104 protein-coding genes and 1 riboswitch (1 of these 105 cut by a window edge) are annotated in these 113,338 nt (G+C 71.8%); of the genes, 26 read left to right on the top strand and 78 right to left on the bottom strand.

Features of this window, described 5'->3' with window-relative positions:
- The 4 genes from ABZ910_RS22270 to ABZ910_RS22255 form a co-directional block, all read right to left on the bottom strand.
- Positions 1 to 2,274: the start of a hypothetical protein gene (locus ABZ910_RS22270; protein ID WP_361367710.1), read on the bottom strand. 2,343 nt of this gene lie to the left of the window's left edge; only the first 2,274 of its 4,617 coding nucleotides appear in the window; its start codon is at positions 2,272 to 2,274; its stop codon lies beyond the left edge, outside the window.
- Between the two features lie 86 nt (positions 2,275 to 2,360).
- Positions 2,361 to 3,239 carry a hypothetical protein gene (locus ABZ910_RS22265; protein ID WP_361367706.1) on the bottom strand — a complete coding sequence of 293 codons (879 nt, stop codon included), beginning with the start codon at positions 3,237 to 3,239 and terminating at the stop codon, positions 2,361 to 2,363.
- A gap of 52 nt (positions 3,240 to 3,291) precedes the next feature.
- Positions 3,292 to 4,818, bottom strand: coding sequence for a hypothetical protein (locus tag ABZ910_RS22260; protein WP_361367703.1), 1,527 nt, complete (start codon positions 4,816 to 4,818; stop codon positions 3,292 to 3,294).
- Positions 4,819 to 4,899: 81 nt separating this feature from the next.
- Positions 4,900 to 5,607, bottom strand: coding sequence for a GntR family transcriptional regulator (locus ABZ910_RS22255; protein ID WP_361367700.1), 708 nt, complete (start codon positions 5,605 to 5,607; stop codon positions 4,900 to 4,902).
- Between the two features lie 143 nt (positions 5,608 to 5,750).
- Between ABZ910_RS22255 and ABZ910_RS22250 the strand changes: the two genes are divergently transcribed.
- The 5 genes from ABZ910_RS22250 (at position 5,751) to ABZ910_RS22230 (ending at position 10,239) form a co-directional block, all read left to right on the top strand.
- Complete coding sequence (locus tag ABZ910_RS22250) at positions 5,751 to 7,070, top strand: MFS transporter (RefSeq protein WP_361367697.1); 1,320 nt, start codon at positions 5,751 to 5,753, stop codon at positions 7,068 to 7,070.
- Positions 7,067 to 7,924 carry a putative hydro-lyase gene (locus ABZ910_RS22245; RefSeq protein WP_361367694.1) on the top strand — a complete coding sequence of 286 codons (858 nt, stop codon included), beginning with the start codon at positions 7,067 to 7,069 and terminating at the stop codon, positions 7,922 to 7,924. The genes ABZ910_RS22250 and ABZ910_RS22245 overlap by 4 nt, the downstream gene beginning before the upstream one ends.
- A 61-nt stretch (positions 7,925 to 7,985) precedes the next feature.
- Positions 7,986 to 8,744, top strand: a complete 759-nt coding sequence (locus ABZ910_RS22240) for a 5-oxoprolinase subunit PxpA (RefSeq protein ID WP_361367692.1) — start codon at positions 7,986 to 7,988, stop codon at positions 8,742 to 8,744.
- Entirely contained in the window at positions 8,741 to 9,358 is a 618-nt protein-coding gene (gene pxpB / locus ABZ910_RS22235) for a 5-oxoprolinase subunit PxpB (RefSeq protein WP_361367689.1), read from the top strand. The genes ABZ910_RS22240 and pxpB overlap by 4 nt, the downstream gene beginning before the upstream one ends.
- A complete protein-coding gene (locus ABZ910_RS22230) occupies positions 9,355 to 10,239 on the top strand; it encodes a biotin-dependent carboxyltransferase family protein (RefSeq protein WP_361367686.1) in 885 nt (294 codons plus the stop codon). The genes pxpB and ABZ910_RS22230 overlap by 4 nt, the downstream gene beginning before the upstream one ends.
- On the opposite strand, the gene ABZ910_RS22225 is transcribed toward ABZ910_RS22230, so the two are convergent.
- The 5 genes from ABZ910_RS22225 to ABZ910_RS22205 form a co-directional block, all read right to left on the bottom strand.
- On the bottom strand, positions 10,217 to 11,110 hold the full coding sequence (locus tag ABZ910_RS22225) for an SGNH/GDSL hydrolase family protein (protein WP_361367683.1): 894 nt from the start codon (positions 11,108 to 11,110) through the stop codon (positions 10,217 to 10,219). The two genes, ABZ910_RS22230 and ABZ910_RS22225, sit on opposite strands and share 23 nt — an antisense overlap.
- Positions 11,107 to 12,306: a glycosyltransferase gene (locus ABZ910_RS22220; protein WP_361367680.1), complete on the bottom strand. Its 1,200-nt coding sequence runs from the start codon at positions 12,304 to 12,306 to the stop codon at positions 11,107 to 11,109. Before ABZ910_RS22220 ends, ABZ910_RS22225 begins: the two co-directional genes overlap by 4 nt.
- Positions 12,303 to 13,487, bottom strand: a complete 1,185-nt coding sequence (locus ABZ910_RS22215) for a glycosyltransferase family 1 protein (protein WP_361367678.1) — start codon at positions 13,485 to 13,487, stop codon at positions 12,303 to 12,305. The genes ABZ910_RS22220 and ABZ910_RS22215 overlap by 4 nt, the downstream gene beginning before the upstream one ends.
- Before the next feature lie 139 nt (positions 13,488 to 13,626).
- A complete protein-coding gene (locus tag ABZ910_RS22210) occupies positions 13,627 to 15,045 on the bottom strand; it encodes a HEAT repeat domain-containing protein (protein WP_361367675.1) in 1,419 nt (472 codons plus the stop codon).
- 300 nt (positions 15,046 to 15,345) lie between these two features.
- Positions 15,346 to 15,738, bottom strand: coding sequence for an ankyrin repeat domain-containing protein (locus tag ABZ910_RS22205; protein ID WP_361367672.1), 393 nt, complete (start codon positions 15,736 to 15,738; stop codon positions 15,346 to 15,348).
- 238 nt (positions 15,739 to 15,976) lie between these two features.
- Between ABZ910_RS22205 and ABZ910_RS22200 the strand changes: the two genes are divergently transcribed.
- Both ABZ910_RS22200 and ABZ910_RS22195 read left to right on the top strand, forming a co-directional pair.
- A complete protein-coding gene (locus ABZ910_RS22200) occupies positions 15,977 to 16,171 on the top strand; it encodes a hypothetical protein (protein ID WP_121888451.1) in 195 nt (64 codons plus the stop codon).
- 37 nt (positions 16,172 to 16,208) lie between these two features.
- Positions 16,209 to 17,837, top strand: a complete 1,629-nt coding sequence (locus tag ABZ910_RS22195; RefSeq protein ID WP_361367669.1) for a hypothetical protein — start codon at positions 16,209 to 16,211, stop codon at positions 17,835 to 17,837.
- Between the two features lie 27 nt (positions 17,838 to 17,864).
- On the opposite strand, the gene ABZ910_RS22190 is transcribed toward ABZ910_RS22195, so the two are convergent.
- On the bottom strand, positions 17,865 to 19,373 hold the full coding sequence (locus ABZ910_RS22190) for a PLP-dependent aminotransferase family protein (protein ID WP_361367667.1): 1,509 nt from the start codon (positions 19,371 to 19,373) through the stop codon (positions 17,865 to 17,867).
- 102 nt (positions 19,374 to 19,475) lie between these two features.
- Here ABZ910_RS22190 and ABZ910_RS22185 point away from each other — a divergent pair, with 102 nt between their 5' ends.
- The 4 genes from ABZ910_RS22185 to ABZ910_RS22170 all read left to right on the top strand — a co-directional run bounded on the left by ABZ910_RS22185 (position 19,476) and on the right by ABZ910_RS22170 (position 22,964).
- Positions 19,476 to 20,153 carry a hypothetical protein gene (locus ABZ910_RS22185; protein ID WP_361367665.1) on the top strand — a complete coding sequence of 226 codons (678 nt, stop codon included), beginning with the start codon at positions 19,476 to 19,478 and terminating at the stop codon, positions 20,151 to 20,153.
- Positions 20,150 to 20,917 carry a glycerophosphodiester phosphodiesterase gene (locus tag ABZ910_RS22180; RefSeq protein ID WP_361367663.1) on the top strand — a complete coding sequence of 256 codons (768 nt, stop codon included), beginning with the start codon at positions 20,150 to 20,152 and terminating at the stop codon, positions 20,915 to 20,917. The genes ABZ910_RS22185 and ABZ910_RS22180 overlap by 4 nt, the downstream gene beginning before the upstream one ends.
- A gap of 74 nt (positions 20,918 to 20,991) precedes the next feature.
- Positions 20,992 to 22,323: an MFS transporter gene (locus ABZ910_RS22175; RefSeq protein WP_361367780.1), complete on the top strand. Its 1,332-nt coding sequence runs from the start codon at positions 20,992 to 20,994 to the stop codon at positions 22,321 to 22,323.
- A 266-nt stretch (positions 22,324 to 22,589) separates the two neighbouring features.
- Entirely contained in the window at positions 22,590 to 22,964 is a 375-nt protein-coding gene (locus ABZ910_RS22170; protein ID WP_030247095.1) for an RNA polymerase-binding protein RbpA, read from the top strand.
- Between the two features lie 135 nt (positions 22,965 to 23,099).
- Here ABZ910_RS22170 and fxsA read toward each other — a convergent pair whose 3' ends face one another.
- From fxsA to ABZ910_RS22150, 4 genes are all read right to left on the bottom strand, one after another.
- Positions 23,100 to 23,654: an FxsA family membrane protein gene (gene fxsA, locus ABZ910_RS22165; RefSeq protein WP_361367660.1), complete on the bottom strand. Its 555-nt coding sequence runs from the start codon at positions 23,652 to 23,654 to the stop codon at positions 23,100 to 23,102.
- A 78-nt stretch (positions 23,655 to 23,732) separates the two neighbouring features.
- Positions 23,733 to 24,545 carry a polyprenol monophosphomannose synthase gene (locus tag ABZ910_RS22160; protein WP_361367657.1) on the bottom strand — a complete coding sequence of 271 codons (813 nt, stop codon included), beginning with the start codon at positions 24,543 to 24,545 and terminating at the stop codon, positions 23,733 to 23,735.
- 525 nt (positions 24,546 to 25,070) lie between these two features.
- Positions 25,071 to 26,675 carry an amidohydrolase gene (locus tag ABZ910_RS22155; RefSeq protein ID WP_361367654.1) on the bottom strand — a complete coding sequence of 535 codons (1,605 nt, stop codon included), beginning with the start codon at positions 26,673 to 26,675 and terminating at the stop codon, positions 25,071 to 25,073.
- A 59-nt stretch (positions 26,676 to 26,734) separates the two neighbouring features.
- The gene (locus ABZ910_RS22150; RefSeq protein ID WP_004002750.1) at positions 26,735 to 27,175 is read right to left on the bottom strand and encodes an Lrp/AsnC family transcriptional regulator; all 441 of its coding nucleotides are present in this window, start codon (positions 27,173 to 27,175) and stop codon (positions 26,735 to 26,737) included.
- A gap of 268 nt (positions 27,176 to 27,443) precedes the next feature.
- Here ABZ910_RS22150 and ABZ910_RS22145 point away from each other — a divergent pair, with 268 nt between their 5' ends.
- Both ABZ910_RS22145 and ABZ910_RS22140 read left to right on the top strand, forming a co-directional pair.
- On the top strand, positions 27,444 to 27,881 hold the full coding sequence (locus ABZ910_RS22145; protein WP_361367651.1) for a hypothetical protein: 438 nt from the start codon (positions 27,444 to 27,446) through the stop codon (positions 27,879 to 27,881).
- 125 nt (positions 27,882 to 28,006) lie between these two features.
- Positions 28,007 to 28,249, top strand: coding sequence for a hypothetical protein (locus ABZ910_RS22140; protein WP_361367648.1), 243 nt, complete (start codon positions 28,007 to 28,009; stop codon positions 28,247 to 28,249).
- Here the strand turns inward: ABZ910_RS22140 and ABZ910_RS22135 are convergent.
- From ABZ910_RS22135 to ABZ910_RS22115, 5 genes are all read right to left on the bottom strand, one after another.
- Positions 28,212 to 29,384 carry an acyl-CoA dehydrogenase family protein gene (locus tag ABZ910_RS22135; RefSeq protein WP_361367645.1) on the bottom strand — a complete coding sequence of 391 codons (1,173 nt, stop codon included), beginning with the start codon at positions 29,382 to 29,384 and terminating at the stop codon, positions 28,212 to 28,214. The genes ABZ910_RS22140 and ABZ910_RS22135 overlap by 38 nt on opposite strands.
- A gap of 286 nt (positions 29,385 to 29,670) precedes the next feature.
- Positions 29,671 to 30,330 carry a TetR/AcrR family transcriptional regulator gene (locus ABZ910_RS22130; protein ID WP_361367642.1) on the bottom strand — a complete coding sequence of 220 codons (660 nt, stop codon included), beginning with the start codon at positions 30,328 to 30,330 and terminating at the stop codon, positions 29,671 to 29,673.
- A gap of 92 nt (positions 30,331 to 30,422) precedes the next feature.
- The gene (locus ABZ910_RS22125; protein ID WP_361367639.1) at positions 30,423 to 31,787 is read right to left on the bottom strand and encodes a peptidase C39 family protein; all 1,365 of its coding nucleotides are present in this window, start codon (positions 31,785 to 31,787) and stop codon (positions 30,423 to 30,425) included.
- 210 nt (positions 31,788 to 31,997) lie between these two features.
- The gene (locus ABZ910_RS22120; protein ID WP_361367636.1) at positions 31,998 to 33,452 is read right to left on the bottom strand and encodes an amino acid permease; all 1,455 of its coding nucleotides are present in this window, start codon (positions 33,450 to 33,452) and stop codon (positions 31,998 to 32,000) included.
- Between the two features lie 124 nt (positions 33,453 to 33,576).
- Positions 33,577 to 34,533 (bottom strand): hypothetical protein, encoded by a 957-nt coding sequence (locus ABZ910_RS22115; RefSeq protein WP_361367634.1) that lies wholly within the window; start codon positions 34,531 to 34,533, stop codon positions 33,577 to 33,579.
- A 250-nt stretch (positions 34,534 to 34,783) separates the two neighbouring features.
- Between ABZ910_RS22115 and ABZ910_RS22110 the strand changes: the two genes are divergently transcribed.
- Together ABZ910_RS22110 and ABZ910_RS22105 are read left to right on the top strand one after the other, a co-directional pair.
- On the top strand, positions 34,784 to 35,404 hold the full coding sequence (locus ABZ910_RS22110; RefSeq protein ID WP_361367631.1) for a hypothetical protein: 621 nt from the start codon (positions 34,784 to 34,786) through the stop codon (positions 35,402 to 35,404).
- Between the two features lie 430 nt (positions 35,405 to 35,834).
- Positions 35,835 to 37,694 carry an AAA family ATPase gene (locus ABZ910_RS22105; RefSeq protein ID WP_361367628.1) on the top strand — a complete coding sequence of 620 codons (1,860 nt, stop codon included), beginning with the start codon at positions 35,835 to 35,837 and terminating at the stop codon, positions 37,692 to 37,694.
- 28 nt (positions 37,695 to 37,722) lie between these two features.
- Here ABZ910_RS22105 and ABZ910_RS22100 read toward each other — a convergent pair whose 3' ends face one another.
- The 9 genes from ABZ910_RS22100 to ABZ910_RS22060 all read right to left on the bottom strand — a co-directional run bounded on the left by ABZ910_RS22100 (position 37,723) and on the right by ABZ910_RS22060 (position 45,194).
- A complete protein-coding gene (locus tag ABZ910_RS22100) occupies positions 37,723 to 38,808 on the bottom strand; it encodes a hemolysin family protein (RefSeq protein WP_361367626.1) in 1,086 nt (361 codons plus the stop codon).
- Positions 38,805 to 40,136 (bottom strand): hemolysin family protein, encoded by a 1,332-nt coding sequence (locus ABZ910_RS22095; RefSeq protein ID WP_361367623.1) that lies wholly within the window; start codon positions 40,134 to 40,136, stop codon positions 38,805 to 38,807. The genes ABZ910_RS22100 and ABZ910_RS22095 overlap by 4 nt, the downstream gene beginning before the upstream one ends.
- Positions 40,137 to 40,361: 225 nt before the next feature.
- A complete protein-coding gene (locus tag ABZ910_RS22090) occupies positions 40,362 to 40,841 on the bottom strand; it encodes a PH domain-containing protein (RefSeq protein WP_361367620.1) in 480 nt (159 codons plus the stop codon).
- A gap of 21 nt (positions 40,842 to 40,862) precedes the next feature.
- Positions 40,863 to 41,711, bottom strand: a complete 849-nt coding sequence (gene hisG / locus ABZ910_RS22085; protein WP_361367616.1) for an ATP phosphoribosyltransferase — start codon at positions 41,709 to 41,711, stop codon at positions 40,863 to 40,865.
- A gap of 79 nt (positions 41,712 to 41,790) precedes the next feature.
- Positions 41,791 to 42,063 (bottom strand): phosphoribosyl-ATP diphosphatase, encoded by a 273-nt coding sequence (locus ABZ910_RS22080; RefSeq protein ID WP_361367613.1) that lies wholly within the window; start codon positions 42,061 to 42,063, stop codon positions 41,791 to 41,793.
- Positions 42,064 to 42,097: 34 nt separating this feature from the next.
- Positions 42,098 to 42,583, bottom strand: a complete 486-nt coding sequence (ribH, locus tag ABZ910_RS22075) for a 6,7-dimethyl-8-ribityllumazine synthase (protein ID WP_361367610.1) — start codon at positions 42,581 to 42,583, stop codon at positions 42,098 to 42,100.
- Positions 42,584 to 42,604: 21 nt separating this feature from the next.
- Positions 42,605 to 43,954: a bifunctional 3,4-dihydroxy-2-butanone-4-phosphate synthase/GTP cyclohydrolase II gene (locus ABZ910_RS22070; protein ID WP_361367607.1), complete on the bottom strand. Its 1,350-nt coding sequence runs from the start codon at positions 43,952 to 43,954 to the stop codon at positions 42,605 to 42,607.
- Positions 43,951 to 44,595 (bottom strand): nicotinamide mononucleotide transporter family protein, encoded by a 645-nt coding sequence (locus ABZ910_RS22065; protein ID WP_361367604.1) that lies wholly within the window; start codon positions 44,593 to 44,595, stop codon positions 43,951 to 43,953. The genes ABZ910_RS22070 and ABZ910_RS22065 overlap by 4 nt, the downstream gene beginning before the upstream one ends.
- Entirely contained in the window at positions 44,592 to 45,194 is a 603-nt protein-coding gene (locus ABZ910_RS22060; protein ID WP_361367602.1) for a riboflavin synthase, read from the bottom strand. The genes ABZ910_RS22065 and ABZ910_RS22060 overlap by 4 nt, the downstream gene beginning before the upstream one ends.
- A gap of 155 nt (positions 45,195 to 45,349) precedes the next feature.
- Positions 45,350 to 45,480: riboswitch (FMN riboswitch) on the bottom strand.
- Positions 45,481 to 45,673: 193 nt separating this feature from the next.
- Here ABZ910_RS22060 and ABZ910_RS22055 point away from each other — a divergent pair.
- From ABZ910_RS22055 to ABZ910_RS22040, 4 genes are all read left to right on the top strand, one after another.
- A complete protein-coding gene (locus ABZ910_RS22055) occupies positions 45,674 to 46,894 on the top strand; it encodes an MFS transporter (RefSeq protein WP_361367777.1) in 1,221 nt (406 codons plus the stop codon).
- 175 nt (positions 46,895 to 47,069) lie between these two features.
- Positions 47,070 to 48,473, top strand: a complete 1,404-nt coding sequence (locus tag ABZ910_RS22050) for a solute carrier family 23 protein (RefSeq protein WP_361367600.1) — start codon at positions 47,070 to 47,072, stop codon at positions 48,471 to 48,473.
- 140 nt (positions 48,474 to 48,613) lie between these two features.
- Complete coding sequence (locus ABZ910_RS22045) at positions 48,614 to 49,309, top strand: DUF5995 family protein (RefSeq protein ID WP_361367597.1); 696 nt, start codon at positions 48,614 to 48,616, stop codon at positions 49,307 to 49,309.
- A gap of 111 nt (positions 49,310 to 49,420) precedes the next feature.
- Complete coding sequence (locus ABZ910_RS22040; protein ID WP_361367594.1) at positions 49,421 to 50,350, top strand: LLM class F420-dependent oxidoreductase; 930 nt, start codon at positions 49,421 to 49,423, stop codon at positions 50,348 to 50,350.
- 15 nt (positions 50,351 to 50,365) lie between these two features.
- Here ABZ910_RS22040 and ABZ910_RS22035 read toward each other — a convergent pair whose 3' ends face one another.
- The 5 genes from ABZ910_RS22035 to ABZ910_RS22015 all read right to left on the bottom strand — a co-directional run bounded on the left by ABZ910_RS22035 (position 50,366) and on the right by ABZ910_RS22015 (position 56,563).
- Positions 50,366 to 52,078: an NAD(P)/FAD-dependent oxidoreductase gene (locus ABZ910_RS22035; RefSeq protein WP_361367592.1), complete on the bottom strand. Its 1,713-nt coding sequence runs from the start codon at positions 52,076 to 52,078 to the stop codon at positions 50,366 to 50,368.
- 50 nt (positions 52,079 to 52,128) lie between these two features.
- Positions 52,129 to 52,917: a carbon-nitrogen hydrolase family protein gene (locus ABZ910_RS22030; RefSeq protein ID WP_361367589.1), complete on the bottom strand. Its 789-nt coding sequence runs from the start codon at positions 52,915 to 52,917 to the stop codon at positions 52,129 to 52,131.
- Between the two features lie 164 nt (positions 52,918 to 53,081).
- Positions 53,082 to 53,477 (bottom strand): DUF742 domain-containing protein, encoded by a 396-nt coding sequence (locus ABZ910_RS22025; protein ID WP_361367586.1) that lies wholly within the window; start codon positions 53,475 to 53,477, stop codon positions 53,082 to 53,084.
- 7 nt (positions 53,478 to 53,484) lie between these two features.
- Positions 53,485 to 53,922 (bottom strand): roadblock/LC7 domain-containing protein, encoded by a 438-nt coding sequence (locus tag ABZ910_RS22020; RefSeq protein WP_361367583.1) that lies wholly within the window; start codon positions 53,920 to 53,922, stop codon positions 53,485 to 53,487.
- Positions 53,912 to 56,563 (bottom strand): sensor histidine kinase, encoded by a 2,652-nt coding sequence (locus ABZ910_RS22015; protein WP_361367580.1) that lies wholly within the window; start codon positions 56,561 to 56,563, stop codon positions 53,912 to 53,914. Before ABZ910_RS22015 ends, ABZ910_RS22020 begins: the two co-directional genes overlap by 11 nt.
- Before the next feature lie 103 nt (positions 56,564 to 56,666).
- Here ABZ910_RS22015 and ABZ910_RS22010 point away from each other — a divergent pair, with 103 nt between their 5' ends.
- Positions 56,667 to 57,125, top strand: coding sequence for a hypothetical protein (locus ABZ910_RS22010; protein WP_361367577.1), 459 nt, complete (start codon positions 56,667 to 56,669; stop codon positions 57,123 to 57,125).
- 52 nt (positions 57,126 to 57,177) lie between these two features.
- Here the strand turns inward: ABZ910_RS22010 and ABZ910_RS22005 are convergent, their stop codons facing one another.
- The 5 genes from ABZ910_RS22005 to ABZ910_RS21985 all read right to left on the bottom strand — a co-directional run bounded on the left by ABZ910_RS22005 (position 57,178) and on the right by ABZ910_RS21985 (position 63,373).
- Positions 57,178 to 57,630, bottom strand: a complete 453-nt coding sequence (locus ABZ910_RS22005; protein ID WP_361367574.1) for an Lrp/AsnC family transcriptional regulator — start codon at positions 57,628 to 57,630, stop codon at positions 57,178 to 57,180.
- 27 nt (positions 57,631 to 57,657) lie between these two features.
- Positions 57,658 to 59,142 (bottom strand): amino acid permease, encoded by a 1,485-nt coding sequence (locus ABZ910_RS22000; RefSeq protein WP_361367571.1) that lies wholly within the window; start codon positions 59,140 to 59,142, stop codon positions 57,658 to 57,660.
- Positions 59,143 to 59,512: 370 nt separating this feature from the next.
- Positions 59,513 to 60,979, bottom strand: coding sequence for a GuaB1 family IMP dehydrogenase-related protein (locus ABZ910_RS21995; protein WP_361367568.1), 1,467 nt, complete (start codon positions 60,977 to 60,979; stop codon positions 59,513 to 59,515).
- 229 nt (positions 60,980 to 61,208) lie between these two features.
- Positions 61,209 to 61,970, bottom strand: coding sequence for a 3-oxoacyl-ACP reductase FabG (gene fabG, locus ABZ910_RS21990; RefSeq protein ID WP_361367565.1), 762 nt, complete (start codon positions 61,968 to 61,970; stop codon positions 61,209 to 61,211).
- Between the two features lie 23 nt (positions 61,971 to 61,993).
- Positions 61,994 to 63,373 carry an MFS transporter gene (locus tag ABZ910_RS21985; RefSeq protein WP_361367562.1) on the bottom strand — a complete coding sequence of 460 codons (1,380 nt, stop codon included), beginning with the start codon at positions 63,371 to 63,373 and terminating at the stop codon, positions 61,994 to 61,996.
- Between the two features lie 223 nt (positions 63,374 to 63,596).
- Here ABZ910_RS21985 and ABZ910_RS21980 point away from each other — a divergent pair, with 223 nt between their 5' ends.
- Positions 63,597 to 64,406: an IclR family transcriptional regulator gene (locus ABZ910_RS21980; protein ID WP_361367559.1), complete on the top strand. Its 810-nt coding sequence runs from the start codon at positions 63,597 to 63,599 to the stop codon at positions 64,404 to 64,406.
- A 71-nt stretch (positions 64,407 to 64,477) separates the two neighbouring features.
- Here the strand turns inward: ABZ910_RS21980 and ABZ910_RS21975 are convergent, their stop codons facing one another.
- A complete protein-coding gene (locus ABZ910_RS21975; protein WP_361367556.1) occupies positions 64,478 to 65,893 on the bottom strand; it encodes an amino acid permease in 1,416 nt (471 codons plus the stop codon).
- A gap of 196 nt (positions 65,894 to 66,089) precedes the next feature.
- On the opposite strand from ABZ910_RS21975, the gene ABZ910_RS21970 reads away from it, so the two are divergent.
- Positions 66,090 to 66,983 (top strand): MurR/RpiR family transcriptional regulator, encoded by an 894-nt coding sequence (locus ABZ910_RS21970; RefSeq protein WP_361367553.1) that lies wholly within the window; start codon positions 66,090 to 66,092, stop codon positions 66,981 to 66,983.
- A gap of 22 nt (positions 66,984 to 67,005) precedes the next feature.
- On the opposite strand, the gene ABZ910_RS21965 is transcribed toward ABZ910_RS21970, so the two are convergent.
- The 7 genes from ABZ910_RS21965 to fmt form a co-directional block, all read right to left on the bottom strand.
- Complete coding sequence (locus tag ABZ910_RS21965) at positions 67,006 to 68,271, bottom strand: aminotransferase class I/II-fold pyridoxal phosphate-dependent enzyme (protein WP_361367550.1); 1,266 nt, start codon at positions 68,269 to 68,271, stop codon at positions 67,006 to 67,008.
- Positions 68,272 to 68,400: 129 nt separating this feature from the next.
- Complete coding sequence (locus ABZ910_RS21960; protein ID WP_361367547.1) at positions 68,401 to 68,745, bottom strand: barstar family protein; 345 nt, start codon at positions 68,743 to 68,745, stop codon at positions 68,401 to 68,403.
- Entirely contained in the window at positions 68,742 to 69,197 is a 456-nt protein-coding gene (locus tag ABZ910_RS21955) for a ribonuclease domain-containing protein (RefSeq protein ID WP_361367544.1), read from the bottom strand. Before ABZ910_RS21955 ends, ABZ910_RS21960 begins: the two co-directional genes overlap by 4 nt.
- A 40-nt stretch (positions 69,198 to 69,237) precedes the next feature.
- Positions 69,238 to 70,281 (bottom strand): sugar-binding domain-containing protein, encoded by a 1,044-nt coding sequence (locus tag ABZ910_RS21950; RefSeq protein WP_361367541.1) that lies wholly within the window; start codon positions 70,279 to 70,281, stop codon positions 69,238 to 69,240.
- Positions 70,282 to 70,359: 78 nt separating this feature from the next.
- Positions 70,360 to 71,046: a ribulose-phosphate 3-epimerase gene (rpe, locus tag ABZ910_RS21945; protein WP_361367538.1), complete on the bottom strand. Its 687-nt coding sequence runs from the start codon at positions 71,044 to 71,046 to the stop codon at positions 70,360 to 70,362.
- Positions 71,047 to 71,191: 145 nt separating this feature from the next.
- Positions 71,192 to 72,610 carry a transcription antitermination factor NusB gene (locus ABZ910_RS21940; protein ID WP_361367535.1) on the bottom strand — a complete coding sequence of 473 codons (1,419 nt, stop codon included), beginning with the start codon at positions 72,608 to 72,610 and terminating at the stop codon, positions 71,192 to 71,194.
- Between the two features lie 276 nt (positions 72,611 to 72,886).
- The gene (gene fmt, locus ABZ910_RS21935) at positions 72,887 to 73,819 is read right to left on the bottom strand and encodes a methionyl-tRNA formyltransferase (RefSeq protein ID WP_361367532.1); all 933 of its coding nucleotides are present in this window, start codon (positions 73,817 to 73,819) and stop codon (positions 72,887 to 72,889) included.
- Between the two features lie 298 nt (positions 73,820 to 74,117).
- On the opposite strand from fmt, the gene ABZ910_RS21930 reads away from it, so the two are divergent.
- A complete protein-coding gene (locus ABZ910_RS21930) occupies positions 74,118 to 74,660 on the top strand; it encodes a hypothetical protein (protein WP_361367529.1) in 543 nt (180 codons plus the stop codon).
- Positions 74,661 to 74,760: 100 nt separating this feature from the next.
- Here ABZ910_RS21930 and ABZ910_RS21925 read toward each other — a convergent pair whose 3' ends face one another.
- The 14 genes from ABZ910_RS21925 to pyrR all read right to left on the bottom strand — a co-directional run bounded on the left by ABZ910_RS21925 (position 74,761) and on the right by pyrR (position 91,339).
- Entirely contained in the window at positions 74,761 to 76,908 is a 2,148-nt protein-coding gene (locus ABZ910_RS21925; protein WP_361367526.1) for a primosomal protein N', read from the bottom strand.
- 129 nt (positions 76,909 to 77,037) lie between these two features.
- Positions 77,038 to 78,246 carry a methionine adenosyltransferase gene (metK, locus tag ABZ910_RS21920; RefSeq protein WP_361367523.1) on the bottom strand — a complete coding sequence of 403 codons (1,209 nt, stop codon included), beginning with the start codon at positions 78,244 to 78,246 and terminating at the stop codon, positions 77,038 to 77,040.
- Between the two features lie 239 nt (positions 78,247 to 78,485).
- A complete protein-coding gene (gene coaBC, locus ABZ910_RS21915; RefSeq protein ID WP_361367521.1) occupies positions 78,486 to 79,688 on the bottom strand; it encodes a bifunctional phosphopantothenoylcysteine decarboxylase/phosphopantothenate--cysteine ligase CoaBC in 1,203 nt (400 codons plus the stop codon).
- A gap of 148 nt (positions 79,689 to 79,836) precedes the next feature.
- The gene (gene rpoZ / locus ABZ910_RS21910; protein WP_030810584.1) at positions 79,837 to 80,109 is read right to left on the bottom strand and encodes a DNA-directed RNA polymerase subunit omega; all 273 of its coding nucleotides are present in this window, start codon (positions 80,107 to 80,109) and stop codon (positions 79,837 to 79,839) included.
- 38 nt (positions 80,110 to 80,147) lie between these two features.
- A complete protein-coding gene (gene gmk, locus ABZ910_RS21905) occupies positions 80,148 to 80,705 on the bottom strand; it encodes a guanylate kinase (protein ID WP_361367518.1) in 558 nt (185 codons plus the stop codon).
- 37 nt (positions 80,706 to 80,742) lie between these two features.
- Positions 80,743 to 81,066: an integration host factor gene (locus ABZ910_RS21900; RefSeq protein WP_003977346.1), complete on the bottom strand. Its 324-nt coding sequence runs from the start codon at positions 81,064 to 81,066 to the stop codon at positions 80,743 to 80,745.
- Positions 81,067 to 81,369: 303 nt separating this feature from the next.
- Positions 81,370 to 82,215 (bottom strand): orotidine-5'-phosphate decarboxylase, encoded by an 846-nt coding sequence (gene pyrF, locus ABZ910_RS21895; RefSeq protein WP_361367515.1) that lies wholly within the window; start codon positions 82,213 to 82,215, stop codon positions 81,370 to 81,372.
- Positions 82,212 to 83,318, bottom strand: a complete 1,107-nt coding sequence (locus tag ABZ910_RS21890; protein ID WP_361367512.1) for a quinone-dependent dihydroorotate dehydrogenase — start codon at positions 83,316 to 83,318, stop codon at positions 82,212 to 82,214. The genes pyrF and ABZ910_RS21890 overlap by 4 nt, the downstream gene beginning before the upstream one ends.
- Positions 83,319 to 83,411: 93 nt before the next feature.
- Positions 83,412 to 86,720 carry a carbamoyl-phosphate synthase large subunit gene (gene carB, locus ABZ910_RS21885; RefSeq protein ID WP_361367509.1) on the bottom strand — a complete coding sequence of 1,103 codons (3,309 nt, stop codon included), beginning with the start codon at positions 86,718 to 86,720 and terminating at the stop codon, positions 83,412 to 83,414.
- Positions 86,713 to 87,855, bottom strand: a complete 1,143-nt coding sequence (gene carA, locus ABZ910_RS21880) for a glutamine-hydrolyzing carbamoyl-phosphate synthase small subunit (RefSeq protein WP_361367506.1) — start codon at positions 87,853 to 87,855, stop codon at positions 86,713 to 86,715. The genes carB and carA overlap by 8 nt, the downstream gene beginning before the upstream one ends.
- Positions 87,852 to 88,421, bottom strand: coding sequence for a hypothetical protein (locus ABZ910_RS21875; RefSeq protein ID WP_361367503.1), 570 nt, complete (start codon positions 88,419 to 88,421; stop codon positions 87,852 to 87,854). Before ABZ910_RS21875 ends, carA begins: the two co-directional genes overlap by 4 nt.
- A complete protein-coding gene (locus tag ABZ910_RS21870) occupies positions 88,418 to 89,704 on the bottom strand; it encodes a dihydroorotase (RefSeq protein ID WP_361367500.1) in 1,287 nt (428 codons plus the stop codon). Before ABZ910_RS21870 ends, ABZ910_RS21875 begins: the two co-directional genes overlap by 4 nt.
- 5 nt (positions 89,705 to 89,709) lie before the next feature.
- Positions 89,710 to 90,687 carry an aspartate carbamoyltransferase catalytic subunit gene (locus ABZ910_RS21865; protein ID WP_361367497.1) on the bottom strand — a complete coding sequence of 326 codons (978 nt, stop codon included), beginning with the start codon at positions 90,685 to 90,687 and terminating at the stop codon, positions 89,710 to 89,712.
- Positions 90,688 to 90,778: 91 nt separating this feature from the next.
- Positions 90,779 to 91,339, bottom strand: a complete 561-nt coding sequence (gene pyrR, locus ABZ910_RS21860; protein ID WP_361367495.1) for a bifunctional pyr operon transcriptional regulator/uracil phosphoribosyltransferase PyrR — start codon at positions 91,337 to 91,339, stop codon at positions 90,779 to 90,781.
- A gap of 253 nt (positions 91,340 to 91,592) precedes the next feature.
- Here pyrR and bldD point away from each other — a divergent pair, with 253 nt between their 5' ends.
- Positions 91,593 to 92,096, top strand: a complete 504-nt coding sequence (gene bldD, locus ABZ910_RS21855; RefSeq protein WP_010046440.1) for a transcriptional regulator BldD — start codon at positions 91,593 to 91,595, stop codon at positions 92,094 to 92,096.
- 177 nt (positions 92,097 to 92,273) lie between these two features.
- Here bldD and nusB read toward each other — a convergent pair whose 3' ends face one another.
- The 18 genes from nusB to ABZ910_RS21765 form a co-directional block, all read right to left on the bottom strand.
- Entirely contained in the window at positions 92,274 to 92,708 is a 435-nt protein-coding gene (gene nusB / locus ABZ910_RS21850) for a transcription antitermination factor NusB (RefSeq protein WP_361367492.1), read from the bottom strand.
- A gap of 2 nt (positions 92,709 to 92,710) precedes the next feature.
- The gene (efp, locus tag ABZ910_RS21845) at positions 92,711 to 93,277 is read right to left on the bottom strand and encodes an elongation factor P (RefSeq protein WP_361367490.1); all 567 of its coding nucleotides are present in this window, start codon (positions 93,275 to 93,277) and stop codon (positions 92,711 to 92,713) included.
- 51 nt (positions 93,278 to 93,328) lie between these two features.
- Complete coding sequence (locus tag ABZ910_RS21840) at positions 93,329 to 94,432, bottom strand: aminopeptidase P family protein (protein ID WP_361367487.1); 1,104 nt, start codon at positions 94,430 to 94,432, stop codon at positions 93,329 to 93,331.
- A gap of 144 nt (positions 94,433 to 94,576) precedes the next feature.
- A complete protein-coding gene (locus tag ABZ910_RS21835) occupies positions 94,577 to 95,491 on the bottom strand; it encodes a Pro-rich N-terminal domain-containing protein (RefSeq protein WP_361367485.1) in 915 nt (304 codons plus the stop codon).
- Between the two features lie 248 nt (positions 95,492 to 95,739).
- Positions 95,740 to 96,831, bottom strand: a complete 1,092-nt coding sequence (aroB, locus tag ABZ910_RS21830) for a 3-dehydroquinate synthase (RefSeq protein WP_361367482.1) — start codon at positions 96,829 to 96,831, stop codon at positions 95,740 to 95,742.
- Positions 96,828 to 97,349 carry a shikimate kinase gene (locus ABZ910_RS21825; protein WP_361367479.1) on the bottom strand — a complete coding sequence of 174 codons (522 nt, stop codon included), beginning with the start codon at positions 97,347 to 97,349 and terminating at the stop codon, positions 96,828 to 96,830. Before ABZ910_RS21825 ends, aroB begins: the two co-directional genes overlap by 4 nt.
- Complete coding sequence (gene aroC, locus ABZ910_RS21820) at positions 97,346 to 98,530, bottom strand: chorismate synthase (protein ID WP_361367476.1); 1,185 nt, start codon at positions 98,528 to 98,530, stop codon at positions 97,346 to 97,348. Before aroC ends, ABZ910_RS21825 begins: the two co-directional genes overlap by 4 nt.
- Positions 98,531 to 98,694: 164 nt before the next feature.
- Positions 98,695 to 99,534 carry a shikimate dehydrogenase gene (locus tag ABZ910_RS21815; RefSeq protein ID WP_361367473.1) on the bottom strand — a complete coding sequence of 280 codons (840 nt, stop codon included), beginning with the start codon at positions 99,532 to 99,534 and terminating at the stop codon, positions 98,695 to 98,697.
- Positions 99,515 to 101,206, bottom strand: coding sequence for an endolytic transglycosylase MltG (gene mltG, locus ABZ910_RS21810; protein ID WP_361367471.1), 1,692 nt, complete (start codon positions 101,204 to 101,206; stop codon positions 99,515 to 99,517). The genes ABZ910_RS21815 and mltG overlap by 20 nt, the downstream gene beginning before the upstream one ends.
- 123 nt (positions 101,207 to 101,329) lie before the next feature.
- Positions 101,330 to 101,794, bottom strand: coding sequence for a Holliday junction resolvase RuvX (ruvX, locus tag ABZ910_RS21805; protein ID WP_361367468.1), 465 nt, complete (start codon positions 101,792 to 101,794; stop codon positions 101,330 to 101,332).
- A 36-nt stretch (positions 101,795 to 101,830) separates the two neighbouring features.
- Positions 101,831 to 104,503 carry an alanine--tRNA ligase gene (gene alaS, locus ABZ910_RS21800; RefSeq protein ID WP_361367465.1) on the bottom strand — a complete coding sequence of 891 codons (2,673 nt, stop codon included), beginning with the start codon at positions 104,501 to 104,503 and terminating at the stop codon, positions 101,831 to 101,833.
- Positions 104,503 to 104,847, bottom strand: a complete 345-nt coding sequence (locus ABZ910_RS21795; protein ID WP_361367463.1) for a hypothetical protein — start codon at positions 104,845 to 104,847, stop codon at positions 104,503 to 104,505. The genes alaS and ABZ910_RS21795 overlap by 1 nt, the downstream gene beginning before the upstream one ends.
- Positions 104,848 to 104,854: 7 nt before the next feature.
- Entirely contained in the window at positions 104,855 to 105,337 is a 483-nt protein-coding gene (locus tag ABZ910_RS21790) for a DUF948 domain-containing protein (protein ID WP_361367460.1), read from the bottom strand.
- Between the two features lie 179 nt (positions 105,338 to 105,516).
- Positions 105,517 to 106,131, bottom strand: coding sequence for a 30S ribosomal protein S4 (gene rpsD, locus ABZ910_RS21785; RefSeq protein ID WP_361367457.1), 615 nt, complete (start codon positions 106,129 to 106,131; stop codon positions 105,517 to 105,519).
- Positions 106,132 to 106,475: 344 nt separating this feature from the next.
- Positions 106,476 to 107,831 carry a replication-associated recombination protein A gene (locus ABZ910_RS21780; RefSeq protein ID WP_361367454.1) on the bottom strand — a complete coding sequence of 452 codons (1,356 nt, stop codon included), beginning with the start codon at positions 107,829 to 107,831 and terminating at the stop codon, positions 106,476 to 106,478.
- A 60-nt stretch (positions 107,832 to 107,891) separates the two neighbouring features.
- A complete protein-coding gene (locus ABZ910_RS21775) occupies positions 107,892 to 108,554 on the bottom strand; it encodes a vitamin K epoxide reductase family protein (RefSeq protein WP_361367451.1) in 663 nt (220 codons plus the stop codon).
- Positions 108,555 to 108,780: 226 nt separating this feature from the next.
- Entirely contained in the window at positions 108,781 to 110,043 is a 1,263-nt protein-coding gene (gene hisS / locus ABZ910_RS21770; RefSeq protein WP_361367449.1) for a histidine--tRNA ligase, read from the bottom strand.
- Between the two features lie 13 nt (positions 110,044 to 110,056).
- On the bottom strand, positions 110,057 to 110,770 hold the full coding sequence (locus ABZ910_RS21765) for an MBL fold metallo-hydrolase (protein ID WP_361367446.1): 714 nt from the start codon (positions 110,768 to 110,770) through the stop codon (positions 110,057 to 110,059).
- Positions 110,771 to 110,938: 168 nt separating this feature from the next.
- On the opposite strand from ABZ910_RS21765, the gene ABZ910_RS21760 reads away from it, so the two are divergent.
- Complete coding sequence (locus ABZ910_RS21760; protein WP_361367444.1) at positions 110,939 to 111,760, top strand: peptidylprolyl isomerase; 822 nt, start codon at positions 110,939 to 110,941, stop codon at positions 111,758 to 111,760.
- 162 nt (positions 111,761 to 111,922) lie between these two features.
- Positions 111,923 to 113,152 (top strand): DUF349 domain-containing protein, encoded by a 1,230-nt coding sequence (locus ABZ910_RS21755; protein ID WP_361367441.1) that lies wholly within the window; start codon positions 111,923 to 111,925, stop codon positions 113,150 to 113,152.
- Positions 113,153 to 113,338 lie beyond the last annotated feature (186 nt).

The following is a 113,338-nucleotide window of genomic DNA, read 5'->3' as shown; positions in this document are numbered from 1 at the left end:
CGCCGCGTCGCCGAGCGCCTCCCGGGCCCTTACGTGCGTGTCCGGGTCGGTGATGATCACGCCGTCGACCAGCTCCGGGCGGGCGGCGAGCACGCGCGCGTGGTCGGCGGGGGCGACGGCCTGTGCGAGATAGCGCCAGCCGGGCAGCGCGGGGATGCCGTGCTCGCCGAGGAACTCGACGGTGGCCAGCACGTCGTGGCTGGGCGGCAGCAGTCCGCCGTCACCGAGCGCCCCGAGGATCCGGGCGTCGTCGGCCGCGGCGGTCCGCAGCTCGAAGAGCTGCCGTTCGGCGGAGGTGACGGAGTCGTCGAGGAGTTCGCGCAGTTCGTCGTTGAAGCGGTCGAGGTCCTCGGGGGTGAGGGGGCCGCCGTCCGACGCGGCGCCCGTCTCGCCGTCCTGCCGGGGCCGGGGGACGAGCACACGGGTGCCGCCGGTCAGGCTCAGCAGCTCCGCCAGCCGCTCCTCCGCCGCGAGGGCCTCGGCGGTGCGGCGCTCGGCGTCGTACGCCCGCTGCGCCGCCGTCGCGGCGTCCGCGGCGCGGGCCGCCGTCAGCTCCGCGCGGGACTCGGCGGAGGCCGCCTCGCGCGCGTGGTCGCTCGCCCTGCGGGCGGCCTCGCGCGTCGCCTCCCAGGCCGCGACCGCCGTCTGCTCGGCGTCGCTGGCCGCGAGGGCGGCACGGGCGGGGTCGGCGTCGGGCGCGCTGTCGTCGAGCCAGCCCTTGCGCACCGCCTCGGCGGTCTCCTGCTCGACCTCGGCCAGGCGCTGGCGCAGATGCCCGACCTCGCTGCGGGCGCGCTGCGCCTCGGTGGCGGCGGCGGTCGATTCCCGGTGCGCGGACTCGCCGGCCTCCTGGAGCGCGGCCGAGCGCTCCTCCTCCACGTTGGCGTGGGTCTCGGCCTTCTCGGCGGCCGCGTGCAGGGCGCGTACGAGATCGACGGCCGCCTTGGCGCGGGCGGCCAGGGCCGGGGCGGCGTCCCGTTCCGCCTCCTGGATCGCGGCGGCCACGCGCGCGACGCGGTCGGCGGCGGCGCGGTGGCGCAGCACGGCCTCGGCGGCCTGCCAGGCGGAGTGCAGGGTGCGCGCGTCGGCGAGCTCGCGCTTCTGCGCGGCGGCGGACTTCTCACCGGCGGCGAGGGCCAGCGAGGCGTGCCGGTAGGCGAGTTCGGCGGCGATCAGCGAGCTGCGCTCCCGCGCGCCCTCGGAGTGTGTGACGGCGTACGCGGCGGCGGTGACCCGCTGCGCGAGGTCGGCGGCCCGCACCCGCTCCCTCACCCCGCGCGCGGTCAGCCGTCGCGCCAGGGTGCGCGTGCGGCGCTCGGCGCCGGCGTGGACGTCCCGCGCGTGTGAGCGCGCCTCGGCGGCCTCGACGATCCGCCCGAGCAGGTCCACTGATCCGGCCGTGAAGTCCCGCTCGGCGATCAGCTCGGCCCGCCGGCCCAGCTTGTTGCCGAAGCCGCTGACCAGGTCGGCGAGACCGTCGGTGTCGCGCGTGTCGGTGACGGCGCGCAGCAGCAGGTCGGTGAAGTCGGAGTCCTTCTTCACCGCGAAGAGGCCGGCCGCCTCGCCCTCGTCGGCGTTCATCTCCCGCTGGTAGCGGAAGAGTTCGGGGTCGAGGCCGAGCTCGCCGAGGTGCTCGGTCCAGCGCTCGTGGGTCTCCTCCCAGTGGACTTCGAGGTGCGGGTAGTTCCTGCCCGCCTCGGTGAGGGCGTCCCGGAAACCCTTCATGGTGCGGCGGCGGCCCTGCGCGCCCGACTGGCCCTCGACGGACGGCCGTACGGCGGTGGCCTCGGCGACGGGGAGGCTGTCGAGGCTCAGTCCGGGGCCGGGCCGGAAGGAGTACCAGGCCTCGGCGAACTTCCGCGGGTCGCTCGAGACCTGGCGCCCGCGCCACTCGCTGACCTTGCCGACCACGACGCACTCACCGGTCAGCGTGTGCTGCCACTCCAGGGCCACGTGGCCGCAGTCGTCGGCGAGCAGGAACTTGCGCAGCACGCCGGAGCTGGCGCCGCCGAGGGTGTTGCGGTGGCCCGGCAGCATCACCGAGAAGATCAGCTTGAGCAGGACGGACTTGCCGCCGCCGTTCTCCAGGAAGAGCACGCCGGCGGGTGCCGGGCGCCGCGGCGGGCCGACCGGCTCGTCCTCGAAGAACTCCGCCTGCCTGGGGGCGGGATCGGGCACCTGCGCGCCCACGCCCCTCAGGTCAAGCACGGTGTCGGCGTAGCGCGCACCGGCGGGCCCGATGGAGTAGAGGCGGACCCGGGACAGCTCGTACATGGCGGACTCTCGTCGTAAGTCTTCGGAAACGTGCGGTGGTTCAGGTACTTCGGGGAGTTACGCGGCCCCGGGGAGCCTGGGGAGCTTCAGGAGTGGAACGGCAGCCCGGCGTCGGCCACCAGGTCCAGGTCGTCGGTGTCCTCGGCGGCGAGCAGGCTGGCCGTGCCGTCGGTGACCGGGACGACGCCCAGGTCGAGCAGTTCGGTCATGGCGGCGGTGCTCGCCAGGTCGCGTACCTGCAGCTGGTAGCGGGCCGTCGTGCGGTAGGTGCCGCCGTGGTCGTCGCCCGTTCTCTGCAGGAACCCGGAGTCGGTGAGGAACGCCATCGCCTTGCCGATGATGCCGGTCGTCGAACCGGCCAGCCGGCGAGCGTCCTTGGTGGCGCCGGTCGCGCTGCGCCGGGCCCAGATCCGCCAGGCGGCCTCCAGGCCGGGCGCGTCGGAGGCCGGGTCGGTGTTCTCGCCCTGTTCCTCGGCGCGCTGCTCGAGGCGGCGGCAGATCTGCCGTACGAAGGCGTCGACCCCGTTGACGGTGACCCGGCCGATGTACCCGTCGTCGGCCAGGTCCTCCGGGCGGGGGAACGCCAGCGCGGCGACGGCGAGATGGGCGAGCCCGTGCAGGAAGCGGTCGCCGGAGTCGGCGGACGTGCGACGCGCGTAGTCGCCCATGCGGACGGCGAACACCGATTCCTCGTCGGCCGTCACGGCCATCCCCGCGCGCGGGGACACCTCCAGGACGACGAGCCCGAGACCGGTGGCCACGGCGTCCGCGAGCCGCGCGAACGCCGGTTCCTCGCGGTAGCGGCGCAGCAGCTCGGTGTACTCCTGGTCACGGGCGGGCTGCAGCTTGGGCTGCAGCCCGAAGGCGACGAGACGCGCCGCGTCGGCGGCGTCGGCGGGCGTGACGGCGGAGCCCGCCGGCGCGGCGGCAGGCTCGGGCTCGCTCCAGTCGACGTGCTCGGTCACGGTTGGTGCTCCTTGTCGCGCTCACACTCGTTCGTACGGGGGACGGCTCCGGTCACGCCGCCTCCGTTCGGTCCGCCGCCATCCCGGCCGCGTCCAACAGGGCCGTACCGACGATGAGATCGGCCCCGCCGAACTCCGGGTCGTCCAGCTCCGTCCCGTCGTCCACGGCGAACAGCAGCTTCTCCTCGCCCTGCCGGTAGGCGGTGCCCACCGCCGGACTGGCCGCGTGCACGGCCAGCAGGGCGACGAGATACGGCAGATCGGGGTCCTGCCGACGCGCCTCGGCGAGCAGCCCGGACAGCCTGCGCGGCGCGTCCGGGGGCAGATCGAGCAACTCGGTGGCGGCGCCCAGCTGTTCCTCGCTGAAGCGGCTGTCGTCCGGTGTGGCGATCAGGTCCGGCTCGGGCATCTCGGCGCCCAGGTGCTCCCGCTCCACGGGCGGGGTCAGCAGCAGGTCGACGAGGTCGGCGACGCGGACCGACACGGGGGTGCGCAGCCCGGTCCCGCGCGCGAAGAAGGCGTCGGTGACCCGGACCGCCTGTTCGAGCGGCAGGGGGAGGCTGGGGGCGAGGAGATGGCCGTACAGGTCGGTCCCCGAGGTCGTCATGGGGGTGGCGAAGGCCTGCCGGTCCTGTTCGGCGCGGAAGAGCGGGCCGGCCTCCAGCAGCCGGGACTGCAACTGCGTGTGCCGGCGGATGCAGTCCTTCACGATGTCGACGAGCTCGGCGGCGCGGCGCTTGTGCTCGGGGTCCTCGGTCTCGTCGCGCGCCTTGCGGATGTTGGTGAGGATGGCGTTCTCGTGGCGGTAGCGGTCGGCGACGTGGTCCAGCGCCTCGGCGATCATGTCGGGTACGGCGCCCAGCCAGTCCACGGCCCGGACGTTGCGCCGGGTCGCCTCCAGGGCCCTGCGGAGGGTCTCCGAGTACTGGACCGTGCGGTACCGGGCCTGCTCGGCCGCGAGCTGGGCGTCGGCGAGACGGCCGCGGTTGATGAGCACCTCGAGCTTGACCTCGGCGGCGATCTGGGCGCTGGTGACGTCGGTGTCCAGGGCGCCGACCAGGACGTTGACCGCCTCGTCGGTGGTGCGGAGGTAGACCGTGCCGCCGGGGCCCGGGACCTCCTCCACCAGCTTGAAGTCGTAGTCACGGCGGACATACGTGCCGTCCGGCTCGAAGGTGCCGTACACCGCGCGGAAGCCGCGGTCGACGCTGCCCACGTTGATCAGGTTCTCGAGCACCCAGCGGGCCACGCGCTCGTGCTCGACGGCAGGGCGCTGCGGGGCCTGGGCGGCGATGCGCGGGACGAGCCGGGTCACTATCTGCTCGTGGTCGGCGCCCGTGTCGAAGTCCATGTTCAGGGTGACGAGGTCGATGGCGGCGAGGGCCACCTCCGCCATGCCGTACACCGAGTACGCGCCCGCCAGGTTCGCCTTGCGCTGGTCCAGGTCGTGCAGCGGGGCGGTGCAGGCGAGCGCGCGCAGCCGCCGCGCCAGCCCCTCGTCGGCGGCCGGGCCCGGAGCGGGGCGCGGCCCCGCGCTGAGCTGGGGCGGAACGCGGTCCGTCGATGCAGGCGAAGTCACGGTGCACAGACTAGGTCCTCGCTCTGACAACTACCCAAACGGCAACAGAAGCGACGGTCGTCACAGTGCCGCGAGACGACCTCAGTCGACGCCCTGGCCGCCCTCACCGACGCGTCGCCGGTAGACCTCCACGACCCGCTCGAGCGAGTCCGCGAGGTAGGTCTCCAGCAGCTTCTCGGCCCCTTCCCGGTCGTCGGCCTGCAGCGCCTGGAGGATCTGCCGGTTGCGGGCGAGATACGGCTCGTGCAGACGGCGCGGGTCGTCGACGACGTGGAAGGCCAGGCGCAGTTCGGCGAAGACGCTGCGCATCAGCTCGTCGGTGCGCTCGCTGCCGGCCAGGGCGACGAGTTCCCGGTGGAAGTGGATGTTGGCCGTGCCCAGTGTTTTCCAGTCATGCTCGACCGTCGCCACCTGTCCCTCCGTGACGGCCGAGGCCAGTCCCTTCAGGGCGTACGGCGGCTCGCCCAGCCCGCGCACCACGGCGCACTCGACGAGGGCGCGGGTGCGGTAGATGTCCTCGACGTCCTCCACGGTCAGGACGCGCACGAAGACGCCCCGGTTGAGTTCGTGGACGAGCAGGCGTTCGTGGGTGAGCAGCCGGAACGCCTCGCGCAGTGTGTTGCGGGACACCCCGAGCGCCCCGCCGATGCTGTCCTCGGACAGCCGTGTGCCCGGCGGGAAGTACCCCTCGGCGATACGGCTTCTGAGGATGTCGGAGACCCGTTCCGCCGTGCTGGTGCGCCCGAGAAGGGCGCGGTCGTCAGCCAATCCCGTCAACTGCTCTGCCATGCCCGGAATTCAACCGCAGATATGAGGACGAAACAACATAGGTATTGAAGGATCGTTGAACGATCCCTTACGGTGCTCGGCACGGCACGGCTCCCCACAGGACTCTGTCCCCCGCACCCTCCGTCCGCATCTGCGAGGTGCCCATGAGCACGACCCCTCCACCGCAGGCCCTCCCCTCCGACGCCTCGCCCGGAACGGGTGAACGCGGCTCCGAAGGCGGCCCGTTGGGCTGGCTGCACGCCCTCGGACCGCAAGGCCGGCGCGCGTTCGCCGGCGCTTTCGGCGGATATGCCCTGGACTCCTACGACTACTTCACGCTGCCGCTGACCATGGTCGCGCTGGCCGCGTACTTCGGCCTGGACAGCGGCCAGACCGGTCTGTTCACGACCGTCACGCTGGTGGTCTCCGCGATCGGCGGCGCGGTGGCGGGCGTGGTCGCCGACCGGGTCGGCCGGGTCAGGGCCCTGATGATCACCGTGATCATGTACGCCGTCTTCACCGTGGCCTGCGGCTTCGCGCCCAACTACGAGACGCTGCTGGTCTTCCGCGCCCTCCAGGGCCTCGGCTTCGGCGGCGAGTGGGCGGTCGGCGCGATCCTGGTCGCCGAGTACGCGAGCGCGAAGCACCGGGGCCGCACGCTCGGCGCGATCCAGAGCTCGTGGGCCGTGGGCTGGGCGCTGGCCGCGATCGTCTACACGCTGGTCTTCTCGTTCGTCGGCGAGGACCTGGCCTGGCGCGTCATGTTCTGGACCGGCGCGCTGCCCGCGCTGCTCGTGGTCTGGATGCGCCGCCGGGTGCAGGACGCCCCGGAGGCGTCGGCGGCCCGCGAGGACAGCGCGCAGCGGGGCTCGTTCGCGGCCATCTTCCGCCCGGGCCGGGACGGCGCGCCGGGTCTGCTGCGGACGACGGTCTTCGCGGGTCTGCTGTCGACCGGTGTGCAGGGCGGCTACTACACGCTGGCGACCTGGGTACCGACGTACCTCAAGACGGAGCGCGGGCTCTCGGTCGTCGGCACGGGCGGCTATCTCACCCTCCTGATCTCCGGCGCCTTCATCGGCTATCTGACCGGCGGTTACCTCACCGACGTGCTGGGCCGGCGCCGCAACATCTGGCTCTTCGCGCTGCTGTCGGCGATCTGCATCCTGGCGTACGCGAACATCCCGAGCGGCGCCAACGGCCTTCTGCTGGTGCTCGGTTTCCCGCTCGGCTTCTGCATGTCGGCGATCTTCAGCGGGTTCGGGTCCTACCTGAGCGAGCTGTACCCGACGGAGGTGCGCGGCACGGGGCAGGGCTTCACGTACAACACGGGGCGCGCGGTGGGCGCCGTCTTCCCGACCCTGGTGGGCTTCCTGGCCGACAGCTGGGGTGTGGGCGGCGCGCTGGTATTCGGCGCGATCGGCTACGGCCTCGCGGCGCTGGCGCTCCTCGGGCTGCCGGAGACGCGCGGCAAGGAACTGGCGTGAGCGGGGCGCACCGTACGCAGGACCCTCCCCCGGCACTCGTCGCGGAGGACCGCCCGGTGACCCTCGTCGACGAGCACGCGCGCGCGTGGCGCCCGGAAACCGCTCGGGCCCGCTTCCGGGAGGGCCTTGCGGGACCGACGGCCGGGGTCGCGGCGGGCCACACGCAGGCCAACCTGATCTCGGTGCCCGCCGACTGGGCGTACGACATGCTGCTGTTCTGCCAGCGCAACCCCAAGCCCTGTCCGGTGCTGGATGTCACGGACGCCGGCTCCTGGACCACCGTCCTCGCGGACGGCGCCGACCTGCGCACCGATCTGCCGCGCTACCGGGTGTGGCGCTACGGCGAGTTGGTGGACGAGCCGACGGACGTACGGGAGCACTGGCGGGACGACCTGGTGTCGTTCCTGATCGGGTGCAGCTTCACGTTCGAGTGGGCGCTGGAGCAGGCGGGCGTCCCGATCCGGCACGTGGAACAGGGCCGCAACGTGCCGATGTACGTGACCGGTCGCCCGTGCCGTCCGGCGGGGCGGCTACGCGGTCCGCTGGTGGTGTCCATGCGCCCGGTGCCCGCGGAGCATCTCGCGGCAGCGATCCGGGAGAGCAGTCTGCTGCCCGCGGTCCACGGTGGCCCCGTGCACTGCGGCGACCCCGCCGCGCTGGGCATAGGCGACCTCGCCCACCCCGACTTCGGCGAACCGGTGGACGCCGGCCCGGACGACATCCCGGTGTTCTGGGCCTGCGGGGTGACCCCGCAGGCCGCGGTGATGGCCTCGCGCCCGCCGTTCGCCCTCACCCACGCACCGGGCCGGATGTTCGTCACGGACGCGCGCGACGAGCAGTACCGCGTGGCCTGACGGGCACCGTCGACGCGGGGCCGGCCTGACGGAAGACACGAACGGGACACGAAGGGACTCCATGACCGCGATCGATCTGAACGCCGACCTCGGCGAGGGCTTCGGCCGCTGGCGGCTGACCGACGACGAACAGTTGCTGTCCGTCGTCACCAGCGCCAACGTGGCCTGCGGCTTCCACGCCGGGGACGCGGCGACCATGCGGCGCGTGTGCGAGCTGGCGGCGGAGCGCGGCGTGACGATCGGAGCCCAGGTCTCCTACCGGGACCTGGCCGGGTTCGGGCGGCGCGCGATGGACGTGCCGCCCGCCGAGCTGGCGGCCGAAGTGGCGTACCAGATCGGCGCCCTGGACGTCTTCGCGCGCGCGGCGGGCGCGCGCGTGGCGTACGTGAAGCCGCACGGCGCGCTCTACAACCGGGTCGTGCACGACGAGGAGCAGGCCGCGGCGGTGCTCGACGGCGTGACCCTCGCGAACGCCTCGCTGCCCGTGCTGTGCCTGCCCGGCTCGCGCCTGCTGGAACTGGCCGGCAAGGCCGGGCTGTCGGCCGTCACGGAGGCGTTCGCGGACCGCGCGTACACCGACGGCGGCACGCTCGTGCCCCGCGGGCAGGACGGCGCGGTGGTCACCGATCCCGAGGAGGTCGTGGCGCGCTCGGTGGACCTGGCGTGCTCCGGCTCGGTCACCGCGCGCTCCGGCGCGCGCATCGCCGTACAGGCCCGCTCGTTGTGCGTGCACGGCGACTCGCCCGGCGCGGTGGAGCTGGCCCGCCTGGTGCGCGAGCGGCTCGTGGAGTCGGGCGTCCGGGTGGAGGCCTTCGCATGAGGGCGCTGCCCGTCGGCGACGGCGCCCTGCTCGTGGAGGTCGGCTCCGGCGAGGAGGCCCAGGCCCTGCACGCGGAGCTGCTGCGCCGCCGCGCGGAGGGCTCTCTCACCGTCCGCGAGATCGTCCCGGCGGCCCGTACGGTCCTCCTCGACGGCCTGGACGACCCGGCCCGTTGGGCCTGCGAGCTGACGTCCGCCGAGGTGCCCCCGACGCCACCACGCGCGCGTGAGATCGTCGAACTCCCCGTCCGCTACGACGGCCCGGACCTGGCCGAGGTCGCCGCCTTCTGGAACATGTCCGAGCGGGAGGTGGCGCGCCTCCACGCGGCCACCGAATTCACCGTCGCCTTCTGCGGGTTCGCGCCCGGCTTCGGTTATCTCACCGGTCTGCCCGCCCGCTACGACGTGCCGCGCAGGTCCTCCCCGCGTACCTCCGTCCCGGCCGGTGCCGTCGCGCTGGCGGGACCGTACACGGGCGTGTACCCGCGTTCATCGCCGGGTGGCTGGCAGTTGATCGGGACGACGGACGCGGTGCTGTGGGACCACGCGCGCGCGGCGGCCGCACTGCTGTCGCCGGGCACGTGCGTCCGTTTCGTACCGGTGGGTGCGCCGTGACCGACCGCGCGCTCGTCGTCGTACGGGCCGGGGCGCTGACCACCGTGCAGGATCGCGGACGTCCCGGCCACGCCCATCTCGGCGTGCCCCGCTCCGGGGCGCTCGACGCGCCCGCGGCGGCGCTCGTCAACCGACTGGTCGGCAATCCGGCCGACGCCGCCGTCCTGGAGACGACGCTCAACGGCTGTGCCGTACGGCCCCGTTCGACGGTGACGGTGGCGGTGGGGGGCGCCCCGTGCCCCGTCACCGTGGCCGGCCGCCCCGTCGCCTGGGGTGCCCCGGTGGTGGTTCCGAGCGGGGCCCTCCTGGAGGTGGGCACGGCCACCTCGGGACTGCGCTCGTACGTGGCCGTCGCCGGCGGCATCGCCGTCGAACCGGTCCTCGGCAGCCGCTCCACGGACCTGTTGTCCGGGCTGGGCCCGCCGCCGCTCACGGACGGCACGGTGCTGCCCCTCGGCGTGCCACCGCTCGGCGGCGCCGGGGGCAGACACGCGCGCGCGGACGTCGCCCCGCAGCCGGGGCCACCGGCCGAACTGGTCCTGCGTGTGACGCTCGGCCCGCGCGACGACTGGTTCACGGCACGGGCCTTGCGCGACCTCACGTCCCGCGTCTACCGCGTGTCCGCCGCCGCCAACCGCATCGGACTGCGCACAGAGGGACCGCCCCTGGAGCGGGCGGTGGCCGGGGAACTCCCCAGCGAAGGCATGGTCTTGGGGGCAGTGCAGGTGCCCCCGGACGGCCTCCCGGTGGTCTTCCTCGCCGACCACCCGACCACCGGGGGCTACCCGGTGATCGCGGTGGTCCGCGCCGCCGACCTCCCGGCGGCGGCGCAGGCGGTGCCCGGCACCCCGGTCCGCTTCACGGCCGTACGCCACCGCTGAGCCGGCACGCGACGTCCACGCCGTCCGCGCCGTCCGGGCGCTCCGCCGCCGCCAGAGCGGCGAGGGCGACGGACACCGCGCGCGCGGCCCGCAGATCGAGGCGCGCGCCGGTACCCCGCGCCCGGTGACGCACCTCGTCGACGGCCAGTCCCAGCAACTGCGGCAGCAGATCGGTGCACCGCCTGACCAGCCATCCGGTGCCGGCCGTGGCCAGCCACCACAGGCTCGCCGTTCTCGCGGGCGCGGGGAACTCCGGCTCGGGCGAGGGCGCGGGCCCCGTCGCGACGCCCGCGTCCGCCAGCAACGCGTGGAAGCGCACGGCGAGTTGCCGGTGGCCGCGTTCGCCGGGGTGCAGCCGGTCCGCGCTCCACAGGGCGCGGTCGGTGAGCCACGCGCCCCGGGCGGCGTGCAGATGAACGGCCCCGTACCGGTCGGAGAGCGCGTGCACCACCGCGTTGACCGCCCGCTGCCGCCGGGCCAACGGGCGGGCCAGGGCACCCGGGAGCCCCAGCATCGCGCCGGGGTCGGGGAGACAGGCCGTGAGCAGCACGGCGCCCTGGGCAGTGAAGGCCGCGTAGACCCGGTCGAGCCGTGCGGCCACCGTGTGGATGTCGAAGGTGCCGCGCAGCGTGTCGTTGACGCCGATGACGACGGAGACGAGGTCCGGGCGCCGCCGGAGTCCCTCCGCGGTCTGGCGCTCCAGGACGTCGCGCGTCCGGGCCCCGCTGACCGCGAGGTTGGTGAACTCCGCGGGCTCTTCGGCGAGTCCATCGGCCAGCAGGGCGGCCCAGCCGCGCCATCCGCCGGGCGTGGGATCGCCGACCCCTTGGGTCAGCGAGTCCCCGAGTGCCACGTACCGGACGGGTCTCATGCCGCGCCCTCCGGCACCGCGCGGCCGCCCGGTGCCGCCGCCTTCCGCAGGGCAGCAGGGGACGACGCGGTCGCGTCGTGTGCCGCGAGAAACGCCTCGACCGCGGCGCCCCACCCGAAACACTCCGCACGCGCGCGTGCCGCCTCCCGCCGCTGCGGCTCGGGACGGCCCAGGAGCATGTCCACGGCCTCCGCGAACGCCTCCCCCCGGTCGGCCGCGGTGGCTCCCGCCGACCCGATCACCTCGGGAAGCGCGGACGACGCGCTCGCCACCACCGGCGTCCCGCACGCCATGGCCTCGAGCGCCGCGAGCCCGAACGTCTCGGCCGGCCCAGGGGCCAGGGCCAGATCGGCGGACGCCTGCAGCGCGCCCACGCGCGCCCGGTCGGTCACGTGCCCGAGGAAGGTCACCGGCAGCCGGTGTTCCCGCACCCGCTGCTCAAGCCGCCCCCGCAACGGACCGTCCCCCGCCACCACGAGCACCGCGCGCCGCCCGCGCCGCAGCAACGCCTCCAGCGCGTCCAGCGCCGTACCGGGCCGCTTCTCCACGGACAGCCGGGAGCACATCACCAGCAAGGCCTCGTCCACGCGCGCGTACCGGGCACGCAGGACGGTGTCCCGCAGCGCGGGGTGCCGTTCCATCAGATCCACGCCCAGCGGAGCCCGTACGACGTTCCGCGCGCCGATCCGGACGAACTCGCGCTCGGCGAACTCGGTGGTGCACACCACGCGCGCGTACGTGTGTGCCGTACGGAGGTTGAGGGCGTCGGCGGCACGGCGGGAGAGATTCTCCGGCATGCCCCAGGTGCGGAGCACTCCGTCGGCGCTCTCGTGGGACACCATCACGGCGGGGACGCGAGCCCGCCGGGCCCACCTGCCGGTCCACCGCAGCGTCGTACGGTCGGACACCTCCAGGCGGTCTGGCGCCAGCCGCTCCAGGAGGGCGGCGACGCGCCGCTTGTCGGTCAGGACGCGGTAGCCGCCGGTGCCCGGCAGCAGCGGCCCGGGCACCGTGATCACGCGCCCCTGCCCGGTGTCCCGGTCGGTGTACCGCTCGCCCGGCACGATCAACACCGGCTCGTGGCCCGCCGCCCGGTACCCGCGGCCCAGTTCGCGCAGCGCGGTCCGCAGCCCGCCCGACGCGGGCGCGACGAAGTTGGCGAGCCGGACGATCCGCAGCGCAGCTCCGTCGGTCATGCAGCCACCGCCGTCCTCCGTGTCGCGAGCACGTCCTCGTAGTGCGCGATCAACTGGTCGCCGACCGCGGCCCAGGTACGCCCCTCGACGGCGGCGCGCCCGGCGGCGCCGTACGCGGCGCGCCGCTCCGGCCCGGCGGCGAGGGCCCGTACCGCGTCCCGCACGGCGTCCGCGTCGCGCGGCGGGACCAGTAGTCCGGTGCGCTCGTGGGCGACCAGGTCCAGCGGACCGCCGACGGCGGGGGCGACGACGGGCAGGCCGCTCGCCATGGCCTCCTGGACGGTCTGACAGAAGGTCTCGAAGGGGCCGGTGTGCACGAAGACGTCCAGCGAGGCGTAGATCCGGGCGAGTTCGGCGCCGGTACGGCGGCCCAGGAAGGCGGCGCCCGGCAGCGCCTCGGTGAGGTGGGCCCGGCTGGGCCCGTCACCGACGACCACGACGCGCACGCCCGGCAGGTCGCAGGCTCCGGCCAGGAGCTCGACGTGCTTCTCGGGGGCGAGCCGTCCGACGTAGCCGACGATCAGCTCACCGTTCGGGGCGAGTTCGCGGCGCAGCGCCTCGTCTCGGTGGCCGGGGCGGAAGCGGACGGTGTCCACACCGCGCGGCCACAGTCTCACCCGGGGCACGCCGTGCTCCTCCAGGTCGCGCCGCGCCGCGCTGGACGGGGCGAGGGTGCGGTCGGCGGCGGCGTGGACGGAGCGTATGCGCCGCCAGGCCGCCGCCTCGCCCGCGCCCATGTAGGTACGGGCGTAACCGGCGAGGTCGGTCTGGTACACGGCGACGGCCGGGATGCCGAGCCGGGCGGCGGCGGCCATGCCGCGGACACCGAGGACGAAGGGGCTGGCCAGGTGCACGATGTCGGCGCGGTGCTCGGTGATGGCCGCGGCGACGCGCCGGCTGGGCAGCGCGACCCGGACCTGGGGATAGCCCGGCAGCGGAAGGGAGGGGACACGGACGACGGGGCACGGCGCCTGGGCGTCCTCCGGTCCGTACGGCACCGCGGAGGCCGGGGACGCCGCGGGCGCCCAGGCCCCGGACGGCGCCGTGGACCTGGGGGCGGTCGGGGCGACGACGAGGGGAGCATGACCGCGGTCGACGAGGTGTCGGGCGGTCTGGAGCGCGCAGTGGGCCACGCCGTTCACATCGGGGGGAAAGGACTCGGTCACGATGACGACACGCATACGGGTGTTGTCGCCGCGCTGGACGTGGCCGCGTCAAAGTGGATCTTTCCGAACAGGGAACGTCCCGTGAGCTTTGCGCTGCGCACCCGCGCAGGTCAGCCCGTGTCCACGCCCTCCTGACCGGCCGGACATCCGGCGTTCACGCGTGGAACCCGTCCGGCCCGATCCGGCTGCGTACGGCCGTCTGGACCTCGGCCTCCTCGGCCGGATCGGCGGCGAGCCGGCGCAGCCGCTCGACCACGCGGGCGTCGCCGGTCTCCGCGTGCCGTGCGGCGATCTCGCGGGTGGTCTCCTCGCAGTCCCACAGGCACTCGACGGCGAAACCGGTGGCGAAGGAGGGGTCGGTGGCGGCCAGGGCGCGGGCGGCGCGGCCGCGGAGATGGGAGGACGCCGTCTCGCGGTACACATGGCGCAGCACGGGGGCCGCGCAGGCGATGCCGAGGCGTCCGGCTCCGTCGACGAGGGTCCACAGGGTCGGCGCGTCGGGTCCCTCACCCCGGACGGCCTCGCGCAGGGCGCCGAGGACGAGGTCGCGATCCTCGGCTCCGCCGCGGCAGGCGAGCATGCGTCCGGCGGCGGCGCCGAGGGCGTCGGGCCGGTGGACCCAGGCCCGGGCCCGGTCGACGGCGGCGACGCCGCACATGCGCTCGAAGGCGTCGACGGCGGCCTCCACGACGACCCCCGAGCCGTCGGACACCGCGGCCTCGATCAGGGTCAGCGCATCGGAGTCGTCGCTGTCGGAGAGGTACCGCAGCGCCGTACACCGGGCTCCGTCCATGCCGTCCTTGGCGGCCTGGACGATCTCCGGCCGGTCCTCGGGGCCCGCGACGGCGACGAGGCAGCGGGCGGCGGGGACATGGAGGGCGGCGCCGCGTTCGAGACCCTGCTGGGCCCACTCGAAGACGGCGCGCACGCTCCAGCCCGGCCGGGGCCCGCTCGGCCGCATCTGCTGCTGCCAGCGGTCGAAGCAGCCGGCTTCCCGCGCGGCACGCACGCGTGCGGCGATCGGTTCGCGGGGATCCTCCGCCCACAGGCGCCACGGCCGGGGCTCGAAGGCGTCGCGGACGGCGGCGGCCAGTTCGGCCTCGCCCTCGGCGTCGGTGGAGAAGCGCGCCAGGACGGGGGCGGCCAGGGCGCGCAGGGCCGCGTCGTCGTCCCGCAGCGCCAGTTCGTCGAGGGCCCAGGCCCAGTTGGCGCCGGTGGCGGCGTACCTGCGCAGCAGGTGGAGCGCGTCCCGCCTGCCGTACGACGCGAGGTGCCCGAGGACGGCCAGGGCGAGGCCGGTGCGGGACTCGTCGGTGTCGAGGATGTCCTCGGAGTCGAAGAGGTGCGCCTCGATGGCGTCCAGCTCGCCGTTCAGGTCGAGGTAGAGGCGGGCGTAGTAGAGAGAGCGGTTCTCGACGTGCCAGTCGTGGCGAGGGTCGTGCAGCACGCACTGGTTCAGTGCCGCGAGCGCTTCCGCGCGCGGGGCGGTGAGCGCGTGCAGCGTGCCGTCGCCGCGGCCCCGCTGGAGCAGGCCGAGCAGCGTACCGCTGGGCGCTATGACCGGATCGAACATGGGAAACAGCCTCACATCAAGCGTCGACGCAACCGGGGAACACGCATTACCTGGCCGCGTGACACAACGTCGGGGCGCCCGCCGTCTCTTGCTTGCTGTAGACCATTTCCTCTGCCTTTCGTCGGTGGCCCATGCGGACCGCATCACGGTCCGCGCGGTGCGGCAACACCTGCCCCGCCATCGCGTCCGTGAATCACGACGTCATGATGACCCGCGGGTTTCTCCTGCCGCGACCGTATTTCCGGCGGCCCGTTACCGCCTCCCCCGTTTTTTGTGTCGTACCTGGTCAGGATGCTCGTATCAATGCGTGCCGAACAATTCCAGGAGTTCCGTCTTACCGAACATCCGGGCGGTGTCGACGGCCGACGGCGTGCCCGCGTGGGGATCGGCGCCGCCTTCCAGTAGTGCCTTGATCACTTCCTGCTCGCCCTTGAAAACGGCACCCGCGAGCGGGGTCTGACCCCGGTCGTTCGCCCGGTCGGCGTCGGCGCCCCGGGCGAGCAGCGCGCGCACCGCCTCGGCATGGCCGTGATAGGCGGCGAGCATCACCAGAGAGTCACCGCGGTCGTTGGTGAGGTCGGCCGGGACGCCGGCGTCGACATACGCCACGAGCGCCTCGGTCCGCCCCTGACGGGCCAGATCGAAGATCTTGGTCGCCAGCTCCACGACCTCGGGGTCGGGGGCTTCGCTCATCGGCCGGACCGCCTCTCCTGCGTACCTGGGGGAACTGACAGAGCGTAATGGCGGCAGGTGCACCGCCGCCCTACGGGCTCATCGCCAGAGTACTGGCTGGTAGGGGTCCGACACGGCTCCGCCGGCCGAGGGAAATCGGCCTAGATTCACCCAGTTGCACCTTTTGTCGTATGGATACATGCTGTGATGCTGGAAGAACTCATGGTGACTGTCCCCCCTCGACACCAGGAGACCTCAAATGATTCTCTCCATGTCAGGCGTTGTCCTGCTCGGCATCATCGTCTTCCTCTTCTTCCGGAAGGACGGCCTCAAGGCATCGCACGCCGTGGTCTCGTCCCTGTTCGGCTTCTATCTCGCGAGTACGGCCATCGCCCCAAGTATCAAAGCGGGCGGCGAAAGCCTGGCGAGCCTGCTCGGCGGCATCAAGTTCTGACGCCCCTCCCGCCCGTACGCACCATCAGGAGACAGCAGTGGCCCGGCGCCCTCTCCCCCGCATTCTGAGCAACGGCAGCGCACAGATCGCCAGGAGCCGGGAGCTGGCCCGGACGGCGGCCGACAGCGCCACCGACGTCCTCCACCCGCTGATCACCGTCTCGCGCGGGCTGCGTCTGCTGGCCTCGGCCGGGCGCCGCAAGTGGGCGGACACACCCAAGGACAAGCGTGGGCCGCTGCTGTTCCTGGTGGCCTCCCTGGTCCTGGTCGTGGCGCTGGTGCCGTACGGACCGCTGCTCGCCGTCATCGCCCTGATGGCGGCGGCAGCCTGGCACGGCCGGGACCGGACGCCGGCGGAGCCCGCCGGCCCCGACGAGTCCCAGGCACAGCGGCTGCGATCGCTGTACGAGGCCCTGGTGCCGTACTTCTCGACCCCCGAGGACCCGGCGCCGCTCTACGCCCACGGCGGGGAGTGGGAGAAGGCCTTCGCCACCCACGACTTCGACGACGCGGGCCGCGTCGGCCACCTCGTGATCCGTTATCCCGCGTACTTCCCGGACGGCGAGGCCGAGGCCCGCGCGCGGATCGAGCACCTGCTCACCGCCAAGTCCGGCCGGGGCCGCGAATACCACTTCGCATGGAACGAGGAGGCCAACCACCTCACGGTGACCGCCCTCGCGCCCCTGCCCACCGACATCGCCGCCCAGCGCTTCGTCACCGCGCCCGGCGAGACGGTGCTCGGCTTCACCGACCCGAGCGAGGTCCAGCGCACGCTCCCCCTCGGATACGGCGAGGAGCAGCGCGACGCCCCGCCGGTCGTCTGGCGCACCGGCATCCGCTCCACCGAACCGCACCTGCTGGTCATGGGCCAGCCCGGCAGCGGCACCTCGACGCTGCTGCGCTCCATCGCCCTGCAGGCCCTGCGGTACGGGGACGTGCTGATCGTGGAGGGCGGCGGCACCGGTGAGTACGCGTGCCTGACCGGCCGGGACGGCGTCCTCGCGGTCGAGTGCGGGCTCACCGGGGCGCTGGCGAGCCTGGAGTGGGCCGCGCACGAGACGGAGCGGCGGCTCATCGCGGCCAACCGGGCCCGGCAGGCGGGACATCCGCCGCCCGACGACACCAGGCGACCGCTGTGGATCCTCCTGGACCGCCCGAGCACCTTCACCCACCTCGCCGCCGCGGACGGCCGCAAGGACCCCCAGTCGCTCCTCCAGATGCCCCTGCGGCACGGGCGGGCGGCCGGCATCACCGTGGCCGTCGCCGAACAGTTCGACTGCGCGGACGCATTGAGCGACCCGGTACGGCAGCACACGCGCGCGCGGGTCGTGCTCGGGCCCGCGACGCCCGAGCAGCTCACGGCGACGCTGGGCGCGCCCGCGCACACGACGCCCCTCTCCGAGGTCCCGCCGGGGCGCGGATACGCGCGACTGGGATCCGGTCCGGTGCACCGGCTCCAGGTCCCGTCCACGCCCGACCCGTACGACGACGCCACGAGCGACGCCGACCGGCAGGCGGTGATGGCGCTGCTCCCGGCACGTACGACACATATGAACTCGGTGCCGCCCGACGCCGCCCCGATGGACGCCGAGCCGGCGGACGTCGAGCCGGTCGAGTCGGACACGAAGCCGTTGCCCACACGGGCCGTCGTGGCCGAGAGCACGTGAGCGCGGCCCCGATCTGACGCCGGGCCCCTACGCCACGAACGTGCGGGGCGCCTCCGTTCCCGCCGTCGCCCCCGTCTCCACCAGCCGGGCCGCGGCGGCCAGTCGTACCGCCGCCTCCTCCGCCACCGCTCCCGTCACGGTGAACGGCAGTCGCACATAGCCCTCGAAGGCGCCGTCGACCCCGAATCGGGGACCGGACGGGACGCGGATCCCGACGCGCTCCCCCGCCTCGGCCAGCCGGGAGCCGGACAGGCCGCCCGTGCGCACCCACAGCGTGAGGCCGCCCCGGGGCACCTCGAACTCCCAGTCGGGCAGTTCGCGCCGTACCGCCGCCACTAGGGCGTCCCGGTTCTCGCGCGCCTGGATGCGCCGCAGGGCCACGGCCTGTTCCCAACCGCCCGTGCTGAAGAGCCAGTTCACGGCCAGCTGCTCCAGGACGGGCGTGCCCAGATCGGCGTACGCGCGCGCGGAGACCAGGCTGCGGATCACATCCGGAGCCGCCCGCACCCAGCCGATGCGCATCCCGGCCCAGAAGGCCTTGCTGGCCGAGCCGACCGTGATGACCGTCGAGCCCGCCGGGTCGAAGCTGCACACCGGACGCGGCATCTCCGCGCTCGTGGCGTCCTCGTCCAGCCACAGCTCGCTCATCGTCTCGTCGACGACGAGCACCGTCCCCGCCGAGCGGGCCGCGTCCACCAGCCGGCGCCGCTGATCCTCGTCGGCGAGCGCGCCGGTGGGGTTGTGGAAGTCGGCCACGACATACGCGAGCCGGGGGGCGGCCTCCCGCAGGACCTGGCGCCAGCGGTCCATGTCCCAGCCGAGGAGCCCCTTGCCCATCGCGACCGGGACCAGCCGGGCGCCCGCCTCCCGCATCAGCTGCAGGATGTTGGCGTACGACGGCGACTCGACGGCGATGCGCTCGCCGCGGCCCGCGAAGAGGTGGCAGATCGCGTCCATGGCGCCCATCGCGCCGGTCGTCACCATGATCTGCTCGGGCATGGTGGGGATCCCGCGCGCGGTGTAGCGCTCGGCGATCATCGCCCGCAGGGCCGGCAGGCCCGCCGGGTAGTCGCCGTGCGTGTGCGCGTACGGCGGCAGCTCCTCCAGGGCGCCCTGGACGGCCTGGGTCAGCCACGGCTCGGGCGCGGGCAGCGCGGCACAGCCGAGGTCGATGACCGAGCCCAGCGCCTCGGGCGGCAGCGGTTCCAGGCCGCGGGCGGGCAGCGGGTTCCCGGCCGGTACGGCGGTCCAGCTGCCCGCGCCGCGCCGGGACTCCAGGAAACCCTCGGTGCGCAGCGCCTCGTAGGCGGCCGCGACCGTGGTGCGGCTGACGGACAGGGCGAGGGCCAACTCCCGCTCGGCGGGCAGCCGGGCGGCCACGGGCACGCGCCCTTCGAGCACCAGCAGCCGGATGCCGTCGGCCAGCGCGCGGTAGGCGGGCGGGCGGCGCGTGCCGGGACCGGCCGGGCGGTCCTGCTGGGAGTTGAGCAGCCGGGCGAGCTGCGCGGCCCCGACTGCAGAGGTCCACTGCGCCATGAAGATCAGTCCACCTTCCCCGAATTGGCCATGGATCGCTTCTCTTTCCAAGCCACAGAGTGACATGCATCAGTCCAGTACCACCACACAGGGGGGCATCCTTTGTCCGCTGAGCCGTCCACCGACCCGTCCAAGGGGAGCCGTCTCGCACGGCGACTGATCCAGCTGTACGCGGGCCTCGCGCTGTACGGCGCGAGTTCCGCCCTCCTCGTGAAGGCGGGCCTCGGACTGGAGCCCTGGAACGTCCTGCACCAGGGGCTCGCCGAGCTCACCGGGCTGAGCATGGGGGTCGTACTCACCATCGTCGGTGCCCTCGTCCTGCTGCTGTGGATCCCGATGCGCCAGCGCCCCGGCCTCGGCACCGTCTCCAACGTCCTCGTGATCGGCTTCGCGATGGACGCGTGCCTGGCGGTGCTCCCCGACGTCCACTCCCTCGCCGTACGGATTCCCCTGCTCTGCTCGGGCGTCGTACTCAACGGCATGGCGACCGGCCTCTACATCGCGGCCTCGTTCGGTCCGGGCCCGCGCGACGGGCTGATGACCGGGCTGCACCGGCTCACGGGCCGCTCGATCCGGCTGATCCGCACCGCCGTGGAGGTGGCCGTGGTCACGACCGGCTTCACCCTCGGCGGCTCCGTAGGCATCGGCACCGTCCTGTACGCGCTGTCCATCGGCCCGCTCGCCCAGTTCTTCCTGCGTCTGTTCGCCGATCCCTCAACACCGGGGCGCAGCAAGGTCGTTGCCGGCCGGAAACCCGAGCGCGCGATACTGACCCGGTGACCTCCCCGATACGCCACCCCTATCTCGACCACCCCGGCCCGATCCCCTTCGCCCACCGGGGCGGCGCGGCGGACGGCCTGGAGAACACGGTGGCCCAGTTCCGGCGCGCGGTGGCCATGGGGTACCGCTACATCGAGACGGATGTGCACGCCACGGCCGACGGACGGCTGGTCGCGTTCCACGACGCGACCCTGGACCGGGTCACCGACGGGGCAGGCCGGATCGCCGACCTCCCCTGGGAGAGCGTCCGGCACGCGCGCGTGGCGGGCCGCGAGCCGGTGCCCCTGTTCGAGGAGCTCCTGGAGACGTTCCCCCGCGTCCGCTGGAACATCGACGTCAAGGCGGAGCCGGCCCTGCGCCCGCTGCTGGACCTGATCGAGCGCACGGACGCCTTCGACCGCGTCTGCGTCGGCTCCTTCTCCGAGGCGCGTGTGCTGCGCGCCCAGCGGCTGGCCGGGCCGCGCCTGGCCACGTCGTTCGGCACCCGCGGCGTGCTCGGCCTGCGGCTGCGCTCGTGGGGACTGCCCGCTGCCGTGCGCCGGTCGGCGGTCGCCGCGCAGGTGCCCGAGGCCCACGCGGGCGTCCCCGTGGTCGACGAGCGCTTCGTGCGCGCCGCCCACGCGCGCGGGCTGCAGGTGCATGTGTGGACCGTCAACGAACCGGAACGCATGCACCGGCTCCTGGATCTGGGGGTCGATGGCATCATGACCGATCACATCGACACGTTGCGCAAGGTCATGGAGGACCGGGGCGTCTGGGCCTGAGCACCCCGAGCGCCGACCCCGCCTTCGCACGGCCATCAGCGGGGGAAGCGGGGCTACGGGTGGAGACCGAGACCATGTGGGCGGGTGTGACCGACACCGCCCAGCGGCGGCGCGAACAGCGCGGCTGGTACTTCTACGACTGGGCGTGCTCCGTCTACTCGACGAGCGTGCTGACCGTGTTCCTCGGGCCCTATCTGACATCCGTCGCCGAGTCGGCGGCGGACGCGGACGGGTTCGTGCACCCGCTCGGCATCCCGGTCCGGGCGGGGTCCTTCTTCGCCTACTCGGTGTCCCTGTCGGTGATCCTGGCGGTCGTGGTGATGCCCCTGGTGGGCAGCGCGGCGGACCGCACCGGCCGTAAGAAGCCGCTGCTCGGGGCGGCCGCCTACACGGGGGCCGCCGCGACGACCGGCATGTTCTTCCTGGACGGCGACCGGTATCTGCTCGGCGGCGTCCTGCTGATCGTCGCGAACGCGGCCCAGTCCGTGGCGACGATGCTCTACAACTCCTATCTGCCGCAGATCGCGCCGCCCGAAGAGCGCGACGCGGTCTCCTCGCGGGGCTGGGCCTTCGGCTACGTCGCGGGCTCCCTGGTCCTGGTCGCCGACCTGGTCCTGTACTCCGGGCACGCCTCCTTCGGCCTCTCCGAGTCGGCGGCGGTCCGCATCTGCCTGGCCTCGGCGGGCCTGTGGTGGGGCGCCTTCACACTCGTGCCGCTGGGGCGCCTGCGCGACCGGCGCGCGACGGGCTCCCGGGCAACCGCCGGCCACGGGCTGCGGCAGCTGGTGGCGACCGTCCGCGACATGCGCCGCCACCCGCTGACGCTCGCCTTCCTGCTGGCCTACCTCGTCTACAACGACGGCATCCAGACGGTGGTCTCCCAGGCGTCGGTCTACGGCTCCGAGGAGCTGGACCTCGGCCAGTCGACGCTCATCGGGGCCGTGCTCCTGGTCCAGGTCCTGGCCGTGGGGGGCGCACTGGCCATGGGGCGGCTGGCCCGGACGTACGGCGCGAAGCGCACGATCCTCGGCTCGCTCGTCGCCTGGACGGTCACGCTGGGCGCCGGGTACTTCCTGCCGGCCAGGGCGCCGGTGATGTTCTTCGTGCTGGCGGGCGGGATCGGGCTGGTGCTCGGCGGGAGTCAGGCGCTGTCCCGGTCGCTGTTCTCGCATCTCGTGCCGCCCGGCAAGGAGGCCGAGTACTTCTCGGCGTACGAGTTGAGCGACCGGGGCATGAGCTGGCTGGGCCCGCTGCTGTTCGGCATGACGTACCAGCTGACCGGAAGTTACCGTTCCGCGATCATTTCGCTGGCCGCGTTCTTCGTCATCGGGTTCGTGCTGCTCGCGCGGGTACCCGTGCGGCGGGCGATCGGCGAGGCGGGCAACCAGGTTCCGGAACGGATGTAGCGCTGATTTAGCGCTCAACACGAAAGGGCGGTAGTGTACGCGTTTGGCCTGCCAGGCGTACCGTTACTGCGCGTCAAAGATGCCGAAACGCCGGGTGATATCTGTTTGCAGATGTGACAAACCGGGCGCCGGTGGGTACAAAAAGGGGCGGCTACGACGGCGACGCATGACCCGGAACGGGAATCTTTACCGCCGACCGGACGTTGACCGGATGACGACGACAGCGACACCTGTCCTGTGGGCGACAAGCCCGGGAGGCACGATTCATGAGTGAGCGAGCTCTTCGCGGTACGCGCCTCGTGGTGACCAGCTACGAGACCGACCGCGGCATCGACCTGGCCCCGCGCCAGGCCGTGGAGTACGCATGCGAGAAGGGGCACCGCTTCGAGATGCCCTTCTCGGTCGAGGCGGAGATCCCGCCGGAGTGGGAGTGCAAGGTCTGCGGTGCCCAAGCACTCCTGGTGGACGGCGACGTCCCTGAGGAGAAGAAGGGCAAGCCGGCGCGCACGCATTGGGACATGCTGATGGAGCGGCGCACCCGCGAGGAGCTCGAAGAGGTCCTCGAGGAGCGTCTCGCCGTTCTGCGTTCCGGCGCGATGAACATCGCGGTCCATCCTCGGGACAGCCGCAAGTCGGCGTAGTCCCTCCGGGGGCTCGGCCGGTTCACAGCGCAACGCAAGCAATCGCGGGCGCCGTACGTGAGTCTCACGTACGGCGCCCGCGGTTCTGTCTACGGCATCGGGCGAGCCGGGATGCCGCGCCTCGGACCGGAATGATCAGCGAGTCAGCGGAGGGCGCTGCTCCCCCGGGGCATCGGTCGGCTCGTCCCTGATGACCTCGCCCTGGACGACCTTGCCGTCGGGGCGGTGCATGCGGGCCTGCTGGAAGGCGTCGCCCAGGGTTCCGGGGGCGGCGCGGCGGAACGTGCGGTCGAAGGTGCGCTCCGCGCGGCGGCTCACGATCTTCTGCACCGGGGGGATCAGGAGCAGCAGGCCCACCACGTCCGAGAGCAGACCGGGGATCATCAGCAGCAGACCGCCCAGCATCGTCAGGCCGTTGCCGCCGCCGCGCTCCGCAGAGCCGCCGCTCTGCAGGGCCTCGCTCAGGCTGCGGAAGGCGCGGCGCCCCGCACGCTTGATGACCACGGATCCGGCCACGACTCCCGCGAGCAGGAGCAGGAACACCGCGAGTCCCCCCGCCGCGTCCGCGACCAGGGTAAGCAGCCAGATCTCCAGCACCGCCCATGCCGCGACACCCAGTGGCAGGTACGTACGCAGCCGGGAGCGCCGGGGCCGGTCGGAGTACGCGGAGGTCTGAGCGCCAGTCGTCATGCTCCCAGTGTGCCTGGGCCCGGCTCAGTGCGGGGTAAGGGGACGATCAACACGACCCGCGAGGTCACACGGCTCGCGCTACGCCCGCTTGCCCTTGCCGTTGCCCTTGCCCGCGCCCGTGATCCTGCCGAGCCGTTCGCCGATGCCCCACGAGGTCACCCGCCACAGCGCCTCGACAAGGATGTCGCGGCTCATCTTGGAGTCGCCGTACTCGCGCTCCACGAAGGTGATGGGCACCTCGACGACGTGGAAGCCGGCCTTGACCGCGCGGCGGGCCAGGTCGACCTGGAAGCAGTACCCCTGGGAGGCGACGTCGGCGAGGCCGAGGCCTTCGAGCGTCTCGCGGCGGAAGGCGCGGTAGCCGCCGGTGATGTCGCGCAGCGGCAGGTCGAGGGCGAGGCGCGAGTAGAGGCTGCCGCCGCGGGAGATGACCTCGCGGCTCCTGGGCCAGTTCACGACCCGGCCGCCGGGCACCCACCGGGAGCCGAGCACGAGGTCGGCGCCCTTGAGCGCGGTGAGCAGACGGGGCAGTTCCTCGGGCTGGTGGGAGCCGTCGGCGTCCATCTCGACCAGCACGCCGTAGCCCTGGTCCAGGCCCCAGCGGAAGCCCGCAAGATAGGCGGCGCCGAGCCCTTCCTTGCCCTTGCGGTGCAGCACCTGGACGTGGTCGTCCTGGGCGGCCAGCTCGTCGGCGAGCTTGCCCGTGCCGTCGGGGCTGTTGTCGTCCGCGACGAGGACATGCGCCTCGGGGACGGCCTTGCGCACCCGGCCGACGATGGCCTTGACGTTCTCCGCCTCGTTGTAGGTCGGGATGATCACCAAGGCCGTGCCGAGCGGGCCGAACTGCCTCCCCTGGGCCTGAGCCACGCGGGCCCCGTCGCCGTCGTTCACTGCTGCCCCTTCGTGTCGTACGCAGGGGACCACCATAGTGGCCGCGGCCTGCGATGACGCGACAGCTCGTTCACACGGTGGTGTCGACTGTGCGAGAGCCGGGTAAGAAGGGGAGATTTCGGGGTCGCCGTCGTACGGCGGATGGGGGCCCGGCGCCCTTCGGGCCGACCTGGGACCCGCTGGCTGCGGGTCGACCTGAAGCCGTTGTCTACTGAGCGTCCGGGCCCCACCCGGGTCGCACCTTCCCGACCGGCCGGAACGTTCCCTCGTCGGCGCGGGCGCTGAGCCTGGCTCCCAGTGACGGTGCCCCGGTGCGGCACACCGTCCCTGACCCAGCGGCGCTGCGACGTGTGCGCGGAAGCTCCCCGGTCGGGCGTCCGGTGGTGGACTCGGCCGAACCTACCGGCCCCCTGCCGCTGGCTGTCAACAGCCACTTGACCTGCGTAAACGCCATCAAGTGCCTGGTCAGCGGGGACGGGACACAGGTCGTACCGCGGATGATCAACGATGCGCCACCCCGGGAGATCACTCGCCCGGCCGTACGAACACCGGCCGCCCGCCGACCACCGTGCGCAGGCAGACCGGGAGGTGGTGTCCCGGGGTCAGATCGGGCAGGCCGGGGGTGCCGGAGCGGGGGTCGGTCGACCAGCGCGCGACCCGGTCGTCGGGGGCCTGGACGACGAGCGCGTCGGTGCGCCACACGGCATAGTCGGCGGGTGCGCCGGGCACCAGGACGCCCGCGTCGTCGCGGCCGATGGCCCGCCAGCCGCCGCGTGTGTGCGCGGTGAAGGCGGCGCGTACGGAGATCCGGTACTCGGGCGTGCGATGGAAGGCGGCGGCGCGGACCGTGCCCCACGGGTCGAGCGGGGTGACCGGGCTGTCGGAGCCGAACGCGAGCGGGACGCCGGCGCGCAGCAGGCCCGCGAGGGGGTTCAGCGTGCGGGCCCGCTCGGCACCGAGACGCTGGGCGTACATGCCGTCCTCGCCGCCCCACAGCGCGTCGAAGGCGGGCTGGACGGAGGCGGTCAGGCCGAGCTCGGCGAAGGCGGCGACGGCCTCGGGGGTGAGCATCTCGGCGTGCTCGACGCGGTGCCGGGCGGCGCGGACGCGGGCGAGGCCCACCTTCTCGGCGGCGGCGCGCACGCCCTCGACGACGGCGGTCACGGCGGCGTCGCCGATCGCGTGGAACCCCGCCTGGAGTCCCGCCTCGGTGCAGGCCGCGACGTGTGCGGCGACGTCGGCCGCGTCGAGGTAGGCGGTGCCGGTGTGGTCGGCGTCGGCGTACGGCCGGTGGAGGCAGGCGGTGTGCGAGCCGAGGGCGCCGTCGACGAACAGGTCGCCCGCGGCGCCCAGCGCGCCCAGCTCACGCGCCTTCTCGACGTCCCGCTCGGCCCAGTAGCCGATCACCCGGGGGCCGGGCACCTCCGCGGCAAGGCCCAGCAGGCCGGTGAAGTCGTCCTCGGAGGAGATCTGGGGGCCGCCGCACTCGTGGACGGACCCGATGCCGAGCGAGGCCGCGTGCGCGAGGGCGGCACGCTGGGCCTCGGCGCGCTGGGCCGGCGTGACGGCGGCGAACGCGGCGGAGCGGACCGCGTGGTGGTCGTCGCGGGTGAGCGGGGCGTCCTCGCGCGTGACCTCGCCCGGGACCAGGTCCAGCAGGGCCGTGGTCGCCACCGCCGAGTGGACGTCGATGCGGGAGAGATAGAGGGGGCGTCCGCCGGTGGCCGCGTCGAGTTCGGCGCGCGTCGGGGGGCGGCCTCCGGGCCAGCGGGCGGCGTCCCAGCCGTGGCCGAGCAGAACGCGGTCGTTCGGCCGGGCGGCGGCGAAGTCCCGTACGAGGGACAGCGCGGCCTCGAGGGAGGGGGCACCGGACAGGTCGAGCCCCATCAGGGCGAGGCCCGTCGACGTGGTGTGCACATGGGCGTCGGTGAAGGCCGGGGTGACCAGGGCACCGTCCAGGTCGACCACCTCGTCGACGCCGTCAGCGAAGGCGTCGGCGGCCCCCTCGGAGCCGACCCACGCGACCTGGCCACGCTCGACGACCATCGCGGTGGCGAAGGGGTCGGCGGGGCTGTGGACCTCTCCCCGGCGCAGGAGGACGGTCTTGGGATCGGCGGGACGCTCACTCATGCCCGACAGTCTCTCGCGCGAGCGCGCGCGAGCGGCACCCGGGGCAGACCGGAGGCGGTTCAGATCCTCGGCGGGCGCGCCTCGTACGGAGTCGACAGGACCACCGTCGTACGGGTGGAGACCCCGGCGAGCGACCGGAGCCGGGCCAGCAGTTCCTCGAGCTCGTGCGGGGTCGCCACCCGGACCTTGAGGATGTAGTTCTCGTCGCCCGCGACGCTGTGGCAGGCCTCGATCTCGGGGACGCCGGCGAGGCGGTCCGCGATGTCGTCCGGGGCGCTGGGGTCGAACGGTTTCACCGAGATGAACGCGGTCATGGGCAGCCCCACGGCCTCGGGGTCGACGACGGCGGCGTACCCGCGGATGACACCGCGCTGCTCCAGCCGCCGCACCCGCTGGTGCACGGCCGACGTGGACAGGCCCGTGGCCTTGCCCAGATCCGTGTAGCTCATCCGCCCGTCCTTGACGAGCAACTGCACGATTTGACGGTCCAGCTCCTCCATGGCGCCAAAACCTACAGTGCGCTTGATCTCCTCGGATACCCGAGCAACCCAGGTCATACCCGGTTCGCGCGGTATCGGAGAGCCTGATACGTGTGATCCGGGGGACAAATCCACCGCACCGGGCACCCGCGGGCGGCGTGTGACGAAGACCACACTCCTCCGACCCGCTCCGTGATGTTCTCGTGATTACCGCCGAAGCGGGACGGGAAGTGCTTGGTGTGGTCGAGGCCGCAGTGCCTTCACGGCCCAGCCCGAGGGGGAGAATCCCATGCAGAGTGTCAAGCGCCCTGGTCGCACCGCGCCCAAGCGGCAGCAGCAGGTCGTCGAGCTCGACTCGGAGGGCGTCGAATTCGACGCCCTCGATGCCGAGAGCCTCGACGCCTACGAAACCTTCGAGATGTACCGGGTGATCTGCCCGGACTGCGCCCAGCCCATCGCCCTGCTGGCCGACGAGGAGCACCTTCCGGAGCACGCGCTGTGCGCCTCGCCGTGGAACCCCTTCGGTCTCACGGTGTGCGCCGGTACGGGCCGTTCGGCGGCCGGGGCCCGGTCCGCGGACGAGTCCGTCGAGCCGCAGGAGCAGGACACCGCGCTCCTGCTGACGCTCCCTCAGGGCCTCGACTGGCGTACGCAGCCCTTCTCCCACGTCGGCGGCCCGGGCTCGCGCCCGATGCGCGTACCGACGATGCGCGGCCAGGCCGCCTGAACACTCTGCCGAACGTCCCGTCGCCGGCCCGTCGCTCACCCGCGGGCCGGCGACGGGACGCGCGCGAACGCACGCCCGATTCCGTTGATCGGTGACCTGTCCGGCAGCCCCCGCGTTGCCCAGGCATGACCCCCACGTACACGGCCACCGGGCGTCAGCGCCGGCTCATCGTGCCGTCGCCCGCGGAATGGGTTGCGCCGCCGCAGCCCCAGGACCCGCCGATCTACAGCGACCTGGTGCGCACGTGGGCCGACCGGGGCCGCACCCTGCCGGGCCGCCACGACCCGGAGTGGGTCAGGCTGGCGGCCCTTCCGGTCAGCCTGGGCCGCTTCAGCGTCCCTCAGGGCCCGCCAGGTGACGGGCGATGACCATCCGCTGGATCTGGTTCGTGCCCTCGACGATCTGCAGGACCTTGGCCTCGCGCATGTAGCGCTCGACGGGGAAGTCGGCGGTGTAGCCGTATCCGCCGAGGACCTGGACGGCGTCGGTGGTCACCCGCATCGCCGTGTCGGTGCAGTGCAGCTTGGCCATGGCCGCCTGCTTGGCGAACGGCAGGCCCGCGTCGCGCAGCCGCGCCGCCGCCAGATACAGCGCGCGGCCCGCCTCGATCTGGGTCGCCATGTCGGCGAGCATGAAGCGCAGCCCCTGGAAGTCGGCGATCGGCCGCCCGAACTGCCGCCGCCCGGCGGCATAGGCGACCGCCTCGTCCAGCGCGGCCTGGGCCAGGCCGATCGCACAGGCGGCGATGCCGAGCCGCCCCGAATCCAGCGCGGACAGGGCTATGGCGAAGCCCTGCCCCTCCTCGCCCAGGCGCCGCTCGTCGGACACGCGCACGCCGTCGAAGTGGACCTGCGCGGTGGGCGAGCCTTTCATGCCCATCTTCTTCTCGGGCGCCGCGGCGCTCAGCCCCTCGGCGTCCCCGGGCACCAGGAACGCGGTGATCCCGCGCGCGCCGTCCTCGCCGGTGCGCGCCATGACGGTGTAGAAGTCGGCGATGCCGCCGTGCGTGATCCAGGCCTTCGTACCGGTGATGACCCAGTCGTCGCCGTCCCGGACCGCCTTGGTACGCAGCGAGGCCGCGTCCGAGCCGGAGGACGGTTCGGACAGGCAGTACGCGCCGAGCAGTCCGCCGCCGAGCATGGCCGGCAGGTGCTCGACCTGCTGCTGCTTGGCGCCGAAGGCGGCCAGGCCGTAGGAGGCCAGGGTGTGCACACTGACGCCGAGGCCGACGGTGAGGCGGGCCATGGCCAGCTCTTCGAGGACCTGGAGGTAGACCTCGTACGGCTGGTCGCCGCCGCCGTACTCGGAGTCGTACGGAAGGCCGAGCAGTCCTGACTCCGACAGAAGGGTGAAGACCTCGCGCGGGAAGCGTCCGGCGTCCTCCTCCTCGGCCGCGGTCGGGGCGATCTCGCGCTGCGCGATGTCGCGGACGAGCGAGATCAGGTCCCTGGCCTCGTCGGTGGGCAGCTGACGCTCCACCGGCTGCGGGGCACGGTCGGACATGGCGACGGTCTCCTCCCTGGGTCGGGCACATCGGCGGACGTACGCCTTGGGTGGGGCGGCGCCGCCTGGTCCTTCTGGAGCCGGCCGAGGCGCGCGCTTCCGGGTCACGGAAGCTGCTGACCAGCGGCTGTGCGCTGTGAGTATGCCCGATCAGCGACCTCCCGTCACCAGTTAACGACCGCTTACTTCAGGAATTCCACAGGAGGGTTCCAGACGTGTGAACGGGGAGGGTTCCGCGGCCCGGAAACGGCGGGGTCAGGGGCCGCGAAACCGGCCCGGAGCCGGCTCAGCCGTCCCGGCGCGCGGCCTGCGGTGCCCGGTACGCGGGGTCCAGTTCCTCGATGGCGCGCAGGGCCCCGCCCAGCGTCTTCACGAGCAGCTCGCGCATGGTGTCGCGGGTGAGCTCGGGGCGGTCGAGCCAGTCGAGAGTGGCCCCCTCGACGCCGCACACCCAGGCGAGCAGGCCCATGCGGGCCACGGGGGCGATGTCGCTGCGGCCGTACGCCCCTTCCGCGAGGGTGGCGACGATCGCCTCGCGCACACCGTCCCGGATGGCGTGCACCTCGGCGTCGAAGCCGACCCCGCCGCTGACGATGGCCCGGTAGGCGGCCTGGTGGTGCTCGGCGTAGCGCAGATAGCCGTCGACGGTGCGGTGGAGGTGGTCCACGGCCGCCAGCTCCCGGCCGCCGGCGGCGACGGTGACCAGGCCGGCGACGGCGTCCTCGATGATCGCCAGGTAGTAGCCGCGCTTGGACCGGAAGTAGTAGTAGATCAGCCCCTTGGCGACATGCGCCTGCCGGGCGATGTCGTCCATGGACAGCGCGTCGTACGACGTGTCGGCGAACAACTTCCGTCCGATGGCGATGAGTTCGGCACGACGGGCCGCGGAGCGCTCGGTGCCCCGCGCCTTCTGGGGGACGACGGCGGGCTGGTGACTGCTCTTCACTTTGGACCCTGGTCTCGGCGGGCGACTGGCTGCCTGCCCGCAGTATGGCAGAACGGCCCCCGGTCGACCGGGGGCCGTCGGCGTCCGCGGGGTCAGCGCACGCCCACCGCCTCAAGTGCCTTGCGCTGGCGGGGCGTCGGGTGCGCCGGGAAATAGAGGTAGCACACCCCGCCGGTGCCCGAGACGACCTTGCCGGTGGCGTTGTACCGCTTGGTCCTGAGCCAGATGTTCTCCCACTCCCGCCTGCGGTAGACGCGCCGCACCGCCTCGTCGCTCGGCGACGCCGGGTCGTTGGCGATCACGTCGCCCTCGGCGGTGAAGCCGATCACCGTCATCAGGTGGCCGGAGGTGCCGTAACCGGCCCCCGTCAGCTCGGTCTTGAGGAAGGACTGGGACGTTATGGCCGGGATGCCCGCGGCGATCAGCGTCTCGAGGTCGGTGAGCGAACCCAGCCGGGTGACCAGGCCCTGCAGGCCGGGGTACGTGGCCGCGTAGGCGGCGTTGAACGGCCAGTTGCCGCAACCGGTGTACTGGTAGTCGTACGTGGACCGGGCCGCGAGGTCCACCTGCGGGTCGGCATAGCTCGGGTCGACCCAGGACAGCTGCTCCGGGGTGGGCCGGCCGCCCCAGTACTCGATGATCATCTGCGAGGAGGTGGGGCTGCACCAGGCCTCGCCGCCGTTGTCGTACTGCGGGTACTGCCCCTTGTGGATCTCCTGCGAGTAGCGCGGGACGATCAGCTCCCGGGCCACGCCGGGCGTGGAGGCCGGGACGGTGAAGCGGTCGGGGACGTCGGAGCCCATGGCGCCGAGCCGCCAGACGGTGGGGGTGAGCTGCGTGCCGGGCTTGCGGTGGAGCGTGAGCCGCAGGCGGTACGACATGAGGCGCAGGCCGGTGGAGGCGTCGTCGATGGCGAACGTGTCCGTCCAGATGGTGCTCTTGCCGTCGGTCTGGTCGTCCACCGAGGTCCGCTTGATGTCCTCGTCGCCGGCCGCCCAGCGGCCCATCACGTACCAGGGGGTGTCCGCGCCGTCGGAGTACGTCCCCTGGAGCTCGACCTGGAGCCAGGTGCCGGCCGGGGTGTCCGCGTTCCAGGAGGCGATCACCTCGGTGGCGGGGACGGACAGCCGGTGGACCGGTGAGGTCCACGTGGCGTACTCCCAGGTGGCGGTGGTGCCGGTGTGCGGGTCCGTGTAGTCGGTGGTGCCGGCCGGGGCGGAGATCACCACGCCGGGGCGCAGGCCCGCGACGGGCTGGACGCCCTCGGCGGCGCCGCTGCGCCAGTCGGTGTACGTCGTCCAGGCACGGTTGTCGACCAGGCGGGTGGGCGCGGCGGCGTCGGAATCGGTGGTGGCCGCGGCCGTCGCGGCGGCCGCCGGGACCGTGCCGTAGGCCATGGCGGTGGCGATGGCCGCGGCCAGAACGGTTCTGCGGGAGGGCTGTTGAGCTCTGCTCATGGGCGTGAGACCCCCAGGTATCCGAGTCAGGGCGGAACCGATGCGGTTGTGCGCCAACTATGGAGCAGGCGGCATGCCCCTGCCAGCACTTCGGCTCACGGCACGCCCACGAATATTGGTCTCGTCCACTGGCATCGCGGGGCCGCCTCACCGGCAGGGGTGCCGTCCGGGTGCACGGGGTCCGCGTGCACCCGGACCGTGACGCGAGCGTCAGATGAGGTCCATCGCGGCGACCTCGTCCGGGCGGCCGTAGCTGATCGGGCCCTGGAAGCGGCGGCGGGCGGTGGCGAACCACCAGATCGTGGCCACGAGCAGGACGGCGGCCAGGGCGATCGGCGCGTAGTTGAAGGAGTCGACGGTGATCGGCGAGGCCTGCGGCAGCATGAACAGCACGCTGCTGAGCAGGATCCAGGTCACCGCCAGCCAGCCGATCGGACGGCCCCAGCGGCCCAGGTGCCAGGGTCCGGGCTGGAACTCCTCGCCCAGCCGGAGCCGCAGGAAGACCGGCACCGCGTAGGCGAGGAACAGCCCGACGACGTTGACACTGACGATGGCGGTGAACGCAGTGTGCGACCACCAGCCGGGCAGCACGAGGGCCAGGGAGCAGGCCACCGCGAGCCACACCGCCTTGACCGGGGTACGGGTGCGCAGCGAGACCGAGTGCCACCAGCGGGAGCCCGGCATCGCACCGTCCCGGGAGAAGGCGAAGATCTGCCGGGTGTTGCTGGTGAGGTTGGCCAGACCGCAGAAGAGCATGGCGCCGATCACGATCAGCAGCATGACCTTCGCCCAGCCCATGCCCAGACCGTCGATGAGAATCTGGACCGGCGGGGCGGACGCGCTCGCCACGTGCTGGTAGTCGCTGATGCTGTAGACCAGCGCGAGCATCAGGATCAGGCCGGTGATCGCCGAATAACCGATGGAACGGGTGATCCCCTTCGGCGCGTTGACGGTCGCCTGGACCGTTTCCTCCGACATGTGGAAGCTGCCGTCGAACCCGGTGAAGGTCCAGCTGGTCACCAGCAGACCGAGCATCCCGCCGTAAAGCCCGTTCGTGAAACCGGTGTTGTTCACGAAATGCGTGACGAAGGACGCCGACTGGTGATGGTCGGGCATGACGACCAGTGCCGCCACGATCACCACGAGTCCGATCAGCAGCCACCACACGGATATCCGGTTGACGATGGCGACGAGCCGGACGTTGTAGGTGTTGGCGAGCCCCTGCAGCACGATGATCAGGGCCGTGATCAGCACCGTCTGGTGGGCGGTCGGCTGGTACGAGGGCCACTGCAGGGCGATGAAGGCCTGGACGAAGGTGGCGGCCGCGTACCCCGTGGCGGCCGTGCCGCCGATCTGGCCGACGAAGTTCAGCCAGCCCGTGTACCAGGACCAGGCACCCTTGTTGCGCTTGGCGAGTTTACCGGCGGAGAAGTACAGGGCCCCGCTCGTCGGATAGGCCGACGCGACTTCCGCCATGGCGGCGCCGATGAGCAGCACCATGACGGAAACACCGATCCAGCCGAACACGAGAATGCGCGGACCGCCCGCGTTCATGCCGAATCCGAAGCTGGAGAAAATGCCCGAGAGGATGTTGATGATGGTGAACGAGATGGCGAAATTGTCGAACGCCTGGAATCGCCGCGTGAGTTTCCGCGGATATCCCATCGCATGCAGGGTCGCGTCGTCGTCGAGTACGACCGCGTCTTCTTCCCCACGGGCGGTGGCCCGCGAAGTCGATGTCCGTTCTGACACAGATCGGCCTTTCACTCAGAAGGGGACGAGCAGGACGTCAGGCGTCTCCCGGCACGGGCAGGCCGCAGGCGCGCCGGGCCCGGGAGAGCTGCTCGGCGGGGTCGCCGAAGACACTCCAGGGCATGCGCGAGGCGTACCGGCCCATCGCCGTGAAGACCGCCCGGGCCTCGAACACGCGCTGGGCCATGACCAGCGCGTGCGCGAGGTAGGCCAGGTCGAGCACCGGGGTGAAGCGGTAACCGGCCACCGTGGGCAGCCAGTTGTGGTAGATCGCGAGCGCGGTGCAGCGCCACTGGGGCTCCTCCCAGACCCGGCTGGCCAGCAGGTGGGTGGGCTGATAGCTCTCCACCAGGGCGACCAGCGGGAGCAGCCGCAGGGGCGAGTCGGCGGGCGCCCGCTGACTGAGGAAGGCAGCCACGTCCCAGGCGGCGTTGACCGAGCCGCCGTACCGCGTGAAGAAGAAGGACAGGAAGCGGTGGTGGGCCTCCCGGTTCCAGGGGTCGAGGGTCAGGACGTGCGCGAACAGCCGCCAGGGGCCCGGCGGCGCGGTGAGCAGTCCGCTCGGCGCGGGGTCGCGCAGCCGGTGCAGCCGGGTCATGGCCAGCTTGGCGACCCAGGGGGTGGGGTCGTCGGGGGCCAGGGCCGCGGCGCGCTCGCAGGCGGACAGCGCGATGCGCTCCAGGGCCTCGGCCCGCTCGTCGCGCGCGTCGGCGGCACGCACCGCGCGCAGCACGGCCACCCGGGCCCACATCAGCGTGGACTCGGGGGTCGCTTCCTCGGCCAGCCAGCGCTCGACGAGATCGGTGCCGGCGGCCTCGGAGGCCAGGACCAGGGAGCGGTGGGCGCGCAGGCCGAAGTCGGAGCGCGCGTCGGACAGGACCTCACCGGCGGTCAGATAGCGCCCGGCGCGTACGTCGACGCACGCTTTCGCGAGGAGGCGGTCGTCGGCGGCGGGGTGCCACACGTACTGCCCCTCGAATAACTCCGCGGCCATCTTCACCTGTCCGTCCCCGCACACGCGTCGCAGTTACGCAGGAGGCACCTTACTCAGCACGGGGCGCACCGGAAACGTCGATTTCGACATATCGGTCAGCCGATTCAGAACATTATGGATTCGATTCCCTTGCGGCCCGGGGCACTTGAACGTGAGACGTTCCTTTCGGCCCGCCATCCGGGCCACTATGGGGCGCTACTAGACTCTTTGCGGAAAACAGCCCACACCGCACCACAGCTCAGGAATCGCCTTGCACGCCCTCGCCTCCCTCCTGCGCGGACTCCCGCCGTCCTGCGGGCCGGTCCGCCTGATCGGCGTGGACGGGCACGCGGGCTCCGGCAAGTCCACGTTCGCCGGCCGCCTGTCCGCCGCGCTGGGCGGGGCGCCCGTACTGCACCTCGACGACGTGGCGAGCCACGACCGGCTCTTCGACTGGACCGGACGCCTGCTGACCCAGGTGATCGGGCCCCTCACCCGCGGCGAGACGGCCGCGTACCCGCCGTACGACTGGCACGCCCGGCGCTTCGGGCCGCCCCGCGCGCTGCCGCCCGCGCCCGTGGTCCTCGTCGAGGGGGTCGGCGCCGGCCGCCGTGCGCTGCGCCCGCATCTGGCGCGGCTGCTGTGGATGGAGTTGCCGCACGAGGAGGCGTGGACGCGGGGGCGCCTGCGGGACGGGGACGAGCAGCGGGAGTTCTGGGCCCGGTGGGTCGAGGCGGAGCGGCGGCACTTCGCCGAGGACCCCTCGCGGCCGTACGCCGACCTGCTGGTACGGCAGTCGCCGGAGGGATACGAGGTGCTGGCGGGTCCGCCCGCGCCCCCCGCACCGGACCGGAACGTCACGCACGGTGAGGGACCGTCCGCTGTGTGCTGAACCTGTGAAAAGCCTTGCGCGCGAACTTCTCCGAGTGCCTCAACTCTGCTTGACCCGGGGGCCGTACAGGACTTACGTTCTCAATGTGCGGCCATTCGGCGCCGCCCGCAGACGCGAAGCCCCCGGTTGTTCCCCCGTGATCGGGGGCTTCGTTCTGCCCTGAGCCCGTTTTTCGGACGCCTTGTGCGGCGATTCGCTCACGCTCGGTCACGAACCGTGTGCGCCCCATCTGCTCCCACCTCGTCAAACGGCCCGTGCGGCACCCTTCGGCGGGCGGAGGCGGCGCAGGTACGATGCCTTCGGTGCGACCTTCGAGCGGCAGCTTCGCGCACCTGCAACTCCGTACCGCGGCACAGCGATTGGAACCAAGTCGGCCGCCGGGCGACCGCCCGGTGGTGAACCGACGGGGGCACGGTTTGTGGGGGACGTGATGGACTTCGGCACGCGGGGCCCGGAGGCCCCGGCCGACCTCGCCTGGCTGCGAGGCGTGGACGCCTACACCATGGGCGCCTATCCGCAGGCGGAGGAGGAGTTCCGCGCCGCGGCGCGGATGGATCCCGGGATGGCGGACGCGTGGCTCGGGCTGCACGCGCTGCGCGTGGACACGACGACCGCGCTGCTGAGGATGTTCCGGCACCGCGAGCGCTTCGGGGAGCAGCGCGCCCGCCACCGCCGCACCCTCAACTCCTGGTACTGGCTGGGCTGGTGGGTGCAGCCGGTCCTGGAGAGCCCGCGCGACCTGCTGCTCGCGCACGCCTCGCACTGGCTGGACGGCCGGCACGTCCCGGAGCTGGACCGGGCGCTCGCGGGTCTGCCGCCGGTGGACGCCGAGCCGCAGGTCCGCTTCCTGCACGCGTGCCGGGCCTATCTGGTCAAGGACTGGGAGCAGCTCGTCCGGCACACCGAACCGCTGCTGGACGACTCGATGCTGGGTATCGAGGCCGGCCTGTTCGGCGGCATGGCCCGGGTGCGGCTGGAGATGTACGGCCAGGCCGAGCCGCTGCTGTCGGCGGCCCTGATGCGCTGCCGCAGCGAGCAGCCGCAGCGCAAGGAGCTGCGGTACTGGCTGGCGAGAGCGCACGACGGCACGGGGCGCAGCGCCGCCGCGCTCCCCCTGTACCGGGCCGTGCATCGGGTCGATCCCGCGTTCATGGACACCTCGGCCAGGCTGGCCGCCATCGCCGAGGCCGACGGGTACGACGACGCGGCCGGTCTGGCCGCGGTCACGCTCTCCGGCTCCGGTCAGGACGCCGTGGAGGGAGCGGACGCCCTGGACCCGTTGTTCGGCGCCGAGGGCCGCGACCTGCGGCTGACCGAGTCCGACCTGCCGCCGTCCGGTCCGCTGCCGCCGGTGGGCGACCCGGCGGTGCGCGAGAAGATCGTCGTACCGTCGCCGCTGCCGGCCGGTCCGACGGACCCCGCGCTGCTGGAGGAGGCGCTCGCCGAGCTGGAGCGCATGGTGGGCCTCGAGCCGGTGAAGCGCCAGGTCAAGGCGCTGTCCGCCCAGTTGAACATGGCGCGGCTGCGGGCCGGGCAGGGCCTGCCCGTACAGCCGCCGAAGCGGCACTTCGTCTTCTCCGGTCCGTCGGGCACCGGCAAGACCACCGTCGCCCGCATCCTCGGCCGCGTCTTCTACGCCCTCGGACTGCTCGGCGGCGACCACCTCGTGGAGGCCCAGCGGGCGGACCTGGTCGGCGAGTACCTGGGCCAGACCGCCGTGAAGGCCAATGAGCTGATCGACTCGGCGATCGGCGGCGTGCTGTTCGTGGACGAGGCGTACGCGCTGTCCAACTCGGGCTACGGCAAGAGCGACGCCTACGGCGACGAGGCGCTGCAGGTGCTGCTGAAGCGGGCCGAGGACAACCGCGACCACCTCGTGGTCATCCTGGCCGGCTACCCGGAGGGCATGGACCGCCTGCTCGCGGCCAACCCGGGGCTGTCCTCCCGGTTCACGACCCGGGTCGACTTCCCGTCGTACCGTCCCCTCGAACTCACCGCGATCGGCGACGTGCTGGCCGCCGAGAACGGCGACGTGTGGGACGAGGAGGCCCGGGAGGAGCTGCTGTCCGTCGCCGGGCACGTCGTCGACCAGGGGTGGATCGACGAGCTGGGCAACGGGCGGTTCCTGCGGACGCTGTACGAGAAGAGCTGCGCCTACCGGGATCTGCGGCTGTCGGGCATCCCTGGCGCGCTGTCCCGGGACGACCTGGCGACGCTCAGGCTCCCGGACCTGATGCAGGCGTACGGGGAGGTGCTGTCCGGGCGGGGGCCGCAGGATCCGTCGATGTGACGGACCCCGCGGCCTGCCCGGCGCCGGGTCAGCTCGCCAGGGCCTGCTCGGGCTGCCCGCCGGGCTGCGGCTTGGCCACCTTCACATCCGGCGCCTGCCGGTGTGCCGGGTCCCGCACCTCGCCCACCAGGAGCTCCAGTACGTCCTCCAGGGCGACCAGGCCGAGGACCCGGCCGGAGGCGTCGGCCACCTGAGCCAGGTGCGTCGCAGCACGGCGCATCACCGTCAGGGCGTCGTCCAGCGGCAGCTCGGCCCGCAGCGTCGTCATCGGGCGCCAGAGCTGCTGGGGCACCGCCCGCTGCGAGTCCTCCAGGTCCAGTACGTCCTTCACGTGCACGTAGCCCATGAAGGCGCCGTTTCCGGCGGCGACCGGGAACCGGGAGTAGCCGGTGCGGGCGGTCAGCTCGACGATCTGGCCGGGCGTGACCGACGGAGGAACCGTCACCAGGGACTCACGCCTCAGGAGCACGTCGGTGACCGGGCGCGAGCCCAGCTCCAGCGCGTCCTCCAGGCGCTCCTGCTCCTCGGGGTCGAGGAGGCCCGCCTGACCGGAGTCCTCCACCAGCCGGTTGAGCTGCTCGCTGGTGAAGACGGCCTCGACCTCGTCCTTGGGCTCGACGCGGAACAGCCGCAGGATGCCCTGGGCACAGGCGCCGAGAGCCACGGTGATCGGCCGGCAGACGCGGGCGAAGGCGACCAGGCCGGGGCTGAGCCACAGCGCGGCCTTCTCCGGCGCCGCCATCGCCAGGTTCTTCGGGACCATCTCGCCGATCACGAGGTGGCAGAAGACCACCGCGGCGAGGGCGATGACATAGCCGAGCGGGTGGATCGTCCCGTCCGGCAGGCGGATCCACGCGAACACCGGCTCCAGCAGGTGCGCGACCGTCGGCTCGGCGACCGCGCCCAGGGTCAGCGAGCAGACGGTGATGCCGAACTGGGCGGCGGCCATCATCTGCGGCAGCCGCTCCAGGCCGTACAGCACCTGGCGGGCCTGGGTGGTGCCGAGCGGTTCGATCTGGCTGCGGCGCACGGACACGAGCGCGAACTCGGCGCCCACGAAGAAACCGTTGGCGAGCACGAGCAGCGCGGCGAGGAGGAGTTGGAGTGCGTTCATCGGACCGCCTCCGCGACCGGGGCCACGGGGGCGGTGCGGACGAGACGGACGCGCTCGGCGCGGTAGTGCCCGACCCGGCGCACGGAGAGCCGCCAGCCGGGCAGTTCGGCCTTGTCACCCGGGGCCGGGATGCGCCCCAGCAGGTCGGCGACCAGACCCGCGACGGTCTCGTACGGCCCCTCGGGCACGTCGAGGCCTATGCGCCGCAGGACGTCGATGCGGGTACCGCCGTCGACGTCCCACGCGGGCTTGCCGTCCTCGGGCGGGGCGGCGGCGAGTTCGGGGACGTCCTGACCGTCGTGCTCGTCGCGGACCTCGCCGACGAGTTCCTCCACGATGTCCTCCAGGGTCACCACGCCGGCCGTGCCGCCGTACTCGTCGACGACGACCGCGATGGGCTGCTCGCTGCGCAGCCGCGTGAGCAGGGGCTGGACGGGCAGCGTCTCCGGGACCAGCAGCGCCGGGCGGGCGATGCGGCCGACCGGAGTGCGCAGCCGCTCGGCGGCCGGAACGGCGAGCGCGTCCTTGAGGTGGGCCATGCCGACGATCTCGTCGATCTTCTCCCGGTAGACGGGGAAGCGGGAGAGGCCGGTGGCCCGGGTGAGGTTGACGACGTCCTCGGCCGTGGCCGACGACTGCAGCGCGCTGACCTTCACGCGCGGGGTCATGACGTGCTGCGCGGTCAGCTCGCCCAGCGACAGCGTCCGTACGAACAGATCGGCCGTGTCCTGTTCCAGGGCGCCGGCCAGGGCGGAGTGACGGGCCAGGGAGACCAGCTCGCCGGGGGTGCGGGCGGAGGCCAGTTCCTCTGCCGGTTCGACGCCCAGGGCGCGCACCAGCCGGTTGGCGACCACGTTCAGCGCGGCGATCACCGGCCGGAACAGGAGGGCGAAGCGGTGCTGCGGGCCGGCGACGAACCGCGCGACCTGCAGCGGCTTGGACACCGCCCAGTTCTTCGGCACGAGTTCGCCGACCACCATCTGGATCGCCGAGGCGAGCAGCATGCCGACGACCACGGCCACGCCGGAGACGGCGCCGCGGGGTATCCCGATCGCGGTGAACGGGCCCCTCAGCAGCTGCGCGAGCGCCGGCTCGGCGAGCATGCCCACGACGAGGGAGGTGATGGTGATGCCGAGCTGGGTGCCGGAGAGCTGGAAGGACAGCTCCTTGAGCGACTCCACGACCGTACGGGCGCGCTTGTCGCCCTCGGCGGCGGCGTTCTCGGCGTCCGCGCGCTCGACGGTCACCAGGCCGAACTCGGCCGCCACGAAGAATCCGTTGGCGAGAATCAGCAGGAACGCCGCCAGGAGCAGCAGGGGGATGGTCATGATGCCGCCGCCTCCACAGGACGAGAGGGGGCGGCGCAGGTACTACAGGACGGTCCGTCCATCGCCGGAGAGGGTCACTCCTCGGGTAGCAGGAATCCCTGTGCACCGGGCGGCGGCACAGGGAGGGAGGCGCAACGAAAAAGCGCCTCCGTCACCAGATTAATCAAGACACGGCTCTTTCGGGCAGGCCGGTAGCCCCCGAGTCAGCCCTGATCTTGCTCGACGTCAGCCCTGACGCGCCTCGGGGTCCCGCGCGGCGCGGGCCTCGGCGAGCGCCCGGAGCGTGCGGGCGTCGGCGATGGCGCGCTGCCTGGCGATGCCCGGCTGGATGCCGAGCGCGGCCAGGCTGGTGCCGTCGCTGAGGTCGAGGAAGACCCAGGGGTCGCCGGGGCGGAGGTTCACCCGGAGGATCTCCGCCCAGTCCAGGCGCCGCGTGCCGACGATGTTGACGACGGTGACACCGGAGGTGTCGGCGACGACCTTCACCCGGGCGAACCGGGCCAGCGTCCAGAAGACGAGCGCCCCGGTGAGGACGAAGGTGAGCCGGTCCCCCGGACCGACATGCTGCAGCAGCATGCCGACCCCGGAGAGGACCAGGAAGATCACCAGTCCGCCGGTGAGCAGGACGGCACGGGTGCGGCCCGGCCGGAACGTCACGGGCAGGGCCGGAAGCGGCGTCGGGTCGGACGGGGTCGGGGCGGGCATCGGTGTGCGGCCTCCTCGGCGTCAGAGGCGGCAGGCGTGGATGGCCGTGGTCAGGATGGCCCGGGCGCCGATGGCGTACAGGTCGTCCATGATCCGCTGGGCGTCCTTGGCGGGCACCATGGCGCGGACGGCGACCCAGCCCTCGTTGTGCAGCGGCGAGATGGTCGGGGACTCGAGCCCCGGGGTCAGCGCGACGGCCTTCTCCAGCTGCTCGACCCGGCAGTCGTAGTCCATCATCACGTACGTCCGGGCCACCAGGACGCCCTGCAGGCGGCGCAGGAACTGCTGGACCTTGGGTTCCTCGGTGTCGGCGCCGGTACGGCGGATGACGACCGCCTCGGACTTCATGATCGGCTCGCCGAAGACCTCCAGGCCCGCGTTGCGCAGCGAGGTGCCGGTCTCGACGACGTCCGCGATGACCTCGGCGACGCCCAGCTCGATGGCGGTCTCGACGGCGCCGTCGAGGTGGACGACGGAGGCGTCGATGCCGTTGTCGGCGAGGTGCTTGGCGACGATGCCCTCGTAGGAGGTGGCGACCGTCTTGCCGTTCAGGTCCTCGACGCCGCTGGCCGTGCCCGGCTTGGAGGCGTAGTGGAACGTGGAGCGGGCGAAGCCGAGGGGGAGGATCTCCTCGACGCCGGCGCCCGAGTCGATCAGCAGGTCGCGGCCGGTGATCCCGATGTCGAGCTGGCCGGAGGCGACGTAGATCGCGATGTCACGGGGCCGGAGGTAGAAGAACTCGACCTCGTTCGACGGGTCGACGGTCCGCAGCTCCTTGGACTCGCGGCGCTGCCGGTAGCCGGCCTCATGCAGCATCTCCGCCGCAGGGCCGGACAGGGAACCCTTGTTGGGGACGGCGATGCGCAGCATGAGGTCGGCTTCCTTTGCGTGACGGGATGTGCGGGGTGGGGACTTCAGAAACAGCTGAAACAGCGGGAACTGCCTGGGCCTACAGGTGGGCGTAGACGTCGTCCAGGGAGATCCCGCGGGCGACCATCATCACCTGGACGTGGTAGAGCAGCTGCGAGATCTCCTCGGCGGCCGCCTCCTTGCCCTCGTACTCGGCGGCCATCCAGACCTCGGCGGCCTCCTCGACGACCTTCTTGCCGATGGCATGGACGCCCTTGCCGACCAGCTCTGCGGTACGGGAAGCGGCAGGATCGCCGTGGGCGGCCTTGTGCTGGAGCTCGGTGAAGAGCTCCTCGAACGTCTTCTTGGACATGGTGGTCCTTACCCTACGCGCTCCGGGTGGTGTCTCAGTGCCAGGGTTCGGACACCGAGCGGAGCGTGACGGCGGTGGCGACCGCCGCGGTCACGGCCTCGTGGCCCTTGTCCTCGTTCGAACCCTCCAGGCCGGCCCGGTCCAGGGCCTGCTCCTCGGTGTCGCAGGTCAGCACGCCGAAGCCGACGGGAACGCCGGTCTCGATGGAGACCTGCGTGAGGCCCTGGGTGACGCCCTGGCACACGTAGTCGAAGTGGGGGGTGCCGCCGCGGATGACGACACCGAGGGCGACGACCGCGTCGTAGCCGCGGCCCGCGAGGACCTTGGCGGCGACGGGGAGCTCGAAGCTGCCGGGGACCCGGATCAGCGTCGGCTCGTCGATGCCGAGGTCGTGCAGGGCGCGCAGGGCGCCGTCGACCAGACCGTCCATCACCTTCTCGTGCCACTGCGCCGCGATGACGGCGACCCGCAGGTCGCTCGCGCCTCGTACGGACACTTCCGGTGCACCCTTGCCGCTCACGTCTCTCCTCAATGACTTTCTCTACTGGTTGCCGCAGGTGGACACGGCAGGGGTGTCCAGCCAGGGCAGGTCGTGGCCCATCCGGTCCCGCTTGGTGCGCAGGTAGCGGAGGTTGTGCTCGCCCGCCTGTACGGGCATCGGCTCGCGGCCGGTGACCTTGATGCCGTGGCGCTGGAGCGCCTCGGTCTTGTCGGGGTTGTTGGTCATCAGGCGCACGCTGCGCACGCCCAGGTCCGCCAGGATCCGCGCGCCCGCACCGTAGTCGCGGGCGTCGGCGGGCAGCCCGAGTTCGAGGTTGGCGTCGAGGGTGTCGTGGCCGCGCTCCTGGAGCTCGTACGCGCGCAGCTTGGACATCAGGCCGATGCCGCGCCCCTCGTGTCCGCGCAGGTAGACGACCACGCCCCGGCCCTCGGCCTGGATGCGCTCCAGCGCGGCGTCCAGCTGGGGGCCGCAGTCGCAGCGCAGGGAGGCGAAGACGTCGCCGGTGAGGCATTCGGAGTGGACGCGCACGAGCACGTCCTCGCCGTCGCCGATGTCGCCGTGGACGAGGGCGACATGCTCGACGCCGTCGGCGGTGGCGCGGTAGCCGTACGCGGTGAAGGTGCCGTGCGCGGTGGGCAGGCTGACCTCGGCCTCGCGGCGGACGACGGGCTCGGCCGGCGTCGGCGCCTGCTCGGCCGGTGTCACCGCCTGTCCGGGCAGGGCCTGGCGCTCGGACGTGCGGCGGTAGGCGATCAGGTCCTCGATGGAGATGATCGTCAGACCGTGCTTGCGGGCGAACGGGATCAGCTCGGGCAGACGCAGCATGCGGCCGTCCTCGCCGGCGATCTCGACGATCGCGCCGGCCGGGCGCAGGCCCGCGAGCCGGGCCAGGTCGACGGCGGCCTCGGTGTGGCCGTTGCGGACCAGGACCCCGCCGGGCCTGGTCCGCAGCGGGAAGACATGGCCGGGGCGGACGAAGTCGGTGTGCTCCGCCGTACCGCTCGCCAGCAACTGAAGCGTGGTCGCGCGGTCGGAGGCCGAGATACCGGTGCTCACACCGTGAGCGGCCGAGGCGTCCACGGAGATCGTGAACGCGGTTTTCATCGACTCGGTGTTGTCCTCGACCATCTGCGGAAGCCGCAGCCGGTCCAGCTCCTCGCCCTCCATGGGGGCGCAGATCAGCCCGCGGCACTCGCTCATCATGAAGGCGACGATCTCGGGGGTCACCTTCTCGGCGGCGATGACGAGGTCGCCCTCGTTCTCCCGGTCCTCGTCGTCGACGACCACGATCGGACGGCCGGCCGCGATGTCGGCGACGGCCTGCTCGACGGGGTCGAGCGCGATGTCCTCGGAGCCGTCGAGGCCGTACAGGGTGGGTGCCGTGATCATGCCGGCGCTCCTTCCAGGACGGGCCGCGCGGCCTTGCGGGAGCGCAGCCACCAGTCGCGCATGCCCCACAGGACGAGTGCGCCGTAGATGACGTAGACGAAGCCGGAGAAGGCGAAGCCGTTGTGGAACGCGTACGGGACACCCACCGCGTCCACCAGCAGCCAGGCGAACCAGAACTCGACCATGCCGCGCGCCTGGGCGTACATGGCGACGACGGTGCCGACGAAGATGTAGGCGTCGGGCCACGGGTCCCAGGACAGGGACGGGTACGCCTGGAACAGTTCGGCCAGCGCGACCGTGCCGAGGGCGGCGGCGCCGACCAGCACCGCGCGCTCGCGCCAGGTGGCGAACCGTACGGCGATGTGGCCGTCCTCGGCCCGGCTCTTGCCGCGGTTCCACTGCCACCACCCGTATCCGGCGACGGCCATGACGACGACCTGCTTGCCGGCGCTGCCGGACAGGTGGGCGGTGGCGAAGGCCGCGAACAGGATCAGGCCGGAGAGGAACTGGGTGGGCCAGGTCCACAGGGAGCGCCGCCACCCGAAGGCCAGGGCTATCAGGCCGACGATGTTGCCGATCATGTCCGACCACTTGATGTGCTGGCCGAAGAGGACGAACGCCTCGGAGTTGAGCCAGTTCACCGGCCGGCCTCCTGACTCGCCAGGAGCCGCTCGACGTACTTGGCGATGACGTCGACCTCGAGGTTGACCGGGTCGCCGGGCTGCTTGTGGCCCAGGGTGGTCAGGGCGAGGGTGGTGGGGATGAGGCTGACGGTGAAGAAGTCGGGCCCCGCCTCGACCACGGTGAGGCTGATGCCGTCGACGGTGATGGAGCCCTTCTCGACGACGTAGCGGGCGAGGTCGGCGGGCAGCGAGATCTTCACGATCTCCCAGTTCTCGGACGGCTTGCGCTCCAGCACCGCGCCGGTGCCGTCCACGTGCCCCTGCACGATGTGGCCGCCGAGGCGCGCACCCACGGCGGTGGGGCGTTCGAGGTTGACCCGGGAGCCGACACTCAGGGCACCGAGGCTGGAGCGGTCCAGCGTCTCGGCCATGACGTCGGCGGTGAACTCGTCGCCCTCGTGGTCGACGACGGTGAGACAGACCCCGTTCACGGCGATGGAGTCGCCGTGCCGGGCGCCCTCGGTGACGACGGGGCCGCGAAGACGGAAGCGGGAGGCGTCGTCGAGCTTCTCGACGGCGGTGACCTCACCCAGCTCTTCGACGATTCCGGTGAACACTTCCCGGGTCCTCCTGCCTCTTCGGGCACGGACTCCGGGGCCTGTCGATGACGACAGCAAGTACGGGTGAGCACCGGGGCGACGCCGACGGGACCCGGCCATGATCTCCATGGCGGACAAGTTCCCGGACGACGGCGCGCACGCATGCCCGCCCGCCGCGCACTGCCTCCCATCCGGACTTTAACCGTCGGTCCAGGAATTTCACCTGGTCAACCGGCCGCTGGAAGCGACCGGGTCGCGGACTGTAACCGCCGGTTCGGACTTTCACCGACCCCGGAGTGCGCTGCTTCTGGTACAGGCCCAGTGTGCCATGCGCGCTCGCCGTCCCGACAGGGGACCGCTGTGGGGTGGCTCACAGGGCAGGTGACAGGGCGTCCTGTGGAGCTGCGGAGTCAACTCCCGTGAGAACAGGGTGCGGCAGCGAAGCCGGGTCGGCCGACTTCGGTCGGTCCTCATCAATTCCCGGCTGTAGCTTGGGGATTGTGACTACGCAGCACGAGGTGCACCGCGCCCGCTACGCCGTCGCGGCCGTGTTCGCCGTGCACGGCGCCGTCACGGGCTCCTTCGCGACCCGTGTGCCGTGGATCCAGGACCATGCCTCGCTCGGCGCGGGGCAGCTCGGGTTCGCCCTGGCCCTGGCCGCGGTCGGCGCCTCGTGCTCGATGCCGCTGGCGGGCCCGATCAGCCACCGCTTCGGCAGCCGCAGGGCCCTGCGCGGCCTGATCGCCCTGTGGACGCTGTCCCTGCTGCTGCCCTCGCTCGCGCCGAACCTCCTCACGCTGTGCCTGGCGATGTTCGTCTACGGCGCGAGCGCGGGCATGGCCGACGTCGCCATGAACGCGCTCGGCGTGGAGGTCGAGCGGCTGCTCGGCCGGTCGGTCATGTCCGGGCTGCACGGCATGTGGAGCATGGGTGCCCTGATCGGCTCGGCGGCGGGCACCCTCGCCGCGCACCTCGGCTCGGACGCGCGCCTGCACTTCGCGCTGGCGGCCGCCACGCTCACCCTGCTCGGCGTCCTGGCCTGCGGCTGGGTGCCGGACGTGCAGCCCGCCGAGGACGAGGAGCCGCCGCCGAGGTTCGCGCTGCCGCCCCGGTCGGCGCTGCTGATCGGCGCGGTCGGCTTCTGCGCGGTGTTCGCGGAGGGCGCGAGCCTCGACTGGTCGGCGGTGTTCCTGCGCGACCGGCTCAGCAGCTCGGCCGGCCTGGCAGCGGCGTCGACGACCGGGTTCGTGCTGACCATGGCGGTGGCCCGGCTCGCCGGGGACATGATGGTGAACCGCTTCGGCCCGGTCCGTACCGTCCGGGCCGGGGGCGTCCTCGCCGTGCTCGGCGGGCTTCTGGTCGTCGCCTCCGGGCCCGTCCTCGCGGGTCGTCCGGCGGCCGCGATGGCCGGATTCGCCCTGATGGGCCTCGGCATCGCGGTCGTCGTACCGCTGTGCTTCGCGGCCGCCGGGCACAGCGGCCCGAACCCCAGTCAGGCCATCGCCGGCGTCGCGACCATCACATACACCTCGGGTCTGATCGCGCCGAGCCTGATCGGCGGGGTGGCGCAGGCGACGAGCCTGGTGGTGTCGTTCTGCCTGGTGACGGCGCTGGCCTGCGGGCTCGTGGGCTTCGCGGGCGTCCTGCGCACCGGACGGCGCGGCGCCGCGACCGAGGTCGGGCCGCGGACCGCTGTGGTTCCCGACCCGCGCCCCTGAAACCGGCGCGGACGACGGGCCCGAGCCCTCCGGCCGGCGGGGCGCGTCGGGCCCCGCGACCCCGTTCAGCCGTATGAACGCAGGTCATGAGCGGGACCGCGTGGCGGGAGGACCGCCGGGACCCGCGACAATGGTCCGGAACCTCCTCACGTAACAACGAAAGCGATACCTCACCATGGACCTCGGCGTGCGCTGGAAACTGCACGGTGACGGGCGCACGCCCGCGCCCGGAGCGGTGGTACGCCCCGACGAACGGCTCTCGTGGCCCCGCACCGTGGGGCTCGGCGCCCAGCACGTGGTGGCCATGTTCGGCGCCTCCTTCGTGGCCCCCGTGCTCATGGGCCTCGACCCCAACCTGGCGATCATGATGTCGGGCGTCGCCACCATGATCTTCCTGCTGGCGACCCGCGGCCGGGTGCCGAGCTACCTGGGCTGCTCGCTGTCGTTCGTGGGCGTCGCGGCGATCATCCGGGCGCAGGGCGGCACCAGCGCGACCGTGACCGGCGCGATCCTGGTCGTCGGCGTCGTGCTGTTCCTGGTGGGTCTCGCGGTGCAGCGGTTCGGGGCGCACATCATCCACGCGGTGATGCCGCCGATCGTGACCGGTGCGGTCGTCATGCTGATCGGTTTCAACCTCGCCCCGGTGACCGCCACCGTGTACTGGCCGCAGGACCAGTGGACGGCCCTGCTGGTGATGCTGTTCACCGGTCTGGCCGTCGTCTGCCTGCGCGGTTTCTGGTCGCGCATCGCGATCTTCCTCGGCCTGATCTTCGGCTACGGCATCTCCTGGATCTCCGACCTGGCCTTCGGCAAGATCCACTCGAACGACGGCAGCGGCAAGATCACCGATCACTGGCGGCTGGACTTCTCCGGTGTCGGCAAGGCGGACTGGATCGGGCTGCCCTCCTTCCACGCCCCGGCCTTCCAGTGGTCGGCGATCCTGGTGGCGCTCCCGGTCGTCATCGCCCTCGTCGCGGAGAACGCCGGTCACGTCAAGGCGGTCGGCGAGATGACCGGCCAGAAGCTCGACGACAAGCTCGGTACGGCGATTTCGGCCGACGGCGTCGCCTCGGTGCTCTCCACCGCGGTCGGCGGCCCGCCCAACACCACGTACTCCGAGAACATCGGCGTCATGGCCGCGACCCGCGTCTACTCGACGGCCGCGTACTGGGCCGCCGCCTTCTTCGCGCTGCTCTTCGGCGTGTGCCCCAAGTTCGGCGCCATCGTCGCCGCGATCCCGGGCGGTGTCCTCGGCGGCATCACCGTCATCCTGTACGGCATGATCGGCCTGCTCGGCGCGCAGATCTGGATCAACGCCAAGGTGGACCTGCGCAATCCGCTGAACCTGGTCCCGGCGGCCGCGGGCATCATCATCGGCGTCGGCAACGTCTCCATGAACTTCGGCAAGCACTTCACCCTCAGCGGCATCGCGCTCGGCACACTGGTCGTCATCACCGGCTACCACTCGCTGCGCGTCTTCGCCCCCGCCCACCTCAAGCCGCAGGAGCCGCTGCTCGACGAGGGCACGTCCTCCTACGACGAGGAGGAGGAGGCGAACGCCCAGCGCCCCACGTCGTAGGCAACACCGGGGCCCGGCACGCGCGTGTACCGCCGCGCGCCGGGCCCTCGCTGCCGGGCACGACGGTCGCGTTCCCCCGTTCCGGGGAAGCGTCGGGCTCGTCGGCGCTCGGCGGCGCCGCGGGCTGGAACGCTGCCCCCATGGCGCAATTGGAACAGTTCACGACGTCCGTCGGCAGCGTGGACGCCGTCGTCTCCCGGATGCGCGCCCTGGACGCGGCGCTGCCCGCCCGCGACGGGGTCGCGGTGTTCAACCGCGTCTATCTGGCCGTCACGCAGGAGGTCGAACGGCGCCTGGCGGCCGGGCAGTTCACGGACCCGCGGGCCGCGGCCGCGCTGGACGTGCGGTTCGCCGAGCGCTACCTGGCCGCCGTCGACGCGGCCACGGAGGACCGCCGGCCGCCCGCCTGCTGGCGGCCGCTGCTCCAGCTCCGCCGCCATCCCGGCGTACGGCCGCTGCAGTTCGCGCTGGCCGGCATCAACGCGCACATCGGCCATGACCTGGCGCTCGCCGTGGTCGACGCCTGTCACACGCTCGGCTGTGAACCCGCCGACCTGGAGGACGAGTTCGACCGCGTGGGCGAGCTGCTCGTGGCGCTGGAGGAGCGCATCCGGGAGGACCTGATGCCGGGCCCGGACCTGCTCCAGCTCGCCGACCCGCTCACCCATCTGCTCGGTTCCTGGAGCCTGGAGCGGGCCCGGGACGCGACCTGGTCGACGGCGCGGGCGCTGTGGGCGCTGCGCCGGTTCGAGGACGTGGCCGAGGAGTTCACCGAACGCCTCGACGCGGCCGTGGGCCTCGCGGGCCGCATGCTGCTGACGCCGCTTCCGGACTGACCGTCGCCGGACCGATCCGACCACGCCGCACGCGCGTACATCGCACGAACTGCCCCTCGACCGCTGTACGTTGACCGTCCGGCACACCCGTACGCGAAGGAGCGATGTGGTATGGCGACGCGGCTCGGACTCGGCCTCCCCCAGATGAGGCAGTTCACCCTCGGGCGGGACGTGCCCGACGTGGCACGGACGGCCGAGAGCATCGGCTACGGCAGCCTGTGGGTCTTCGAGCGTGCCCTGTTCCCGGACCCCCAGACCCAGGGGCTGTTCGGCATCGAGGGGCTGCCCTGGCCCGAGGCGTACCGCGACGTCGCCGAGCCCCTCGTCACCCTGACCCTCGCGGCCGCCGCGACCGAACGCGCCCGGCTCGGCACCAGCGTGCTGATCGCCCCGCTGCACGGGCCGTTCCAGCTCGCCAAGACCCTCGCCACGCTCGACGCGGCGAGCGGCGGCCGGGTCGTCGCGGGCCTGGGCACGGGCTGGTCGCACGACGAGTACGCGGCGGCGTCCGTGCGCCCCTTCGCCGAGCGCGGGCAGGCCCTCGACGAGACCATCGAGGTGTGCCGAGCGGTGTGGGGCCCCGACCCGGTGGTCCACGACGGTCAGTCGACCCGGATCACGTCGGCCACCGTCGGGCCCAAGCCGGCCCGGCCGATCCCGATCCTGCTGCCCGGCAACAGCGGGAAGTCCCGACGCCGCCTCGTCGACAAGGCCGACGGCTGGATGCCGACGGCCATGGGCGCCGAGCGGCTGGCCGCCCAGTGGCGCGAGTTGCAGGACCTGGCGGCCGAGCGGGGCCGCACGGAGCCGCTCCAGACGGTGCTGCGGGCCAACCCGCGCTACACGCCGAAGGCCTACGGCGGCGCCGACCGCCGCCCCTTCCAGGGCAACGTCGAGCAGATCGCCGAGGACCTCGCGGCCCACGCGGCGGTGGGCCTCGACGAGATCCTCGTCGACGTGCAGGAGTGCGTGCGCGACGCGGAGGAGCTCAAGGACGTGGCCGCCGAGCTGTACGCGGCGGCGCGGGCGGCCGGGGTCTGACCGGCCGAATCCCCGTCAGTCCTCGGGGAGTTCGACCGGCGCGATCTCGTCGTAGACGTCGCCCGGGCCCGGGTTGGTGGGGTCACTCGCCCCGCCGAGGTGGTGCATGACGCCCCAGACCGCGTTCAGCGCGGTCTGGACTGCGCCCTCGGCCCAGCCGGCCGTCCACGAGATGTCGTCGCCGGCCAGGAAGACGCCCCGCTTGTCCGCGGGCAGCCGGTCCTGCATGAAGTGAGTGAACAGGCGCCGCTGGTAGCGGTAGTGGCCGGGCAGGTTGGCCTTGAACGCGCCCATGAAGTAGGGCTCGTTCTCCCAGGAGACCGTCACCGGGTTGCCGATGATGTGCTTCCGGATGTCGACCTTCGGGTAGATCTCGCCGAGTGACTTGAGCATGACCTCCATCCGCTCGTTCGCGGACAGCGGCAGCCACTTCAGGCTGTCGTCGCACCAGGTGTAGGAGAGGCAGATGACGGCGGGCTTGTCCGGACCGTCGTCGAGCAGGTAAGTGCCGCGCGTCATACGGTCGGTGAGCGTCATCGACATGACGTCCCGCCCGGTCGGGTTTCCCCTGTCGTCGACGGCCTTGTCCAGCCAGAACGGCCGGTCCACGGGCACGAAGAGCTTGCTCGACTCCATGTAGTGGGTCCGCTCGACGGCCGTCCAGTGGTCGATCGGCAGGAGCGAGTCGTCGCAGTCGATCTTCGACAGCAGCATCCAGGACTGGGCGGTGAAGACGGCCGCCTGGTACGTGCGGATGTCGCCGTTCGCGTCCGTCACCGTGATCTGGTTGCCCGCGGTGCGGTGCAGCCGGGTCACGGCCGGGCGCGGCTCGCCGTTCACGTGCAGGGAGCCGAGCGAGGTCCCGTACGGCCAGTGGACGATCTTCTCCGGCTCGCGCTCCCACAGGCGCAGCGGCAGCTGCTGCGAGCCGCCGACGATGCCGCGGTGGTGGTCGTCGGCCTCGGTGTAGACGACGCGCAGGATCTCCAGGATGGAGTTGGGGAAGTCGGTGTCCCAGCCGCCGGTTCCGAAGCCGACCTGGCCGAAGATCTCGCGGTGCCGGAAGGACTTGAAGGCCTCGGAGTCGCACAGGAAGCCGTAGAAGGTCTGGTTGTCGAGCTTCTCGACCAGCTTCGCCCAGATCTCGCGGATGCGCGGCACGTCGCGCTCGCGCATGGCCCGGTTCATGTCGGAGAAGTCGGCGCCCTCGTCGAGGCACTTGTTCCAGGCGTCGGCGACGTCGCGGTAGACCTGCGGCAGGTCGTCGACCGTCTCGGCGTAGTGGGACTCTCCCTTGAGGTCGACGACGGTCGACGGGGTCGTCTCGGCAAGGGGGTTGGGGAAGGGGACGGTCTCCAGGCCGACGAGGTCGATGTAGTGCTGGAGCGCCGTCGAGGACGGCGGGAAGCGCATCGCGCCCATCTCGGCGGTCAGGGACGCGTCGCAGCCCTCGAAGCCGACGGTGCGCAGACGGCCGCCGATCCGGTCGGCCTCGTAGACGACGGGCTTGAGGCCCATCTTCATCAGCTCGTACGCGGCCACGATGCCGGACAGGCCGCCGCCGATGACCGCGACCTCCGTGCCGTGCTCGGTCGCGGGGATCTGGCCGAGGCCCGCCGGGTGAGCGAGGAAGTCGTCGTACGCGTACGGGAAGTCCGGGCCGAACATGGTGATCGGCGGCTGCTGCTCGTCTGCGTGCTCGACGGCGTTGGGCACGGTGGACGTCATGGGGTACGGACTCCTTGCGCGGGTTGAACTCGGAGAAGCTGTGAGCGGGTTCAGATCAGAGACCCGTAGAGGCCGGGGCGGCGGTCTTTCAGATACGGGTTCGCCTCGCGGGAAGCGGCGAGGAAGGCCGGATCGGCGTCGGCCAGGACGAGTTCCTCGCCGCGGCCGGCGCGGGTGCGCGCGACGCCGTCCGGACCGGCCAGGGTGGACAGGCCGACGAACTCGAACTCACCCTCCGGGCCGACCCTGTTGACGTACGCGACGTACATCTGGTTCTCGAAGGCCCGCACCGGGACGACGGACTCGGGCACGAACTGGAACGGGTGCATCTGCGCCGTCGGCACCAGGAGCAGGTCGGTGCCGGCGAGGGCGTGCGCGCGGACGTTCTCCGGGAACTCGACGTCGTAGCAGATCATCAGGCCGACGGTGAGACCGTTCAACTCGGCCTGGACGACCGGCTGGTCGCCCGGGGTGAAGTGGTCGCGCTCGAAGCGGCCGAAGAGGTGGGTCTTGCGGTAGTTCGCGAGACGGGCGCCGTCCGCGGCGATCAGCTGGGCGGAGTTGTGGACCGTGTCGCCGTCGCGCTCGGGGTAGCCGTAGGCGATGGCCAGTCCGTGCCGGACGGCGATCTCCGCGACGGCGGCCGCCGAGGCTCCGTCGGCGGGCTCGGCGAGGCGGCCGATGTCGTCGCCGATCGCGTAGCCCGTGAGGAACATCTCCGGCGCGACGAGCAGCCCGGCGCCCGCGGCGGCGGCACGGCCCGCGGCAGCGTCGAGGACCTTGAGATTCTCGACGGTGGAGCCGGGGGTGCCGGAGCTCTGGAGCAGGGCGGTGCGCATGCGTCGTCCTCACCGGTACGGAGGGGTCGGGGGGTCAGGAAGACGGTACGGTCGGCGGACTCGGCCGGACAAGAAGGAGCCGTTGCGCGCGGGTGAGCGAATCGTTGCGTGCGACGGGGGGCCGATGGCGATTCGTTGCACGCCACAGGCGCCTGGGGCATGCCCTAGATCTCGCGCAGGCGCTCGATGATCTCCCGCAGCAGCTCCGGATCGGTGGCGGGGCCGCCCGACAGGACGTGGCGAGGCGCGTCGACGCGCACCAGGCCCGCCTCGGCGAGGTCGCCGAGCAGCACGCGTACGACGGTCAGCGGCAGGTCGGCGTCCGCGGCCAGCTCGACGACCGGGCGCGGGCCGCGCCGCACCAGGTCGAGCAGGGCGGCGCGAGCGTGGTCCACGCCCGGCCGCCCCGCGTCCGCGTCGAGGGCGGTGATCTGGGACATCAGGTCGATGGGGTGCCGGTCCGAGGGCCGGGTGCGGCCCCCCGTGACGGTGTAGGGGCGCACCATCGAACCGGTCTCGTCCTCGTACCAGTGGTCGCCGTACCAGTGCTGGTCGTTCACTTCGGCATCAAGACGCCGATCGAGCCGCGGCGTCCAGATGGCGGCCGAGGCGGCGCACGAGCAGCGCCATCTCGTGGGCCAGTTGACCGACGTCCGTCTGTGCCTCGCTGAGGACGGCCAGGCGGCTGCCGTGGCCGGCCGGAGTGATGAAGAGGTAGGCGTCGTCGAGCATCACCATCGTCTGCCGGACCTCTCCGGCACCGAACCGCTCCCCCGCCGAATCGGCCAGGCTGTGGAAGCCGGAGGAGATGGCGGCGAGGTGCTCGATGTCCCGTCTCCGCATGCCTTCCGAGCGGCTCAGCGGGAAGCCGTCCGCGGTGAGCAGAACGGCCTGGCGGACGTGGTCGGTCCGTGCCACCAGGTCGTCGAGCAGCCAGCCGAGATCCGTGCCGGGCGCCCCGGTGGCCGGAGCGGCGTGCTCAGAGTTGTGCGGTTCACCGAGCATCGTCGGCCTGTGTCCCTTCGTCGGTGTCGGCGCGCTCGTCGGATGAGCGGCCGGCGGTGCGGGTGCCCTGGTCCTCACGGGGCAAGCCCTTCCGGCCCCGGTCCAGCCCACGCTGGAAGGACCCGAAGATCGCCCGCATCTCGTCGGCACGGACCTCGCGCGACGGGGTGGCGTCGGCGGCCGCCGCCTCGTCACTGAGTTCCGCGACGAGCGAGGCCTGACGGACCCGGGTGGGGAGCGCGGGAGGGCCGGCACTCGGAGACGGGGCGATCGGCGCTCCCCTCGACTCGGCTGCGGCCTCGGCCTCGGCCTCGGCCTCGGCGGCGCCGTGCTCCGGCGTGGGGTCAGGCGTGAGATCAGCGGCCTGCTCATCGGAACGGCGTTCGGCGCCGGACGAGGTCTGAGGGACCCGGGTGGGCAGCGGAGCGGGGGCCTCGGTCGCCTCCGCCCGCGCCGAAGCCGCCCCCGCCGCCCGTGCGCGCGCACGCGCCCGAGCGCGCTCTGAACCCGCATCCGAGCCCGGCGACTGCTCATCCGTCGAGGCGGCCGATTCGGCTGACGCGATCGGCTCGGTCGGGTCAGTCCGCTCGCCCCTCCCCGGTGCCTCCGGCTCTTCCGTCTCCTCCGTCTCCCCCGCCCGCTCGTGTACGAGCGCCGGCGCGGCCGGTTCCCCGCGGGTCGGGAGTGCCGTGAGCGGGTGCACGTTCGTCGCGAGGGCGTTGGGCTGCGGCGTCACGTCCGCCAGTGCCGCCGGAGGAAACAGCACGACGGCCGTCGTGCCGCCGTACGGAGACTCCCGCAGCGTGACCTGGATGCCGTGCCGGGCGGCCAGGCGGCCCACGACGTACAGGCCGAGCCGGTCGTGCCGGGTCGGGTCGAAGTCGTCCGAGCCGGCGAGGGTGCGGTGGAACTCGTCGAGCTGGTCGGTGTCGAGGCCGATGCCCCGGTCGTCGATCTCCAGGACGAAGCCGCCCGACACCCGGCCGCAGCGGAGGGTGACCTGGGTGTTCGGCGGCGAGAACGCCGTGGCGTTCTCGAGGAGTTCGGCGATCAGATGCACGACGTCGGCGACGGCGTCGGCCGCGATGCCGGCCTCGGGCATCGGCGGGATGTCGACACGCGCGTAGTCCTCGATCTCGCTCACCGCCGAGGACACGACGTCCGCGAGGGGCACGGGGCGACGCCAACGGCGGCCGGGTGCCGCGCCGGAGAGGATGATCAGGCTCTCCGCGTGGCGTCGCATGCGGGTGGTCAGGTGGTCGATGCGGAACAGTTCGCGGAGGGTGTCGGGATCGTCGGTGCTGCGCTCCAGCGTGTCCACGAGCTTCAACTGGCGGTGCACCAAGGCCTGGTTGCGGCGCGCGATGTTGAGCAGCACCGCGAACAGCCCCCGGCGGAGCGTGGCTTGCTTGACGGCGGCCTCGACCGCGGCGAGCCGCGCGGTGTTGAAGGAGGCGCCGACCTGTCCGATCTCGTCCGGGCCGGACTCGCCGGCGATCAGCGGGGGCGCCTCGGCCGCCGCGTCCACGTTCTCACCGACGCTCAACCTGCGCATCACATCGGGAAGTTGGCGTGTGGTCAGCAGGTCGGCCGCGTCCCGCAGTGTCTCGAGGCGGCGCGAGATGCGCCGGGCGCCGCGCACCGCGAACCACAGCGACAGCGCCACGGCGGCCAGCCCGACGACGCCCACGACCGCCGCCTTGGCGAGCTCCCGGTAGGCGAACGCCCGCCCGCGCACGGCGGAGTTCTCGGCCGCCCGGGTGCACAGCAGCATGTACCGCTTGACGGCCCGGTCCGTGGTGCTCCGCCAGGTGCGGGCCGTCACGGCCTCACCGGCGTGGCCCGCGCCCGCCCGCAGCAGCGCGTCCTCGCCGTTCACCAACGAGCGGTGCAGGGCGCCGCGTTGGAATGCCTCGAACAGCGTCCGCGAGTCGGAGGGCAGGTCCGGCACATACGTCCGCTCGAAGACGCGCCGGTCCTCGATCGTCGCCGTCAGCGTGTCGTACTGCCGGTCGGTCAGGGTGCCCGCGGCCCGCGCCCCGGCGACCAGGGCGTCCTCGCGCGAGACGAACTCCCGCACCCGCACGAGCTCGACGACGGTCTGCGCCTCCCGGGCCAGCTGCCCGGCCTGGAGCGCGGTGAGCGTGGACTCGACGTCGAAGCCGGGTTCCACGAGCGCGCTGTACTCGGCGACGGCCCGGTCCCAGGAGATCTCGCGGGACAGCACCCGATCACGGAGCTTCTCCAGCCTGCCGGTCGCGCCCAGCATCGCGTCGAGCGACTGCCGCTGGCGGCCGGTGAGCCGGTCGCGGTCGCGGCCCCGGGTCGCGTCGCGCATGGCGCTCACCACGCGGTCGGTGCGGCGCTGCTGCGCCAGCAGGTCGCCGACGAGGCCCGTGTCGAGGTGGGTGCCGAGGTACGCGGCCGACAGCCGGCGTTCGATCTGGATCTGCCCGACCGCCGTGTCGACGGGCGTACCGAAGTCCTCGTACACCCCCTGGAGCCGGACGAGCGCGCGCAGTTCGCCGGTGACCGACACCATGGCGAAGCTCCACAGCGTCATGAGGGCGACGGCCGGTGCGAGCGCGAGCGCCACGATCCGGGCACGGATGGTGGTGGGACGTCCGACAGGCCAGCGCATGACATAACCGCCTGGGTTACCGGTCAGTAGAAAGTGCGCCACAAACTACGGGATCGTCAGTTCGACTGCAACGCCTACCATTGGTAACTCGACAGGGGGCCGTATGGAGCTCACCGGAATCGCAGCACTGCCGTACGTCGACGCACACACGGCCGTCGTCATGGCGGACACCGACACGGTGTGGCGCGCGCTCGGCGAGGTCCTGGACCGGAGCTTCGGCCGCCCCCGCACGGCCCGGTACACCCGCCTGGTCGGATGCGCCGACCACGCGTCGTCCGGTCCGCGACCCCTGGCCGAGGGCGCGACGGTGCCGGGCTTCCGGGTGGTCGCGGCGGTACCGGGCCGGAAGCTGGTCCTCGCCGGACGCCACCGCTTCTCGTCGTACGCGATCGTCTTCCGCCTCGCCCCCGACGGCGTCGGTCGCTCGACGCTGAGCGCCGAGACGCGGGCCGCCTTCCCCGGCTGGTCCGGCCGCCTCTACCGCCGCCTGGTCATCGGCACGGGCGGACACGCGGCCGCCGTGCGGCGCCTGCTGGCGGCGGTCGGCCGGCGGTGCGGGTGAGGGTCAACGGGCCCGCACGCAAGGGATGTTCGGGCTGTGCGCGGGCGGCGGATCAGCCCGGCGCGCCCGACGAGAAGCGGCGCAGGAGCGGTGACAGCACCAGGACCGACTTGGTGCGCTCCACGAACGGCTCGCCGGCGATGCGCTCCAGGACGCGCTCGAAGTGGCGCATGTCGGCGGCGAAGACCTGGACGATCGCGTCCGCGTCCCCGGTGACGGTGGACGCGGACGCGACCTCCTGGTAGCGCTCCAGGCCCCGCTGGATGGTCTCGGGCGAGGTGTTGCGCCGGCAGTAGATCTCGATGAAGCCCTCGGTTTCCCAGCCCAGCGCCGCGGGGTCCACGCGGACGGTGAATCCGGTGATGGCGCCGGTGGCACGCAACCGGTCCACGCGTCGCTTCACGGCGGGCGCGGACAGCCCGACCAGGTTCCCGATGTCCGCGTAGGAGCGGCGGGCGTCCTCGGCGAGGGCGTGCACGATACGTTCGTCGAGATCGTTCAGCACTGCTGGGGGTTCACTTCTCCGGGTCGCTCACTTCGCTGCCGCCCCGGCGTCGCTGTCGGACGCGAGACGGGAACGGCGGTAGCCGTACACGAAGTAGAACACGAGCCCGACCGCCATCCAGACCCCGAACACCGCCCAGGTGACGGCCGACAGGCTGCCCATCATCCAGACGCAGAAGAAGAGTCCCAGCGCGGGCAGGACCGGGGACAGCGGAACGCGGAAGGTGCGGGTCATGTGGGGGCGGGTCCGCCGCAGCACCACGACGGCGATGTTGACCAGCGCGAAGGCGAACAGCGTGCCGATGCTGGTGGCGTCGGCGAGCTGGCCCAGCGGGATGGCGGCGGCGAGCACACCGCAGAACACCGACACGATCACCGTGTTGGCGCGGGGCGTGCCGGTCTTCGGGTGGATCCGGGAGAAGACCTTCGGCACGAGCCCGTCCCGGGACATCGCGAAGAGGATGCGGGTCTGGCCGTAGAGCACGGTCAGGACGACGCTCGCGATCGCGATGACGGCGCAGGCGGCGAGCAGGGTGCCCCAGAAGGACTGGCCCGTGACGTCGGTCATGATCCGGGCGAGCGTGGCCTCCGAGTCGTTGAACTGCTTCCAGGGCTTGGCCCCGACGGCGACGGCCGCGACGAGGACGTACAGCGCGGTCACGATGACCAGCGACAGCATGATCGCGCGCGGCAGGTCGCGCTGCGCGTTCTTCGCCTCCTCACCGGCCGTCGACGCCGCGTCGAAGCCGATGTACGAGAAGAAGAGCGTCGCTCCCGCCGCGCTGACGCCGGCCATGCCGAGCGGCATGAAGTGGGAGTAGTTGCCGGACCTGAACCCCTGGACGCCGATGGCGCAGAACAGCACCAGCGCGGCGATCTTCACGCACACCATGACGGTGTTGGCGCGCGCGGACTCCTTGGCGCCGCCGATCAGGAACACCATGGCGAGGAGGACGACGATCAGCGCGGGCAGGTTGAAGATGCCGCCGTCGCCGGGCGGGGCGGACAGGGCGTCGGGGATGGTGACGCCGATCGTGCCGTCGAGCAGTTCGTTGAGGTACTCGCCCCAGCCGACGGCCACCGCGGCGACCGAGACGCCGTACTCGAGGACCAGACACCAGCCGCAGACCCAGGCGATCAGTTCGCCCATCGTTGCGTACGCGTACGAGTACGAGGAGCCGGAGACCGGGATGGTGCCCGCCAGCTCGGCGTAGGACAGGGCCGAGAACAGCGCCGTGAGACCCGCGATCACGAAGGAGAGGGTGACGGCGGGGCCGGCCTTGGGGACGGCCTCGCCGAGGACCACGAAGATGCCGGTGCCGAGGGTGGCACCGATGCTGATCATGGTGAGCTGCCAGAGGCCGAGGGAGCGCCGCAGCGTGCCGCCCTCGCCCTGGCCACCCTCGGCGACCAGGCGTTCCACGGGCTTGCGCCGCAGGAGGCGCGCGGCGACGCCCAGGGGTGGCGGGCCGGTCTCTGTGCGGGTCTCGGGGGGTGCGCCTTGGTCGAGCACGTGCTGGCTCCTTGTCGCTGCCGGTCAGGGCCGCGGGGACCGGCGGCACCCCTGCGCGGGCAGGGTCCGACCGAGCGGGTTCCCCGCCACGCCACGTATTGCGCAGCACCCTACGAGCCACGCCTTCGCGGACGTAATGGAGCGGTCTTGCGCACCCCCGCAAGATCGTTGCGTTCATCCGGCGTGGGTGTCCATTCGTTGCGCGCGGACTTCGGACCGTTGCGCAAGGGCCCGCATACGCCACTTTCCGGCCGACTCTCCAGCCGGCTTTCCCACCGGCTTTCCCACCGCGTCCGTCCGGTATGCGAAACAGCCCCCGCCGTCCCGGTGGTGAGGACGACGAGGGCCGTACGCGGAGGGGAGGCGAGGCTCAGCTCCAGCTGGCGTGCAGCGGCTGGCCCTCGGCGTACCCGGCCGCGCTCTGGATGCCGACGACCGCCTTCTCGGTGAACTCCTCGAGGGAGGAGGCACCGGCGTAGGTGCAGGAGGAGCGGACGCCCGCGATGATCGAGTCGATCAGGTCCTCGACGCCCGGGCGGGTCGGGTCGAGGAACATGCGGGAGGTCGAGATGCCCTCCTCGAACAGCGCCTTGCGGGCACGGTCGTACGCCGACTCGTCCGAGGTGCGGTTGCGCACGGCGCGGGCCGAGGCCATGCCGAAGGACTCCTTGTAGGGGCGCCCGTCGGCGTCGTGCTGGAGGTCGCCCGGCGACTCGTAGGTGCCCGCGAACCACGAGCCGACCATCACGTTGGACGCACCGGCCGCGAGCGCCATCGCGACGTCGCGGGGGTGGCGCACACCGCCGTCGGCCCACACGTGCTTGCCGTACTTCTTCGCCTCGGCGGCGCACTCCAGGACCGCCGAGAACTGCGGCCGGCCCACGCCGGTCATCATGCGCGTGGTGCACATGGCGCCCGGTCCGACACCGACCTTGATGATGTCCGCGCCCGCGTCGATCAGGTCCTTGACGCCCTCGGCGGAGACGATGTTGCCCGCGGCGATCGGCACCTTGGGGTCGAGCGCGCGCACCGTCCGGATCGCGCTGATCATCGACTCCTGGTGGCCGTGCGCGGTGTCGATGACGAGCGTGTCGACGCCCGCGTCGAGCAGCTGCTTGGCCTTGCCCGCGACATCGCCGTTGATGCCGACGGCGGCGGCGATGCGCAGCTTGCCGTTCGCGTCGGTCGCCGGGGTGTACAGCGTGGCGCGCAGGGCGCCCCTGCGGGTGAGGATGCCGGCGAGCCTGCCCTCGGCGTCGACGGCGGGGGCGTAGCGCCGGTTGGCCGCGTCGAGGGTGTTGAAGGCCTCGCGCGGGTCGATGTCCGCGTCGAGCAGCAGCAGGTCGCGGGACATGAGCTCGGTGAGCTGGGTGAAGCGGTCGACGCCGGTCAGGTCCCGGTCGGTGACGACACCGATCGGCCGGAAGTCCTCGTCGACGACCACACCGGCGTTGTGGGCGCGCTTGGGCAGCAGGGCCAGCGCGTCGGCGACGGTCTGGTGCGGGGACAGCACGATGGGCGTGTCGAGGACCAGGTGACGGCTCTTCACCCAGCTGATGACATCAGTGACGACGTCGATCGGAATGTCCTGCGGGATCACGACGAGACCGCCGCGCCGGGCGACAGTCTCGGCCATGCGCCGCCCCGCGATGGCGGTCATGTTGGCCACCACCAGCGGAATGGTCGTGCCCGAGCCGTCCGGCGAGCTGAGGTCCACTCCCTGACGGGAGCCCACCGCGGAGCGGCTCGGCACCATGAACACGTCGTCGTACGTCAGGTCGTAGGGTGCGGTAGAAGACGACACAAGCCGACCGGTACCCGGCTCCAGAAAACGCATGACACCACTTTTTCAAGGTGATACGGCGCAGGTCACTGCCACGAAGACACGACAAAACGCCCTCATCCCCGTTGGTTTCTCCAAGCAGAAGAGGAGGGGCCGCGCGATGGGGCGGAAACACCTGCCTTACGACCAGATACTACCCGGAGGCATGTCCGGAACGCGGGCCCGCGGGCCCGCGCACTGGTGGTCGCCCTTGCGGTACCACCAGCGACCGGCGGGCGGGACGTCAGGCGAAGTACTGGCCGCCGTTGATGTCGACGACCGTTCCGGTGACGAATTCCGCGTGCTCCGAGGCGAGCCACAGCGCGGGGCCCGCGACGTCCGCCGGGGTTCCCGCTCGGCCGGCCGGGATGCTCGCGATGGTCACAGCCTTGGACTCCTGGGTGGTGAAGGTGTCGTGGAAGGGGGTCGCCTCGATGAAGCCCGGGGCCAGCGCGTTGACGGTGATCCCGCGAGGGGCCAGCTCCTTGGCCAGGCTGCGTGTGAATCCGAAGACCGCCGCCTTGGACGTGGCGTAGGCCAGGGCGCCGGGGTGACCGCCGGTGTGCCCGGCGAGTGAGGCCACATTGATGATGCGGCCCTGAGGATTCGTCATGAGGGCCAGCGCGTGGCGGGTGAAGAGGAACGTGCTGTCGAGGTTCACCGCGAGCACGGTGTGCCACAGCTTCAGGTCGAGTTCGTCGATGCCCGCCCGCTGCACGAGACCACCGACATTGTTGACCAGGATGTCCAGGGTGCCGAACTCCTCCCGGACTACGTCCAGGGCCTCGGACACCTCGGTCTCGGAGGTCGCATCGAGGGACAGCAGCACCGGATCGCGCCCGGACGCGCGGGAGAGCGCCTCCACCAGTTCCGCGTCCGGCTCGTGGGTGCGGTAGGTGACGGCGACCCGCGCCCCCTGTTCCGCGAATCGCAGGGCGATGCCCCGGCCGATGCCGACGCCTCCCCCGGTGATCAGCGCCGTCTTGCCTTCCAGCAGTTTCGTCAAGGGTTTTCCTTTCATGGGGGTGATCACCGGGCCGGTGCCGCGGCGGATGCCGCCGCCGGGACCTCGGCGCCGACGGCAGGGGCGGTCCCCTCGGGGCGCTTGCGGGCGTAGAGGTGGACGACCAGCGCGGTGGCGGCGAGACAGCCGGCGAGGAAGAGCAGGGCGATGCGCATGTCACCGGTGCCGCTCTTGATCAGGCCGACGAGGTACGGGGCGACGAAGCCGCCGATGTTGCCCAGCGCGTTGACCAGGCCGAGCCCGGCGGCCGCGGCGGCCCCGGTGAAGGCCGCGGCCGGCATGGCGAGGAACGGGGCCACGGCGGAGTAGATCCCGCCGGCGGCCACGGTGAGGGACACGAGGGCGAGCACCGGGCTCAATGGCAGCAGGAACCCGGCGCCGACCAGGCCGACTGCCGCGGTGACCATGCTGACGCTCGCGTGCCCGGCGCGTCGGCCGGTGCGGTCGGCCCGCTTGCTCCAGTAGTAGACGAACGGCACGGAGACGGCGTACGGGATCATGACGACCAGACCGAGCTGGGTGCTGCTGAAGTGGCCCAGCGCCGACACGATGGTCGGCAGCCACAGCCCGAGGCCGTAAATGCCGCAGACCATGCCGAGGTTGAGCAGCCCGTAGACCAGCGCGCGGCGGTCGCGCAGGCCGGCCAGGAACGGGCGCCGGGCGGGTGACGCGGTGGCCGTCTGCTCGGCCTTCATGGCCTTCACCAGCCACGCGCGTTCGTCCTCGTGCAGCCAGGTCGCCTGCGCGGGCCGGTCGGTGAGCAGGAGCGGGGCGAGCAGTCCGAGGACGACGGCGGGGGCGCCCTCGATGAGGAACATCCACTGCCAGCCGTGCAGCCCCCACACGCCCTCGAGATTCAGGAGCAGTCCGGAGAAGGGGGCACCGAGCGCGTTCGCCACCGGCTGCGCGAGGACGAAGATCCCCAGTGCCGTCACCCGCTGGGCCGCGGGGAACCAGAGGGTGAGGTAGAAGAGCACGGCCGGGAAGAACCCTGCCTCCGCGGCGCCCAGCAGGAAGCGGACGGTGTAGAAGGACGTCTCGCCGGAGACGAAGGCCATCACGCAGGCCATCACACCCCAGCTGACCAGGATCCGGGCCAGCCACCTGCGTGCGCCGAACCGGTACATGCCGGCGTTGCTCGGCACCTCCATGAGCACGTAGCCGATGAAGAAGATGCCGGCTCCGAGCCCGTACATGGCGTCGGTGAGGCCGAGGTCGCTTCCCATGCCGGAGCGAGCGAAGCCGACGTTGTTCCGGTCCAGGTAGGCGACGAAGTACAGCGCGACGATCACCGGCAGGACGCGTCGCCTGACCTTGCGCAGGGTGCGGTCGCCGATGTCGCCGGGATCGCGGGTCGGGGGCTGTTCGGGTGTGGCGTGGAACATCGTTGTCCCTTTCGGCTCGTTTCCGAACCGGCACCGGGCCCCGGGTCCACCGGCTCGACTCCGGAGGAAGCTACTTCATGCGCACACCCTGTGCAATAGTTGCACTCGAATCCGCGGCGAGCGGCTCCGGAGACCGTCGGGAGGATGTCCGCCGCTAAACTCGGCCGGTAAAAGCCATGGATGTGCCGTCGGCGCAGCCCTTGCCCGTGAGAGGACGGTCGCGATGTCCCAGACGGTGAGCAGGGCGATCGACGTCCTGGAGTTCTGCAGCAAGCGCCCGCGCGAGCTACGGGAGATCGCCGAGCTGTGGGGCGTGCACCGGACCACCGCGCTCAGGCTCGTCCAGACGCTCGCCGCGGGCGGCTTCGTCCGCAAGGACGAGCGGGGCCGGTACGGCGTCGGGTTCCGGCTGGCCGCGTTGGCGGAGTCGGCCCTGGAGCAGTTCGACCTGCGCACGGTCGTGCACCCGTACATCGTGGAACTCGGCGAACGCGTGGGCCACACCGTCCAGTTCGCGGTCGTGCAGGGGTCGCACATCGTCTATGTCGACAAGATCGAACCGCCCGACTCCATTCACCTCAACACCCGGATCGGCGGCTTCGTCGTGGTGCATACGGCGGGCGTGAGCAAGGCGATCCTGGCGAACCTGGCGCCGGGCGAGCGCGACCGGATCCTGTCCGGCGTGACGTTCGAGAAGTTCACCGACACCACGCTGGCGTCCCGTAAGGACTTCGAGGAGCGCCTGGAAGCGTGCCGGTCCGCCGGATGGGCCTACGACGACGGCGAGTACGAGTCCTTCTCCAACTGCGTCGCCGCTCCCGTGTGGGACCACGCCGGCCGGGTGGCGGGCGGCATCTCGATCACCACACTCAAGGCGCAGGCCGATCTGACCGCCCTTCAGAAGCTGCTCCCTGCCCTCTTGGAGACGACGGCGGCGATCTCCGCGGAACTCGGCTGGCGGTCGTCGTCCGAGGACGCCTCCGGCGCGGACTCGGCGGCGCCCCGCGCGCACGAAGCTCCGTACGCTCAGTGAGCGGTGCGCGCGAGCCCTCTCGGGCATCGCGCGCGACAGCATCGGCGACCCGCGGCGGGCCGAGCGGTGGCTCAGCCGGCCTGCGCGCGGGCCCGCCTCAGGCGCGAGGGGGCCTGGCTGTGGCGCCGCTGGTGGACCAGGCCCGCGACGACGGCGACGACGGTGACGGCGAGGGTGAGCAGCAGTGACCTGCGGCTCGTGGCGCTGAAGGCCATGCCGGTCATGATGGCGAGCAGCCCGGCGAGGACCAGTGCGTCGGCGTAGGGGTACCACCACATCCTGACGGGCATCAGCTGCGCTATCGCCCACTCCATCCCGGCCCGGAACCGCAGATGGGTCAGCGTGATGGCCAGGTAGATGACCACCGCGATCGAGCCCGAGGACTGCAGGAGGAAGTCGAAGACCGTGCTGGTGGGCAGGAAGTAGTTCGCGACGACGGTGAGCAGTCCCCCGCTGGAGGCCAGGACGACGGCGAGGACCGGAGCGCCGTTGGGAGCGGTGCGGGTGAGCAGGCGGGGAGCCTCGCCGCGGCGGGCCAGGCTGTGGACCATGCGCGAGGAGGAGTAGATGCCGGAGTTGAGGCAGGACAGCACCGCGGTCAGCACGATCACGTTCATGATCGTCCCGGCGTAGGGGATGCCGATCCGTTCCAGAACGGCGGCAAAGGGGCTCGCGGTGACCGCGCCGGTGTTCCACGGCATGAGGGTGACCACGACGGCGATGGAGCCGATGTAGAAGAGAAGGATCCGCCACACGACGCTCCGCATGGCCTTCCGGACGGCATGCACAGGGTGCCTCGCCTCACCGGCGGCGACGGTGACGGCCTCGGTGCCGAAGTAGGAGAAGAAGACCACGAGGGTCGCCTGGAGGACGGGAAGCCAGCCCTTGGGGGCGAACCCGCCGTGCCCGGTCAGGTTGCTCAGCCCCGGGGCGGGCTGCGAGGGCAGCGCACCGAGGATCGCGGCCAGGCCGAGCAGCAGGAACACCGCGATGGCGGCCACCTTGATCATCGCGAACCAGAACTCGAACCCGCCGAAGGACTCGACACGGCAGAAGTTCACGCCCATCAGGGCCACCATGACGACCAGCGCCGCGAGCCAGGTCGGCACCGACGGCAGGAGCTGGTGGACGACGGCGGCGCCGGCGATGGCCTCGAAGCCGATGACCACGCACCAGTGATAGGCGTACAGCCATCCCACGGACAGGCCCGCCCAGGAGCCGAGTTCACGCCCCGCGTAGCTGGAGAAGGAGCCCGTCTCCGGCTGGGCGGCGGACATCTCCGCCAGCATGCGCATGACGAGGACGACCAGACCGCCGATCGCCGCGTACGCGACCAGCACGGCCGGCCCCGCCTGCTGGATCGCCTTGCCGCTGCCGACGAAGAGGCCCGCGCCGATGACACCGCCGATGGCGATCATCGTCATCTGCCGGTTCCCCAGTGCGTTGCGCAGTTGGGCCGAGCTGTGACTGCTGGAGGGTGCACGCACATGGGCTCCTGTGGTGGCGGTGCGAGGCCGGGGTGTCACCGGCGCCAGAATGCAACAAAATTTGCGCCCACAGATAAACAGACAACTTAGCTTACATCAAGGCCCGTTGCACGGTCCCCACACCCGCGTGGCCCCAGCTTCGGCCGGAGGGCGCCCGGGAGCCACACCCGCACGTCGAACAGGGCAGAATCCCCGCATGGCGTCCACATCTCAGCCCGCTCCGCGGACATTCGACGAACTTCTCGCCGAGCTGCGCCGGCGAGGGACTTCGCTGACCCCGTCGCAGCGGCGACTGGCCGATCGCGTCATGGCCGACCCCGAAGGGGTGGCGTTCATGACGGTCTCCGAACTCGCCTCCGCCGTGGGCGTCAACGAGGCGACCGTCGTCCGGTTCGCCGCCGGCCTCGGCCTGGAGGGGTACCCCGGCCTGACCCGCCTGTGCCGGCAACAGCTGCGTGAACAGGCCCAGTTGCTGCACCGCTACCACAATCTGGAGCAGCTCACCGCCGAGGGCGGCGACCCACTGGAGCGGGCCGTCGCACTCGACCAGGCCAACATCGCGCGCACCTTCGCGCGGGTCCCCACCGCCGCCTGGCAGGAGGCGGTGTCCGCTCTGGCGACGTCGTCCCGCGTGTACGTGATGGGACTGCGCAAGTGCCACGCCCCGGCGTACCTCATGGGCTATCTCCTGGGCATGGTCCGCGAGGAGGTGCACACCGTCACGGGCACGGCCGGCAATCTCGCCGACGAGCTGCTGCGCGTCGGCCCCGACGACTGTTTCGTCGCCATGTCCATCCACCGCTACAGCGCCGACACCGTGAAGGCACTGAACTGGGCGCACCAACGCGGCGCCCGCTGCCTGGCGTTGACGGACAATCCGGCGTCGCCCCTGGCCCTGGCGGCCGATCACACCTTCTACGTCGACGCGGCCGGACCCTCCGTACTGCGCTCCCTGACCGCCTTCGTCTCCCTGGTGCAGGCGCTGGCCACGGGCGTGGCACAGGAGCGGGGCCTGGAGGCACGCTCGGCCCTGCTCCAGGAGGAGGAACTCCTGGAGCAGTTCGGGGTCTACATGCCCTCCGAGGGCTGACGCGGGCCGACGGCCTCAACCCTCAGCTTTTCGCCCCGAGTTGGGGCACGAGCGCGCCCAGCGCCTCCCGCAGGTGGTCGAGGGAGCCGGAGATCCAGGGCAGCGCGAGGGGGTCGTCGCTGCGCAGGGCCTCCCAGCGCTCGTCGGCGGAATCTCCGTACAGCAGGCTGGTGGCGACCCGGGCCCGCAGACCGCGCGGCGCGTCGCCGAACGCCTCTCCCGCCAGCACGCCCACGCCGTGTCGTTCCAGCAGATACGACGCCAACTCGGCGCCGGTGGTGATGCCCTGGTCGGCGAGGGCGGCACGGGCCGACTCGAAGTCCGGGTAGAGATAGAACCCCGCCCGAGGGGCGCGGCAGAGGGCACCGGCCCGCACGAACTCGGCGTGCACGGCGCGGGCGACCGTGGCGTGCAGACGGCGCGACGCGGCGATGTGCCCTGTCACCTCCGGGGGGTCGGCCAGCACAAAGGCGGCGGCCGCCTGCATCGGCGCGGCGAGGCTGGACCACACCTCGCTGGCGACGCCGATCACGTCGCGCAGTACGCGCGCGCCCCACGCGTTGTCCGGCACCCGGGCAAAACCGGTCCGCCAGCCGCCGAGGGCCATGGACTTGCTCAGGCCGGTGGTGACAAGGGTGCGCTCGGGCAGGTGCGAGGTCGCACTGGGGGCGCGATGTCCGTCGTGGCACAACTCAGCGTAGATCTCGTCGGAGACGACGGCGAGGCCGTGCCGATCGGCGATGGCGCACACCTCCCGCAGGTGTGCGGGCAGGGCGACGGTACCCGTGGGATTGTCCGGCACGGTCAGCAGCAGCACGCCGGGGTTCGCCCCTGCGGTCCGGGCGCGCGTGAGGGCCTGTTCGAGCAGGGCGGGGTCCGGGATGCCGCCGGACTCGGCCGGGACCGGGACGCCGATGACGCGCTTGTTCACCAGAGCGGCCTGGGCGGCATAGCTCACCCAGGCCGGACAGGGCAGCACCAGATCGCCGGGCAGTGCCGCCAGCAGCGCGAACAGCAGAGCCTTGCTGCCGGGGGCGAACAGGACCTGGTCGGGGCCGGTGGGCAGTCCCCTGCGGGTGAACCAGCCGGCCGCCGCCTCCCGTGCCTCGTACGAGCCCACGACGGGCCCGTAGCCATTGCGCGCCGCGGCCCCCGCGAGGACGGCGGCCACCTGCTCCGGGACGGGCAACCCGGCCTCGCCGAAGCCGAGGTGCAGCACCTTCTCGCCCGCGGCCTTGCGCGCTCGGACGGTTTCGTCGATGGCCAGGGTCGCCGAATGCACGGTCACGGGCGTCCACTCTCCTCGCAGGGGTGCAGGGGGTGCCGATGAGCAATGATAAGTGCATCACATATCGACAGTGCAATTTGATTTGCATACGAAGGGAGAGGGCAAGCCCGCCTGCTCAGGCGCGAGCGATCAGACGATGGCGAGGACGATCGCCAGTGTCGAGTCGTACTCCTGCTGGCGCCCGGCGACCGACTCCAGGGCCTGCTGGGCGTTCTCCCACTCCTCGGGCTGTGCCTTCGCGAAGTCCCGCCAGCCGATGACCACCATCAGCCGGCCCGGCCCGGCCGGTCCCCAGCCGATGTCGCCGCAGGCGTCCACGAACGCATCCCAGTTGCGCCCGAAGTCCTTCGGCAGATTGAGGACGGTCGTGACACGGTCCATGAAGCCGTCCTTGTCCGTGACGCCGGAGAGGTCGAGCGGGAGGACCTTCCAGCCGGCCGAACGGACCGCCTCGGCGAGGGTTGCGTGAGTCATTTCAGCACCGCCTTGAACGAGTTGTAGTGATCGTCGGTGTAGTAGAGCTCGCTGCCCTGCCCGGTGACGAAGCGCCGGGCTCCCCGGTCGTCCCGGCCCGGGGTCCTGACCGTGTACTCGTGGTAGTAGCCGCGGGGGTGCAGCGGCAGGTGCCGCTCGAAGTTGCGGAAGACGGCACCGTCCGCGACATAAGGAAAGGGCCCGCCCCGGTCGATGAGGGTGACCGTGTGGCGGGCCTCGGCGGGGAGCCGGGACAGGAGGACGGTCGGCAGGGAGCCGACCCAGGACGGGACCGAGGACGTGGCGCGGTCGCTGGCCGCGGGGCGCGCGCCCGCCGAGGTCGCCGTACGCGCAGCCGGGGTCGTCGTACTCGTCGAGGCACAGCCCGTCAGCAGGACCGCGCCGCACAGGAGCAGCCCCGCGAGCGCACGGGGGCCGGACCGCAGCAGCATGATGCCGATGCTGTCACGGCCGCCCCCGTGCGGCGCGCTGTCAGACGCCGTCCGGGTCCGCCCGGCTGAGGGCGGGGCGCGGCTTCGGTCCGGCGGTCAGCAGGTAGTCCGCGGCCGAGGTGTCGGTCACCAGGCTGGTGACGAGCCCGGAGCGCAGCACCGCGTCGATCGCGGACGCCTTGCGCTGGCCGCCCGCGATCGCGACGACCTCGGGGATACGGCGGAGCTGGTCGGCCTTGACCGTGATGCACCGCTCCCCCAGGTCCCGGCCCACCCGGCGGCCCTCGCCGTCGAAGAGGAGGGCGGACATCTCCGCGGCGACACCGAGCGAGGCGTAGTGCGCGCGCTCCTCGTCGCTGAGCATGTCGTGCACCGTCGAGATGCCGGGCTCCCAGGAACCGATGGAGACGCAGGCGACCGTGACCTTGTCGAAGTACTCGAAGGCCCGGGCGATCCCGGTCTGGTTGCGCAGGGCCGCCGCGGTGGCCGCGTCCGGCAGCAGCATCGGCGCGTAGATGGGGTGTGCGTCGCCGCCCGACACCTGGGCGGCGCGGCGTACAGCCTCGACGGAGCCTCGCTCGGCGGTCCCGGCGTCGTACACACCGGTCAACTGCACGACCGTGCACGGCGGCAGCCGGTCGAGCGCCGCCGCCATGTGGATGGTGGAGCGGCCCCAGGCCAGGCCGAGGACGTCCCCTTCGTTGACGAGCTCGCCGAGCAGGTCGGCGGCGACCTCGCCGAGGTTCTCGGGGTCGGGGGTCTCCTCGGCCTCGGCCGGGGACTCGACCACGACGGCGTGCCTGAGGCCGTACCGGGCGCGGAGCGCGTCGGAGCGCTCGGCGTCCAGTTCGGCCGGCACGCGGATCTCGATGCGTACGAGATCCCGTTCGAGAGCGGTTTCCAGGACCCGGGCCACCTTGAAGCGGCTGACCCCGAACTCCTCCGCGATCTGGATCTTGGACTTGCCCTCGAGGTAGAAGCGGCGGGCCATGGCCGCCGCCTGCACCAGCTCGGCGGGTCCCATCCGCATGGCTGACCGGCCCGCCGACATACCCGACACGGCGTTCTCCTCACTGCTGTTCACACTCTGGATTCGCCGTCCATCCTTGCAGATCCGGCGCGCTTGATCAGCCCTGATGGGCGCCGTTCACGTAGCTGTGGCTCAGTGGCCGCATGCCCAGGATGCCTGAGCAGTGGCCGCCTCCGCCTGGCTGCGCAGCGCACGTACCGCCTCGGCCGGGTCCTCGGCTCCGTACACCGCGGATCCGGCGACGAAGACGTCCGCTCCCGCGTCCGCGCACCGCTCGATGGTCGATACGGAGACACCCCCGTCGACCTGCAGCCAGAGCTCGAGACCGTGCTTGTGGATCAGCTCACGGGTGCGGCGGATCTTCGGGAGCATGAGGTCGAGGAACTGCTGGCCGCCGAAGCCCGGTTCGACCGTCATGATCAGCAGCATGTCGAGCTCGGGGAGCAGTTCCTCGTACGGCTCGATGGGCGTCGCGGGCTTGAGCGCCATGGAGGCGCGGGCCCCCTTGGCGCGGATCTCGCGGGCGAGCCGGATCGGCGCCCCGGCCGCCTCGACGTGGAAGGTGACGGACGAGGCACCCGCCTCGACGTACTGCGGTGCCCAGCGATCGGGGTCCTGGATCATCAGATGGCAGTCCAGCGGGATGTCCGTCGCCCGGGCCAGCGACTCCACGACCGGCACGCCGAGCGTGAGGTTCGGGACGAAATGGTTGTCCATCACGTCGACGTGGAGCCAGTCGGCCCCCTCGACCGCCTTCGCCTCGTCCCCGAGGCGGGCGAAGTCGGCTGACAGGATGCTGGGATTGATCTGCGCGGCCATGTCCCAAGCCTGCCATGCCCCGCCGGGGCGGGCCGAGGCAGGGCCGGGGTGGTGGGGGCTGTACGTGAGGCTGCGGACCGGTGGGTGCCGGTCGCGCGGTTCACCGCGCCTCCGGACAGGTCGGCTGCCCCCTCCCAGCGGCGCTTCAGCCGGTTCTGCGGATCAGGGCCAGATACATCGCGTCGGTGCCGTGCATGTGCGGCCACAACTGGATGTCGGGGCCCTCGCCGAGCGCGGGTACGCCGGGAAGGAGCGGGCGGGCGTCGATCAGTTCTGCGTCCTGGTACTGCTTGAGCACGTCCCCGACGACCGCACGGGTCTCGGCGAGGTGCGGCGAGCAGGTGGCGTAGCCGACGACTCCGCCGACCCGCACCGAGTCGAGCGCGGTGCGCAGCAGGGCCCGCTGGAGCGGAGCGAAGCTGTCCAGGTCCTCCGGGCGCCGGCGCCAGCGGGCCTCGGGCCGCCTGCGCAGCGCGCCGAGACCGGTGCACGGCACATCCATCAGCACGCGGTCGAAGGTGCCGGGGCGCCACGGCGGCCGGGTGCCGTCGGCGGCGATGACCTGGTACGGCCCCGGGTTGCCGTCCAGCGCCTTGGCCACCAGGCCGGCCCGGTGCGGCTGCTTCTCGGAGGCGAGCAGCGCGGCCCCGCGTTCGGCGGCGAGGGCGCCGAGCAGCGCGGCCTTGCCGCCCGGTCCCGCGCAGCCGTCGAGCCACTTCTCGTCCGGGCCGTCGATCGGCGCGTTGGCCAGTGCGAGGGCGACCAGCTGGCTGCCCTCGTCCTGCACACCGGCCCGGCCCTCGCGGACGGCCTCGATCAGGCCCGGCTCCCCGCCCTCGGTGAGCCGCACGGCGTACGGCGACCAGCGCCCCTCGACCGCGGCCTCCTCGCGGAGCAGCTCGTCGGTGGTGGACCGGCCCGGCCGGGCGACGAGGGTGACCTCGGGCCGCTCGTTGTCGGCCTCCAGCAGGTCCTCGATCCCGGCGCGCGGGCCGCCGAGCGAGTCCCACAGCGCGGAGACGACCCAGCGGGGGTGCGAGTGCACGACGGCGAGGTGGTCCTCGGGGTCCTCGTCGTAGGGCGGTGCGACCTTCTCCAGCCAGCCGTCGAGGTCGTCCTGGGCGACCTTCCGCAGCACGGCGTTGACGAACTTGGCGCGTCCGTCGCCGAGGACGACGCGCGCGAGCTCGACGGAGGCGGACACGGCGGCGTGCGTCGGAATGCGGGTACCGAGCAGCTGGTGCGCGCCCAGGCTGAGCACGTCGAGCACCGGCGGGTCGACCTCGCGCAGCGGCCGGTCGACGCAGGCGGCGATGACGGTGTCGTACGTCCCCTGCCTGCGCAGCGTGCCGTACACCAGCTCGGTGGCGAGGGCGGCGTCCCTGGCGTCGAAGTCGCCCTTCTCGCGCGCCTTGCGCAGCAGCGGCGGCAGCACGAGGTTGGCGTAGGCATCCCGCTCGTCGACGGCACGCAGCGCGTCGAAGGCGAGCATGCGGACGGGGTCCTTCTGGGGACGACGGTAGGGCTTGACGGGCTTACGGGGCCGTCGGGACTGCTCGCTCACGAAAAGGTGCTCCGGGTGTAGGAAAGGTGCGAAACCCAGCCTACGTCGCCGCCCGCGCCGCGGGACCGGCGCCGTACGCCGAGCAGCGGCGCCCGGACCGGGCGGGCCACGCACGGACCGGGCACGGACCGGGCGGGCCGGCGCCCGAGCCGGACCGGTCGGCACCGGACCTCGACCGCCGCCGAGGCCCGGCAGACGGTGCCGAGCCTCGACCACCGAAGCCCGACGGGCCGTGCCGCGCCTCAGCCGTCGCAGCCGGGTAGACGATGCCCCGCCTCAGCCGCCGAGGATCTCGTCGGCGGTGATCCGCACCCCGCGTGCCCAATCCGCCGCCCGCATCGGCTTCTTGCCCTGGGCCTGCACCCACAGCAGCTCGACGGCGAACGAACCGGTGCCCACGTGCACGCTGTTCTTGCCGACGGCCATCTGGCCGGGGGCGAGGTCCGTCCGCTCGGGCACGGGCCTGACCTGGATGAGCTTGAGCCGTTCGCCGCGGAAGGTGGTCCAGGCGCCGGGGGCCGGGGTGCAGCCGCGCACGATCCGGTCGACCCGCAGGGCGGGGGCGGCCCAGTAGACCTGCGCGTCCTCGACGGTGATCTTCGGCGCGAGCGTGATGCCGTCGGCCGGCTGCGGTACGGCCTTCAGCGTGCCGTCCTCGATGCCGTCCATGGTCGCGGCGAGCAGCCCGGCGCCCGCGAAGGCGAGCCGAGTGAGCAGATCGCCGCTGGTGTCGGCGGCCCGGACCTCCTCGGTGACGGTGCCGTAGACGGGGCCGGAGTCGAGCCCTTCCTCGATGAGGAAGGTCGAGGCACCGGTGATCTCGTCGCCCGCCATGAGGGCGTGCTGCACGGGCGCGGCCCCGCGCCAGGCGGGCAGCAGCGAGAAGTGCAGGTTGACCCAGCCGTGGGCGGGGATGTCCAGGGCGACGCGCGGCAGCAGGGCGCCGTAGGCGACGACCGGACAGCAGTCGGGCGCGATCTCCTTGAGCCGCTCCAGGAACTCGGGGTCCCTCGGCTTGACGGGCTTGAGCACCTCGATCCCGGCCTCCTCCGCCCGCTCGGCCACGGGGGACGCGACCAGCCTGCGCCCGCGCCCGGCCGGCGCGTCGGGCCGCGTGACGACGGCGGCCACCTCGTGCCGCCCCGAGGCGATGAGAGCGTCCAGGGCGGGAACGGCGACCTCGGGGGTACCGGCGAAGACAAGCTTCATGGGCGAGTGGGAGCCTCTCGGACGGCGTGGGTACGGGCAGCGCACCAGTCTATGACCACGAAGCAAAGCCCGGCCTCGGCGGGAAACCCACCGACGGCGAGCAGGCCTCTCAGGTCGCTCAGCCCCCTGGCCAACCGGAAACAGGTGGTGCGTGGGCGCGAGAGCGGCGTACGCATATGCCCGTACGCCCCCACCCCGTGACCAGCGGAGCGAAAACGCGTTGGTCAAGAAAGAGTTGACCACAGCGGGCCGCGTTCGCGGCCCCATTCCTTTCAACGCCGGCTCGAGAGGCTTGTTCATGGCCGACCACGCAACCCACGACGCCCAGGCCCGGGCCAGCCTGCACTTGCTGGTGCGGGACATCGAGCGGGTCCGCCGGCAGGTGGACGCACTGCGCACCCTCACCGCCCAGTTGGGCAACGTCTACCGCCCGCGCCGCTCCGGCCCCTCCACGGGCTTCGTCGTCTACGGACGCGCCCCGGCCCCGACGGTCCGTCTCGCCCAGGAGCTCCGGGACAGCGTCGAAACGCTGGTCACCGCCGCCGTGGACTTCGACCGCTCACTCGGCTTCTCGTGGGACGCGGTGGGCTCCGCCCTCGGCGTCACCAAGCAGGCGGTGCACCGCCGTTACGGCGCCCGCCGTGCCGCGGCCCAGGCTGCGGCCGAGGCCGAGCGTACGGGCGAGCCGTCGGGCACCCGCACGATCAACGTGAACACCGGCCTCCCCGCGATGCCGACGGTCCCCGCGGCCCGCTCCATGCCGACGCAGCCGAGGGCAAGCACCCCCGCGCTGCGCGAAGAGGCGCGGCCGACGGCCTTCCCCGGCCCGCGCAACGGTTGAACCGCCCTCGCCCCGCACCTTCCTCCGGTCTCACTCTGCCCTCCCGGTACGCGTCCGGGAGGGCAGTCGTATACCGGGAACGACCACGGCCGTCACCGGGTCACCCGATGTCCGGCGGATCGATCCGCAGCCGTACCGCCTCCCCGCTCCCCCGGGCCATCCGCGTGGCCTGCGCCGCCTTCAGCGCGGACGTGAGCGCGGCCCCGCTGCCGGGCGGCACACGGACGAGGGCCCGCTCCCAGTGCTCCCCGGGTGGTGGCGACCCGGGCCGACGGGACTGTCCGGCAGCCGTGACCGGCAGGGGTACGGGCCCCAACACCTCGGCGTCCGGCGGCAGTTCGACGGAACCCAGGAAGTCCGCCACGGCCTGCGGCGTCCCCGACACGGCCGCCATCCGGGACACCGGCGGAAATCCCAGCTCGGCCCGCTCGGCCAACTCCCGCACCGCGTACCCGACGGGGTCCCAGCGCACCAGCGCCTGCACGGGCCGCAGCGTCGGCTCGGCGACGACGACCACCGTCCCGCCCTCCTGCTGCGGCCGGACGAGCGCGCAGGCCTCGATCCACCGGCGCAGCGCGTCCTCCCCGGCCCGCAGATCCGGCCGGCCGAGCATGGCCCAGCCGTCCAGGAGCAGGGCCGCCGCGTAGCCGCCCTCGGCGACGGGCTCCGCACCGGGGGTGCTCACCACCAGAGCGGGCATCCCCGGCACGGTGTCCAGCACCTGCTCGCGTCCCGAGGTCCGCACCGGTACGGCGGGGAAGGCACGCCCGAGCTCCTCGGCCGTCCGCCGCGCCCCCACCACCTGGGCCCGCAGCCGGAACGACCCGCACTCCGGGCAGTGCCAGCCGCTCTCCTCGTGCCCGCACCAGTCGCACCGCAGCGCCTCGGCGCCCTGCGCCTGAAGGGGCCCGGAACAGTGCCGGCACCGGGCGGGCGCCCGGCACTGCGCGCAGGCCATGCGCGGTATGTATCCGCGCCGCGGCACCTGGACCAGCACCGGGCCGTGCTTCAGACCCTCTCGGGCCACCTGCCAGGCGAGCGTCGGCAGCCGGGCCGCCCGGGCGGCCTCGTCCCGCGCGAGATCGCCGTCCCCCACGGTCCGCACCAGGGGCGCGCTCCGCCGTACCTGCTCCCGCCCGGCGACCAGGGGCCGCGCCCAGCCGCTCTCCACGAGCTGCGCGGCCTCGACCGTGCAGCTCCAACTGCCCAGCAGGAAGGCGCACTTGTCCATGGCGGCCCGCAACAGCAGCACGTCACGCGCATGCGGCTGCGGTGCGTGCTGCTCGCTGTGGCTGTCGTCCCCGTCGTCCCAGATGGCGACGAGCCCCAGATCCCGCACGGGCGCGAACATGGCGGCCCGCGTCCCGACGACGGCCCGCACGGCCCCGCGCCGTACGGCGAGCCACTGCGCGTACCGCTTCTCGGGGCCCGCGTCGGCGGTGAGCAGCGCATGCCGCCCCTCGCCGAGCAGCGCGGTCAGCGCGGCGTCCACGCGGGCGGCGGCCCGGCCGTCCGGTACGACGACGAGCGCGCCGCGCCCCGAGGCGAGCGTCGCGGCGACGGCCCGGGCCAGCTCCTCGCTCCACTGCGGGCCGGGCAGCGCGTTCCACACCGCGCGGGGCGTGCCCCCGTGGGCCAGTGACTCGACGAAGGCGGCCCCCTGCTCGTACCGGGCCCACGAGCCGGCGTCGGGGGCCGGAGGGGGCGGCAGCGGCGCGGGCGACGGGCGCTGCTCGGCGCGCGCGCTGCGCGGCGGCACCGCCAGCTGCAGCACATCGGCGAGGCTTCCGGCGTACCGGTCGGCGACGGCCCGGGCGAGGCCCAGCAGTTCCTCGCTCAGCACGGGTTCGGGCGAGACGACCTGGGCCAGCGCGGCCAGGGGCCCCGTGTAGTCGGAGTCGGCCCGCCGCTCGATCAGGAAGCCGTCGATGAGGCCCCCGCCCTCGCGGCGCCCGTCCCGCACCCGGTGCCGCCCGGCCCCGAAGCGCACCCGCACGCGCACGCCGGGCTGGGCCTGCTCGTCGAGCTCCTCGGGGACGGCGTAGTCGAAGTACCGGTCGAGATGGAGGACGCCCTTGTCGACGAGCACCCGTGCCACGGGCAGCTCCTTGGCCAGCGCGGCGCCCCGCCAGGTCCGCGGCTTGGCCCGGGGCACCTTCGCGTCCCGCACGCTCTCCCGGATGAGCGCGAGCTGCTCCGGCGGCGCCCCTTCGGCCCCGCGCTCCCCCTGCCCGTTCTCGCTGCTCACGCTTGCATTCTTACCAAACGGCACTGACAACCGCGTGCGGTGCCCGCGGGCGATCGGCCCGCCCCGCGCACACGCCGAGGCCCGGCTCCCCGAAGGGAACCGGGCCTCGGTGCGAGCCGAACGCGGGGCTTACAGCCCGACGGCCTTCTGCAGCGCCTCCACGCGGTCCGTGCGCTCCCAGGTGAAGTCGGGAACCTCACGGCCGAAGTGGCCGTACGCCGCGGTCTGGGCGTAGATCGGGCGGAGCAGGTCGAGGTCGCGGATGATCGCGGCCGGCCGGAGGTCGAAGACCTCGTCGATCGCCTTCTCGATCCTCTCGGTCTCGACCTTGTTGGTGCCGAAGGTCTCGACGAAGAGGCCGACGGGCTCGGCCTTGCCGATGGCGTAGGCGACCTGGACCTCGCAGCGGGAGGCGAGGCCCGCGGCGACGACGTTCTTGGCGACCCAGCGCATCGCGTACGCGGCCGAGCGGTCCACCTTGGACGGGTCCTTGCCGGAGAAGGCACCGCCGCCGTGGCGGGCCATGCCGCCGTACGTGTCGATGATGATCTTGCGGCCGGTGAGGCCGGCGTCGCCCATCGGGCCGCCGATCTCGAAGCGGCCGGTCGGGTTGACCAGCAGGCGGTAGCCCTCGGTGTCCAGCTTGATGCCCTCGTCGAGCAGCGCCTTGAGCTCGGGCTCGACGACGAACTCGCGAATGTCGGGCGCCAGCAGCGACTCCAGGTCGATGTCGCTGGCGTGCTGCGAGGAGACGACCACGGTGTCGAGGCGGACGGCCTTGTCGCCGTCGTACTCGATGGTGACCTGCGTCTTGCCGTCCGGGCGCAGGTAGGGGATCGTGCCGTTCTTGCGGACCTCGGAGAGGCGCTTGGACAGGCGGTGCGCGAGGAAGATCGGCAGCGGCATCAGCGTCGGCGTCTCGTCCGACGCGTAGCCGAACATCAGGCCCTGGTCGCCCGCGCCCTGCTTGTCGAGCTCGTCGTCGTCGCCCTCGACCCGCGACTCGTACGCCGTGTCGACACCTTGGGCGATGTCGGGCGACTGCGAGCCGATCGACACCGAGACGCCGCAGGAGGCGCCGTCGAAGCCCTTCTTCGAGGAGTCGTAGCCGATCTCGAGGATCTTGTTGCGGACCAGCGTCGCGATGTCCGCGTACGACTTGGTCGTGACCTCGCCGGCCACGTGCACCAGGCCGGTGGTGATCAGCGTCTCCACGGCGACCCGGGAAGACGGGTCCTCGCGCAGAAGCGCATCGAGAATGGTGTCGCTGATCTGGTCAGCGATCTTGTCGGGGTGACCTTCGGTCACGGACTCCGAGGTGAACAGGCGACGGGACACAACGCTCCCTGGGGTTGCAGCGGCTGCTGGCTGATCATTGGCGGACGGTCCGGGGGCTGCGCCCGGTGTCGTCCTTGAACAGTTTATCTGTCGCATTCGGCCATCAGCCCCACCCGTCTTACCTGTCGGGCACGCTGTGACCTGCGGCACGCGCATTCTGCCCAATGCGTGGCGCCCCTGACCAGAGTCGCCACGCGACAATGTCACGGCCAACGAATCCGTCATATGCCCGAAACCGTTCAGCTGAGGCGACCGACGACGAGGTCCCAGACGGTGTCGGCGAGGGCCTCCTTCGGACCGTGCGGTACGGGTGTCTCGCTGCCGTCGGCGCCGAGCACGACGGCCTCGTTCTCCTCGGAGCCGAACGTCTTGCGCTCCCCGACCTCGTTCACCACCAGAAGATCGCATCCCTTGCGGGCGAGCTTGGTCCGGCCGTTGGCCAGCACGTCGTCCGTCTCGGCGGCGAAGCCGACGATCACCTGTCCGGGCCGCGCCCGCTCGGCCGAGATCTCCGCGAGGATGTCCGGATTCCGCACCAAGGCGACGGGCTCGGGCTCCTGGCCGTCCTTCTTCTTGATCTTCCCGGTCGCGTACTCGGCCGGGCGGAAGTCGGCCACGGCGGCAGCCATGACCACCGCGTCGGCGTCCGCCGCCGCCTTCAGCACCGCCTCGCGCAGCTGCACCGCCGTACCGACCTGGACGACGTCGACGCCGGCCGGGTCCGGCAGACCGGCGTTCGCCGCGACCAATGTCACACGGGCGCCCCGCGCGGCCGCCGTACGGGCGAGGGCGTAGCCCTGCTTGCCGGAGGAGCGGTTGCCGAGGAAGCGGACGGGGTCGAGGGGCTCGCGGGTTCCGCCGGCGCTGACGACGACGTGCCGACCCTTCAGGTCCGGCTCGGTGACGCCGCGGGCCAGCACCCGGCGGCAGACCTCGAATATCTCGGCGGGGTCGGGCAGGCGCCCCTTGCCGGTGTCGACGCCGGTGAGGCGGCCGACCGCCGGCTCGATGACGACGGCGCCCCGGCGGCGCAGCGTCGCCACGTTCTCCTGAGTGGCCGGGTGCTCCCACATCTCCGTGTGCATGGCCGGGGCGAAGACGACCGGGCAGCGGGCCGTGAGGAGGGTGTTGGTCAGCAGGTCGTCGGCGAGGCCGTGGGCGGCCTTGGCCAGCATGTCGGCGGTGGCGGGGGCCACGACCACCAGGTCGGCGTGCTGCCCGATGCGGACGTGCGGGACCTGGTGGACGGTGTCCCAGACCTCCGTCGAGACGGGGTTGCCGGACAGCGCGGACCATGTGGCGGCGCCGACGAAGTTCAGTGCGGAGGCCGTGGGGACGACGCGCACGTCGTGGCCCGACTCCGTCAGCCTGCGCAGCAGCTCACACGCCTTGTACGCGGCGATGCCACCGCTGACCCCCAGAACGACCTTCGGCTTGTCCACCGTCTCTCCCGGACTCGGCTCACGTGCCCCGGAGACGGGCGCACGACTCCATCACACACCACAGGCCCGGCAGCCGTGCTGCCGGGCCTGTGGAAAAACCAGCCGCGGTCCGCAGATATGACGATCTGCCGCCGCGTGCTTGCTGCGCTTACTGGACCGGGCCCTCGATGGCCTCGGACGTCAGCAGACCCGCGTTGATCTCGCGCAGGGCGATCGAGAGCGGCTTCTCGTGGACGTGGGTGTCGACGAGCGGACCGACGTACTCGAGGAGGCCCTCGCCGAGCTGCGAGTAGTACGCGTTGATCTGGCGGGCACGCTTGGCCGCGTAGATCACGAGGCTGTACTTCGAGTCGGTGGCCTCGAGGAGCTCGTCGATCGGCGGGTTGATGATGCCCTCGGGCGCGGTGATGGAAGAGGACACGCTCTACCTTCCGAAAGATGGGAAAAAATCAGACACGATCACACAACGTCCATCAAGGCTAGCAGCTCGCGCGCCACATCCTTGACGGAGGTGTTGACCAAGGTCACATCGAACTCCGGCTCGGCCGCCAGCTCAATCTTGGCCGCCTCCAGACGGCGCTCGATCACCTCGGGCGGCTCGGTGCCCCGGCCGGTCAGCCTGCGCACGAGCTCCTCCCAGGAGGGAGGGGCCAGGAACACGAGCTGGGCCTCCGGCATGGACTCGCGGACCTGCCGGGCACCCTGGAGATCGATCTCCAGGAGGACCGGCACCCCGGTCTCCAGGTGCTCCATGACGGCCGCGCGCGGCGTGCCGTAACGGTTCCCGGCGAACTCGGCCCACTCCAGCAGCTCGCCGTTGGCGATCATCTTGTCCATCTCATCGTCGGTGACGAAGAAGTAGTGGACACCGTGCTGCTCGCCAGGGCGCGGCTTACGGGTGGTCGCCGACACCGAGAGCCAGACCTCGGGGTGTTCCTTGCGCATATGGGCGACGACCGTGCTCTTGCCGACCCCGGAGGGGCCGGAGAGCACGGTCAGCCGCGAACGTTCACTCATGCGGCGATTATTTCAGGATTCCCGGGGTGCCCGGGACTCAGGAGCCGGTGCTGCCGAACTCACGCTCCAGAGAAGCGATCTGGTTGGAACCGAGCCCGCGCACGCGGCGACTCTCGGAGATGCCGAGTCGCTCCATGATCTGCTTGGCGCGGACCTTGCCCACGCCCGGCAGGGACTCGAGCAGGGCGGAGACCTTCATCTTGCCGATGACGTCGTTTTCCTGGCCCTGCTTGATGACCTCGTGAAGGGAGGCGCCGGAGTGCTTGAGTCGATTCTTGACCTCGGCCCGCTCCCGGCGAGCCGCGGCGGCCTTTTCGAGCGCGGCTGCGCGCTGTTCGGGGGTAAGGGGCGGAAGAGCCACGCCTACGTCACCTCGGATGTCGAACTGTCGGATACGGACCGGTGAGGAACCTAGTCGCCCCACACCTGGGGAGCCACGAGCAACACGCTGCCCGTTCTCCCTCACTGCCTTGAGGGGCGCGGGAGGTGCCCCCACTGCTCGGAGACTAGCGGGCAAGTCCGCCGCAGTCAGCGAGAACAGCGGAAAAGTCCTGGTCAGCCTCCGTGAGGCTGGATATTTCAGACATACTGCCCCGGATTTGAGGATGTATCCAGACTCAAGTCGCCACGGCTTCCCTCACCGGACCCCTCGCGCCCCTTCGGCTCAGCCGCCGTTCACGGCCGCCCGGATCTCCTCCGCGAAGCGTTCCGCGGCCGCCCGCAGCACCCCGACCTCGGGGCCGTGACGCAGAACACCCCGGCTGACGTTGGGCACGACGTTGCGCACGGCCGCCCCGAACACCCCGGGAAGATCGGCCGGCGTCGCCCCCTGGGCGCCGATGCCGGGCGCGAGGATCGGACCGCCCATGTCGAGGTCGTACGACGACAGGTCGCCCAGGGTCGCACCCACGACCGCCCCGAAGGAACCCAGGGGCTCCTCCCCCGCGTTCTCGGCCTTCAGGTGGGCCAGCATGGTCGCGCCGACGGTGCGGCCGTCTGCGCGGAGCGCGTGCTGGACCTCGCCGCCCTCCGGGTTGGAGGTCAGCGCCAGCACGAACAGGCCGGCGCCGTTCTCCCGCGCCAGCTCCACGGCCGGGCGCAGGGAGCCGTAGCCGAGGTACGGCGAGACGGTCAGGGCGTCCGAGAACAGCGGGGCGTCCTTGTGCAGGAAGGCCTCGGCGTAGGCGGCCATGGTCGAGCCGATGTCGCCGCGCTTGGCGTCCATCACGACCAGGGCACCGGCCGCGCGCGCCTCCTGGACCGACTTCTCCAGGACGGCGAGGCCGCGCGAGCCGAAGCGCTCGAAGAAGGCGCTCTGCGGCTTGAGGACGGCGACCCGGTCGGCCATGGCCTCGACGACGGTGCGGCTGAACCGCTCCAGGCCGGCGACGTCGTCGTCCAGGCCCCACTCGGCGAGCAGGGACGCGTGCGGGTCGATGCCGACGCACAGCGGGCCGCGCTCGTCCATGGCGCGGCGCAGCCGGGCGCCGAAGGGCTCGTGGGACGTCATGCGGGATTCCTCACATCGGCGCCGACGGCGTCGGCGAGGGTGGCGTACGGGCTGGTGCGCAGGCGGGCGGCGAGCCCCTTGTGCAGGGCACGGCTCCAGAAGGGCCCCTCGTAGACGAAGGCGCTGTAGCCCTGGATCAGCGTGGCGCCGGCCAGGATGCGCTGCCAGGCGTCCTCGGCGTTCTCGATGCCGCCGACGCCTACCAGGGTGATGCGGTCGCCCACGCGCGCGTAGAGGCGGCGCAGCACCTCCAGGGAGCGTGCCTTGAGCGGGGCGCCGGACAGTCCGCCCGTCTCCTTCACCAGGTCGGCGTCGGACCTCAGGCCGAGGCCCTCGCGCGCGATGGTGGTGTTGGTGGCGATGATCCCGTCCAGGCCGAGCTCCACGGCGAGGTCGGCGACGGCGTCGACGTCCTCGTCGGCGAGGTCCGGGGCGATCTTCACCAGCAGCGGGACGCGGCGGTGGGCCACGATGCGGTCGGCGGCCTCGCGCACGGCGGTCAGCAGCGGGCGCAGCGCCTCGGTCGCCTGGAGGTTGCGCAGACCGGGGGTGTTGGGGGACGAGACATTGACGACGAGATAGTCCGCGTACGGCGCCAGGCGCTCGGTCGACTTCACGTAGTCGCCCACGGCCTCCGCCTCAGGGACGACCTTGGTCTTGCCGATGTTGACGCCCACGACGGGCTTGAACACCGGCTCGCGGTGCTTGAGACGGGCGGCGACGGCCAGCGAGCCCTCGTTGTTGAAGCCCATGCGGTTGATCAGCGCCCGGTCCGGGACGAGCCGGAACAGCCGCTTCGGGGGGTTGCCCGGCTGCGGCTCGCCCGTCACGGTGCCGATCTCGACGTGGTCGAAGCCCAGCATCGCCATGCCGTCGATCGCGACGGCGTTCTTGTCGAAGCCGGCGGCAAGCCCGAAGGGGCCGTGCATCCGCAGCCCGAGCGCCTCCGTGCGCAGCTCCTTGTGGCGGGGCGCAAGCGCGGCCGCGAGGAAGGTGCGCAGCACGGGGACGCGGACGGCAAGGCGGATCCAGCGGAAGGCGAGATGGTGGGCCTGCTCGGGATCCATCCGCCGGAAGACCAGGCGGAAGAAAAGCTTGTACATGTCTCGGAAGTCCTCAGGGGTCCTCATGAGTCCTCGTCAAGAGGGGTCCTCATGAAGAGGGGGACACCGTTTCCGGTGTCCCCCTCGGGGCTGCTAGTCGCGGGCTGCCGTCAGGTGTTCGGCGTGTTCCTGGAGTGAACGGACGCCCACGCCCCCGTGGTTGAGGGCGTCGATGCCCTGCACGGCGGCGGCGAGCGCCTGCACCGTGGTCAGGCAGGGGACGCCACGCGCCACCGAGGCGGTACGGATGTCGTAGCCGTCGAGGCGGCCGCCGGTGCCGTACGGCGTGTTGACGATGAGGTCGACCTGGCCGTCGTGGATGAGCTGGACGATGGTCTTCTCGCCGTTCGGGCCCTCGCCCTCGCTGTGCTTGCGCACGACCGTGGCGTTGATGCCGTTGCGCTTGAGCACCTCGGCGGTGCCGGAGGTGGCCAGCAGCTCGAAGCCGTGGGCGACGAGTTCACGCGCCGGGAAGATCATCGAGCGCTTGTCCCGGTTGGCGACCGAGATGAAGGCGCGGCCCTTCGTCGGCAGTGGACCGTACGCGCCCGCCTGCGACTTGGCGTACGCCGTGCCGAAGACGGAGTCGATGCCCATGACCTCGCCGGTGGAGCGCATCTCCGGGCCGAGCACGGTGTCGACGCCGCGGCCGTGGATGTCGCGGAAGCGCGACCACGGCATGACGGCCTCCTTGACGGAGATCGGCGCGTCCATCGGCAGCGTCCCGCCGTCGCCCTGGGCCGGCAGCAGCCCCTCGGCCCGCAGCTCGGCGATCGTCGCGCCGAGCGAGATGCGGGCGGCGGCCTTCGCGAGCGGCACCGCGGTCGCCTTCGAGGTGAAGGGGACCGTACGCGACGCGCGCGGGTTGGCTTCGAGGACGTACAGGATGTCGCCGGCCATCGCGAACTGGATGTTGATCAGTCCGCGCACGCCGACGCCCTTGGCAATGGCCTCGGTCGAGGCGCGCAGGCGCTTGATGTCGTGCCCGCCGAGCGTGATCGGCGGCAGGGCGCAGGCCGAGTCGCCGGAGTGGATGCCGGCCTCCTCGATGTGCTCCATGACACCGCCGAGGTAGAGCTCCTCGCCGTCGTACAGTGCGTCGACGTCGATCTCGATCGCGTCGTCGAGGAAGCGGTCGACCAGGACCGGCCGGGAGGGGCTGATCTCGGTGGACTCGGCGATGTACGACTCCAGGCGGGTCTCGTCGTAGACGATCTCCATGCCGCGGCCGCCGAGCACGTACGAGGGCCGCACCAGGACCGGGTAGCCGATCTCGTCGGCGATGGCCTTGGCCCCCGCGAAGGTGGTCGCCGTGCCGTGCTTGGGCGCGGGCAGACCGGCCTCGGCGAGGACCTGGCCGAAGGCGCCGCGGTCCTCGGCGGCGTGGATCGCCTCCGGCGACGTACCCACGATCGGGACGCCGTTGTCCTTGAGCGCCTGCGCCAGGCCGAGCGGGGTCTGGCCGCCGAGCTGGACGACCACACCGGCGACCGGTCCGGCCTGCTGCTCGGCGTGCACGACCTCCAGCACGTCCTCGAGCGTGAGCGGCTCGAAGTACAGGCGGTCGGAGGTGTCGTAGTCCGTGGAGACCGTCTCCGGGTTGCAGTTGACCATCACAGTCTCGTACCCGGCGTCGGACAGCGCGAAGGACGCGTGCACGCACGAGTAGTCGAACTCGATGCCCTGGCCGATGCGGTTCGGGCCGGAGCCCAGGATGATCACCGCGGGCTTCTCGCGGGGCGCGACCTCGGTCTCCTCGTCGTAGGAGGAGTAGAAGTACGGCGTCTTCGCGGCGAACTCGGCGGCGCAGGTGTCGACCGTCTTGTAGACCGGACGGATGCCGAGGGCGTGCCGCACCTCGCGCACGACGTCCTCGCGCAGGCCGCGGATCTCGGCGATCTGCGTGTCGGAGAAGCCGTGTCGCTTGGCCTGTGCCAGCAGGTCGGCGGTGAGTTCGGGCGCCTCGGCCAGCTCGTCCGCGATCTCCTTGATCAGGAACAGCTGGTCCACGAACCAGGGGTCGATCTTCGTGGCCTCGAAGACCTCCTCGGGCGTGGCGCCCGCGCGGATGGCCTGCATGACCGTGTTGATCCGCCCGTCGGTGGGGCGCTCGGCCTCTTCGAGGAGGAGGGCCTTGTCGCCCGGCTCGCCGACGAAGGTGAACTGGCTGCCCTTCTTCTCCAGCGAGCGCAGCGCCTTCTGGAAGGCCTCGGTGAAGTTGCGGCCGATCGCCATGGCCTCTCCGACCGACTTCATGGTCGTGGTGAGGGTGGAGTCGGCGCTCGGGAACTTCTCGAAGGCGAACCGCGGGGCCTTGACCACGACGTAGTCGAGCGTCGGCTCGAAGGAGGCCGGGGTCTGCTCGGTGATGTCGTTGGGGATCTCGTCGAGCGTGTAGCCGACGGCGAGCTTCGCCGCGATCTTGGCGATCGGGAAGCCGGTCGCCTTGGAGGCGAGGGCCGAGGAACGGGAGACGCGCGGGTTCATCTCGATGACGATCACGCGGCCGTCCTCGGGGTCGACCGCGAACTGGATGTTGCAGCCGCCGGTGTCGACGCCGACCTCGCGGATGACGGCGATGCCGACGTCGCGCAGGATCTGGTACTCGCGGTCGGTGAGCGTCATCGCCGGGGCGACGGTGATCGAGTCACCGGTGTGCACGCCCATGGGGTCGAAGTTCTCGATGGAGCAGACGACCACGACGTTGTCGTGCTTGTCGCGCATCAGCTCCAGCTCGTACTCCTTCCAGCCGAGGATGGACTCCTCCAGGAGCACCTCGGTGGTCGGGGAGAGCGTGAGGCCCTGGCCCGCGATGCGGCGCAGCTCCTCCTCGTCGTGGGCAAAGCCGGAGCCGGCGCCGCCCATGGTGAAGGAGGGGCGGACGACGACGGGGTAGCCGCCGAGCGTCTCGACGCCCCCCAGGACGTCGTCCATGGAGTGGCAGATGACCGAGCGGGCGGACTCGCCGTGGCCGGTCTTTTGACGGACGGCCTCGACGACCTCCTTGAACAGGTCGCGGTCCTCGCCCTTGTTGATCGCCTCGACGTTGGCGCCGATCAGCTCGACGCCGTACTTGTCGAGGGTGCCGGCCTCGGCGAGCGAGATGGCGGTGTTGAGCGCGGTCTGGCCGCCCAGGGTGGGCAGCAGCGCGTCGGGGCGCTCCTTGGCGATGATCTTCTCGACGAACTCCGGGGTGATCGGCTCGACGTAGGTCGCGTCGGCGATCTCCGGGTCGGTCATGATCGTCGCCGGGTTGGAGTTGACGAGGATGACCCGCAGGCCCTCGGACTTCAGGACGCGGCACGCCTGGGTGCCGGAGTAGTCGAACTCAGCGGCCTGGCCGATGACGATCGGGCCGGAGCCGATGACCAGGACGGACTGGATATCGGTGCGCTTAGGCACGCTGGCCCTCCATCAGGGATACGAAGCGGTCGAACAGGTAGGCGGCGTCGTGCGGGCCCGCTGCCGCTTCGGGGTGGTACTGGACGCTGAAGGCCGGCTGGTCGAGCAGCTGGAGGCCCTCCACCACGTCGTCGTTGAGGCAGACGTGGGAGACCTCGGCGCGGCCGTAGGGGGTGTCGGACACCTTGTCGAGCGGGGCGTCGACGGCGAAGCCGTGGTTGTGCGCGGTGACCTCGACCTTGCCGGTCGTACGGTCCTGCACCGGCTGGTTGATGCCGCGGTGGCCGTACTTCAGCTTGTAGGTGCCGAAGCCGAGCGCACGGCCGAGGATCTGGTTGCCGAAGCAGATGCCGAAGAGGGGCGTCTTGCGCGCGAGCACCTCCCGCATGACGGCGACCGGGCCGTCGGCGGTCGCGGGGTCGCCGGGACCGTTGGAGAAGAACACTCCGTCGGGGTTGACGGCGTACACGTCCTCGGCGGTGGCGGTCGCGGGCAGCACGTGCACCTCGATGCCGCGCTCGGCCATGCGGTGCGGGGTCATGCCCTTGATTCCCAAGTCGACCGCGGCGACGGTGAACTTCTTCTCGCCGATCGCGGGGACGACGTACGGCTCCTTGGTGGCGACCTCGGCGGCGAGGTTCGCGCCCTTCATCTCGGGTGCCTGGCGCACCTCGGCGAGCATGGTGCCCTCGTCGGGCAGCGCGCTGCCGGAGAAGATGCCGACGCGCATGGCGCCGCGCTCGCGCAGGTGGCGGGTCAGGGCGCGCGTGTCGACACCGGAGATGCCGACCACGCCCTGGTGGCGCAGCTCCTCGTCCAGGGAGCGCTTGGCCCGCCAGTTGGAGGGCACGCGCGCGGGGTCGCGTACGACATAGCCCGCGACCCAGATGCGCCCGGACTCGGGGTCCTCGTCGTTGACGCCGGTGTTGCCGACGTGCGGGGCGGTCATCACGACGACCTGGCGGTGGTACGAGGGGTCGGTCAGGGTCTCCTGGTAGCCGGTCATGCCGGTGGAGAACACGGCCTCGCCGAAGGTCTCCCCCACGGCCCCGTAGGCGCGGCCACGGAAGATCCGGCCGTCCTCCAGGACGAGTACCGCGGGAACCTTCGAGGCTCCCCGTGTGGAGGTCGTCATCGTGCGCCTTCCGTTTCGGTCTTGCTGTTGATCATGGAGTTGATGGCGTCGACCCACGCGTGGTGCTCGGCCGCCCGGTCGGAGCGGAAGCCGGAGTCGATCAGCTTGTCGCCGTGCGCCCAGGTCACGACGAGCAGTCCGCCCTCGGTGAGGACCTTGCCCGCGATGCCCTTGTCGAGCCGGGCCTCGCGCAGGGCGGCGGCCGGGACGAAGAAGTCGTTCGCGCCGGGGCGTACGACGTCCAGTCCCGCGTCCGTCAGCGTGAGCTCGGCCCGGCTGCGGGTGCCCAGGCCGTGCGCGACGATGCGGTCGAGCCACTGCCCTGCGGTGGTGGAGCCGTGGTAGCGGCCGCTCAGCTTCAGTTTCGTCGGGCCCGGGTCGTCCGGCGCGGTGGGGAGCTCGGGCAGGTCGCCCTGGAGCGTGCCGCGCCACTTCCAGCCCTCGCGCATCAGCCAGTAGACGAGCGCGACGAAGAGTGCGAGTCCGATGACCCAGCCGATGCGGCCGGCCCAGTCGGTGACCTCGGCCGACTTCTTCTCGGCGGCCAGCAGGATGAGAGATGTCACGAGAGCTTCCCGTCGACGAGCGTCGCCTTGCCCCGCAGCCACGTGTGCGTCACACGGCCCGGCAGCTCCAGCCCCTCGTACGGGGTGTTACGGCTGCGCGAGGCGAAGCCCGCGGGGTTCACCGGGCCACGGTATGCCGCGTCGACGAGGGTGAGGTTGGCGGGCTCACCTGCCGAGACGGGACGGCCGTGTCCCCCCGCCTGTCCGATCTGCGCGGGCTTGACGGACATGCGGTCGGCGACGCCGGCCCAGTCCAGCAGGCCCGTTTCGACCATCGTCTCCTGGACCACCGACAGCGCGGTCTCCAGGCCGACCATGCCCATGGCCGCCGCGCCCCACTCGCAGTCCTTGTCCTCGTGCGGGTGCGGGGCGTGGTCGGTGGCGACGATGTCGATCGTGCCGTCGGCGAGCCCCTCGCGCAGGGCGTGCACGTCGCGCTCGGTGCGCAGCGGCGGGTTGACCTTGTAGGCCGGGTTGTAGGTGCGCACCATCTCCTCCGTGAGGAGGAGGTGGTGGGGGCAGACCTCGGCGGTGACCTGGATGCCGCGGGACTTGGCCCAGCGGATGATCTCGACCGAGCCGGCCGTGGAGACGTGGCAGATGTGCAGGCGGGAGCCGACGTGCTCGGCGAGCAGGACGTCCCGCGCGATGATCGACTCCTCGGCGACGGCCGGCCAGCCGCCGAGGCCCAGCTCGGCGGAGACGACGCCCTCGTTCATCTGGGCGCCCTCGGTCAGCCGCGGCTCCTGCGCGTGCTGGGCGACGACACCGCCGAAGGCCTTCACGTACTCCAGCGCGCGGCGCATGATCACGGCGTCGTCGACGCACTTGCCGTCGTCGGAGAAGACGGTGACGCCGGCGGCCGAGTCGTGCATGGCGCCCAGCTCGGCGAGCTTCTTGCCCTCCAGGCCGACGGTGACGGCGCCGATGGGCTGCACGTCGCAGTAGCCGTACTCGCGGCCGAGCCGGTAGACCTGCTCGACGACGCCGGCGGTGTCGGCCACGGGGAAGGTGTTGGCCATGGCGAACACCGCGGTGAAGCCGCCGGAGGCGGCCGCCCGGGTGCCGGTCAGCACGGTCTCGGAGTCCTCGCGGCCCGGCTCGCGCAGGTGGGTGTGCAGGTCGACGAGGCCCGGCAGCAGCATCTTGCCGTCGGCCTCGACGACCTCGGCGCCCTCGGCGGACAGGCCGGTGCCGACCGCCTCGATGACCTCGCCGTCGATCAGGACGTCCTGGGGCTCGCCGCCGAGCACCTTCGCACCACGGATCAGGATCTTGCTCATGTTTCTTACTTCTCCTCGGTACGAGTGTGGGTGACGGCGGGTTCGTTGCCGCCGAGCAGCAGGTAGAGCACGGCCATCCGGATGGAGACGCCGTTGGCGACCTGCTCGACGACCGTGCAGCGGTCGGAGTCGGCGACCTCGGCGGTGATCTCCATGCCGCGGACCATCGGGCCGGGGTGCATCACGATGGCGTGCTCGGGCATCTTGGCCATGCGGTCGCCGTCGAGGCCGTAACGCCGGGAGTACTCGCGCTCGGTGGGGAAGAAGGCGGCGTTCATGCGCTCGCGCTGCACGCGCAGCATCATCACCGCGTCCGACTTCGGCAGCGTGCTGTCGAGGTCGTACGACACCTCACAGGGCCAGTTCTCGACGCCGACCGGCACCAGGGTGGGCGGGGCGACCAGGGTGACCTCGGCGCCGAGCGTGTGCAGCAGGTCGACGTTGGAGCGGGCGACGCGGCTGTGCAGGACGTCGCCGACGATGGTGATCCGCCGGCCGGACAGGTCCCGGCCGAGGCCCGCGTCGGGGCCGACCAGGCGGCGGCGCATGGTGAAGGCGTCCAGCAGGGCCTGGGTCGGATGCTGGTGCGTGCCGTCGCCGGCGTTGATGACGTGGGCGTCGATCCAGCCGGAGTTGGCGAGGCGGTAGGGGGCTCCGGAGGCGCCGTGCCGGATGACGACGGCGTCGACGCCCATGGCCTCCAGGGTCTGGGCGGTGTCCTTCAGGGACTCGCCCTTGGAGACGCTCGACCCCTTGGCACTGAAGTTGATGACGTCCGCCGACAGCCGCTTCTCGGCGGCCTCGAAGGAGATCCGGGTCCGGGTGGAGTCCTCGAAGAAGAGGTTCACGACGGTGCGGCCGCGCAGGGTCGGCAGTTTCTTGATCGGCCGGTCGGCGACCCGGGCCATCTCCTCGGCGGTGTCGAGGATCAGGACGGCGTCGTCGCGGGTGAGGTCGGCGGCCGAGATGAGATGACGCTGCATCTGTCAGGCTCCGTAAGGCAGTTCAAAGGGGAGATTCAGGGCAAACCAGGCGTGAGTCGGCATGCCGAAGCAGCCGTGCGCTCTGGAGTTGCTACTGGTCGGCCGGCTTCGCACCGAGCAGCACGGTGTCGCGACCGTCCTCCTCGGCGAGCTGGACCTTGACCGTCTCCCGCAGCGACGTGGGGAGGTTCTTGCCGACATAGTCGGCGCGGATGGGCAGTTCGCGGTGGCCGCGGTCGACGAGGACCGCGAGCTGCACCGCGCGCGGGCGCCCGAGGTCGTTCAGGGCGTCGAGGGCGGCGCGGATCGTGCGGCCGGAGAAGAGCACGTCGTCGACGAGGACGACGAGGCGGCCGTCGATGCCGTCACCGGGGATCTCGGTGCGCGCCAGCGCACGCGGGGGGTGCATGCGCAGGTCGTCGCGGTACATGGTGATGTCGAGGGAGCCGACCGGCATCGTGCGGCCGGTGATCTGCTCGAGCTTGGCGGCGAGCCGCTGGGCGAGGAAGACGCCCCGGGTCGGAATGCCGAGGAGCACCACGTCGTCGGCGCCCCTGGCGCGTTCGACGATCTCGTGGGCGATGCGGGTCAGTACCCGCGCGATGTCGGGCCCTTCGAGAACGGGCCTGGCATCGGACGCTTGCGTGTCCATATGAAACGGACCTCCTTCTCCGCCTCACGGGACGGACCTTAAAGGACGTCGGATTTGCGCCATCCACGGTAGCAGGTCGCCTCAGCACCCCCGATCACCCCCTTGGCGCAGTGGACCGGGGTGACCGCGGAAGCGTCGGTGTGGACCATTCGGCTTGACGCAAGAGAGTCACGCTGCGTAACCTCACAGTGAGTTACCAGCCGCGCGGCGTGGACCCAAGCCAGCCGCGTCGACACAGTGTCCGGGGAGCTATATGTCCAGCGAATACGCCAAACAGCTCGGGGCCAAGCTCCGGGCGATCCGCACCCAGCAGGGCCTTTCCCTCCACGGTGTCGAGGAGAAGTCCCAGGGCCGCTGGAAGGCCGTCGTCGTGGGGTCGTACGAGCGCGGCGACCGCGCCGTGACCGTGCAGCGCCTCGCGGAGCTGGCGGACTTCTATGGCGTTCCCGTGCAGGAGCTGCTGCCCGGCACCACTCCGGGCGGCGCCGCCGAGCCTCCGCCGAAGTTGGTCCTCGACCTGGAGCGGCTGGCCACCGTGCCGGCCGAGAAGGCGGGTCCCCTGCAGCGGTACGCGGCGACGATCCAGTCCCAGCGCGGTGACTACAACGGCAAGGTGCTGTCGATCCGCCAGGACGATCTGCGCACACTCGCCGTCATCTACGACCAGTCGCCCTCGGTCCTCACCGAGCAGCTGATCAGCTGGGGTGTGCTGGACGCGGACGCGCGCCGCGCCGTGGCCACGCACGAAGAGGGCTGAGTCCGCTCACGCCAAGAGCAGAAACGTGCCGCCGGGGTGGCCGGAACTTCACGGTTCCGGCCACCCCGGCGGCTTTCTGCGGGCCTCGCAGGGCCCGGAGGTACGGGAATGCCGGAGGGCCCGCAGCAGTCGCGCTGCGGGCCCTCCGGCATGCGTGGCCTCTTGCGTCTCGTCGCGTTACGCCTCGTCGCGGCGCAGCGAGGGCTTGAGCTCCTTCAGACGGCCGAGGAGGCCGTTGACGAAGGCGGGCGACTCGTCCGTGGAGAACTCCTTGGCGAGCTGCACCGCCTCGTCGAGAACGACGGCGTCCGGGGTCTCGTCGACCCAGATCAGCTCGTAGGCGCCCAGGCGCAGGATGTTGCGGTCGACGACCGGCATCCGGTCGAGCGTCCAGCCGACGGCGTACTGGGCGATCAGCTCGTCGATGCGGGCCGCCTTCTCGGCGTACCCCTCGACCAGCTGCATCGTGTACTCGCTCACCGGCGGCTGCCGGGTGTCGCTCCGGGAGAGCCGGACCCAGTCCGCGAGGACGGTCAGGACGTCGGCGCCGCGCTGGTCGCCCTCGAAGAGGATCTGGAAGGCGCGCTTGCGGGCCGTGTTGCGGGCGGCCACGGTTAGCTGCTCACCCGGCCGAGGTAGTCGCTGGTACGGGTGTCGACCTTGATCTTCTCACCGGTGGTGATGAAGAGCGGGACCTGGATCTGGTGGCCGGTCTCCAGGATGGCGGGCTTGGTGCCACCGGTGGAGCGGTCGCCCTGGATGCCGGGCTCGGTCTCCTGGATGGTCAGCTCGACGGCGGCGGGCAGCTCGACGAAGAGCACGCTGCCCTCGTGCTGAGCGACGACGGCCTCGAAGCCCTCGACCAGGAAGTTGGCGGCGTCGCCGACGGTCTTGCGGTCGATGTGCAGCTGGTCGTACGTGTCCATGTCCATGAAGACGAAGTACTCGCCGTCCATGTACGAGAACTGCATGTCGCGCTTGTCGACGGTGGCCGTCTCGACCTTGACACCGGCGTTGAAGGTCTTGTCGACGACCTTGCCGGAGAGCACGTTCTTGAGCTTGGTGCGCACGAAGGCCGGGCCCTTGCCGGGCTTGACGTGCTGGAACTCGACGACGGACCAGAGCTGGCCGCCTTCGAGCTTGAGCACCATGCCGTTCTTGAGGTCGTTCGTGGAAGCCACGGTTGCGGAATCTCCTGGACTGACGTGGACGACCCCGGGGCGCGCCCTTGCCTAGAGGGCGAGCAGCTCCTTGGTCGTGATGGTGAGTAGCTCGGGTCCGCCGTCCGCCTCGGGGCGTACGACGAGCGTGTCATCGATCCGGACGCCGCCCCGTCCCGGGAGGTGGACCCCCGGTTCGACGGTGACCGGCACGCAAGCGTCCAGTTTACCCATGGCCGCGGGGGCCAGCTGCGGGTCCTCGTCGATTTCCAGTCCGACACCGTGCCCGGTCAGCGGTTGGAGGGCCGCCTCGTGGCCCGCGGAGCCCAGCACCTGGCGCGCGGCCCGGTCCACGTCGCGGAAGGCGGCCCCGGGTGCCAGGGCCTCCCGTCCGGCCCGCTGCGCGGCGAAGACCAGGTCGTACAGCTCGATCTGCCAGTCGGCGGGCGACGTGCCGATGACGAAGGTGCGGCCGATCTCGCAGCGGTAGCCGCGATACGCCGCCCCGAGGCAGACGGACAGGAAGTCGCCCTCCTCGACGCGCCGGTCGGTGGGACGGTGGCCGCGACGCCCGGAGTGCGGACCGGCGGCGACGGAGGTCGGGAACGCCGGGCCGTCGGCTCCGTGGTCGACCAGGCGCCGCTCCAGTTCCAGGGCGAGATGCCGCTCGGTGCGGCCGACCAGGATGGACTCCAGCAGCTCCCCGAGGGCCTGGTCGGCGATCTCGGCCCCGATCCGCAGGCAGGAGATCTCCTCCTCGTCCTTGACGACCCTCAACTGCTCGACCGCCGTGCCCAGGTCGGCGAGGCGCAGCCGGGGCGCGGTCGCGGCGACGCCGCGGTGCCGGGCCACGGTGAGGTGGTGCTCCTCGACGGCGAGGGTGTCGGCGTCCTGGTCCGCGGCGAGGCCCGCCGCGGTGGCGGCGGGGTCACCGGCCGAGGGCAGGACGTACAGCCGCAGGGTGTCGTCGGGCCGCCCCTCGTAGGGGCGGTCCTCGGGGGGACCGGCGCACACCAGCAGGTCCTCGTGGTTCCCCAGCAGAAGGACGGCACCGTGCGGCGCGGCTCCCGCCAGGTAGCGCACGTTGGCGGGGCGGGACACCAGCGCGGCAGGGCTGCCGCCGGCATTGCAGCGTTCTCTCAGCCGGGCTCGGCGGGCCACGTACACCTCGGACATGAGACGAGCCTAGGAGCGGTGGCCGGTTTGTGCCGGTTGGGGCGGTGCCGTTCGGGGGACGCGACGGGGCGAACGGGCGCCGAACGGCTTTCTGCCGGTCGTCTGCCGACGGACCGCCGTGGCGGCGCGCGCCGACCGGACCGGCTACCAGCTCGGCGGGCTCGCCATCGACCGCGCCAGGATGTCGTCCAGGACCCGCGCCGTCCCCGGCACGTCGAGCTGGGAGTTGTCGATGATCGGGAGGCCGGAGCCGTACCAGCCGGCCATACGGCCGTGGATGCGGGCGACCTCCTCGTCGGTGAGGCGGCGGTTGCCGGTGCGCTCGGCGTTGCGTTCCAGGACGACGTCGAGGCCGGGGAGCAGGACGACGGGGAGCAGGCCGGGGCCGACGTGCCGCTTCCAGCCGCCGAGGCCGACGACCGGGCGGTCCGGGAAGACGGCGTCGTCGAGGATGCACGAGATGCCGTTGGCCAGAAAGTTGCGCGCGGCGAAGCCGCAGGTGCGGCGCGCCAGGCGGTACTGCGCCTCGGAGTGGTCGTTCCAGCCGGCCTGGGGGTCGGCGAAGCCCGAGCGCACCCATTCGCGTACGTCGTCGAGGCTGACGTGGGCGGTGGGGACCCGGCGGTGGTCCGCCCAGTACTTGGCGACGCTCGTCTTTCCGGCACCCGCCGGGCCGATCAGCAGCACGGCCAAGGTGCTGGTGGCCGGGTCGGTCGCGGTGGCCGCGGACCCGGCGGACGGTGCGCCGGGCGCGCCGACGGGGCCGCCGGGCGGCAGCGGCACATGACCGGTGGCGTCGGCCGCGGGCGGGACGGGCGCGGGAGGCGGTGCGGGCGCGTGCGACGGGGGCAAGGGCGGGACGGGCGACGCGGGTCCCTGCGGGGACCCGGCGAAGCCCGGTTGCGGCTGGGGTTGCGGTGGCGGCGCAGGTGCGGGCGCGGGAACCTGGGGGGTTCCCGGGTGGTGCGGACCCGGGTGGTGCGCCGCCTGCGACCAGGCGTCAGCCGGTCCCTGCCCCGGCTGGTGGGGCGGCAGCGGAGACCCCACTGCGTGCTGCATCCGTTGCCACTCCATCTCGTGTCCCTGGGCCCTTACACCTCCGACGCGCCCGTTCAGCTCACTCGTGGCGGACGGTTCGCGTCGACAGCGGGTTTCGGACCCTGCTCTCCCCCCACAGCGTAAAGGGCGTGGCAGGAGCCCCGCCCTGGCGGTGTCTCCCCCGGTCGTCGTGTGGACGAAACGACCGGGGGCGGTCCGAAGTGCCCGCGCCTGCACGGCAGATGGGGCGGGAGAGGCGAGCGCGGGACCTACTCGCCGACCTCGCCGTACGCGGCGAGCAGAACGGCCGGGTCCGGTCCCTCCAGGACGGTGGGCTTGGCCAGTCCATCGAGGACGATGAAGCGCAGCAGGTCGCCGCGGGACTTCTTGTCGACCTTCATGTTCTCCACCAGCTTGGGCCACTGGTCGTAGCGGTAGTGCAGCGGCAGCCCGACCGACTCCAGGACGGAGCGGTGGCGGTCGGCCGTGGCGTCGTCCAACCGGCCCGCGAGGCGGCCGAGTTCGGCGGCGAAGTGCATGCCGACGGCGACCGCCGCGCCGTGCCGCCACTTGTAGCGCTCGTTCTTCTCGATGGCGTGGCCGAGCGTGTGGCCGTAGTTGAGGATCTCCCGCAGTCCGGACTCCTTGAGGTCGGAGGAGACCACCTCCGCCTTCACCCGGATCGACCGCTCGATCAGCTCGGCCGTGTGCGGGCCCGCCGGCGTGCGCGCCGCCTCGGGGTCGGACTCGATGAGTTCGAGGATCACCGGGTCGGCGATGAAGCCGGCCTTGATGATCTCCGCGAGCCCGGAGACGTAGTCGTTGACCGGGAGGGAGTCCAGCGCGGCCAGGTCGCACAGGACGCCCGCCGGCGGGTGGAAGGCGCCGACGAGGTTCTTGCCCTCGGCGGTGTTGATGCCGGTCTTGCCGCCGACCGCCGCGTCCACCATCGCAAGCACGGTCGTCGGGATCGCGATCCAGCGCACGCCGCGCAGCCAGGTCGCGGCCACGAACCCGGCGAGGTCCGTGGTCGAGCCGCCGCCCACGCCGACGATGACGTCGCTGCGGGTGAAGCCGGACTGGCCGAGCGCCTTCCAGCAGTAGGCGGCGACCTCGGCGGTCTTGGCCTCCTCCGCGTTCGGCACCTGGATGGCGACGGCCTCGTAGCCCTGCTCGGCCAGGTCGGCGCGGAGCGCCTCGCCGGTCTCGGCCAGCGCCTCGGGGTGGACGACCGCGACCCGCTTGACCCGGTCGCCGATCAACCCGCCCAATTCGCCCAGGAGTTGACGTCCGACCAGGACCTCGTACGGCTCGGTGCCCGCCGTGCCGCCGACCTGGATCCGCGTCACTGCCTCGCTCATGCTTCCTTCAACTCCAGTGCGTCCAGCGCTGCTTGGGTGACCTCTTCGGGCGTACGGCCATCGGTGGTGACGACGGCCGTGGCGACCTCCTCGTACAGGTGCCGCCGCGCCTCCATCAGCTCGCGCCACTGCTTGCGCGGGTTGACGACGGCGAGCAGGGGGCGCGCGACGTTGAGCCCGGTGCGCCGCACGGCCTCCTCGACGTCCATCGAGAGGTAGACCACGCGGTGCCCGGCGAGCAGCGCGCGCGTGTCGGCGTCGAGGACCGCGCCGCCGCCCAGCGCCAGCACGCCGTCGTGCTCGGCCAGCGCCTGGGAGACCGTCCGCTTCTCGATCGCGCGGAAGGCGGGCTCGCCGTCGTCCACGAAGATCTCGGAGATGGTGCGGCCCTCGGCGGCCACGATGTCGTCGTCGGTGTCCCGGTAGCCGACGCCGAGCCGCTCGGCGAGCAGCAGCCCGACCGTGGACTTGCCGACGCCCATCGGGCCGACGAGCACGACCGCAGGCACGGCGCTCACCGGATCGCGAGGTTGTCGAGGTACGACTGCACGTTGCGGCGGGTCTCGGCCACGCTGTCGCCGCCGAACTTCTCCGCCACCGCGTCCGCGAGGACGAGCGCGACCATCGCCTCGGCGACGATGCCGGCGGCCGGGACCGCGCAGACGTCCGAGCGCTGGTGGTGCGCCTGCGCCGCCTCGCCGGTCGACACGTCGACCGTGCGCAGCGCCCGCGGCACCGTGGCGATCGGCTTCATGGCCGCGCGGACGCGCAGCAGCTCACCGGTGCTCAGACCGCCCTCGGTGCCGCCGGCCCGGCCGGTCGCCCGCTTGATGCCGTCGTCGGTGGTGAGGATCTCGTCGTGCGCCTGGGAACCGGGCACCCGGGCCAGCTCGAAGCCGTCGCCGACCTCGACGCCCTTGATGGCCTGGATGCCCATGAGCGCGGCGGCGAGGCGGGAGTCCAGCCGACGGTCCCAGTGCACGTGGGAGCCGAGGCCGACCGGGACGCCGTACGCCAGCACCTCGACGACGCCGCCGAGCGTGTCGCCGTCCTTGTGGGCCTGGTCGATCTCCGCGACCATCGCCTTCGACGCGTCCGCGTCCAGGCAGCGCACCGGGTCCGCGTCCAGCTTCTCGACGTCGGCCGGGGTCGGGTAGACGCCGTAGGGCGCCTTGGCGGAGGCCAGCTCCGCGACGTGGGAGACGATCTCGATGCCGGCCACCTCCTTCAGGTACGACCGGGCGACGGCGCCGAGGGCCACACGGGCCGCCGTCTCACGCGCGGAGGCGCGCTCCAGGATCGGCCGGGCCTCGTCGAAGCCGTACTTCTGCATGCCCGCGAGGTCGGCGTGGCCGGGGCGCGGCCGGGTCAGCGGCGCGTTGCGGGCGAGCCCTTCCAGCACCTCGGCGTCGACCGGGTCGGCCGCCATGACCTGCTCCCACTTGGGCCACTCGGTGTTGCCGACCATGATCGCGATCGGGGAGCCGAGGGTGAGGCCGTGCCGGACGCCACCGAGGAAGGTGATCTCGTCCCGCTCGAACTTCATGCGGGCACCGCGGCCATAGCCGAGCCGTCGCCGCGCGAGGTGGTCCGCCACCATCTCCGTGGTGATCGGCACGCCGGCGGGAAGACCCTCCAGCGTCGCGACTAGTGCGGGTCCGTGGGACTCCCCCGCGGTCAGCCAACGCAGCCTGCTCAACGGTGCTCCTCAGTTTCGCGCCCTCGTACTGCCCTGCGTACGCGTTTCCTCGCGTACGGCGACGGCCCGACCGGGTGCGCGGCCCCGGCCCGCCACCTCAAATCCTCCCACGTCCGACACCCCTTCCCGGCCGCAGGTCCAGCAGGCGGACGGGACGGCGGACCTCAGCGGCCGACGAGCGCCTTCTCTCCGGCCCGCCGCATGGCGTCCAGCGGGGCCGGGGAACGGCCGGTCATCTGCTCCACCTGAAGCACCGCCTGGTGCACCAGCAGGTCGAGCCCGCCGACGACGGCCCCGCCGAACATGGACCAGCGGGCCGCGAGGGAGGTGGGCCAGGGGTCGTACAGCACATCGAAAAGCGTCGCGGGGCGTTCCGGTACGGCGGCGGCGAGCGCGTCCGTCGTACCGGCGGGGGTGGTGGCGATCACCAGCGGCGCGCGCAGCGCCCGGTCCGCGTCCGCCCAGTCCGCCGTACGGACCTCGACGTCCAGCCGCTCGCCCCACTGCCGCATCTCGGCGGCGCGGGCCTCGCTGCGCACATAGACGGCGACCGGTCCCGTGCAGATCCGGGCGAGGGCGGCGAGCGCCGAGGACGCGGTGGCGCCGGCGCCGAGGATCGCCGCCGAGTCGACCTGCTCGATGCCGTGCTCGCGCAGCGCGGCCACCATGCCGGGAATGTCGGTGTTGTCCCCGACGCGGCGTCCGTCCTCGGTGAACACGACGGTGTTGACCGCTTCCACCGAGGCGGCCGTCTCACTGATCTCGTCGAGCAGCGGGATGACGGCCCGCTTCAGCGGCATCGTCAGCGACAACCCCGCCCACTCCGGCCCGAGTTGCCCGAAGAAGCCGGGCAACGTGGCCTCGTCGACCTCGAAGCGGTCGTACGACCAGTCGGTGAGCCCGAGTTCGTCGTACGCGGCCCGGTGCAGTACCGGGGAGAGCGAGTGGGCGATGGGCGAACCGAGCACGGCTGCCCGGCGGGCGTCAATGGCCCGAGCTGGCATTGAACTTTTCCTTGAGCTTCTGGAATTCGGCGTAGGTCTTGGCGAATTCGGTGTTGTTCTCGCCGTCCGTCGCCACGAAGTAGATCCAGCCCTCGTCGGTCGGGTTCAGCGTCGCCCGCATCGCGTCCTCGCCGGGGTTGCCGATCGGACCCGGCGGAAGACCCTTGTTCGTATAGGTGTTGTACGGGCTGTGGTTGCGGTTGATCTCCGACTCGCTGATGTGGATGTTGCTCTGGCCCTTCAGGTAGTTGAAGGTCGAGTCGAACTGCAACAGTTGATTGGTCTCGGTGTTCGTGGGCTTGAGGCGGTTGTAGACGACCTCGGCCATCTTGCGGAAGTCGTCGTGCGTCTTGCCCTCGGCCTGGACGAGGCTCGCGACCGTGACGACCTGCAGCGGGTTGGCCAGGTGGAACTGCTTGGCCTTCGCCACGAGACCGTATGCGGCGTACCTCTGCTTGGCCTGAGTGACCATCTGCTTCAGGATCGTGTCGGGCTTCATGCCCTTGGCCGCCGGATAGGTGCCCGGGTAGAGGAAGCCCTCCAGCGGGTCGAGGATCTGGCCGTTGCTGTTCGCCCAGACCGGCAGCCCGAGGCTCTTGTAGTCCTTCTTGGCGATGCGCTGCGTGGTGCCCTTGGCCAGCCGGAGATGCTTGTCGATCGCCGCGTAGACGGCCGCGTTGCGCTCACCCGGGGTCACCATCAGGCTGTTCTGGCTCTTCGGGTCGAGCATCATCTTGACGGCGCTCGCGGCGGACATCTCCTTCTTCAGGAGATAGGCGCCGGCCTGGATCTGCTTGCCGTTGGGGTTCTGGGACTGGGCGGCCACGAAGGCGTCGACGCTCTTGACGACGCCGGCCGCCTTCAGTGCCCGGCCGATGTCGTAGCCGCCCGCGCCCTGGGGAATCTCGACGGTCACCGGCTCGCCGGTGCCGCTGCCCGCGTAGTCCGGAGCCGCGCCGAAGCGATTTTGGTAGAACTTGTACCCGAAGTATCCGACGCCGCCGATGCCGCCGCCGAACACCAGGACGACCACCATGAGGGCGCAGCCGTTGCGCCGCTTCTTGGCACCCTTGCCGCCCTTGCTGCCCTGGGAACCGCCTCCGCGCCGGTCGCCACGCGGGCGGCGCTCCTGCGGATCGTCGCCCGCCTCGTCATCGTCGCCGCCCGAGAAAAACGCTTCCTCGCCCTGGTCGGGGCCCGGGTCCCAGCCCGTCTCCGGGTCCGGCTCGGGGCGCCTGCGGCCGGGCGGCACGGGCGGCGGGTAGGCGTCGGGGGTGCCGTAGAGGTCGGGCTGCTGGCCACCGTAAGCGACCGGTTGCTGGCCGTACGGGTCCCCGGGATCCGCGGCGTACGGCACCTGCCCGTGAGTACCGGTGGCGTCCCAGCCGCCCTGCGCGTACTGCTGCGGCTGGGGGGCGCCGGCGTACTGCTGGTGGCCCTGCGCGCCGTAGTACTGCTGCTGGTCGTAACCGGCCTGTTGCTGCTGCTCGTAACCGGTGTGCTGCCCCTGCGCCCAGTCGTCGTGCTGCGGCTGGGCAGGGTAGTGCTGCGGCTGGCCGCCGTACGAGGACTGCTGGCCCACGTGGGCCTGCTGTCCACTCCATCCGCCGTCCCCGTACGGGTCCTCCGGATGCCACGGTTCGGGGCCTGGGCCCCGGCCATACTCAGTCATCGATCCCCTAGAGCCGCGAGGCGGCGGTCACATGGCTTCGGGCCGGCGTCCGTCCCGCCTCTTGCCGAGCAGCGGCTGTTCTTGGAACGCGGCCGCGTAGCGGGTGACGTTACCGTATCGCGATCAGATGACCACTTCGACGCCCTCGCCGGGCGGATTACCTGACACCCGTTCGGATTCCAGTGCCTGCTGAAGGATGATCACAGCGGCTGCCTGGTCGATGACGGAGCGGCCCTTCTTCGACTTCACGCCGGAAGCACGCAGTCCCTGACTGGCCGTCACCGTGGTCATCCGCTCGTCGACCAGGCGCACCGGTACGGGGGCGATGCCGCCCGCCAACTCCTGGGCGAAGCCGCGGACCTTGGCCGCGGCCGGGCCCTCGCCGCCCTTGAGGGAGCGAGGGAGGCCGACGACGACCTCGATCGGTTCGTACTCCTCCACGAGCTGCCGCAGTCTGCGGTGTGCTGCCGGGATGTCACGCCCGGGGACGGTCTCCACCGGGGTGGCGAGGATCCCGTCGGGGTCGCACGAGGCGACCCCGATCCGGGCATCCCCGACGTCGATCGCGAGTCGACGTCCTCTGCGCATTTCCTGACCGTTTCTTAACTGGGCGGTCGCTGCTTCTTACTTCGCGGTCTCGGCGACCAGGCGCTCGACGGCCTCGACGGCGTCACCGACGGCGGCCGGGTTCTGGCCACCGCCCTGGGCGACGTCCGGCTTGCCGCCACCGCCGCCGCCGAGGGTCTTAGCGGCGGTGCGGACCAGGTCACCGGCCTTGAGGCCGCGGTCACGGGCGGCGTCGTTGGTGGCGATGACCGTCAGCGGCTTGCCGTTGTTCACCGTGAACAGGGCCACCACGGCGGCCCGGCCGCCCTGGATGCGGCCGCGGACGTCGAGGACCAGCTTGCGCAGGTCGTCCGGCGTCGTACCGTCCGGGACCTGGCCGGTGACGACGGCCACACCGCGGACGTCCTTGGCGGACTCGGCGAGACCGGCGGCGGCCTGGAGGACCTTCTCCGCGCGGAACTTCTCGATCTCCTTCTCGGCGTCCTTCAACTTGCCGAGCATCGCGGAGACCTTCTCCGGCAGCTCCTCCGAGCGGCCCTTCAGCAGCTCGGTGAGCTGGTTGACGACCGTGTGCTCGCGGGCCAGGAAGTTGTACGCGTCGACACCGACGAGGGCCTCGATACGGCGCACACCCGAGCCGATCGACGACTCGCCGAGCAGCTTCACCAGGCCCAGCTGGGCGGTGTTGTGGACGTGCGTGCCGCCGCACAGCTCCTTGGAGAAGTCGCCGATGGTCACGACGCGGACCCGCTCGCCGTACTTCTCGCCGAACTCGGCGATGGCGCCCTGCTTCTTGGCCTCGTCGATGCCCATGACCTCGGCGTGGACGTCGAGGTCGCGCGAGAGGACCTCGTTGATCTTCTGCTCGACGTCGGTCATCACGGCCGTCGGAACGGCGGACGGCGAGCCGAAGTCGAAGCGGAAGCGGCCGGGCTGGTTCTCGGAACCGGCCTGGGCGGCCGTCGGACCGAGCGCGTCGCGCAGGGCCTGGTGGGTGAGGTGCGTGGCCGAGTGGGCGCGGGCGATGGCCTTGCGGCGCAGGCCGTCGACCGAGGCGTGGGCCTTGGCACCGACGGTGACCTCGCCGACCTGGACGGTGCCCTTGTGGACGTACACACCCGGGACCGGCTTCTGCGTGTCACGGATCTCGATGACGGCGCCGGTGTCGGTCCTGATGCGGCCGGTGTCGCCGATCTGGCCGCCGCCCTCGGCGTAGAACGGGGTGCGGTCGAGGACGATCTCGACCTCGTCGCCCTCGGTGGCGGCCGGGGAGGAGACGCCGTCGACGAGGATGCCGACGACCGTGGTCTCACCCTCGGTGTCCGAGTAGCCGATGAAGTCGGTGGCGCCGGCGGTGTCGGCGATCTCGCGGTAGGCGCCGAGGTCGGCGTGGCCGGTCTTCTTGGCCTGGGCGTCGGCCTTGGCGCGCTCCCGCTGCTCCTTCATCAGGCGGCGGAAACCGTCCTCGTCCACGGAGAGGCCCTGCTCGGCGGCCATCTCCAGGGTGAGGTCGATCGGGAAGCCCCAGGTGTCGTGGAGCAGGAACGCCTTGTCGCCGGAGAGCACCGTGCCGCCGGACTGCTTGGTCTCGGTGACGGCGGTGTCGAGGATGTTGGTGCCGGCCTTCAGCGTCTTGAGGAAGGCGTTCTCCTCGGCGACGGCGACCTTCTCGATGCGCTCGCGGTCGGTGATGAGCTCGGGGTACTGCTGGCCCATCATCCCGATCACGGTCTCGATCAGGTCCTTGACGACCGGACCGGTGGCGCCGAGCAGGCGCATGTTGCGGATGGCGCGGCGCATGATGCGGCGCAGGACGTAGCCGCGGCCCTCGTTGCCCGGCGTGACGCCGTCGCCGATGAGCATCGTGGCGGTGCGCATGTGGTCGGTGACGACGCGCAGGGACACGTCCGAGGCGTGGGCGTCGCCGTAGCGGACGCCGGTCAGCTCGGTGGCCTTGTCGATGACGGCCATGGAGGTGTCGATCTCGTACATGTTCTGCACGCCCTGCAGAATCATGGCGAGGCGCTCCAGGCCGAGGCCCGTGTCGATGTTCTGGCTCGGCAGGTCCCCGAGGATCTCGAAGTTGTCCTTGCCGGTGCCCTCGCCACGCTCGTACTGCATGAAGACGAGGTTCCAGATCTCCACGTACCGCTCGTCGTTGACGGCGGGGCCGCCCTCGACGCCGAACTCGGGGCCGCGGTCGTAGTTGATCTCGGAGCAGGGGCCGCACGGGCCGGGGACGCCCATGGACCAGTAGTTGTCCTTCATGCCCAGACGCTGGATGCGCTCCTTGGGCACGCCGACGACCTCGTGCCAGATGCGCTCGGCCTCGTCGTCGTCCTTGTAGACGGTGATCCACAGGCGCTCGGGGTCGAGGCCGTAACCGCCCTTGTCCTGGGGGCTGGTGAGCAGCTCCCAGGCGAACTTGATGGCGCCTTCCTTGAAGTAGTCGCCGAAGGAGAAGTTGCCGCACATCTGGAAGAACGTGCCGTGGCGGGTGGTCTTGCCGACCTCTTCGATGTCCGGCGTGCGCACGCACTTCTGCACGCTGGTGGCGCGGTCGAACGGCGGCTTGACCTCACCGAGGAAGTAGGGCTTGAAGGGCACCATGCCGGCGGGGACGAGCAGCAGAGTCGGGTCGTCCGCGATGAGCGACGCCGAAGGGACGACGGTGTGACCGCGCTCCTCGAAGAAGCTCAGCCAGCGGCGGCGAATCTCGGCCGACTCCATCAGTGGTCCTCATTCCGGTTGTACGAGTACGTCGTGCTCGGGACGTACTTCGGGTTGGTGCGGTTCTCGATGGCGGCGTACCGCCGGGGAGCAATCAGCTCGGGGTTCTCTTGGATGCCCAGGGCGTCCTCGAGTTCGGCTTCCCGTTGGGCCATGTTGTCGCGGACGTCGAGCGCGAAGTCGATCGCACGGTCCTTGAGGCGCTGGCCCGTCTCGAGCGCCTTGTTCGCGGCGCTCGCGGCCAGGTTCTCGGGGGTCAGCTGCTTCAGCTTGCGGTTGACTTTGGTGGTGGCCCAGACACCGGCGGCGACACCTGTGGTGAACCAGAACGTACGGCGGAACATCGCGGTCTCAGTCCCTCTTTCCCCGGGGGTTCCGCTTCGCCCGCCGCGAGGCCGGGATCGTCCGGCCCACGATCACGGGGCGCCTCGGCGCCTTGGCGGGCTCGTCCTCCCTGCGGCCGCCCAGGGCCCGGCGGACGCCGTAGCCGAAGGCCGCGACCTTGACCAGGGGGCCGCCGAAGGTGGAGGCGACGGTCGTCGACAGCGCCGAGGCATTCGACGTGACCTCCTGGACGTCCGTGGCGATCGCGTCGACCCGGTCGATCTGGGTCTGCGCGGAGCGCACGGCCGTGGAGGCGTCGGCCAGCAGTGGGACGGCCTGGTCGGTCACATCCGCGACGAGCTTGGTGGTCGCCTTGAGCGTCTGGGCCAGCCTTACCAGCGCGACCGCGAGGAAGGAGACCAGAATCGCCCAGAAGACGGCCACCAGGATCCCGGCCACCTCTCCACCGGACACTGTGCGCACCCGCTCCCTGAAACGTGCAGTGAACATCGGAACCATGAAAAGCAGTGCTCCGAGCCTATCGCGCCGGGGATGGAGCTCCGTACCGGATTACGGTCGGCGGGCGGCGCCCTCGCGGGAAGCGGGGAGCCGGGGAACGCAAACCCGCCGCCTCGCCCGCCCGGAAGGGCGGGGAGACGGCGGGCTGAAGTGCTACGCCGGGGCTGGGATCAGCGGGCGTAGTACTCGACGACGAGCTGCTCGTCGCAGATCACCGGGATCTCCTTGCGGTTCGGCTCACGGTCCAGGCGGAACGCCAGGGCCTTGAGGTTCACCTGGAGGTAGCGCGGGGTCTCGCCGTCGGGGGCGAAGCCACCCTCGCGGGCCACCTGGAACAGCGGCTTCTCGAGGCTGCGCTCACGGACCTGGACGACGTCGTCCGGACGCACGCGGAAGGACGGCTTGTCGACCTTCTGGCCGTTGACCTGGAAGTGGCCGTGGACGACCATCTGGCGGGCCTGGTAGATCGTGCGGGCGATGCCCGAACGCAGAACCAGGGCGTCGAGACGACGCTCGAGCTCGATGACCAGGGCCTCACCGGTCTTGCCCTGCGACTTGGCGGCACGGTCGTAGGCGCGGACGAGCTGACGCTCGGACACGTCGTACTGCGCGCGCAGACGCTGCTTCTCCAGCAGACGGACCTTGTAGTCCGAGTTCTGCTTGCGGCCGCGGCCGTGCTCACCCGGCGGGTACGGACGGGCCTCGAAGTACTTGACGGCCTTCGGGGTCAGCGCGATGCCGAGGGCACGCGACTTCTTGACCTTGGGGCGGGACTGGTTCGCCATGAACCAAACACCTCGTTTTTTCAGTGCGAATACGGCTTCACCAGGGTTAGGGGAGGTCGCATCCGCAGCCGGGGAATTCCCGCCGGGTCCGTTGTCCGGGCCTGGTGGGCAGCCGCTCCCCTGGTCTGGGCACATACGTGCAGCACGCGAGTGGCCCACCGACCTCTCCCGGAGCCCCGGGTGGTGGTGGGCTGCCCGCGACACCGTTCGCCGGTGCGCGACGCTCCTGGAGGTCCCTGCCCGAGGGCAGGGTCTCCGGCTGGATGTCCCGCTCTGGTGGTGCCGGCTCTCCTTGCGGAGGTCCGGGCACGGGACTCAGCACTTCCGGGAATTCTACAGGGACCTCAGGACCGCTTACGACCCAGGTGCTTCCTGGTCCATTCGACCGCGTCCGCGTACCGCGCCTCGGCGCCGTTGCGGGTCGGGGTGTAGTACTCGCGGTCCTTCAGGGCGTCCGGGGCGTACTGCTGGGCGGCGATGGCGTTGGGCTGGTCGTGCGGGTAGACGTACCCCTGCGCGTGGCCCAGCTTCTTCGCGCTCTTGTAGTGCCCGTCACGAAGGTGCGGCGGCACCGATCCGGCGTGGCCCCTCCGCACGTCCGCCATGGCCTCCTGGATCGCCCTGGTCGCGGAGTTGGACTTGGGGGCCAGGGCGAGGGCGATGGTGGCGTGGCTGAGGGTGAGCGCGGCCTCCGGGAAGCCGATCATCGCGACGGCCTGGGCGGCGGCCACGGCTATCGGCAGCGCGCCCGGGTCGGCGACGCCGATGTCCTCGCTGGCGGAGATCATCAGGCGGCGGGCGATGAAGCGGGGGTCCTCGCCGGCCTCGATCATCCGGGCCAGGTAGTGCAGCGCGGCGTCCACGTCGGAGCCGCGGATGGACTTGATCAGCGCGCTCGCCACGTCGTAGTGCTGGTCGCCGTCGCGGTCGTACTTCACGGCCGCCCGGTCGACGGTCTCCTCCAGCGTCTGGAGCGCGATCTCCGTCTCGCCCTTGTCCTGCGCCGCGCCCGCGGCGGCCTCCAGGGCGGTCAGGGCCCGCCGGGCGTCGCCGCCGGCCAGCCGGAGCAGGTGCTCCTCGGCGTCCTCGGGGAGCGTGAAGGCCTCGCCCAGACCGCGCTCGTCGGCGAGGGTGCGGCGCAGCAGGGCGCGCAGGTCGTCGTCGGTGAGCGGTTCGAGCGTGAGCAGCAGGGAGCGGGAGAGCAGAGGGGAGATCACCGAGAAGTACGGGTTCTCGGTGGTCGCGGCGATCAGCGTCACCCAGCGGTTCTCGACGGCCGGGAGCAGGGAGTCCTGCTGGGCCTTGCTGAAGCGGTGGATCTCGTCGAGGAAGAGGACGGTCTCCTTGCCGAAGCCTCCGGCGGCGCGGCGGGCGCCGTCGATGACCGAGCGGACCTCCTTGACGCCCGCGCTGATCGCCGACAGCTCCACGAAGCGCCGGTCCGTCGCCCTGGACACCACATGGGCGAGGGTGGTCTTGCCGGTGCCGGGCGGGCCCCACAGGACCACCGAGGACTGGCCGGCCGGACCGCCGCTGCCGTCGCCGACCAGGCGGCGCAGGGGTGAGCCCGGCTTCAGCAGATGCTGCTGGCCCACCACTTCGTCGAGGGTGCGCGGGCGCATCCGCACCGCCAGGGGACTGGCGCTCGGGTTCTTCTCCTGGCGTTCTTCTGCTGCGGCGGTGAACAGGTCGGCTTCCACGCTGAAAACCCTAAGACACGGCACTGACAGTCCGGCCGGGCCGGGCTCCGGCCGGGGCCGTCAGCTGGTCCAGAAGTCCCACCAGCGGGTCAGGACCAGCATGCCGATGATGCCGATGTGCAGGACCGGCATCACCCAGGTGAACTCGCCGAAGAAGCCCCTCAGCCAGCGCGGGGCGGGCAGGAACTCCTTGCGGATGTTGAAGGAGGTCACGTACCAGAACATGATGATCGTGGCGACCCAGGCCAGGGAGCACCACAGGCACAGCGCGTTGATCCGGTACAGGGACTGGAACTGCAGCCACGTGCAGAAGCCCACACCGAAGAGCGTGCCGAAGTTGAAGGTCAGCCAGTACCAGCGCGGGAAGCGGGCGCGGGCCAGCAGGCTCATGCCGACGCAGATGACGATGCCGTAGGCGACCAGGCCCAGCATCGGATTGGGGAAGCCGAAGACCGCGGCCTGCTTGCTCTCCATGACGCTGCCGCAGGAGACGACCGGGTTGAGGCTGCAGCCGGGCGTGAACGTCTTGCCCTCGACCTTGGCCTCGAGCAGCTTGAGCTTGTCGATCGTGATGACCCAGGCGGCGAGCAGTCCGGCGGCGCCGGTGATCACCAGCAGCAGGGCGAGGGCGCGGCTGCCGCCCTCCGTCCGGGGCGCGCCGGAGCCGCGCTGGGGCTCGGGCCCGGGCTCGGTGGAGACGTCCTTGACTGTCGTCTTGCTCATCACGCCGATTCCGTCTGCTGGAGAGGTGGACCTGCTTCGGGCAGGGGCCATTGTGCCGTACGGGCGGGCCCGTCCACCGTTCAGTGGACATAAGGAGGTACGAGCACAGGCCCCGGAATGTTCGCTTCACGTGCCGGAATCGTCCGGGAAGGCGAATCGGCGCCCACGGGGTTGACGGTCGGCGGGACCGTGAGGAGGGCGCCGGGCATCCCGGCGCCCTCACGCACTAACCGAGCCGGGACTCCAGCTCGGCCACGATCTCGTTCACACCGATCGTCGTCTGCTCGCCGGACTCCATGTCCTTGAGCTGGACGACACCCTCGGCAAGGTCACGCTCTCCCAGCACCAGGGCATAGCGCGCACCGGACCGGTTGGCCGCCTTCATCGCCGCCTTGATGCCCTTGCCGCCGTACGCGAAGTCCGCAGCGATGCCGACCTTGCGCAGCTCGGTGATCTTGCCGAACAGGAGGCGTCGGGCCTCCTCGCCGAGCGGGACCGCGAAGACGCTGGTCGAGGACGGGAGGTCCAGCTCCACGCCCTCGGCCTCCAGCGCCAGCACCGTGCGGTCGACGCCCAGCGCCCAGCCCACCGACGGCAGCGCGGGGCCGCCGATCATCTCGGACAGACCGTCGTAGCGGCCGCCGCCGCCCACCGCGGACTGGGAGCCCAGGCCGTCGTGGACGAACTCGAAGGTCGTACGGGTGTAGTAGTCCAGGCCGCGCACCAGCTTGGGGTCGTCCTCGAAGGCCACGCCCGCCGCCGTGAGCAGCTCGCGGACCTCCTCGTGGTACGTCTTGCAGGCATCGCACAGGTAGTCCCGCAGGAGCGGAGCGCCCGTGAGCTGCTTCTGGACCGACTCGCGCTTGTCGTCGAGGACCCGCAGCGGGTTGATGTCGACGCGGCGGCGCGTGTCCTCGTCGAGGTCCAGGCCGCGCAGGAAGTCCTGGAGCGCGGCCCGGTAGACCGGACGGCACTCCTGGTCGCCCAGGCTGTTGAGCAGGATGCGGAAGTTGCGCAGGCCGAGCGACCGGTACGCCTGGTCGGCCAGGATGATCAGCTCGGCGTCCAGCGCCGGGTCCTCGGCGCCGATCGCCTCCGCGCCGACCTGGGAGAAGTGCCGGTAGCGGCCCTTCTGGGGGCGCTCGTAGCGGTAGTACGAGCCGGAGTACCAGAGCTTGACCGGGAGGTTGCCCGCCTTGTGCAGGTTGGCCTCCAGGGCGGCGCGCAGGACGGAGGCGGTGCCCTCCGGGCGCAGGGCGAGCTGGTCGCCGCCCCTGGTCTCGAAGGCGTACATCTCCTTGGTGACGATGTCGGTCGACTCGCCGACACCGCGCGCGAAGAGCTCGACGTTCTCGAAGCCGGGGGTCTCGATGTAGCCGTAGCCGGAGTTGCGCAGGGGAGCCGCGATCGCCTCGCGGACCGCCAGGTACTTCGCGGAGTCCGGCGGGATCAGGTCGTACGTGCCCTTGGGGGCCTTGAAGGTGCTCACGGAAAGTCTCTCGTCAGATTCCTCGTCGGGGAGCGGCGTCGGGGTTCGCTCCCAGGCCGCCGGCCACCTGCCTCAGATACGGGTTGGTGGCGCGCTCACGGCCGATGGTCGTGTGCTCGTTGTGACCGGGCAGCACCACGGTCGAGTCGTCGAGCGGCAGGCACACGCGGGCCAGCGAGTCGAGCATCTCGTCCATGTCACCGCCGGGCAGGTCGGTGCGTCCGATGGAGCCGGCGAAGAGCAGGTCGCCCGAGAACAGGATCGGCGGGATGTCCGCGGCCTCGGGCAACCGGAAGGTCACCGACCCCTTGGTATGGCCCGGCGCGTGCGCGACCGAGAACTCCATGCCGGCGAGCTCCAGCTTCGCGCCGTCGGTGAGCTCCTTGACGTCGTCCGGCTCGCCCACGGTCAGCTCGCCCATCAGCGGCATGCCGATGGAGCGGCCGAGCGCCTTCTCGGGGTCGCTCAGCATGTACCGGTCCCGGGGATGGATCCACGCGGGCACGTCGTGGGCGCCGCACACCGGGACGACCGACGCGACGTGGTCGATATGGCCGTGGGTGAGGACGACGGCGGCCGGCTTGAGCCGATGCTTCTTCAGCGCTTCCTCGACGCCTTGGGCGGCCTGATGGCCGGGGTCGATGATCACGCACTCCTCACCGGCGGCGGGGGCGACGAGATAACAGTTCGTCCCCCAGGCCCCGGCGGGGAACCCGGCAATGAGCACGATCGTCCTTCGTTGTGTCGATTCGGGCGGCTACAGCTGTCGTCCAGAGCCTACCGGCGCTGCCGTTTCCTCAGCTAACCCATATACGGTACGGGGCTAAACGCTGCGATCGGATCACAGGACGCACGCGTCATGGTCGGCACACGACACGCATGAGGAGACAACCCGGTGGTCAGCCAGGAGCAGCGGCGGCGTCAGCTCGCCCGGGAGAAGTTCTTGCGGCAGCAGCAGCGGCGTACGACCGCGCGACGCAAGGCACGTGTGCGCAACTCCGTGATCGCGTCGGTGCTCGGCGTGGTCGTCATCGGCAGTCTCGCGCTGTACACGACCGGCGTGCTGAAGGGCAACGACGACAAGGCCGACCCCGCCGCCGATGCCACGCCCAGCCCCTCGGCCCCGAAGAAGGCGCCGGACCCGTGCGAGAAGCCCGCCAAGGGCGCGGTGCAGAAGCTGAGTTGGAAGAAGGAGCCGGCGGTCACGATCGACAAGTCGGCGTCGTACACGATGAAGCTGGGGACGACGTGCGGTGACATCGGCATCGCGCTGAAGGCGTCGGCGGCGCCGCACACCGTGAACTCCTTCAACTACCTTGCCGGCAAGGGGTTCTTCGACCACACCAAGTGCCACCGGCTCACCACCAACGGCATCTACGTGCTGCAGTGCGGTGACCCGACGGGCAGCGGCAGCGGCGGTCCCGGCTACACGATCCCGGACGAGAACCTGAAGGACAAAAGCCTGAAGGGCAACGTCTACCCGGCAGGCACGGTGGCGATGGCGAACACCGGCCGGCCGCACACCGGCGGCAGCCAGTTCTTCCTCGTGTACCAGAACAGCCAGTTGCCGCCCAGCTACGCGCCGTTCGGAACCATCGACGCGGGTGGCATGAAGGTACTGAAGAAGATCGCCGCCGCGGGCGAGAACACCGGTCGCGGTGACGGTGCGCCGAACGCGACCGTTGTGATCAACAAGGCGACCGTCACCAAATCCTGACGCCCGGCGCGGATTCCGGACGTTCAAGACGGCCAACTGCGGAATTTCGGTCGCGCGGGATGCGGACAGGCCACCCGCCGGTCGCCTATGTTGGCCGTGACGAAACTGTGGACGATGCCCGGGGGCGGGAACCCCTCGCAGGCATCATGTGGAGGAGGCGCTGTGAGCAGCGACCCGTGGGGCCGCGTCGACGAGACGGGGACCGTGTACGTGCGTACGGCCGGCGGCGAGCAGGTCGTCGGATCCTGGCAGGCCGGCTCCCCAGAGGAGGCGCTGGCCTACTTCGAGCGCAAGTACGAAGGCCTGGTTGTCGAGATCGGCCTCCTCGAGAAGCGCGTGCGGACCACCGACCTGTCGGCGAAGGACGCCCAGACCGCCATCGACCACCTGCGCGAGCAGGTCGACGCGCACCACGCGGTCGGTGACCTGGGCGCGCTGCGGACCCGGCTGGACAAGCTCGTGGAGACCGTCGAGGTCCGCCGTGAGGAGCGCAAGGCGCAGCGGGCGAAGCAGTCCGACGAGTCCCGGCACGCCAAGGAGGAGCTGGTCACCGAGGCGGAGCGGCTGGCCCAGTCCGACCAGTGGAGGGCCGCCGGTGAGCGGCTGCGCGCCCTGGTGGACACCTGGAAGGGGCTGCCGCGGCTGGACCGCAAGTCCGACGACGAGCTGTGGCACCGCTTCTCGCACGCCCGCTCGGCGTTCTCCAAGCGCCGCAAGGCGCACTTCGCGCAGCTGGACGCGCAGCGCGAGGACGCCCGCAAGGCCAAGGAGCGGCTGGTCGCCGAGGCCGAGGCGCTGTCCGGCTCGACGGACTGGGGTCCGACGGCGGCCCGCTACCGCGAGCTGATGGCGGAGTGGAAGGCCGCGGGCCGCGCCCAGCGCGAGCACGAGGACGACCTGTGGAACCGCTTCCGCGGCGCCCAGGACGTCTTCTTCGCCGCCCGCAGCTCGGTCTTCGCCGTGCGGGACGCGGAGCAGGCGGAGAACCTGAAGCTGAAGGAGGAGCTGGCCGAGGAGGCCGAGAAGCTCCTGCCGATCACGGACCTCAAGTCGGCCCGGGCCGCCTTCCGTTCGATCAACGAGCGGTGGGAGGCCATCGGCCACGTGCCGCGCGACGCGCGTCCGAAGGTCGAGGGCCGGATGCACGCGGTCGACCGGGCCCTCCAGGAGGCCGAGGAGACCGAGTGGCGCCGGACCAACCCGGAGGCACGCGCGCGTGCCGCGGGTCTGACCGGTCAGCTCCAGGCCGCCGTGGACAAGCTGCAGGGCCAGATCGAGCAGGCGCGCGCCCAGGGCAACACCGCCCGGGCCGACAAGCTCGAGAAGGAGCTCCAGGGCCGCCAGGCGCTCCTGGACCAGGCGCTGAAGGGCCTGCAGGAGTTCGGCGGCTGAGCCGACGCATCATCGTTCCAGGGCCCCGCCACTCGGCTCGAGTGGCGGGGCCCTGTCGTACGACTCACCGCTCGGGGCGGCGTCCGCGGGTGGCTAGGGTCTTTCGTTTGGATCAGGCCGGATCAGGGAGCGGGGTCTGGTGCGTGCAGCTGCAAGGCGGAGGAGGGCGTCGACGCGATGGGGGTC

Source organism: Streptomyces sp. NPDC046805 (assembly GCF_040645355.1).
GTDB lineage: Bacteria > Actinomycetota > Actinomycetes > Streptomycetales > Streptomycetaceae > Streptomyces.
Note: the sequence above shows the minus strand (reverse complement) of the source record. Positions and strands in the feature narration are given on the sequence as shown.

What these genes read in the sequence shown, in the direction of transcription:
- pyrR (WP_361367495.1), bottom strand. Translation starts at nt 91,339, where the DNA reads ATGGACACGCAAGCGTCCGATGCCAGGCCCGTTCTCGAAGGGCCCGAC.
- ABZ910_RS21930 (WP_361367529.1), top strand. Translation starts at nt 74,118, where the DNA reads ATGGCCGACCACGCAACCCACGACGCCCAGGCCCGGGCCAGCCTGCAC.
- ABZ910_RS21865 (WP_361367497.1), bottom strand. Translation starts at nt 90,687, where the DNA reads ATGCAGCGTCATCTCATCTCGGCCGCCGACCTCACCCGCGACGACGCC.
- ABZ910_RS22190 (WP_361367667.1), bottom strand. Translation starts at nt 19,373, where the DNA reads ATGGCGCAGTGGACCTCTGCAGTCGGGGCCGCGCAGCTCGCCCGGCTG.
- hisG (WP_361367616.1), bottom strand. Translation starts at nt 41,711, where the DNA reads ATGCTGCGCATCGCCGTCCCCAACAAGGGTTCCCTGTCCGGCCCTGCG.
- rpe (WP_361367538.1), bottom strand. Translation starts at nt 71,046, where the DNA reads ATGGCCGCGCAGATCAATCCCAGCATCCTGTCAGCCGACTTCGCCCGC.
- bldD (WP_010046440.1), top strand. Translation starts at nt 91,593, where the DNA reads ATGTCCAGCGAATACGCCAAACAGCTCGGGGCCAAGCTCCGGGCGATC.
- ABZ910_RS21815 (WP_361367473.1), bottom strand. Translation starts at nt 99,534, where the DNA reads ATGCCAGCTCGGGCCATTGACGCCCGCCGGGCAGCCGTGCTCGGTTCG.
- aroB (WP_361367482.1), bottom strand. Translation starts at nt 96,831, where the DNA reads ATGAGCGAGGCAGTGACGCGGATCCAGGTCGGCGGCACGGCGGGCACC.
- ABZ910_RS22215 (WP_361367678.1), bottom strand. Translation starts at nt 13,487, where the DNA reads ATGCGTGTCGTCATCGTGACCGAGTCCTTTCCCCCCGATGTGAACGGC.
- ABZ910_RS22010 (WP_361367577.1), top strand. Translation starts at nt 56,667, where the DNA reads ATGGAGCTCACCGGAATCGCAGCACTGCCGTACGTCGACGCACACACG.
- rpsD (WP_361367457.1), bottom strand. Translation starts at nt 106,131, where the DNA reads ATGGCGAACCAGTCCCGCCCCAAGGTCAAGAAGTCGCGTGCCCTCGGC.
- ABZ910_RS21995 (WP_361367568.1), bottom strand. Translation starts at nt 60,979, where the DNA reads ATGCGTTTTCTGGAGCCGGGTACCGGTCGGCTTGTGTCGTCTTCTACC.
- ABZ910_RS22150 (WP_004002750.1), bottom strand. Translation starts at nt 27,175, where the DNA reads ATGGAGGAGCTGGACCGTCAAATCGTGCAGTTGCTCGTCAAGGACGGG.
- ABZ910_RS21840 (WP_361367487.1), bottom strand. Translation starts at nt 94,432, where the DNA reads ATGTCCGAGGTGTACGTGGCCCGCCGAGCCCGGCTGAGAGAACGCTGC.
- ABZ910_RS22240 (WP_361367692.1), top strand. Translation starts at nt 7,986, where the DNA reads ATGACCGCGATCGATCTGAACGCCGACCTCGGCGAGGGCTTCGGCCGC.
- ABZ910_RS21970 (WP_361367553.1), top strand. Translation starts at nt 66,090, where the DNA reads ATGGCGTCCACATCTCAGCCCGCTCCGCGGACATTCGACGAACTTCTC.
- ABZ910_RS22225 (WP_361367683.1), bottom strand. Translation starts at nt 11,110, where the DNA reads ATGAGACCCGTCCGGTACGTGGCACTCGGGGACTCGCTGACCCAAGGG.
- ABZ910_RS21980 (WP_361367559.1), top strand. Translation starts at nt 63,597, where the DNA reads ATGTCCCAGACGGTGAGCAGGGCGATCGACGTCCTGGAGTTCTGCAGC.
- ABZ910_RS21955 (WP_361367544.1), bottom strand. Translation starts at nt 69,197, where the DNA reads ATGCTGCTGCGGTCCGGCCCCCGTGCGCTCGCGGGGCTGCTCCTGTGC.
- alaS (WP_361367465.1), bottom strand. Translation starts at nt 104,503, where the DNA reads ATGGAGTCGGCCGAGATTCGCCGCCGCTGGCTGAGCTTCTTCGAGGAG.
- carA (WP_361367506.1), bottom strand. Translation starts at nt 87,855, where the DNA reads ATGACGACCTCCACACGGGGAGCCTCGAAGGTTCCCGCGGTACTCGTC.
- ABZ910_RS22115 (WP_361367634.1), bottom strand. Translation starts at nt 34,533, where the DNA reads ATGGCCGCGGAGTTATTCGAGGGGCAGTACGTGTGGCACCCCGCCGCC.
- ABZ910_RS22170 (WP_030247095.1), top strand. Translation starts at nt 22,590, where the DNA reads ATGAGTGAGCGAGCTCTTCGCGGTACGCGCCTCGTGGTGACCAGCTAC.
- ABZ910_RS21835 (WP_361367485.1), bottom strand. Translation starts at nt 95,491, where the DNA reads ATGCAGCACGCAGTGGGGTCTCCGCTGCCGCCCCACCAGCCGGGGCAG.
- ABZ910_RS21795 (WP_361367463.1), bottom strand. Translation starts at nt 104,847, where the DNA reads ATGTTCCGCCGTACGTTCTGGTTCACCACAGGTGTCGCCGCCGGTGTC.
- ABZ910_RS22200 (WP_121888451.1), top strand. Translation starts at nt 15,977, where the DNA reads ATGATTCTCTCCATGTCAGGCGTTGTCCTGCTCGGCATCATCGTCTTC.
- ABZ910_RS22175 (WP_361367780.1), top strand. Translation starts at nt 20,992, where the DNA reads ATGTGGGCGGGTGTGACCGACACCGCCCAGCGGCGGCGCGAACAGCGC.
- fxsA (WP_361367660.1), bottom strand. Translation starts at nt 23,654, where the DNA reads ATGACGACTGGCGCTCAGACCTCCGCGTACTCCGACCGGCCCCGGCGC.
- ABZ910_RS22145 (WP_361367651.1), top strand. Translation starts at nt 27,444, where the DNA reads ATGCAGAGTGTCAAGCGCCCTGGTCGCACCGCGCCCAAGCGGCAGCAG.
- ABZ910_RS22155 (WP_361367654.1), bottom strand. Translation starts at nt 26,675, where the DNA reads ATGAGTGAGCGTCCCGCCGATCCCAAGACCGTCCTCCTGCGCCGGGGA.
- ABZ910_RS22210 (WP_361367675.1), bottom strand. Translation starts at nt 15,045, where the DNA reads ATGTTCGATCCGGTCATAGCGCCCAGCGGTACGCTGCTCGGCCTGCTC.
- ABZ910_RS22020 (WP_361367583.1), bottom strand. Translation starts at nt 53,922, where the DNA reads ATGCTCGGTGAACCGCACAACTCTGAGCACGCCGCTCCGGCCACCGGG.
- ABZ910_RS22080 (WP_361367613.1), bottom strand. Translation starts at nt 42,063, where the DNA reads ATGTCCAAGAAGACGTTCGAGGAGCTCTTCACCGAGCTCCAGCACAAG.
- ABZ910_RS22030 (WP_361367589.1), bottom strand. Translation starts at nt 52,917, where the DNA reads ATGCGCACCGCCCTGCTCCAGAGCTCCGGCACCCCCGGCTCCACCGTC.
- ABZ910_RS21790 (WP_361367460.1), bottom strand. Translation starts at nt 105,337, where the DNA reads ATGTTCACTGCACGTTTCAGGGAGCGGGTGCGCACAGTGTCCGGTGGA.
- pxpB (WP_361367689.1), top strand. Translation starts at nt 8,741, where the DNA reads ATGAGGGCGCTGCCCGTCGGCGACGGCGCCCTGCTCGTGGAGGTCGGC.
- ABZ910_RS22135 (WP_361367645.1), bottom strand. Translation starts at nt 29,384, where the DNA reads ATGTCCGACCGTGCCCCGCAGCCGGTGGAGCGTCAGCTGCCCACCGAC.
- fmt (WP_361367532.1), bottom strand. Translation starts at nt 73,819, where the DNA reads ATGAAGCTTGTCTTCGCCGGTACCCCCGAGGTCGCCGTTCCCGCCCTG.
- ABZ910_RS22220 (WP_361367680.1), bottom strand. Translation starts at nt 12,306, where the DNA reads ATGACCGACGGAGCTGCGCTGCGGATCGTCCGGCTCGCCAACTTCGTC.
- ABZ910_RS22095 (WP_361367623.1), bottom strand. Translation starts at nt 40,136, where the DNA reads ATGACCATCCCCCTGCTGCTCCTGGCGGCGTTCCTGCTGATTCTCGCC.
- ABZ910_RS22040 (WP_361367594.1), top strand. Translation starts at nt 49,421, where the DNA reads ATGGCGACGCGGCTCGGACTCGGCCTCCCCCAGATGAGGCAGTTCACC.
- ABZ910_RS21890 (WP_361367512.1), bottom strand. Translation starts at nt 83,318, where the DNA reads ATGTACAAGCTTTTCTTCCGCCTGGTCTTCCGGCGGATGGATCCCGAG.
- ABZ910_RS21960 (WP_361367547.1), bottom strand. Translation starts at nt 68,745, where the DNA reads ATGACTCACGCAACCCTCGCCGAGGCGGTCCGTTCGGCCGGCTGGAAG.
- ABZ910_RS22035 (WP_361367592.1), bottom strand. Translation starts at nt 52,078, where the DNA reads ATGACGTCCACCGTGCCCAACGCCGTCGAGCACGCAGACGAGCAGCAG.
- ABZ910_RS22120 (WP_361367636.1), bottom strand. Translation starts at nt 33,452, where the DNA reads ATGGGATATCCGCGGAAACTCACGCGGCGATTCCAGGCGTTCGACAAT.
- ABZ910_RS21985 (WP_361367562.1), bottom strand. Translation starts at nt 63,373, where the DNA reads ATGTTCCACGCCACACCCGAACAGCCCCCGACCCGCGATCCCGGCGAC.
- mltG (WP_361367471.1), bottom strand. Translation starts at nt 101,206, where the DNA reads ATGACTGAGTATGGCCGGGGCCCAGGCCCCGAACCGTGGCATCCGGAG.
- ABZ910_RS22045 (WP_361367597.1), top strand. Translation starts at nt 48,614, where the DNA reads ATGGCGCAATTGGAACAGTTCACGACGTCCGTCGGCAGCGTGGACGCC.
- ABZ910_RS22015 (WP_361367580.1), bottom strand. Translation starts at nt 56,563, where the DNA reads ATGCGCTGGCCTGTCGGACGTCCCACCACCATCCGTGCCCGGATCGTG.
- ABZ910_RS22090 (WP_361367620.1), bottom strand. Translation starts at nt 40,841, where the DNA reads ATGCCCGCCCCGACCCCGTCCGACCCGACGCCGCTTCCGGCCCTGCCC.
- ABZ910_RS22205 (WP_361367672.1), bottom strand. Translation starts at nt 15,738, where the DNA reads ATGAGCGAAGCCCCCGACCCCGAGGTCGTGGAGCTGGCGACCAAGATC.
- ABZ910_RS21870 (WP_361367500.1), bottom strand. Translation starts at nt 89,704, where the DNA reads ATGAGCAAGATCCTGATCCGTGGTGCGAAGGTGCTCGGCGGCGAGCCC.
- ABZ910_RS22125 (WP_361367639.1), bottom strand. Translation starts at nt 31,787, where the DNA reads ATGAGCAGAGCTCAACAGCCCTCCCGCAGAACCGTTCTGGCCGCGGCC.
- ABZ910_RS22050 (WP_361367600.1), top strand. Translation starts at nt 47,070, where the DNA reads ATGGACCTCGGCGTGCGCTGGAAACTGCACGGTGACGGGCGCACGCCC.
- pyrF (WP_361367515.1), bottom strand. Translation starts at nt 82,215, where the DNA reads ATGACGTCCCACGAGCCCTTCGGCGCCCGGCTGCGCCGCGCCATGGAC.
- ruvX (WP_361367468.1), bottom strand. Translation starts at nt 101,794, where the DNA reads ATGCGCAGAGGACGTCGACTCGCGATCGACGTCGGGGATGCCCGGATC.
- ABZ910_RS22140 (WP_361367648.1), top strand. Translation starts at nt 28,007, where the DNA reads ATGACCCCCACGTACACGGCCACCGGGCGTCAGCGCCGGCTCATCGTG.
- ABZ910_RS21775 (WP_361367451.1), bottom strand. Translation starts at nt 108,554, where the DNA reads ATGAGCAAGACGACAGTCAAGGACGTCTCCACCGAGCCCGGGCCCGAG.
- ABZ910_RS22255 (WP_361367700.1), bottom strand. Translation starts at nt 5,607, where the DNA reads ATGGCAGAGCAGTTGACGGGATTGGCTGACGACCGCGCCCTTCTCGGG.
- ABZ910_RS22250 (WP_361367697.1), top strand. Translation starts at nt 5,751, where the DNA reads ATGAGCACGACCCCTCCACCGCAGGCCCTCCCCTCCGACGCCTCGCCC.
- ABZ910_RS22105 (WP_361367628.1), top strand. Translation starts at nt 35,835, where the DNA reads ATGGACTTCGGCACGCGGGGCCCGGAGGCCCCGGCCGACCTCGCCTGG.
- ABZ910_RS22070 (WP_361367607.1), bottom strand. Translation starts at nt 43,954, where the DNA reads ATGATCACGGCACCCACCCTGTACGGCCTCGACGGCTCCGAGGACATC.
- gmk (WP_361367518.1), bottom strand. Translation starts at nt 80,705, where the DNA reads ATGAGTGAACGTTCGCGGCTGACCGTGCTCTCCGGCCCCTCCGGGGTC.
- ABZ910_RS22100 (WP_361367626.1), bottom strand. Translation starts at nt 38,808, where the DNA reads ATGAACGCACTCCAACTCCTCCTCGCCGCGCTGCTCGTGCTCGCCAAC.